The 115343-nt window shown below is 39.3% G+C and carries 95 protein-coding genes (1 of these 95 running past the window's edge); 47 read left to right on the top strand and 48 right to left on the bottom strand.

What is annotated here, in order from left to right; genetic code table 11:
* The 6 genes from AC106S_RS04570 to AC106S_RS04545 form a co-directional block, all read left to right on the top strand.
* Positions 1–2696 carry the final stretch of a DUF8202 domain-containing protein gene (locus AC106S_RS04570; RefSeq protein ID WP_482437954.1) on the top strand. It extends 4405 nt beyond the left edge of the window, so the window shows 2696 of its 7101 coding nt (coding positions 4406–7101); its start codon lies beyond the left edge, outside the window; its stop codon occupies positions 2694–2696.
* A gap of 188 nt (positions 2697–2884) precedes the next feature.
* The gene (locus tag AC106S_RS04565; RefSeq protein ID WP_482437953.1) at positions 2885–3217 is read left to right on the top strand and encodes a hypothetical protein; all 333 of its coding nucleotides are present in this window, start codon (positions 2885–2887) and stop codon (positions 3215–3217) included.
* 76 nt (positions 3218–3293) lie between these two features.
* Positions 3294–3620 (top strand): helix-turn-helix domain-containing protein, encoded by a 327-nt coding sequence (locus AC106S_RS04560; RefSeq protein WP_482437952.1) that lies wholly within the window; start codon positions 3294–3296, stop codon positions 3618–3620.
* A 142-nt stretch (positions 3621–3762) separates the two neighbouring features.
* Positions 3763–4380, top strand: coding sequence for a hypothetical protein (locus AC106S_RS04555; protein WP_482437951.1), 618 nt, complete (start codon positions 3763–3765; stop codon positions 4378–4380).
* A gap of 197 nt (positions 4381–4577) precedes the next feature.
* Positions 4578–5543, top strand: a complete 966-nt coding sequence (locus AC106S_RS04550; RefSeq protein WP_482437950.1) for an alpha/beta fold hydrolase — start codon at positions 4578–4580, stop codon at positions 5541–5543.
* A 296-nt stretch (positions 5544–5839) separates the two neighbouring features.
* The gene (locus AC106S_RS04545; RefSeq protein WP_482437949.1) at positions 5840–7132 is read left to right on the top strand and encodes a hypothetical protein; all 1293 of its coding nucleotides are present in this window, start codon (positions 5840–5842) and stop codon (positions 7130–7132) included.
* Positions 7133–7373: 241 nt separating this feature from the next.
* On the opposite strand, the gene AC106S_RS04540 is transcribed toward AC106S_RS04545, so the two are convergent.
* From AC106S_RS04540 to AC106S_RS04505, 8 genes are all read right to left on the bottom strand, one after another.
* Positions 7374–7910 (bottom strand): hypothetical protein, encoded by a 537-nt coding sequence (locus tag AC106S_RS04540; protein WP_482437948.1) that lies wholly within the window; start codon positions 7908–7910, stop codon positions 7374–7376.
* 735 nt (positions 7911–8645) lie between these two features.
* Positions 8646–19520, bottom strand: coding sequence for a LysM peptidoglycan-binding domain-containing protein (locus AC106S_RS04535; RefSeq protein WP_482437947.1), 10875 nt, complete (start codon positions 19518–19520; stop codon positions 8646–8648).
* A gap of 20 nt (positions 19521–19540) precedes the next feature.
* Positions 19541–20866, bottom strand: a complete 1326-nt coding sequence (locus tag AC106S_RS04530; RefSeq protein WP_482437946.1) for a hypothetical protein — start codon at positions 20864–20866, stop codon at positions 19541–19543.
* 31 nt (positions 20867–20897) lie between these two features.
* Positions 20898–24557, bottom strand: a complete 3660-nt coding sequence (locus AC106S_RS04525; RefSeq protein ID WP_482437945.1) for a hypothetical protein — start codon at positions 24555–24557, stop codon at positions 20898–20900.
* 41 nt (positions 24558–24598) lie between these two features.
* Positions 24599–24952, bottom strand: coding sequence for a hypothetical protein (locus tag AC106S_RS04520; protein WP_482437944.1), 354 nt, complete (start codon positions 24950–24952; stop codon positions 24599–24601).
* 34 nt (positions 24953–24986) lie between these two features.
* Entirely contained in the window at positions 24987–25340 is a 354-nt protein-coding gene (locus AC106S_RS04515) for a hypothetical protein (protein ID WP_482437943.1), read from the bottom strand.
* Positions 25341–25831: 491 nt separating this feature from the next.
* Positions 25832–31498, bottom strand: coding sequence for an alpha-2-macroglobulin family protein (locus AC106S_RS04510; RefSeq protein ID WP_482437942.1), 5667 nt, complete (start codon positions 31496–31498; stop codon positions 25832–25834).
* A 176-nt stretch (positions 31499–31674) separates the two neighbouring features.
* Complete coding sequence (locus AC106S_RS04505; protein WP_482437941.1) at positions 31675–32160, bottom strand: hypothetical protein; 486 nt, start codon at positions 32158–32160, stop codon at positions 31675–31677.
* 522 nt (positions 32161–32682) lie between these two features.
* Here AC106S_RS04505 and AC106S_RS04500 point away from each other — a divergent pair.
* The 4 genes from AC106S_RS04500 to AC106S_RS04485 all read left to right on the top strand — a co-directional run bounded on the left by AC106S_RS04500 (position 32683) and on the right by AC106S_RS04485 (position 35124).
* On the top strand, positions 32683–33279 hold the full coding sequence (locus tag AC106S_RS04500) for a hypothetical protein (RefSeq protein WP_482437940.1): 597 nt from the start codon (positions 32683–32685) through the stop codon (positions 33277–33279).
* 69 nt (positions 33280–33348) lie between these two features.
* Positions 33349–34131 (top strand): DUF4261 domain-containing protein, encoded by a 783-nt coding sequence (locus AC106S_RS04495; RefSeq protein WP_482437939.1) that lies wholly within the window; start codon positions 33349–33351, stop codon positions 34129–34131.
* Positions 34132–34163: 32 nt separating this feature from the next.
* Positions 34164–34595 carry a DMP19 family protein gene (locus tag AC106S_RS04490; protein ID WP_482437938.1) on the top strand — a complete coding sequence of 144 codons (432 nt, stop codon included), beginning with the start codon at positions 34164–34166 and terminating at the stop codon, positions 34593–34595.
* Between the two features lie 46 nt (positions 34596–34641).
* Positions 34642–35124, top strand: coding sequence for a hypothetical protein (locus AC106S_RS04485; protein WP_482437937.1), 483 nt, complete (start codon positions 34642–34644; stop codon positions 35122–35124).
* A gap of 266 nt (positions 35125–35390) precedes the next feature.
* On the opposite strand, the gene AC106S_RS04480 is transcribed toward AC106S_RS04485, so the two are convergent.
* Entirely contained in the window at positions 35391–35942 is a 552-nt protein-coding gene (locus AC106S_RS04480) for a hypothetical protein (RefSeq protein ID WP_482437936.1), read from the bottom strand.
* A gap of 769 nt (positions 35943–36711) precedes the next feature.
* Here AC106S_RS04480 and AC106S_RS04475 point away from each other — a divergent pair.
* The 9 genes from AC106S_RS04475 to AC106S_RS04435 all read left to right on the top strand — a co-directional run bounded on the left by AC106S_RS04475 (position 36712) and on the right by AC106S_RS04435 (position 43026).
* Complete coding sequence (locus AC106S_RS04475; protein WP_482437935.1) at positions 36712–37260, top strand: hypothetical protein; 549 nt, start codon at positions 36712–36714, stop codon at positions 37258–37260.
* A gap of 50 nt (positions 37261–37310) precedes the next feature.
* Positions 37311–38717, top strand: a complete 1407-nt coding sequence (locus AC106S_RS04470; RefSeq protein ID WP_482437934.1) for a hypothetical protein — start codon at positions 37311–37313, stop codon at positions 38715–38717.
* 17 nt (positions 38718–38734) lie between these two features.
* Entirely contained in the window at positions 38735–39175 is a 441-nt protein-coding gene (locus AC106S_RS04465) for a hypothetical protein (RefSeq protein ID WP_482437933.1), read from the top strand.
* Positions 39176–39194: 19 nt separating this feature from the next.
* Complete coding sequence (locus AC106S_RS04460; protein WP_482437932.1) at positions 39195–40034, top strand: Imm43 family immunity protein; 840 nt, start codon at positions 39195–39197, stop codon at positions 40032–40034.
* Positions 40035–40070: 36 nt separating this feature from the next.
* A complete protein-coding gene (locus tag AC106S_RS04455; protein ID WP_482437931.1) occupies positions 40071–40436 on the top strand; it encodes a hypothetical protein in 366 nt (121 codons plus the stop codon).
* 136 nt (positions 40437–40572) lie between these two features.
* Complete coding sequence (locus AC106S_RS04450; RefSeq protein ID WP_482437930.1) at positions 40573–41163, top strand: hypothetical protein; 591 nt, start codon at positions 40573–40575, stop codon at positions 41161–41163.
* A gap of 129 nt (positions 41164–41292) precedes the next feature.
* Complete coding sequence (locus tag AC106S_RS04445) at positions 41293–41763, top strand: hypothetical protein (protein WP_482437929.1); 471 nt, start codon at positions 41293–41295, stop codon at positions 41761–41763.
* Positions 41750–42313: an alpha-ketoglutarate-dependent dioxygenase AlkB gene (locus tag AC106S_RS04440; RefSeq protein ID WP_482437928.1), complete on the top strand. Its 564-nt coding sequence runs from the start codon at positions 41750–41752 to the stop codon at positions 42311–42313. Before AC106S_RS04445 ends, AC106S_RS04440 begins: the two co-directional genes overlap by 14 nt.
* A gap of 47 nt (positions 42314–42360) precedes the next feature.
* Positions 42361–43026, top strand: a complete 666-nt coding sequence (locus AC106S_RS04435) for an imm11 family protein (protein WP_482437927.1) — start codon at positions 42361–42363, stop codon at positions 43024–43026.
* 137 nt (positions 43027–43163) lie between these two features.
* Here the strand turns inward: AC106S_RS04435 and AC106S_RS04430 are convergent, their stop codons facing one another.
* Positions 43164–44249, bottom strand: coding sequence for a hypothetical protein (locus AC106S_RS04430; protein WP_482437926.1), 1086 nt, complete (start codon positions 44247–44249; stop codon positions 43164–43166).
* A gap of 344 nt (positions 44250–44593) precedes the next feature.
* Between AC106S_RS04430 and AC106S_RS04425 the strand changes: the two genes are divergently transcribed.
* A complete protein-coding gene (locus AC106S_RS04425; RefSeq protein WP_482437925.1) occupies positions 44594–46081 on the top strand; it encodes a helix-turn-helix domain-containing protein in 1488 nt (495 codons plus the stop codon).
* Positions 46082–46239: 158 nt separating this feature from the next.
* Here AC106S_RS04425 and AC106S_RS04420 read toward each other — a convergent pair whose 3' ends face one another.
* The gene (locus AC106S_RS04420; protein WP_482437924.1) at positions 46240–46938 is read right to left on the bottom strand and encodes a hypothetical protein; all 699 of its coding nucleotides are present in this window, start codon (positions 46936–46938) and stop codon (positions 46240–46242) included.
* Positions 46939–47231: 293 nt separating this feature from the next.
* On the opposite strand from AC106S_RS04420, the gene AC106S_RS04415 reads away from it, so the two are divergent.
* The 11 genes from AC106S_RS04415 to AC106S_RS04365 all read left to right on the top strand — a co-directional run bounded on the left by AC106S_RS04415 (position 47232) and on the right by AC106S_RS04365 (position 56320).
* Positions 47232–49184 carry a tetratricopeptide repeat-containing sensor histidine kinase gene (locus tag AC106S_RS04415; RefSeq protein WP_482437923.1) on the top strand — a complete coding sequence of 651 codons (1953 nt, stop codon included), beginning with the start codon at positions 47232–47234 and terminating at the stop codon, positions 49182–49184.
* Complete coding sequence (locus AC106S_RS04410; RefSeq protein ID WP_482437922.1) at positions 49174–49959, top strand: LytR/AlgR family response regulator transcription factor; 786 nt, start codon at positions 49174–49176, stop codon at positions 49957–49959. Before AC106S_RS04415 ends, AC106S_RS04410 begins: the two co-directional genes overlap by 11 nt.
* 272 nt (positions 49960–50231) lie before the next feature.
* Positions 50232–50771, top strand: a complete 540-nt coding sequence (locus tag AC106S_RS04405) for a hypothetical protein (RefSeq protein WP_482437921.1) — start codon at positions 50232–50234, stop codon at positions 50769–50771.
* Positions 50772–50951: 180 nt separating this feature from the next.
* The gene (locus tag AC106S_RS04400) at positions 50952–51218 is read left to right on the top strand and encodes a hypothetical protein (RefSeq protein WP_482437920.1); all 267 of its coding nucleotides are present in this window, start codon (positions 50952–50954) and stop codon (positions 51216–51218) included.
* Positions 51219–51857: 639 nt separating this feature from the next.
* The gene (locus AC106S_RS04395) at positions 51858–52124 is read left to right on the top strand and encodes a hypothetical protein (protein ID WP_482437919.1); all 267 of its coding nucleotides are present in this window, start codon (positions 51858–51860) and stop codon (positions 52122–52124) included.
* Positions 52125–52172: 48 nt separating this feature from the next.
* On the top strand, positions 52173–52658 hold the full coding sequence (locus AC106S_RS04390; RefSeq protein ID WP_482437918.1) for a pentapeptide repeat-containing protein: 486 nt from the start codon (positions 52173–52175) through the stop codon (positions 52656–52658).
* A 61-nt stretch (positions 52659–52719) separates the two neighbouring features.
* Positions 52720–53283 (top strand): pentapeptide repeat-containing protein, encoded by a 564-nt coding sequence (locus tag AC106S_RS04385; protein ID WP_482437917.1) that lies wholly within the window; start codon positions 52720–52722, stop codon positions 53281–53283.
* A gap of 26 nt (positions 53284–53309) precedes the next feature.
* A complete protein-coding gene (locus tag AC106S_RS04380) occupies positions 53310–54236 on the top strand; it encodes a hypothetical protein (protein ID WP_482437916.1) in 927 nt (308 codons plus the stop codon).
* Between the two features lie 130 nt (positions 54237–54366).
* Positions 54367–54945, top strand: coding sequence for a HEAT repeat domain-containing protein (locus tag AC106S_RS04375; RefSeq protein WP_482437915.1), 579 nt, complete (start codon positions 54367–54369; stop codon positions 54943–54945).
* A 276-nt stretch (positions 54946–55221) separates the two neighbouring features.
* Entirely contained in the window at positions 55222–55845 is a 624-nt protein-coding gene (locus AC106S_RS04370) for an ankyrin repeat domain-containing protein (RefSeq protein WP_482437914.1), read from the top strand.
* 67 nt (positions 55846–55912) lie between these two features.
* Positions 55913–56320 (top strand): 5-fold beta-flower protein, encoded by a 408-nt coding sequence (locus AC106S_RS04365; RefSeq protein WP_482437913.1) that lies wholly within the window; start codon positions 55913–55915, stop codon positions 56318–56320.
* Positions 56321–56487: 167 nt separating this feature from the next.
* On the opposite strand, the gene AC106S_RS04360 is transcribed toward AC106S_RS04365, so the two are convergent.
* Both AC106S_RS04360 and AC106S_RS04355 read right to left on the bottom strand, forming a co-directional pair.
* The gene (locus AC106S_RS04360) at positions 56488–56922 is read right to left on the bottom strand and encodes an SMI1/KNR4 family protein (RefSeq protein ID WP_482437912.1); all 435 of its coding nucleotides are present in this window, start codon (positions 56920–56922) and stop codon (positions 56488–56490) included.
* 308 nt (positions 56923–57230) lie between these two features.
* Positions 57231–57452 (bottom strand): hypothetical protein, encoded by a 222-nt coding sequence (locus AC106S_RS04355; RefSeq protein WP_482437911.1) that lies wholly within the window; start codon positions 57450–57452, stop codon positions 57231–57233.
* 492 nt (positions 57453–57944) lie between these two features.
* Here AC106S_RS04355 and AC106S_RS04350 point away from each other — a divergent pair, with 492 nt between their 5' ends.
* Complete coding sequence (locus AC106S_RS04350) at positions 57945–58325, top strand: hypothetical protein (RefSeq protein WP_482437910.1); 381 nt, start codon at positions 57945–57947, stop codon at positions 58323–58325.
* A 169-nt stretch (positions 58326–58494) separates the two neighbouring features.
* On the top strand, positions 58495–58989 hold the full coding sequence (locus AC106S_RS04345) for a hypothetical protein (protein WP_482437909.1): 495 nt from the start codon (positions 58495–58497) through the stop codon (positions 58987–58989).
* A 232-nt stretch (positions 58990–59221) separates the two neighbouring features.
* On the opposite strand, the gene AC106S_RS04340 is transcribed toward AC106S_RS04345, so the two are convergent.
* The 20 genes from AC106S_RS04340 to AC106S_RS04245 form a co-directional block, all read right to left on the bottom strand.
* Positions 59222–59902, bottom strand: a complete 681-nt coding sequence (locus tag AC106S_RS04340) for a hypothetical protein (protein WP_482437908.1) — start codon at positions 59900–59902, stop codon at positions 59222–59224.
* Between the two features lie 148 nt (positions 59903–60050).
* A complete protein-coding gene (locus AC106S_RS04335; RefSeq protein WP_482437907.1) occupies positions 60051–60716 on the bottom strand; it encodes a hypothetical protein in 666 nt (221 codons plus the stop codon).
* Positions 60717–60893: 177 nt separating this feature from the next.
* The gene (locus AC106S_RS04330; RefSeq protein ID WP_482437906.1) at positions 60894–61331 is read right to left on the bottom strand and encodes a hypothetical protein; all 438 of its coding nucleotides are present in this window, start codon (positions 61329–61331) and stop codon (positions 60894–60896) included.
* A gap of 54 nt (positions 61332–61385) precedes the next feature.
* Positions 61386–61829, bottom strand: a complete 444-nt coding sequence (locus AC106S_RS04325) for a hypothetical protein (protein WP_482437905.1) — start codon at positions 61827–61829, stop codon at positions 61386–61388.
* Positions 61830–61874: 45 nt separating this feature from the next.
* On the bottom strand, positions 61875–62282 hold the full coding sequence (locus AC106S_RS04320; RefSeq protein ID WP_482437904.1) for a hypothetical protein: 408 nt from the start codon (positions 62280–62282) through the stop codon (positions 61875–61877).
* 49 nt (positions 62283–62331) lie between these two features.
* Positions 62332–62958: a hypothetical protein gene (locus AC106S_RS04315; RefSeq protein ID WP_482437903.1), complete on the bottom strand. Its 627-nt coding sequence runs from the start codon at positions 62956–62958 to the stop codon at positions 62332–62334.
* Between the two features lie 57 nt (positions 62959–63015).
* Positions 63016–63804, bottom strand: coding sequence for a hypothetical protein (locus tag AC106S_RS04310; protein WP_482437902.1), 789 nt, complete (start codon positions 63802–63804; stop codon positions 63016–63018).
* A 77-nt stretch (positions 63805–63881) separates the two neighbouring features.
* The gene (locus AC106S_RS04305; protein ID WP_482437901.1) at positions 63882–64118 is read right to left on the bottom strand and encodes a hypothetical protein; all 237 of its coding nucleotides are present in this window, start codon (positions 64116–64118) and stop codon (positions 63882–63884) included.
* A gap of 436 nt (positions 64119–64554) precedes the next feature.
* On the bottom strand, positions 64555–65538 hold the full coding sequence (locus AC106S_RS04300; protein WP_482437900.1) for a hypothetical protein: 984 nt from the start codon (positions 65536–65538) through the stop codon (positions 64555–64557).
* Positions 65531–67120: a hypothetical protein gene (locus AC106S_RS04295; protein ID WP_482437899.1), complete on the bottom strand. Its 1590-nt coding sequence runs from the start codon at positions 67118–67120 to the stop codon at positions 65531–65533. The genes AC106S_RS04300 and AC106S_RS04295 overlap by 8 nt, the downstream gene beginning before the upstream one ends.
* 128 nt (positions 67121–67248) lie before the next feature.
* Complete coding sequence (locus AC106S_RS04290; protein WP_482437898.1) at positions 67249–68118, bottom strand: hypothetical protein; 870 nt, start codon at positions 68116–68118, stop codon at positions 67249–67251.
* A gap of 41 nt (positions 68119–68159) precedes the next feature.
* Positions 68160–68642 (bottom strand): hypothetical protein, encoded by a 483-nt coding sequence (locus tag AC106S_RS04285; RefSeq protein ID WP_482437897.1) that lies wholly within the window; start codon positions 68640–68642, stop codon positions 68160–68162.
* The gene (locus tag AC106S_RS04280) at positions 68639–70303 is read right to left on the bottom strand and encodes a hypothetical protein (protein WP_482437896.1); all 1665 of its coding nucleotides are present in this window, start codon (positions 70301–70303) and stop codon (positions 68639–68641) included. The genes AC106S_RS04285 and AC106S_RS04280 overlap by 4 nt, the downstream gene beginning before the upstream one ends.
* Positions 70304–70323: 20 nt before the next feature.
* The gene (locus AC106S_RS04275; RefSeq protein ID WP_482437895.1) at positions 70324–70899 is read right to left on the bottom strand and encodes a hypothetical protein; all 576 of its coding nucleotides are present in this window, start codon (positions 70897–70899) and stop codon (positions 70324–70326) included.
* Positions 70900–70968: 69 nt separating this feature from the next.
* Complete coding sequence (locus AC106S_RS04270) at positions 70969–71262, bottom strand: hypothetical protein (protein WP_482437894.1); 294 nt, start codon at positions 71260–71262, stop codon at positions 70969–70971.
* 178 nt (positions 71263–71440) lie between these two features.
* A complete protein-coding gene (locus tag AC106S_RS04265; protein WP_482437893.1) occupies positions 71441–73093 on the bottom strand; it encodes a DUF6402 family protein in 1653 nt (550 codons plus the stop codon).
* A gap of 78 nt (positions 73094–73171) precedes the next feature.
* Positions 73172–75055, bottom strand: a complete 1884-nt coding sequence (locus tag AC106S_RS04260; protein WP_482437892.1) for a type VI secretion system Vgr family protein — start codon at positions 75053–75055, stop codon at positions 73172–73174.
* Between the two features lie 413 nt (positions 75056–75468).
* On the bottom strand, positions 75469–76794 hold the full coding sequence (locus tag AC106S_RS04255) for a T9SS type A sorting domain-containing protein (RefSeq protein ID WP_482437891.1): 1326 nt from the start codon (positions 76792–76794) through the stop codon (positions 75469–75471).
* Positions 76795–76873: 79 nt separating this feature from the next.
* The gene (locus AC106S_RS04250; protein WP_482437890.1) at positions 76874–78169 is read right to left on the bottom strand and encodes a T9SS type A sorting domain-containing protein; all 1296 of its coding nucleotides are present in this window, start codon (positions 78167–78169) and stop codon (positions 76874–76876) included.
* A 183-nt stretch (positions 78170–78352) separates the two neighbouring features.
* Entirely contained in the window at positions 78353–79678 is a 1326-nt protein-coding gene (locus tag AC106S_RS04245; RefSeq protein WP_482437889.1) for a T9SS type A sorting domain-containing protein, read from the bottom strand.
* A 183-nt stretch (positions 79679–79861) separates the two neighbouring features.
* On the opposite strand from AC106S_RS04245, the gene AC106S_RS04240 reads away from it, so the two are divergent.
* The 3 genes from AC106S_RS04240 to AC106S_RS04230 all read left to right on the top strand — a co-directional run bounded on the left by AC106S_RS04240 (position 79862) and on the right by AC106S_RS04230 (position 83199).
* Entirely contained in the window at positions 79862–81466 is a 1605-nt protein-coding gene (locus AC106S_RS04240) for a helix-turn-helix domain-containing protein (protein WP_482437888.1), read from the top strand.
* A complete protein-coding gene (locus tag AC106S_RS04235; RefSeq protein ID WP_482437887.1) occupies positions 81463–82596 on the top strand; it encodes a tetratricopeptide repeat protein in 1134 nt (377 codons plus the stop codon). The genes AC106S_RS04240 and AC106S_RS04235 overlap by 4 nt, the downstream gene beginning before the upstream one ends.
* A gap of 384 nt (positions 82597–82980) precedes the next feature.
* Entirely contained in the window at positions 82981–83199 is a 219-nt protein-coding gene (locus tag AC106S_RS04230) for a hypothetical protein (protein ID WP_482437886.1), read from the top strand.
* Between the two features lie 322 nt (positions 83200–83521).
* On the opposite strand, the gene AC106S_RS04225 is transcribed toward AC106S_RS04230, so the two are convergent.
* The 3 genes from AC106S_RS04225 to AC106S_RS04215 all read right to left on the bottom strand — a co-directional run bounded on the left by AC106S_RS04225 (position 83522) and on the right by AC106S_RS04215 (position 85537).
* Positions 83522–83944: a hypothetical protein gene (locus AC106S_RS04225; protein ID WP_482437885.1), complete on the bottom strand. Its 423-nt coding sequence runs from the start codon at positions 83942–83944 to the stop codon at positions 83522–83524.
* Positions 83945–84204: 260 nt separating this feature from the next.
* On the bottom strand, positions 84205–84675 hold the full coding sequence (locus AC106S_RS04220) for a hypothetical protein (protein ID WP_482437884.1): 471 nt from the start codon (positions 84673–84675) through the stop codon (positions 84205–84207).
* Between the two features lie 187 nt (positions 84676–84862).
* Positions 84863–85537 (bottom strand): alpha/beta hydrolase family protein, encoded by a 675-nt coding sequence (locus AC106S_RS04215; protein ID WP_482437883.1) that lies wholly within the window; start codon positions 85535–85537, stop codon positions 84863–84865.
* Between the two features lie 28 nt (positions 85538–85565).
* On the opposite strand from AC106S_RS04215, the gene AC106S_RS04210 reads away from it, so the two are divergent.
* Positions 85566–85793 carry a hypothetical protein gene (locus tag AC106S_RS04210; RefSeq protein ID WP_482437882.1) on the top strand — a complete coding sequence of 76 codons (228 nt, stop codon included), beginning with the start codon at positions 85566–85568 and terminating at the stop codon, positions 85791–85793.
* A 158-nt stretch (positions 85794–85951) separates the two neighbouring features.
* On the opposite strand, the gene AC106S_RS04205 is transcribed toward AC106S_RS04210, so the two are convergent.
* From AC106S_RS04205 to AC106S_RS04170, 8 genes are all read right to left on the bottom strand, one after another.
* On the bottom strand, positions 85952–86350 hold the full coding sequence (locus AC106S_RS04205) for an SMI1/KNR4 family protein (protein WP_482437881.1): 399 nt from the start codon (positions 86348–86350) through the stop codon (positions 85952–85954).
* 58 nt (positions 86351–86408) lie between these two features.
* Positions 86409–87104: a hypothetical protein gene (locus AC106S_RS04200; RefSeq protein ID WP_482437880.1), complete on the bottom strand. Its 696-nt coding sequence runs from the start codon at positions 87102–87104 to the stop codon at positions 86409–86411.
* A gap of 249 nt (positions 87105–87353) precedes the next feature.
* Positions 87354–88127: a GLPGLI family protein gene (locus AC106S_RS04195; protein ID WP_482437879.1), complete on the bottom strand. Its 774-nt coding sequence runs from the start codon at positions 88125–88127 to the stop codon at positions 87354–87356.
* An 863-nt stretch (positions 88128–88990) separates the two neighbouring features.
* Positions 88991–89272 carry a hypothetical protein gene (locus tag AC106S_RS04190; RefSeq protein WP_482437878.1) on the bottom strand — a complete coding sequence of 94 codons (282 nt, stop codon included), beginning with the start codon at positions 89270–89272 and terminating at the stop codon, positions 88991–88993.
* Between the two features lie 174 nt (positions 89273–89446).
* Complete coding sequence (locus AC106S_RS04185) at positions 89447–89935, bottom strand: GNAT family N-acetyltransferase (protein ID WP_482437877.1); 489 nt, start codon at positions 89933–89935, stop codon at positions 89447–89449.
* A 186-nt stretch (positions 89936–90121) separates the two neighbouring features.
* Positions 90122–92515 (bottom strand): hypothetical protein, encoded by a 2394-nt coding sequence (locus tag AC106S_RS04180; protein WP_482437876.1) that lies wholly within the window; start codon positions 92513–92515, stop codon positions 90122–90124.
* A gap of 503 nt (positions 92516–93018) precedes the next feature.
* The gene (locus AC106S_RS04175) at positions 93019–94251 is read right to left on the bottom strand and encodes a hypothetical protein (protein ID WP_482437875.1); all 1233 of its coding nucleotides are present in this window, start codon (positions 94249–94251) and stop codon (positions 93019–93021) included.
* Between the two features lie 91 nt (positions 94252–94342).
* Entirely contained in the window at positions 94343–95236 is an 894-nt protein-coding gene (locus AC106S_RS04170; RefSeq protein WP_482437874.1) for a hypothetical protein, read from the bottom strand.
* Between the two features lie 526 nt (positions 95237–95762).
* On the opposite strand from AC106S_RS04170, the gene gndA reads away from it, so the two are divergent.
* Genes gndA through pgl form a run of 3 tightly spaced genes read left to right on the top strand, consistent with a single transcriptional unit; the run spans position 95763 to position 99408 of the window.
* Positions 95763–97157 (top strand): NADP-dependent phosphogluconate dehydrogenase, encoded by a 1395-nt coding sequence (gene gndA, locus AC106S_RS04165; protein WP_482437873.1) that lies wholly within the window; start codon positions 95763–95765, stop codon positions 97155–97157.
* Positions 97158–97169: 12 nt separating this feature from the next.
* On the top strand, positions 97170–98687 hold the full coding sequence (gene zwf, locus AC106S_RS04160; RefSeq protein ID WP_482437872.1) for a glucose-6-phosphate dehydrogenase: 1518 nt from the start codon (positions 97170–97172) through the stop codon (positions 98685–98687).
* Positions 98680–99408, top strand: a complete 729-nt coding sequence (pgl, locus tag AC106S_RS04155; protein WP_482437871.1) for a 6-phosphogluconolactonase — start codon at positions 98680–98682, stop codon at positions 99406–99408. Before zwf ends, pgl begins: the two co-directional genes overlap by 8 nt.
* A 512-nt stretch (positions 99409–99920) precedes the next feature.
* On the opposite strand, the gene AC106S_RS04150 is transcribed toward pgl, so the two are convergent.
* The 4 genes from AC106S_RS04150 to AC106S_RS04135 all read right to left on the bottom strand — a co-directional run bounded on the left by AC106S_RS04150 (position 99921) and on the right by AC106S_RS04135 (position 103084).
* Entirely contained in the window at positions 99921–100943 is a 1023-nt protein-coding gene (locus AC106S_RS04150; RefSeq protein ID WP_482437870.1) for a serine/threonine-protein kinase, read from the bottom strand.
* A 5-nt stretch (positions 100944–100948) separates the two neighbouring features.
* Positions 100949–101404 carry a hypothetical protein gene (locus AC106S_RS04145; protein ID WP_482437869.1) on the bottom strand — a complete coding sequence of 152 codons (456 nt, stop codon included), beginning with the start codon at positions 101402–101404 and terminating at the stop codon, positions 100949–100951.
* Between the two features lie 252 nt (positions 101405–101656).
* The gene (locus tag AC106S_RS04140) at positions 101657–101893 is read right to left on the bottom strand and encodes a helix-turn-helix domain-containing protein (protein ID WP_482437868.1); all 237 of its coding nucleotides are present in this window, start codon (positions 101891–101893) and stop codon (positions 101657–101659) included.
* Positions 101894–102775: 882 nt separating this feature from the next.
* Positions 102776–103084 (bottom strand): helix-turn-helix domain-containing protein, encoded by a 309-nt coding sequence (locus AC106S_RS04135; RefSeq protein WP_482437867.1) that lies wholly within the window; start codon positions 103082–103084, stop codon positions 102776–102778.
* 90 nt (positions 103085–103174) lie between these two features.
* On the opposite strand from AC106S_RS04135, the gene AC106S_RS04130 reads away from it, so the two are divergent.
* From AC106S_RS04130 to AC106S_RS04100, 7 genes are all read left to right on the top strand, one after another.
* Positions 103175–103720 carry a hypothetical protein gene (locus tag AC106S_RS04130; RefSeq protein ID WP_482437866.1) on the top strand — a complete coding sequence of 182 codons (546 nt, stop codon included), beginning with the start codon at positions 103175–103177 and terminating at the stop codon, positions 103718–103720.
* A gap of 205 nt (positions 103721–103925) precedes the next feature.
* Complete coding sequence (locus AC106S_RS04125; protein ID WP_482437865.1) at positions 103926–107834, top strand: PAS domain S-box protein; 3909 nt, start codon at positions 103926–103928, stop codon at positions 107832–107834.
* 333 nt (positions 107835–108167) lie between these two features.
* On the top strand, positions 108168–108839 hold the full coding sequence (locus AC106S_RS04120; protein ID WP_482437864.1) for a hypothetical protein: 672 nt from the start codon (positions 108168–108170) through the stop codon (positions 108837–108839).
* 473 nt (positions 108840–109312) lie between these two features.
* Complete coding sequence (locus AC106S_RS04115) at positions 109313–111817, top strand: PIG-L family deacetylase (RefSeq protein WP_482437863.1); 2505 nt, start codon at positions 109313–109315, stop codon at positions 111815–111817.
* 100 nt (positions 111818–111917) lie between these two features.
* Positions 111918–113609: a sodium:solute symporter family protein gene (locus tag AC106S_RS04110; protein WP_482437862.1), complete on the top strand. Its 1692-nt coding sequence runs from the start codon at positions 111918–111920 to the stop codon at positions 113607–113609.
* A gap of 37 nt (positions 113610–113646) precedes the next feature.
* Complete coding sequence (locus AC106S_RS04105) at positions 113647–114165, top strand: DUF2911 domain-containing protein (RefSeq protein ID WP_482437861.1); 519 nt, start codon at positions 113647–113649, stop codon at positions 114163–114165.
* 349 nt (positions 114166–114514) lie between these two features.
* Entirely contained in the window at positions 114515–115057 is a 543-nt protein-coding gene (locus AC106S_RS04100; protein ID WP_482437860.1) for a peptidoglycan-binding protein LysM, read from the top strand.
* The last annotated feature ends 286 nt before the right edge of the window (positions 115058–115343 follow it).

Below are 115343 nucleotides of genomic sequence, written 5' to 3'. Positions count from 1 at the left end.
CTGATACCGCATTTGACGGAACAGATACCTTTACCCCAATGACTAATGAGGTAACTGTAAATGGTGTGGTATACAATACTGCCAGTGTAACATTAGGAAACGGACAGTTCTTCACCTTTGCAGGTTTCGGAAATGCTCCGGGAGGAGTTGCCAAGAGCTTGTCTTACTGGTACAGAGCGGATAAAAACGCTGCCAATACAGGTGCCGGAACAGATGTAACCGGATGGACAGATCTTTGGAACGGAACCACAGTGGCACAGATGGGAACCAATGCAGTACCAAAATATGTATCGGGAGCCGCTAATTATTTTAACTTCAACCCGGGAGTTAATTTTACCGCAGGAACGCAGACTCTTGGTAACATCAATGTAAGAACATTCTCTGAGGATTCTTATGATGTATTTACCTTTACCAAAGAAGGATTGGCCAGCGGAGGATTAGCTCATCCGAGTATCTTCAGATCTTTGGTAGATAACGCGTTGCTTACCGGAGATATCCGCAGATGGGATGGTCTGGGAATTGTAATGGATAACAGAATAGAAAGGCTCTCCAACACAGGTGGAAATACCGATTATTACGGAACCCCTGCAGGAGCATTTTCTACAACAATCCCTAGCATCATGTACCATACGTTTACGGCGCTTACAACGACTAAGGCGCTTAACGGAGGAGCCAACTTCGCTACCACCAATCATGCAGGAACAGGAGTCCGGAATCTGAACGGAGGACATTTATTCGGTGATTCCCAGTTTGGAGGTAACGGAAGTGATAACCGGGGATTCATAGGTAATTTAGGAGAGACCATTATCTATGGTTCAGGTAACCTTACCGCAACAGAACGCAGAAGAGTAGATTCTTATCTTGCCATTAAGTATGGTATTACACTGGGACAGGTGAATACAGACCATTACCTTTCTGCGGACGGAAGCATTGTATGGAATGGAGCGGCTAATACTGCTTACAACAATAATATTTTCGGAGTATCCCGTGACGATATAGAAGTATTTGAACAGAAAGTATCGAAGAGCGTCAATGCCGGAACGATCCTTACCATTGCTACCACCAATGATTTTGTAAAACCGAATCTTGATGCATCACGTACCGGATTTACCAATGATAAAACTTATTTCCTTCTGGGAGATAATGCCAATGTAGCAACAGCACCTTCAGACATTACGGTAGGTAGCCGTACTTTCAAAAGGATACAGAGAGCATGGCTTGTGCAGGAGAAAAAGCCTGATGCGGGAGACTTATTCTTTGAAGCAGATCTTACGGCTTATAACAGCAGCACATTTAATACCACATCTGGGTTGGTGGCTATGCTGGTGGCAGATGATGCGGCTTTTACAACGAATGTAAATGTGGTTAACCCTATCCTTAATACAGCAGGAAAATGGGTGTATCAGCAGAATATAGCAGATAACAGGTTCATTACATTTGCGGTAAATCCTTGCTATGGCCCTGATACAGATGGAGACGGTATTGCAGATATGTGTGACCTGGATAATGACAATGACGGTATCCTGAATACCAATGAAGGTTATATCTGTGATAAAGCTTCAATCCCGACTTCTGTATTAACCACAGACCATGTGATGAACTATAATTTTGTTGATTATAACGGAATTAAAGGTTTTAATTTCAAATTAACATCAACAGCAGCCACGCAACGCTGGCCTTCTCCCGCTGCTCAGTTCAACATGAGTGGTATAGACCCGAGAGTCAATAATAATAAAGTGACTTATGAGTTCGATCTGCCGGTAGATAATTTAAGGTTCTGGGTTGCAGACCTGGATGCCCTGGAGAAAGTAAACGTTAACATTTACGACCAAAACGGTAACAGAATCAGCGATCTTCTTGCATACACCACAGTAAAGGCAGAAGCAGCAGCAGGTAGTACAACGTTTACAACAGATGCCACCTATGGTGTTAAAATATCTACAACGCGTAATTCAGGAGCCAACGGAAATCAGAATTATGTGGAGATTTATACACCAGGTATACAGGTAAGTAAGGTAGAGGCTACTTTTGTAGGAACAAATGGCAATACTCCGGAATATCATATTGGCAATATGTGTGCTAAAAGAGATTTAGATGGTGACAGAATTCCGGATTATCTCGACTTGGATTCTGACGGAGATGGCTGCCCTGATGCCATAGAAGGTGCAGGTGGCTTTACAGCAGCTAATCTTGCTAACTCTTCAATGCCCGGTGGTAATACAGGAAGCAGCTACACCGGAACAGCAGGTCCTGTGATCCAGAACCTGGGTAATACGGTAGACGTTAACGGAATTCCAACGATTGCCAATACAGGGCAGGCTGTGGGAAGTTCCCAGAATCCTCTGATCTCAGCATGTATTCCTCCATTCTGCTTTAAACCGGGTATCATAGCCGGAACAGCACTGGATACCAAAATGGGAATCACGGCACTTGGCAGAGCCGGAGTCAATGCAGACAACTGGCCGATGGCAAGAAAAGGAGGCTGGATAGCACTGGAAGCAAAAACCAAAGGTTTTGTACCCAACAGAGTAGCGTTTGATGCATCAGGAAATCCTGTGGGGATTCCGGCCGCTAACTTTGTAGAAGGGATGATGGTGTACGATACAACAAACAAATGCATGAAGATGTACACCCTGAAAGAGGGCGAGGCTTCTATGAAGTGGCATTGTATCTCTACACAGACCTGCCCGGACTAGACTGAACAATACAGAAACTTTCCACGGAAAGTATTAAAAACCAACAGCCTTGTTGAGGTTTCCTGACAGGGCTGTTTCTTAAATAACCGAACAGCATGATTTCAAATTTCAGAAATATTCATATTGGAAAACTGATCCGATTACGGGTGACAGAAAACAGAACTGATATATCCCGTATCTGCAGCTTTATGAACTGCACAGAGAAAGAGATCAATGAAATGTATCTTCAGGAGGACCTTCCGACTAATGTTCTCATGAGATGGTGCAAACTGCTTGAGTATGATTTTTTCAGGATTTATTCCCAGCATCTGATATTGTATGCTCCGCCTTCAGCCCTGACAAGCGGAACAGACGTTTCGAAGCTGCCGAAATTCAGAAAGAATATCTATACCCAGGAGATCATCACTTTTATCCTTGAACTGATAAAGACCGGGGAAAAAAACAAACGACAGATTATTGATGAATACGGAATACCTAACAGCACTTTAAATAAATGGATCAATAAATACAGCGCATTGTAAAAGTAAGACCAAAAAATAACTGTGAGGCAGGAATACATTGATTGAAAAAATTGAATTTAACAAAATATATACTAAGATGGAAAAATGTAGCCAACCCAATTACCAGCGGATTTATTCTGATATTATTACCCGGAATTTTCCTCATAAAAAACAGGAATGTGAAAAACTGCTGGGAAAAAAAGAACTGTCGGTAATTGATATTTTAGAACTTAATAAAAGAATTTTCGGTACAAAGGATAAAGAAACAGGAAAGCAGAACCAGAAACACCGTTCTTACAGTAAATCTGATATTTTGCGGATCCTGGATTATCAGAAAACCCATAAAATGAACAATTCGCAGGTAGCCAGGCATTTTGGATTAAGCAGAAACTCGATGACCAAATGGAAAAAAGTGTTTCTGTAATCAATAGAATTTTTTGTTTATAATTTTTAATATGAGACCTTAATCAACACATCTGATCACACCGGTAAATTTAGTTTTGCCGGTGTTTTTTTTTATATTAGCAAAAATAGTTTGAGTCCCATAAAAAGAAAAGATCAATCTCATGGATACCGGAAAACTCAATATGCTCAGAAACAGCATATCAATTCCCCTGGGCAGGGCCATTCAGCTTTTAAAAAAGAATAACGGAGATGTCCGGGCCAGCGAGATGGAATTTCATTGTGATAATATCAGTGAGATCTGTATAGCGGCTGCCTGTAACCAGGAAACTGCTGAAAAATATTATCATGAATGCAGATATGATCTGGCAAAAGCCACGGAAAAGATCAATGCACTTCCGGTAATTATTACAACAGGAGAGCATCCTTCACCACGGAATGAAATAGGATTCATCCTGTGGCCGATAACAGCCTCCGGGGAATATTATAAAACAACAAAACGGAATGATGCTTTTATTCCCACAGCAGACTTCGGTTACATTATCCATGCATTTAAAGCGGCCTTTCCTGTACAGTATCCTGAAATTAATTATTCCGATGACAGTTTTGATGACTGCGGACATAATTACTTTGACAATGCTGCATGCAGAAAGATCATGGAAAGAATCCGTCATCCGGAAACAGAAGATCCGGATGTGAAAAAGTTTAAAAATGAACTGATCAGCTGGCTGGATGACAAACTGCAGTATGCTGATTATATGGTGGTATACGGAAATCTTTAGATAACACGGCAACCGCGCCCGTTTCATTCAGGTAAAAATAAATAACAGCAGGAATCTCAGTACATTCGTGGCAATGAGTTCTGCGTTTTTCACGATTCTGATAAAGTCTTTTCAGCTGAAGTGGGCCAATTTTAAATATATTTGTGCGCTAAATCCGGAAATGCAGACCGGGTGAAAACAATTTTTAGTCCAACTATATGAAACAGAAAACAACCCCTTTAGCAAGGTTTGTCGTCCTTTGCTTTATCACTTTATGGAATCAGTCTTTCGGCCAGAGTAAAAATTATACTGAATGGTATCTTAGAACCCCGGACAGTCTTGATGTTTATAACCAGGATATTTATGTACGGGAAACAGGAACGGGAAAAGACACAGTAGTGGTAATTCATGGAGGTTTTGGTGCCAATCATGATTATATGCTGGATGCCATTGAAGGGTTGGAAAAGAAATATCATTTCGTACTCTATGACCAGAGGGGTTCTCTGCTTTCTCCCGGCCCGAAAGAGAAGCTTACCTTTCAGAAAAATGTGAATGATCTGGACTTACTGATCAAACAGCTGGGAAGTAAGAAAGTCAGGATTATGGCTCATTCAATGGGAACACTGGTTGCGATGGAATATCTTCAGCAGCATCCGGAAAAGGTTTCAAACCTGGTTTTGGTAGGCGCAATCTTTCCAAAGTCTGACAGTATGGCAAGTGTTTTTTCGAAACGGCAGAATGAACAGGTGAAATTTCTGAGCTCAAGACCTGAGGTAAAAGCTTTACCCATCTATAAAAGATATAAGGAATTGAAAGGTAAATTTACCAGCGACAGGGAAAGAACAGATTTTAACCGGATGGCTTTTGCTTCGTCCAATATATACAGAATCGACAGGTATAAACTGATGCGTGGCGGATTCCATTACTATAAAGAGGACGCATCTGTAATGTCGGAAACTGTAAACTGGAAATACGATTACAGAAAATCACTTAATGACAATGCCAGAACAACCGTTATTTTCGGTGATCATGATTTCCTTGATTTTAATGGGGAAGTGTACAGGGAACAGATAAAGAACTATAAGAAAATTGTTTTCAGACTGATCAGATCAGCCGGGCATAATATCTGGGTAGACCAGCCGGAAATTTTCAGAAAAGAACTGGACATGGCGCTCCAGAGATAAAAACAATATATTGTTCAGTAAACACAACTTTCAGTCCTGTTTTGCAATCTGTAAAACAGGCTTTTTTATATTCGTGCAGAAGAAAGCCATCTCCACTGTCTGTATAAAGAATATAAAAATAAACAGAATTAAACCTGAATTTCGGGTTTTAAAAAAAGTTAAGCAGGCATTATTAAAACAGGTTGGAGAACTGTTCAGGTAATTCATTATATTAGCAGATTAAAGGTTCTCAGGGTAAATATTAAAAAACTATCACATCCGGAATCTGAATTCTGACAGCAAAACATTCAAAAATAATGAGACAATCTGTTTTAGTAACTGTGTTTTTTTTATCTCTGTACAGCATCAGGGGACAAAATCAACAATATCCCAACGATAGTATTTCTGCTTATTTTAATGAAATTAAAACGGCTTCAAAAGAAAACAGAGAGCTTTGGAATAAGGATTTGTACGGGCCTGTAATTTTAATAGATCCTAAAACAAGAGAGGTTTTTGCCAATGAGCCGGATAATGAAGGAGCGCTGAAACCCAATGGAACCATCTATTCCGGAATTCTGCCCAATAAGATAAATATAGCCAATACCGCTGTAAACTGGAATGGAAAAAGATGGGCCATGATTATGCTGCCTCTTCCACGGAATAAACAGAGCAGGATTAATTTACTGGCTCATGAGTCTTTTCACAGTATTCAGCCTTCCCTGGGATTTGAACTCAATAATGTTGAGAATAATCACCTTGACCAAAAGGATGGAAGAATTTATCTGCGCCTGGAGCTGGAAGCATTAAAGAAAGCCTTGATGTCTTCCTCGGAAAAAGAATTAAACCGGTATCTGACCCATGCATTTACCTTTAGAAAATACAGAAACTCACTCTATCCTGATTCAGCAGATACAGAAAACCTGCTGGAACTGAATGAGGGAATTGCAGAATTTACAGGAGTCATAGTCAGTGGCAGGAACAAAGCACAGACCGCTGCGTTCTTTGTAAAAAAAACAGACGATTTTTTCAAAAGTCCTACCTTTGTGCGCTCATTTGCTTATTATACCACACCAATCTACGGATATCTTCTGTATAATAAAGATAAAAGCTGGAACAGGAAGATTACAGCAAAAACAGACCTGACGGGTTATTTCATAAAAGCATTCACCATTAAGCTTCCGGGCGATTTAAAGAAATCTGTTGAGAAGATATCCGGCCTCTATAATGGACGGGCTGTAACAGAGGAAGAAACAGCAAGAGAAGAAAAGACAAAGAAACTTATTGCCGGATACAAATCCCGGCTGATAGACAGTCCCCACTTTGAACTCAGGTTTGAAAAGATGAATGTATCCTTTGATCCTGGAAATATCGTACCCATAGAAGACAAAGGAACCGTTTACCCCAATATCCGGGTAACAGACCTTTGGGGTATTCTCAACGTTGAAAACGGAGCACTGATGAGCCCGAACTGGGACAAAATTTCAATAACCGCCCCAACCCGAACAGAAGGCCGGAAAATATCCGGAGACGGCTGGGTATTGGAACTGGCCAATGGTTACAGCATCGTGAAGGATGATGCAGGCGGAAACTTCAGGCTGAAAAAAGAATAATCGATCCGGGTTTACCGATCCATTTTACAGCATTTCCTGATCTGTTTTTCAGACAGATAATCGTATCGTTTTCTTAACCTGTGAAGGGGCTGTCATCAGGAAGTTTTTTCCGGCAGCGATGCTATCGGCAGCAATCGGGCTTCCTGATGTTGTATGGTTATTTTTGCATGATTTTTATTTTTTAGTTCTCGGATTCTGAAGTTTTCCTGAGAAATTGCATGGTTTTATCAGTACTTATCCATCAGATTTGAGGAGGAATTTCAATCTGTTCTTCAAACTCCAAAAAATCTTCATGCAGACCGCTTACAGGTTTTCCCGGTTCATCCGTTTCCCTGTTTTGCGTCATCAGGATCCAGCTGTCATTGCTTTCATAATCAAAATTCCCTTCATCAAAAATGCCGAGCATATTGTACAGCATACCCTTTGCATAGGCCGTCAGAAAACGGTTAAGCTTTTCTGTACCGATTCCGGAGCTTATTTCTTCATAAACCCTGCTCACCTCCGGACCGAATTCTCCGGCAGCATCCACATTTCCTCCTACATCATAAGCAGAGAGATACATCTCTTTCAGGATCATAAACCTTGCCCATTGGGGGAGCCCTTCCCGGAATTCACTCCATGCCCAGTCAAGAGGTTTCCTGGCTCCGGATTTTACCATCCGCAGGACGAGTTCTTCAAGGTGCTGTTTCTCAGATTCGTTTAATTTTGAGATTTCAAATTCATAGTATTTTTTGTTAGACCCGGACAATTGATCCAGTTGTTTTTTTATCTCTTCCATAGTTTTGATTTTCCTGTACGAATATCGGGTATTTCTTCTTCTCTTATCTCAGTTTCTCTGATTTTTATCCATTGCGGCTGCATGTAGCTATATATAAAACAGATATTTATAGCGGGCCAGTCGGCAGCTTTGATAATAACAGCTATCTCATCACCCGGAACTTTATTGATGTTTCCTATGTTTTGCCGTAAGTCCGGTCCGGGAACATATAAATTGCCGTGATTCAGATTTAATACCTGTAAGTTCTTGAAAATGAGCTGTAACCGCAGATTTTTGGTAATGGTTTTCTTAATGAACCGGTCATAGCCGGAAACCGTGTCTGTGGCAACCGGAGTGTTATCAATACCGCTGACAAATGATATGGTAAGGGTGCCCGGCTGCCTGTCCCCGTTAAAATAGCAATGATGAATTCCTGTTTCTGCTGGGCACAGACAGAGCTGAAAGCTGGGATGAATCGGCCGGTTATTTATCCGACCACAGATTATCTACATAGGAAAACCAAAGATCTCTATAAAGTGTCTACATCTTTCTGAAACTGCATAAAATAGGCTGTTTTTGTGAAGAAGAAGGATTGTTTTTAAGCCTGATAAATTGGGAATATAATATTTACCTTACGATCAGATCATCCTGATCGTCATTAAAAAACAGCCCATAAAAAGCACCAATTGAGAACAGTTGGTGCTTTTTGTGGTTCGTGAAATTCACGGGATCATCTTCAAAAAAAATTTTGAGGATCTAATTGAGATCAGTAATATTTTTATAATACAGGACAATATTTTTAAGCTCTATCAGGGGCAGTTTACTCTCGCTGAGCGATGAGAAGACTGCTATATCGATCTGGAACCAGGCCCCGTTGCTTACAGGTCTGTGCTGGCTGTACCATATTTTAAGAGTCTGAGCAAGACGGCAGACAAATGGAACAGATTCACTGAATTCAGGCTGACATCCTCCGGAAGGCATAGTATAATCTTCAGGAATTTCAAACGTGAACGGTGCGGCCATCAATACCGGTAGTTCTATGGCAGGAAGAAGATCACCTGAGGAAGCAAGCAGAGGATAATTCCATGATACGCTGAGTTTCACCAGTTGCTCATCCAGTTCATCATAAGTGAAGAAGGTACTGAAGAAATTGGCCAATTGCTGTGCCAGCGGCAGAGTGGTGCCTGCTTCATTACTGATTCTGGCAATATCAAAAATATCATCACTGCTGAGTAAAGGAATCAGTTTATTGGAGAACCTAACCAATGGCGTACGGTAAATAAAGTCATTTACTGTCGGATTATAAGGGATAAGATCTTCGTTGCGGATAACAGACAATCCGGCCCATGCATACTGAAACTGTAATATATTCAGGGCATCGGTGTTTACGGTGCGGGAAGGAATGTTGAAAGATTCTTCCCAGGACAGATAGGTCCCGTCTGCTGCCTGATACCAATATGCATTAGGAATAGGGGTTCCTTTTTTATCCGTAGCATTTACTTTCGTATAATGATCAATGGTAACATAAGGGGCTTGCGGAAGGTCTACCTCCATAACGGCCTTAGTTCCACGGTACAGTGACAGATCATCGGCAGGCATATCCACAGATGGAATAATCGTTACCAGCAGGCGGTTGTCAAAATCAATGTCATCTGTCTGACGGATAATAAAGTCGTATGCACGGACAGTAGCATTGGCATAAGGATTGCCGGAAAGCAGTCCGCTAAACTGGCTCCAGGCAACAGCGAGGTTATTGGCCAGGGTTACCATAGTCTGTAATGCATAGTAAGCATTCATCAGATGAGGATCATTATTGTCCGACTGGGCGGTAATCAGCTTAAGATCCCGGTTGAAATCATCCAGTACATGAGGCCACACGGTTACAAACTGTGCCAGATCACTGAAGAGATCACGGGTAGGTGTACCCAGCGCTCTGGCAGAAGGATTGGGGATCATATTAAACTCAATATCAGAAAATATCTTGTCCTGAGCCGCCTGATCTTCCGTATAGGAATAAGTGAAGTCCCATTCGGATGCTTTGGCCAGGCGTGTTTTGGTAGTATCACCTTCTACGGAAACACCTCTGCCTGTTTGTGTAGTTAATGTAGGCGGGGTAGGATAATTACGCAATACCACAGGAATATCCACATTACCCAGATTCTGCTGCAGTGATCCGGTAGCAGGAACTGTCTTAAACGTACTGCTGTTTACATCGGCAGGAATAATAAAGGTAAGCCAGTTGGACCCCTGATAACCATTGATTCCTGTCACATCGCTGATGTCGCATTCCACATGGGTTATTACATAGGTCATGTCAAGATCTACACTGGTAAATTCTTTGGCATTTTTTGTAGAAAAGCTAAAGGTAAGGAAAGAGTCTGTATCGGCTGCATCCTTTTCATTCAACTGTATCTTGGAAGTGGAGATGCTGTATTCTTTTGTATCACTATCTGTTTTGTTGCCGATCACCGGTGTGCCATACAGACGTGGAGGTGTCTGATAGTTACCGGATGCTGTAAAATCCGATTCGGCAGTTACCTCAAACTGTACCAGCGCATTTACCGTATAGGCATTGCCCAGCTGGTTAAGCAATTGCTGTCTGAACTTCTCTTTGGCATTGCCCAGACTGGTATTATCTCCGGTTATTGGAGGAACATATGGAGCAGTGAGTATCGGTTTTACCTCCGAAGCAATAGCTTCAGCCAATAAGGTCTTGGCATTAGTGATAGCCTGCAGATAAGAGTCAGCATTGATATCCTGTGTTGCCAGCCAGTCTTTTTCTTCTTTCTGCTTCAGCTGGTCTACAAGGAAAGCAGGTATTGCATAGTCTGCGCTCAGGAACACATCGATGGCATTGAGAGACTGAGCTCCCCAGGTATCCATATCTATGCCTGTAAAGGTCTGTACTTCGCCTTTGCTGCAATCCAGCCCCTGTCCTGTTATATAGTTGCACACCGGTACACCGCTTTTGGAAACAAGACTTGTGGCTAATGGCTTAGGGGCGTAAAATACAGCATTCAGCAGACTGTAAGTGTAAATATTGATACGGTACTTGTTAAACTGTTCCGCTGTCAGCTGCTGCTGCAGTGCTTCGTCGAACAGAGCTTTGCTTTCATATAAACTTCCTGTCAAAGTACTGATCGCAGAGGTAACATCTGCCGGTACACCGTCTGCTGCCAGTTGTGCAATAGAATCAGCCGTCAGTTGATAAGTACCTGCCTGATTTACCTTCCAGTAAATACCCTGACCGGATTTTAAGCCCATACGGACTACAAATACAGCCTGGCTATTGGCACCGCCTGCTGTTGCAGCATTGGTACCGATGGCAATCTTCAGTTCGTAATGGCCAACACTTAAGAAGGCTGCTTCAAATAAAGCGGCAAACTCGTTCAGACTGTACTGCGGACCCGTGCCTGCCTGTGCTGTTGTGGACATTGTTTTAGGTTTCACCTGCGTAAGGGCACAGGTTACCAGGGCACTGTCTTTAAAATCAGTGTTAACATATTCCAGGTCTCTGAAAAAATCCAGATTTACGGTGAGCTGCAATATAGAGCGGGTATCAATATCTGCGATATTAACCGGGCTGGTGAGCGGATTCATTGCAGGAGCTGTTGCCTGTCTGCCCATACTGCGTTCTGATAAATAAGTATAAATATCTTTTACAAACTGGAGCAGCTGGTTGAGCTGGTCACCGGACAGATCTGCATTTTTACCAGGTGTAAGTGATGTGCTTAGGGTAATCGTCAGTGTATTTTTACCATTTGCCGGATTTAGCTGGGTAAGCTGATAATATATATTCGTGTAGATCAGCAGGTCATTGGCTGCGTTCTGCTTCCAGTCCTGCTGCTGGTCTGCCGGTACATCGGGCAGTTCGGTATAACGCTGGGTATTAAAGTTAAATTCCAGTTTTAGTTCCGGCTGATTATCAGTACCCAAATCAAACAGATAACTCAGCTCTACACTTGGCCATTTACCAAGTCCTTTCAGTTCATCTACATATCCTGTCCGGATAGGAAGATTATTGACAGGTGTGGCAGGATTCAGTTTTGGATCTGTGAACGGAGTGACGGTTACATTACCGTAGTAATCTACCCAGTCGAAATGTACCTGTACCTGGTGACCAATACCGAGATAAGGATTGCCCGCCTCCTGAGGATAATCTTCCGGATAAGTCATAAAGGGATTGGGCTTGGCATACCTGGAAATGGGAACAATCTGATTATAGTACCATATCAGGTCATCCTGACCGGTGGCTGTTTTGCCCAGTACATCGTCCTGTGTCTGCGGTTTGGCAGGTCCTGCAGGAAGACCTGTAATGCTTTCTCTGAACCAATGGTTCTCCACGATCTTATAACTGAGCAGGTTATACATATTGTTGAGGTATACTTCAGCATAATCTGGATCAGTGACCTTAGGTTGCCGGTCAGGATCAGGGTTTGGATTCGTCCTGCTCAGATCAAAGCCTGCCGTACCTTGCTGTACGGCCGTTACCTTATGCAGGATCTGGTCATTGATGGTAAGGGTGGTAGGATTTACAAAAATGTTCATTACATCTCTGGCAGCCCAGGCCATAGCAGCTGTATCTATAAAGTAATAAGCTGCAATGCTTTCAAAAGTAGTGCCTGCTTTGCCACTGTTACTGATCGTGTATTGTACCTGAGGTAAGACAATAAGTTGCCATAACTGGAGATTGTTCCAGTCGTTTATGCTAGGATTTAACTGCTGAATAGCTGCTGCGTCCACATCATAATAAGAAGCGATAGAAGAGAGCGTATTGCCCGGACCATTAGTCCCTACTTCATATATCAGTTCATTAAAGATAATAACAGGTACGGGATAGTCGGCATCGGCTTTAGTATTAAGAGGTATTTTTTTATTCAGTTCGACCAGTTCGGCAGGAAGTATATTGAAAAGTGCAGTAATAGCATCAATGGTATTGCCCGATTTGTTTACACTGTATGATAATCCTTTCTGCATTTCGCTTTGTGCATATACTACACAGGAGTTTACATCTATTTTATCGCCGGTTACGGCACAGGTCATGTAATCGGTCGGCTTGTTATTGTATTCACTGCTATATGTAACCAGCAGGCGTATATTGGCCGTATCTCCTTTACCGAATATACTGGAAGGGAAACCTGTATTGCTTTCGGTCTCGTTGTACATGAGATAGTAGCCTCCTGAACGGGTAATGCTGCATTCCCACAGCAGACGTACAAAATCATAGAGGCTGTTCAGTACACCTGTAACAGGTGTTGCTTCTTCAATCTCATTTTCTGTTTTTTTCAGGGCAAAGGTATCAGGATTGGTTTCGGTAGAAAGATTAGCCTGTACGATAAATGTTTTCATATGCTCCATTCCGGCGGATAATAAACCGTCTGAGCCTTCATACAGCCATTGTATATCGATTATCTTATCCATATTATTGCTGGCTGATTTTGGATCCAGCGCAAGAAGCAGTCTCTGCAGAACCGTAGCACCTGCTTCACCTGCACCCATAAGTTCATAGCTGTAAGCGTTTACCGGAGCTGTGGAATCAGCATCAAGCAACTTGATTTCTATATCAATCATGGTACTCCATCCATAGTAAGAAGATGGGCGGTAGTCCATAACACCTTTGGCTGCGTCGTATTGCCCGATCTGGATACTGAATGCCGAGCCTTGTTTTTTAGGAAGTGCCAGTTGGTTCAGCAGGCCGGAAGGAAACTGCCAGATGAGAGGTGATACATTGCTCTGGTCTCCGGATGATCCATAAGGCAGCTTCAGTGCTCCGGAGGTCTGCCATTGTGTAGTCGTCTGGAAGGTATACTGCACCGGCTGAAGATTAAAAGGCTTCATAGGAACCAAATTCAGTACATCAGGTTGTATACCTGTTTTCTGTGCATAGGTAAGCAGAGTACCGATCTGGTTAATATCTTCAGAGGTTAGTGCTATATCAAGGATATTACCTCCTTCTTCCTGGTTGGTTTTTCCATTGAACTGAAGCCAGTGTAAAGAATTATTGATCAGCTGTATAGAAAAGCCGGAAGGAATTGCAGCCGGAAGGGTAAATTCCTGGCCGGTAAGGGCATACAGGGCACAGTCGGGACCTGTACAGCCGGAACCTGCCGAAAGACTAAGCCCCGGAAGAGTAGTAGGCAGGCGCATACCATGCAGCTGGTAACGCGATACCATACCGGACAGCTGTCCATAAGAATGATTATCGCTGAAGTATTCCAGAATGCTGCCTACGGTAAGATACTGCAGCCCCGGGATGTTTGCATTGGTGTATCCTTTGCCGTTATAGAAGAGGTTGTCTTGTTTTTGATTGGTATAATTGGCAGCCAGCAAGGCTGTCGTGGTATTGTACTGTTGTGCCAGGGTCTCCAGCGTATCAGCCTGAACCGGATCGGTGAAGGAAGCAGTAGTGTGCACAAAAGGCTGTATCAGTACCTGGCCGAGTGGCTGTACCTGCTGTGCCTGCACCTGTGCACTGCCGGCGAGTTCCAGAGGAGTGACCATACTGCCTGTTAATACTGAAATAGCGGCTGCCATACTGGTAAGCGTATCACCAGGAACAATCATATACACGATCTCATTGTATTCAAAGCTGTTGCCTGCAATGAATAAGCCCGGTGTTATCTGGTTCTGCATCAGCAGTGCACTTACACTAAGATTCTTATATACATCAGTACAGATACTGTTAAAGGTATCTTCGTTTCTGGCCGTATAGAGTGCCCCTCCAATCACCAGCCAGCTGTCCGTCGTCAGTACGGCAGTATTCTGAAACTCAGGATCAGCTGCCAGATCATTAACTGTTGTTTTTAATCCGGAAGCTGCTGAATTGATGGTATCGCCAGCCTGTACATTGTAGGAATTGCCTTTATAGGTAATAGTCTGCGGAGTTAATAATCCCGGAACAGCTGCATTTTCTCTGATCAGCATTGCGGGCGTAACAGCATACAGGGCAGCTACCGAAGTAAAGGTGTCACCTTCTGCAATGTCATACATAACCCCTGAGATCATTATCGGATTGCTGCCGGTGAGCGGATGAGTCTGATTAGCCGTAGCAATCCCCTGAATATTCACTTTATTGCCTGTTCCGTCTACGGAAATACCATTGGCCCAGTTTAGCATCGCCCACAGACTGTTGCCATTGCTGAGGCGATAGGTAAAGTTATCCATGGCATCGGATGCGTAGCCTGCCAACTGTTTGCCCAACAGTACAAAATAATCTTCAAATACAAAAGTGGACATGCTCCATTGCTGCGGATCGGTAACAGCTGTAAATCTGGCAGCAGATGCTGGTTCTTCCTGCACCTTTACAGCCAGTTCGTTAAACCATTTTTTCACTGCCGAAAGATATTCCTGTGTGGCCATATTATAGGTGTTAAACTGAATATCCAGTGCCGTATCAGGTACCTTCAGCTCAAGATCAAAGAACATAGGGAAGATGGCCGCTGAAGGAAGGCTCTCCTGCAGAAGCTGAACATTTACCGCCTGGAAGCTGTTCTGCAGGAAGCTGAGCAGATCGCCGGTCGGTATAGGAAAAGGATTACTTTCACTGGACAGGAAGATGATCAGCGCATCGAGATCTGCTTTTGAAATACCTTCTGTATCCACTTCCGAACGGCTTGACTGTGAAGGGGTATGGTCGATATAATTCAGGATCAGCCAACGGAAAAAGTCACTGCATAAGTATTCAAAAGAAGTAACTGTTCCATTGCCATCATCCGATGGGTCAGGAGCACCGATGAACAGGGTGGCTACATATTGGGCAGCCTGATCTTCCAGATTACCGTTTTCAGTTCCTGCTACGGTTAAATGGGGCACAAAATAGAGACTTAAAGAAGGTCGGCTGTCTGTGGAAGCGGCTGTCAGTAAAGACTTGTAATTTAAAGGCATATGTGGAGAACGGCGTATCACGATCTGGTCAGGTACAGGTTCTCCTGTTGCTTTCAAAACCTCTGTCTCAGCAAAAACAACAGGTATTACACCGTCAAGCGGTGTTGCTGTTCGGGCAGGAGCAATGCGTACTGTGGCTGCAGGTGCAGATATACGGGCCGCTGTGCGTGGTGCTCCAAGATTGTTGTTCCAGGGAGCTTTGGCTGTCTGGTCTGTCCCGATAGTGAGATCAAAGCGGATTTTGGCAGTAAAGGTAAAGTGAATGGTAATAGAGAAAAAGCCCAGGTTCAGTTTAGCGGAAACCCTGACATCTACTGAAGCTACAATAGCCAGCGGTATTTTCTTATAGGCTTCAAATGTTGCCTGTGCATATACCATCACAGTGATGTTGACACTGGCCGATATGATGCCGAAGTCTATGGAACCGTATAATTTACCAATGATACCGATGGTACCCTGAAGGTAATAATAGTAAGATGTTTCCACCTGTTCCTTATTGCTTTCCTGCAAAGTACCGCTGTAAGGGTAATAAGCAGCAATCACCCCTTCAATGATACCAAACATGGTAATGCTGAAACCGGCATTGAGTATACCGTAGTTTACACTATATCCCACACCTACCTGCAGACCGATACCAAACACGATCACGGGATTGAAATTACCGTAATTGGTTTTAGGTACTTTATTGGTAGTGGCACTGCTGAGTTTACCGAAATAGAAACCGCCTGAGCCCATAGCAGGTATGCCGGGAGGTACAATTGCCTGTACCGTAAATGAGCGGGAAAAATCCATATTATAAGGGAAGCCGATGTCTACCATGAAATCACCGTTGGTATAGATTTCAATACCAATGGAAGGCAGGGTGATATTCACCGCGCCAAACTGCAGGTATCTCAGTATATTGGGCAGGGTAAGGTCGATCTGATATACACCGATAGAGTCAGAGATCTTCTTATACATGATCTCAAAATCGAGTCCTTCAAATATCTTGGCTTTGCCGCCTGCCATAGCGATGCGCAGACCGTACAGATTAGGATCGTTAAATACAACCTGCATATCCAGAGTCCACACAGGCTTATCTTTGGTACCTGCATTCAGGATTCCGAAATTGGTGGCGATGAGCCAGTTGCTGTCTTCATTGAATTTCAGAAGGGTATTGCCTGAGCCCGGTCCTATAGGCACAGTGCCTGGTTTGGGTTCGATAAAAGCTTCCTGCATGGCTTTGGTAACTTCCCTGATGGAATTGTACTGGGCCGGATTGGCCAGTTCTACATGTTGGCCCATTGCCAGCAGGCGCAGGTCGAAATACTGGGTACCCTGTCCCGGTACCTCCGGCATTTTCTGAATGTCCTGGCCGCCACTGTCCGGTTTAAAGAGGTTACTTTCATTGATGGATGGTACTACGGAATTACCGTCTAAGGTAATGAATACACCTTTCTGTGTTTTGGTAAGGTTGATGCCGTTGATATTGATGAATACCAGGTTAAGCGTTTTAGGGAGTTTATAGGTAACCTTAATATCTTTAGTGTCGAGATTATAGGTAACCGAAAAGCCGTCCAGACTTATTTTGTTGAGTATATCCCACGGTGCATCAAGTTCAAATGTCGGATTGAAGAGCATTTTCATAAAGGAAGTGATCAGTCCTCCCAGTGTCCAGTTTTTAATGGAAAACACAATGGTACGGCTTTGCCCGCTTACGTCATACATGGCGGTAAAACCTTCCCAGGTAATGGCAAGCTGCTGGTTGTTTTCGGAGAAGTTATAGCTGATGTCAACGGCAGCATTGAAGTATTCTAACGTTACACTGCCTAAAACAGCACCTGAATATTTGCCCGTACCCGAGTTATTGTCTGCTGCTTCGTATTTCAGGCGTATATTGGCAATGATATTGATCTTCTGATCGATAACAGGGAAAGTAAATATCCATTGCAGCCCTCCTTTTACTTCATAGCTGCTTTTCCCGTTTCCACCCGGAATAGTGGCATTCAGAGAGAACTGTGTAATGTTCAGATTATCAGGCAGGAAGCTGGTAGGAAGACTGATGGCCTGGAACAGCTGTTTAATGAGCTCACCCAGGTTCAGGTTACTGCCTTCAGGCATAGCCAGACTTAGATCCCATCCATCTGATGAATTGTAATTTACTTCTGTATTGAGCTGTAACTGGCCAATAGCAAACAGACCTGATACCTGGGCTGTAAATATACTGGGACCGGTCCCGCTTGCAGGTGAAGAAGAGGTCAGCCGCAGGGTACCATCAGTTACCGAAACATTAGTAATGAAATTGAGGTCGACGTTGGCATTGGCATAAAACTCATAGTATTTGCTGTTAATATCCATATTGATACCAAAAGCAGTAAATTCCACCAACAAAAGATTTTCAGGGATGCTGATAGCACCAGCGGTAACAGCAGATAATAAGTTGTTGAAGGTAACAGATCCGGTAAAGGATGCAGAAAGGATCAGATCTGAAGTGATCTCTACATCAAAGCCGCCTGCAAAAAGGGTAGGGAAGAAATTGACTCTGGCACTGAAATATAAGGTTTGAGAATTGGTGGTGCCCGGACCAATAATAACCCAGTTCACATTAAACTGCTCAATGACAAAATTGTCAAAGAGCGTCCATGCACCGTTCGATCCTACATATGCTGATACACTGGTGATGCTGAGTCCGTTGCTGAAATCCAGGCAGGTGTTAAATCCTTTAAATGCTATGCTGTTCAGATACTGCTGTAATGTGGGCGGTATATTCTGAAACCAGTTCTGTCCGGCCATCAGCCCAAAGAGATTGAGAGGGGTGAGCGGTTTCTGAGGATCACTTGTAACATCCAGGGTAAAGAAAGAAGACCCTGATTCAACAGCAGCACTGAAATTTAATACAATAGCATCACCTGCGGCCAGTAACAACCGGAAGTAGAGAACAGGGGTCTGTACTTTTTCCGTTTCTTCCGCAATCAGAATCAGCCCGTCACCTGTTTCGTATTCCAGGTACAGCGCATCTTCGTCATCATCAGGTTCTATTGTTTCCTCTTCTGTTTTGATCTGAAATCCAATGCCGGGGTTACTGACTTTCAGGAAGCCCAGGGATATAAGTGTAGCATCAATATTCACAAAAAGATCCATTTCCGGATAAACAATGTCTTCATTATTGACCTGGGAGGGATCAATACTTCCTACAAGAGCCAGTTTTGCAGAAGTTGTCCAGGAAGTGAAAAAATTAACAACAGGTTGAAGCCATTGGGTCAGTGTGATAAAGGCTGCAAAATTCTGCCCTTTTGTTAAGGCTATATTCTGTTGCTGCCATTGAAACGCGGCTACTTCCTGTGTGCTGAATATAAAGAAAGGAGAAGTATAAGGGAGGTTGTCAAATACACCGCCCGTCATATATGGCCAACTGGTGGCAAATACCCAGTTGGAGAGACTGATCTGTATGGTAAACTGAATTTCATCCTCATTATTTGCTGTAACGGTCAACGTGACAGAAGTATTTGTCTTTTCTACACCCAGTATGGCAGCTGTTGCCCCGGAGATCGTTAATCTGTTCCCTGTGGGATCGGGAATAGAAGCCCCCGGGATACTGATCAGCAGATACGAGTCAGCAGGCAGCTTATAGCTTTTGGATAGCAGATCATCCAATCCAACAGGAGGAATCATGTCTGAATCTGTAAAAGAAGCTGCATTAATGGTGATGTTGTTATTATTGGCCGCTGCCTGGTTCCTGAACGTAGCAGCTAATTTGGATAAGCTCATAATAATAAAATGTTATTCGGTTAAACCTCTACAATCAGCCCCATATGATCACTGGTGCTTTTGATCCTTCTGTAATTGTTCCAACCTGCAAAGGCGGTCAGAGCTCCTATACTGCCGGGAGCAAAACCACCCTGTCCGTTTGGGCCCGCCGGTGGAAGCTGTAAGGCAGCCGGAATTCCCAAAGCATTTAAAGCCATGGCTGAGTTATAGGTCAGGCTGCCGGCAGGAGCCCCCCCTACCGGGGGGGCAGTCCGGTTGTATGGCGTTCCGGTTACTCTGTTTACAATCGTGATATTGGCTGCGGGGCCACCGGCTGTTGCTCCATACAGGGTCAGGATATTATCTATACTTGAGAAAGTATTCGGAATCACGATCTCATAACCGGGATATCCGTTTGTTGCCCAGGGTTTGGCATGTTTGTGAGATCTCAGCGTGGTACATACATAGCCTTTATTGGGCCATGTATTGGCGGTAGGATTGATCTGGCGGATATATCCTGCGCCACCTGCCAGTAAATTGTTGTAGGCAATCGGTTCAAAATGGGTATTAAACAGATCTACATTGAAGTCACCGACTATTACTCCCACCTCATTGGCGGCAAGATTAGCTGTCATTTCCAGAATGTGGGAAAGCTGGTTGGTGCCGTCTGCAGCCTGTTGTTTTTTGGGTGAAGCGTGAAAAGATAATAATTTAATGGTTCTTCCGGCACCTGCCGGATCCCAGAATGTAGTTAAAAAAGGTGTTCTGTTAAAAGCATTGGGAAAACCTAATATTCCTCCTGCAGGATCGTGAAACAGCCATTGACCAGCCAGTTGCCGGTAAGGTACATCGGGGTTGATCAGGTTACCTCCTCCAGGAGTCTCACCGTCCGGTAATGCATTATCCCAAGGATGTGCATAGTCCGTCAGATTCATTGCTCCGATATTGGCCACTGAATTGGAAGGATGAATTCCCCCCTGCCAGCCCCATGGGCCGGTAAACTGCACGCGGGAGTGGTTATAAAATACAGAAATACCTTCCTGTACATTTCCCAGCCCCAGTCTGAGCGGAGGAACAAGTTGCCAGTTATCAGCAGGAAACCAGTTTCTTAATTGTTCCAGAAGGAAAAGACTGCCATCTCTGCCACCGCCTGTTATCAGTGTACCGGGAGCTCCGGCTCCTGTGGATGTTTCTACCACCACAAAAATATCAGGTTTATTTTGAGCGAGTGTCGTTTGGATCACCTGTTTTCTGTAAACCGACTTGAAGGTGGGAATAGAGGTTCCGTCCCATGCTCTCTTTTTGCTGGGTTCATTTATTTTGTTGATTCCAAACTGTTGTATATTCCAGTATAAGATGCGGGTCATGAGAGATGTGTTTTTATGCTTTCAGCAATGGTTATACATTTTTGTTATAAGCGGCATACCAGCCCAGACTTTTAGCTGTGGCTCCGGGATTGGGGTTACCAAAGAGAAGAAAATTGGTATTGCCGCCTGGCGGTAGCTTCAATATACCCAATAATTTCAGGGCAATATTGGATAAGGTAAGCAGATAAGACTGCTGATCCACCACATACTGCAGGCTCAGCTTATCGATCGTGAGCTTCAGTACCCCCTGTATGCTCAGCAGTTTGGCATTGCTGGCAGTGCCGGGAAGTCTGATACCCACAAAGGCATTATAGCCGGGGTCAGCAGTTTTGGAGCCTGGACTCCAGGCTATGAGCAGGCTGGCGTTAAAACCTGCGCTGCCGGCCAGTTCTCCGGGAGAACCCATATTGAGGGTCATCTGCAGTCCATACCAATTGCCTGAAAGTCCGGTGGCATTGATGCCGGGTAAGGCTAGCTTTAAATAGCCCTGACCCGATGGTGCGGATTCGTCATTGCCGCTCAGCAGTTTATTGATCTGAAGGGCAAAGTTGGGATAAAGACTGCCGTTTCTGGCATTGCTTTGCGATGAATTGAATGCAAGCTGCGAAGCATCAAAAGTAAAGTGGGTCACCGTTGGAGTATCAAGGTTAAAATCCATATTTACATACAGGTTACTGTAATTGAGACCTCGCTGCAGTGTATTGTCATTCATTGCTATACCAAAAGAAAAAGCATCCAGCGGATACTCCGTTCCGTTTTCATCAGCTGCCGTGGCCTTCATTGTGCTGAAATTCAGGTAGCCCCACATGGTAAATCTGGATTGTATATCGAGTGCTGCGGGATTGGTAGTAAGGGTATTGAACTGTACTTTGGTGATTTCCACATTGGTCAGCAGATTACTGTCGAAGAAAAACAGGTTATCATCTTTGTTATCAAATACATATACCGGTGTGCCATTATGGTCCTGGTAAGTGCCGTTCAGAACCACTGTATTTAAACTGCCGGAACCATACGGATTGTTGGTACCGGTCACCTTATCAGAGAACAGGTTATTCATGGTCAGTTGTAATTTACTGGCAAAATCCTTGATGGCGGTGTTTTCAAACAGTACCTGAAGAAATAATACTTTAAAATCATAAGTGGCTCCTGCTGCAGGCTGTACCGGTTTATTGGGATTCAGTCCCTGTGATATCTGCTGGGCATAGGCAGGGTCAACATAATTGATGAGTCCGAACAGGGAACTGACGGGATCCATAGTGATCACTCCACTGGCATCCACCCGGTTTACTTCTATTCCGAAATGGTGTGCATAAAAGTTTTTGAGATTGATACCACTGATCAATCCTTTTAACTGCTGAGGAAATTCCTGTAAATCGATGGTTGCCTTCAAAGCCAGAACACCGTTCCAGTCGGGATCATTAATGATGGAATGGAACTTTTCATAATATTTCAACTGGTCTGAGGCGGGATTGGATAATGCTGTTTGATAAGCTTTTTCGGCTGTCTCCAGATAATCCTGTAGCCAGGAAGACACAGCTACCAGCTGATTGTAAGCTGCAGCGGGATCGGTATTGCTTCTGTCAATATTAAATGCAGCGGCCTGCGTCCATTCTTTAGGGTTTTTCACCCGGTCGATAATGGAGCCTTTACAGAACTTAAAAATTAAAACATTATTATAGTCGGCATAGGTGTTGCCGATGCCCACATTCAGATCAAACGGCCAGTCTTCTATGGATATTTTATTATTGAATACAGGCTGGCTGCTGAAACCGCCGCCGGATGTATCCATCATTGAAAACAAATCACCCAGATACTGATTATTGGTCATCACCAGAAACTGCTGATTGGTGAGAAAGGCGCTCTGCATCTGAGGCATCAGGTTTATAAAACTGAGCTGATACTGCGGAGGTGTTGCCGGAGCCTGTCCTGTGGGATTAAGGTACTCATACTCAGACAGGTTGCTGCTGACGGTATTCTGGGCCAGGTTCAGCAAACTCCAGGTACCATCATTATTCACATTGGCAATCATACCCTGTGGAGTGGTGGAAGAGGTATAGGCTGACGTTCCTGTTTTTGCGGTTATCCTTCCGGCCTTGTTTTTACTGCTGTTTGGAGTGGTAAAGGCAGCTGTGATCAATGCCTTTCTTTCAGCACTCAGTACTTTGGACTCAAATATCCCGATATCTTTAGCATCGGGCGGGGGAATAGGATTTACGCCGAGATAAGGCGTTATGGGGATAGCAAAACCATTGGTCTGCGGCATGTCTACTGAAGGTTCATAAAAGCCGAGAAATCCTGTGACCGTATTGCCCGGCGATGCCACACCGTGATCTTTGGCATATAAAGATGCGCCCTGGGGCTGTGAAGCATATTGTACATTGCCGGGGGCAGGGGATACGATATTGGCCCAGGCGGTGAGATAAGTGCTGTCGAGTACAGGCTTATCCGTACCGGGATTGGCAAGAGATACTTCCTGACCCGGAAAATTAGCTGCAAAAGCTGCCTGTTTTGATTTAAAACGTATGGTGTCGCCGGTGATGGTACCGGAGTTGTTTTTATAGGGAGTAAATGTAATCACTTCTGTGCCGGAGAGACCCGGCAGTAAGCTGTATTGCCCGTTTTCATCGGCAAAGGCTGCCTGTGAAGCACCGGGATCGAGGTAAAAGTCTCCCTCCGGGGCCAGGTAGTAGGGCTGGCTACCGGCAGCATCCTGTGGGGATATAACAAAGCGTGCACTATGGTCTGCCGGAAAAAGACTGTTGACAGACGCTCCTGAGTTTACCATGTCCACAGCAGGCCATAGGGTTAATGGATAGCCTGTGTTGATAGCGTAATAGCTGGGCAGGCCGGCAGCTCTTGTCTTACCGGTATTTAAATTGTAGATCTGGCCTGTAATGGCAAAATAGGTATTCAGGCCGCTGCTATTGGCTACGTCCAGCAGATCGATCTGAGTCTGGGTAATAAGAAAATCGTTGCTGTCACCGGATTTTAGAATAGGATAGGCAAAATAAGAGAATGTTTCGCCTTTAGGATAATAATAGTTGTTCTGCAGCCCATATCCTTTAAAATCCAGGTTCATATTCAGACCCAGTGAAAAACGGAGCGAGCCTGTACCGGGGCCACTGAAAGGAATGGTAATATCGCTTCTGAAAATAGAGTTGGTGCCCAGGTTTTTATTGGCAAAGCTCATGTTGGGGCTTCCGGAGGTCCAGGTAAGCTGCAAAGAATTGGGGGCTTTGTCCGGCCGGAGTGCCATTTCGGTATTGTTCTGGATGGTAAGTGTACCAAAGCCGCTGCCGATCGTTACATTAAACGGCTGTCCTACCACAAAAGATCTGTTTACGCTATACTGCACAAAGTTGAGGACGGTTGTATTTTCTGAGTCGGGTGTTTTATCCGGATCGTTTAACCATGCTGTGGTGAGATTGGCATTTACATTTTGCCGGAATTTAAGCAGATAAGGCCGGTAGATTTTGATAAAGTTACTGGCATCATTGGGTGCTTTTTTAGCAAACAGGAAATATACCTGCTGCTGAGAGGCTGTCTGCAGGCTGATGAGAGGATCGGTATAAGAAGATCCGTCAGGAAGCAATAAAGCGGTCCAGTGCTGTTCTGTCTGGCTATATATATAGAGTGAGGGGTTTCCCGAATTTTCATTGCTGAATATGATCTCTGTTTCAGATGGTGCCATAAGAATAATTATTGGTTCTTAAGATGGAATAAAGTAAATACTTAACCAGGGCAGAGCAGCATAACAACAATTACAACCTCCATAAGCGACAGATTTAATACGGTGATTTTCCTGCCCGCAAAATTACCGACAGCAATTACCTGCTGGCCGGGAGGTAAAAAATGGATACCGTTAAAGGCTGCCATATTGTTTAGCAGGACCGTATTGGTATCGGGTGCACCGGTTAACGTGATCATGGCTATATTAGCCTGACTGGTATTGGTGATCGAACAGATACAGTCGCTTCCGTTATTGGTTATTTTCTGTGTAAATTCAAAACGGGAAAGCGATAGGGTATCTGCTTTAGACCTGGCCAGCCCCTGACCCATTGCCAGGGTATGGCCAAGAATAAGCAATAAAAAGAGCAGTACGTAAGATTTGCTGCTGTGCCTACGATGTAGTTTGACACTGAATAGCTGCCTCAGCATCATTTTGAGCGTTGGTAATGTTGGTAATAGTAACCGTTGAACCTCCGAAATTACCCGTAGCAATAACCACCATTGAAGGCGAGTTGGGAGGTAACGTCCAGATGTTGTCCACACTTGGCTGTATAGCTCCGTTTACCTGCACAATAAGGCCGGTAGAAGGAGCTCCGGTAACAGCGATAACCAGATTGTTGGCACGGCTGGCATTGGCAATGTTAAGCGTTGAAGAAGAACCGTTTGCTGTATTCCAGGTACAGTATTGACCTGATTTGATGCTGGCACTTCCGTTTTGGTTGATTACTGGATTTTGTGATGACATAATTATAGGTTTTTAAGGTTGTAAAATATATTTAAAAGTGTAATGTTATTTCGGATAAGGATCTCATACAAAACAGTAGTCTTTTATTTCTAAATCTGTTCTGTCTTATGCTGTGATCTGATATACTTTAGGATAGCCTGAAATCTGTTTCTGATTGATTTTTCTCCTTTATTCAGACTTTAACTTTGCTGAATTCACCCTTATTCATCGTATTTGCAATGCTTATCAGACAACAATTCAAAGTAAGGGAAATAAAATAATACTCCTGTAAGTGAAAATACCGGAATTACGGGGTAAGTATTTATACCTAATTGATGCGTATCACTTTATGAAAGCTGTAATAGCCGGCTTTCCGCCCTGATGAAACCTCAATAATAGCCGAATGTATGCTTTACCGGGATGGAGCCAGGTCTTGTAGTATAAAAATAAAAAACCGGTATGGAAGAAGGAAATCTTCAGATACCGGCTTTAAGGTCTGTATGATAAATGTGTCAGTTTATTTCCACTTTCCCGCCTTTCGTATGGGCATTCATCTGTGGGGCATAGTAGTTCTGCATCGTGGTGATCCCGTTTGAGAACGTCCCTGAAACATTGGCGATAAGATCATATTCAAACACGTATTTCCCTTTTGGCATGTATTGAATATAGAAATTGGTGGAGGTGTCTCCGGTAGACTGATAGTATCCCAGATTATTTTTCCACTGATAGCCTGAAAGCACATCAACAGGCTCAAACCCGGCTGCTCTCATGTCCCTGATCCGGATGAATTCCATAGGACGGTCGGTATTGAGGATCATTCTGACCGTTACTTTATCTCCGGCTTTTAGAGGAGCTTCACTGGTGATTTCCTGAAGTTCTGCTCCGTTTTCGGTTTTTATCTTTTTGTACAGTTCCCGGGTTATCGAGATATAGTTTTCTGAAGATTTTACGGCATCGGCATCTTCATAATACTGCCAGAATAGTCCTCCCTGAGCCATTCCGGGACCGTTTTTTGTAATGGTTGCAGTGGCCAATTTTTTATCTAAGATATCAGTTTTCACTATTGATTTTACATACCCTATAACCTGGGTCCGGGCTTCCGGTTCTTTTCCGCCCCAGACAATGACGGTTTGATCATCCTGCGGACCATTGCTTTCTGTTTCTGCCCATGATTTTCCTGAATTCAGGAGGGTAAAGATCACTTCTGCGGTTCCTCGTGAGCTTCCCCACGAATTGACTTCTTTTTGCGTGATCAGCCATATCTTCAGATCTTCAATAAATTTCTCATCATCGGGTCTTAAAGTATTGAAGGCTTCCAGTACCCCGGCATGGTTGATTATTTTTGAACTGAACCATCCCCAGTCGTTAAGATTCTGCTTCCAGTAAATTCCCTGGGTTTTCGACGCGACGGAAGTTTCTTTCAGGTAATTTATTAATCGATCTGAAACATCCTTTAAACCGTAATCATTCATCAGCAGAGCAAGTCTGTGCACTCCAAAAAATGTGAGATCTGTTATTTTTATATCTTTCGTTTTTTGTTTTATCAATGCTTTCAGTACTGCTCCGTTTCCTTCCAGCGGGTATTGTTTTTCCCAATAGTTCCGGGTATCAAGATAGTCAATGACCCGGTTGCTCCAGATATTTTCCTGTTGTATATCAGAATATCTGCTGATTTCACGGTCTGCATATCCGATCAGATTTTCAATCAGTATTTCCTGTTCCGGATGTTGTTCATCTTTCCACTTATCTTTTAGCCATGTACTGATCTTTCCTAAATTTCTCAGAATATACAGTGATATGGAATAAGAACTTGGGCTTCCCTGATACCATGAGAATCCGCCATCGGAATTCTGCCGTTTTCTCAGATCTTCCCAACCCTGACTGATCGAGTTCTTCATGGTATCTGCATCCCATAATAAGGCTAATTTATGCATCTGTTCGTCTTCATTCTTACTTTCCAGAACCCAGGGCGTTTCTTCCAGAAGCAGTTGTTTCAGTTCCATGTTATTTTCAAGATCTGAACTGAGCAGTCCTTTTTCCTGATAGGCCTCAAAAACATTTTTCATTCCCGGATCGGACTTAAAAATTTCAGAGGCAAGCACATCTGCAAACCATTTATTGAAGATCACATCTGCCGAATTATTCTGATCGTTCTTCAGCCCCGGAAAGGCAAACATGATTTCCCAGATCGGGTTGGTCGTCAGTTCCAAAGTATTTGAAACATTGGAAATAGTTGCTGAAGCAGCATTTTCAAGATTATCCAGAACAAAAGTCCGGGTTTCGCCTTCTTTTACAAAAATCGGAATGGAATCTGTGACCAGGATCCTGTTGGGGATAACAGCCAGGGCTTTCTGCTCACCGTCAGAATACTGTCCGGCTTTTGCAACAACTTTTATAATAACGGAGGAAACGTGTTCCGGAACTTTTAATTTCCACGCCACCACGGAGTTTCCGTTTTCATTCAAAGAAAATGCCTGTTCTTTATTATAACCCGAAACAGCAGTCAGAACATCAAGTCCGAACTGAGCTGAGATATCTTCATGGGTGAATGCATCAAGAATCTGTAATTCTGCGTAACCGTTTAATTTTCTGTCTGTGAGATTGGATAGTTTCGATAGAAAATTCAATTCGTCCCCTTCTCTTAAAAATCTCGGGTAGTTGGGAGTTACTGAAAATTCTTTGCGGGTTATCACTTCTTTTTCCAGCGTGGCTGCCCTCGCATCCCGGGTATGGGCCAAGATCATCAGTTTCCATTGGGTGAGTGCCTCAGGGGATGTGAATTCGAAGCTGATATTTCCTTCGGAATCGGTTTTCAGATCCGGATAGAAAAATGCGGTTTCATTTAAATTCTGGCGGACAGGAATTGTTTCTGTGTTTTTATTACGGCTTCCTGCTGAAACACCTCTTTCTTTTTCAGAAGATCCTCCGGCTATTTTTTTATGTATTCCCGGCGTCGCAATTTCATTTAGGACCATTCCGTCCCCTGAAGATGCACTTCCCCCAAGAAAGGTAATATGACCGGGTAAATCACCATCATACCAGTTGAAGTAGGGAAGGCGTATGGAAAGCTTGCTGACGTAAGGCAGGGCTTTATATGCAAATTTCGAATCAAGGTTCTGCCTTATGTCATAGGATGCAGCCGGATAACGTTGGAGATCCAGTTTTTCCCATGTGAAAGTATTGGCAGCAAACTGATCCAGAGACCTGTCGTACATTCCGGCCAGAACCTCAGCATTTATTTTTTCCCGGTCTTTTCCAGAGACCTTTACAGACCATTTTTCTTTGGAACCGGGTTCTATATGATCGCGGAAAGTTGTGGTTTCAATACTTAAGGGATTTTCATCTTCTTTTATTTTAAGTTTCACGGTCTGCAGCTGTACATCATTATAAGCAACCATCTGAAACTGGATATTCAGAGCGGAGATGGTCTTATCCTGAGGAATTTCCACTATATACTTCAGTACGCCGTTTTTCAGTTCCTTTACCTCGGAAACGGTATTTCCCAGGCCGTTCTGTATAAAAATGTTCACCAGAGCTCCGGGAATGGCAGAATAGACATAAATCTCCGCTTTTTCACCTCTTAAATAGCTTTTATCAGGATCTGCTACATTCAAAAATATGTTCTCCGTTAATATATTTTTATCCCAGACATTGAAATACTGTGAGGTTTTAATGGTTTCCGTCTCCTGAATATCGTAAAGTTCCAGTTTGTATTTTCCGGCCTCCAGCCTTCCCAGATCCAGTTCTGCTGACTGGTGAACCTGATCGGTTATCACTGTCTCAACTTTCCGGTCTTCCGATTCACCATAGAGATCATGTGGAAACTTACGGATAAATTCTTCTCCGGAAAACAGCGGAAGATCCTGAATATCCTTACTGAAATTACTTCTTAAAATTCTGTCAGGGACTGTTAGTCTGGAAAGCCTCACATGATAACTTTTTTGAATATGCTGATCGTTATACGTTTTTGTTTCAACTTTTATTTTCAGATTTTCATGATTGAAGGTGTCTTTAATCTCTTCTGCTTTCAGGTAATAGGAAACAGAGGATACATTTAAACCGGTGGAAGCCGACTGTGTTTCTCCGTTGATGTCTGTAACGGAAGCTTCCACTTCGAAACGATCAATCTGGATACCTTCCAGATAGGTGTTTTTTTCAAAAGTTAAAGGAATGATAAATTCACCCCGGGCATCGGTTGTTGCTTCTCCTAAAACAGTGCTTTCGGAAGTCCAGTCTTTTGAATATCTGCTGAAATATTTCCAGCGGATATTATTCTTACTAATTTCATATTGTACGGTTACATTACTCAGGGGAGTTCCGGAAAACATCACTGCTTTTCCTTTTAATTCAAGGGTCTGACCATATTGATATTCTTCTTTTACCGGTTCAAAACGGATTTCGAACCGGGGCCTTTTATACTCTTCCACTTTGAAATAACGGTAAGATTCCGCTCCTCCTTCAGTTTTCAGAAAAAATGTTCCGTTGAGTTTTCCTTTGGGAAGAATAAAGCTGCCGCTGTAAGAACCAAATTCACTGGTGGTGAATTCCCGGGACGAAATCTCCTGATAATTGGCATCCAATAAAATTATCTTCTGCTGTATCCCCGAAAGGGTGGATTCCTTTTCCCGGTCTGCCCGGGTATTGATTACTTTAAAATAAAGGGTCTGCCCCGGTCTGTAAATGGCTCTGTCTGTAAAGATCTGTGCTGCCGTTTTATGGGCACGTTCATCATTAGGATCCTCTGTTTCCTCCTGCCCGTAGATATTCATCACCTGGAAATCGTTGGTCTCCGGCTGATGAATCAGGTAGCTCCTGTAAAGATGATTATGCCGGGAAGGAATTTTGAAAATACCTTTTTCATCTGTTTTAGCATATAGTTTTACCAGATCCTTATCCTGAATCAGTTCGAAAAAAACAAGATCTTTATCAGGAACGGGTTTTCCGTTTTCACTGTTTACCAGTCTGAATTCTCTCGGAACATTGTCTGTACCCTTCCTGTTGTAAATAATTTTATGATCTGATACTGTAAAAAAGAAATTTTTTCCGGTATCGCCGGTTGGATTTTCTTGTAAAGAAAATTCTGCAATATAAAGGCCGGGAGGGAGTGGCTGTATTTCCAGTGAAGTATTCCGTTCTTCGTAAATTTTACTCTCAGGCAGCCGGTAATGCTCTTTTCTTATCAGCTTTTTCTCTATTTTATCATAAAAAATTCCTTTGGAATAATAATCTTTTGTATACTCCAGGAAGGGCTTAAAATCACCGGATACTTCATAAATGCTTAACACAAAATCCGAAATATTCCGGTGTTCCGCCACTATATGAATCGGTCTGTTGCTCTGTGTCTGTTCTTCATAACTGATTCCGAGGCTGGGATTGGTAAGCTCGTCTGCCCGGTACCGGATTTCTTCTAAAAATGATGATTCCGGAAACTGCTTTTTTGCCTGATCTGCTATGGCAAGAGCTTCTTCCCATTTTTCATTATTTCTGTAAAAACTCATAATATCACTCATAATCAATGCTTTATAATCTCCTTCAGTATCCGATTCCAGGAGAGCCCGCAATTGTTCCGGTTTATCTGCCGAATCTGTTGAAGAATAGCTGTGAAGCAGCTTTTCGTGCATGAAATAGAGCTTTACATTGCCTTTATTTTCAGCGATCAGCCGGTCATAAAGGGCATTGATGCCGGTTTGATTCTCTTTAAGTTCATGTTTGGTGAAGAAATCCGAATCCGAAAGAAAATGGATTTTTCTCGTCAGATACCATTCCTGCAAAGTGTTATAATAAGCTATACCTTTATGATCGTCTCTAAAAAGGGCTTTATATTTTTCAAGAGACAGCTTTCTCAGTTCCTGCTCTTTACCTTCATTTTTTCTGAAACTCTCAGAAAGATAATTTTTGAAATCAAGCTTACTCCATGTTTCAATCTGCGACAGGTCCCCGGAATTTATATCCGTCATTTCCATTCCCCAGAAGCTGACGTTATAATAATCTATCACAAAAGTATCTTTCAGAATATCATACAGAATCTTTTCATCACCTTCTAATGATTTTCCGGAATTCTGTATTTTTTCAAAGAAACGGGAAACGGTATTATTCTGCTCATCATCTATGGTATAGCGCATGGCTGCAAATTCATTTCTAAGGGAAAGAATAAGCTGTATCACATCGTTGTTTTTCATGGTATTAATTGAATAGAAGTGGATTTTATGGAAGTTGTGTCTTTATAACTAAGAAATTGCTAAGTGAAGACGTCAAAACTATGAATTTTTTTCTATCTGAAATAATTTCTCCGAAGTCAGGAGACTTCGGAGAGCAGTGAACGGGAAAAATAATTTTAAATATCCTCCTGCACCGTTTATTTTTTGGGAGTTAAAGAAAGATTATCGATATAAACGGCCTGATGTATTCCGTTAAGAAGGACTTTCAGCCCCAGGTGAGCATCTTTTTTAAGAGAAATCGTAAATGTTTTTTTTGATCCGGTAATCTCAGAGGACTTAACAACTGAAACATAGGATTTCGCATCAGAGGTACTGTTTATGGTGAAAATTTCCAGTGTGGTTTCTCCTCCGTTGTCTGAAGCATCCAGGGCCAGGGTATAGGTTCCCGCTTTAATTTTTGGAGTTACTAGATACATATCTTCTCTTGGGCTGTTCATGGAGTAGAATATGATCTTTTTGTCACCGGCATAAAGCATTGCTTTTCCCGGCTGGGCAGTCCAGCATTTATTAATGTCTTTCCAGGCATCAAAGTTTTCTGTAATGGCGGATACAGTATTACACTGTGCTTTTGCAGTCAGCAGTCCTCCCAGAGCCAGCACTCCCGCAAATACAATTTTTCTCATAGGTTGATATTATCATGTAAAAATAGCTAAAAAGGCTATATGATAGACCGTATAATCTTGTTTTTAGAAAATAAAAAAGCTTTAATGGAAGATCCGGGAGATGAAAGAAGGCTGGAGGTTTTCAGTTACAGTATAATAGTCACCGGGCAATTTTAATCTTATACAAAAGAATAAAATTATTGATGATGAAAGCAGCCGTGAATGGATAGCAGCAGAAAAGAGGATACAGACAGAAAACTTGCCTTGTATTTCAATGAAACTTTCTATATTTAGGCAAAAATACAGAGATCCGGATGAATAGAGCAAAAGCGTACCCTGTATTTTTAAGTTAATCAAAATAAAAAAAACTAATAACCCATTAATATTTAAAAATCATGAAAAGCAGGCTTCATTTATTTCCTTCTGTAAGCTGTACACCGAAATCCATTTACCGCGCCTAATATCACAGATATCTCTGAAATAAAAATCATTTATTAAAAACTAATGAAAGATTTATTTTTTCAGAACAACACATAAAAAACCATGATTTACACTTTAGAAGACGTTAAAAAGTTTATTTCAGAATTTACAGAACTGGAATATCAATTTAGGTTGGGTTTTTATAATAGCTCAATAACAAACGAAGAATGGGAATCTTTAGTCGCTAAACTTGAAAATTGCTATGGTACTGAATTGGGTTATTACATGATTAGAAATACTATTAGAGATGAATTGGATATGACCTTAAAAAAATTCAATAACAAAAAAAGCAATCTTAAAAAAAGAAGGCTGTTTTTAATCAGGAAATACGATGATCCTGAATTCGGTACGGGAATATATAATACGGATTCCAGCGTTGTTTTTTCCTGTTTTTTAGGTTCTGATGTCGAGATGGGAGCAGAAGTTTACCCCACTAATGTCAGTGTGGGTATCGTGAATGGAGATTTAAGAATTATTTCTTCAAGGGAGCTTGATTTTGAAAAAAGAAGAAATGAAGAAGTTATCGAATGGATTTATAACAAAAGATCCAACGTATACACAGAAGACATCATCATAAAAAAAGACGGAACATTAGCGGAAACATTAAGGATTTCCGAGCCGGAGCATCCTACCTGGATGAAAGATTATCATAAAGGATAATACCGGTAATCCTCCCAAAAGCAAAAATTATTCAAAAAAGCAATTAACTATAAAAAACAATTTAAAACAATGGGATTCTTTAAAAAGAAAGAAAAAACGGAACAGCCGTCAAAAAGCAATGTATTATTGGCTATGCCGATGTTTAATAACGGAGAGACCTTTGACCTGGAAAAAGTCATCGCTTACCTTTTATCCGATTGGGGTATTGAAGCGACAGAAATCGACGGTTCTTCAGGAACAGTGAGCTTTTCTGTCCAGGGAGAAATGGTGGTGCTGGCAACAGTAGCTGCACAGATTCCGTGGGGAGACATTCAGGGAGCGGCACAATATGCTTACAACTGGCCCACTGCGACAGCTGATCTGGAGAACCATAATTCACACGTTCTGGTAACCGTAATGTCAAACAACACCAGCCATAAAGAGCGATTTGGAGTGTTGACGAAAGTTCTTACCGCCATTCTCGCGACAAGCAACTGTATTGGTATTTATCAGGGTACTCAGTCCTTACTTATTCCAAAAGAGCAGTACCTGGACAGCGCTGAAGCCCTGAAATCTGATCTGGTCCCGCTGGATTTGTGGGTTTATATTGGTATAAGGAGAGGAGAGCAGGGGAATAGTGCCTATTCCTACGGATTAACAACTTTTGATAAGCTGGAAATGGAGTTTATCAATGCGCCGCTTGAGCTGAGAGAACTGCATAATTATTTAAGTCAAATCTGCGGTTACGTCATCAAAAGCAATGTAACGTTTAAAAACGGTGAAACTTTAGGCTTTACTGCCGAACAGAAAATTAAGATCGTACAGTCAAAAGGGGTATTTGTAGAAGGTGAATCATTTAAGTTTGAGTTATAATTTTTTGATAATAATCAGATAAACGGCAAGTAATGATGACAATAAACATGAATACAGTTCTCGAATTCTATAAAGCTATTCGGGAAGAATACGATAATCCTATTTTGAGAACCGTAAACATTCAGGAAATTCTGGACGGTAACCCTGTGGGAAAGAACATATATGTTGCCGTTTATGGCGATGGAATGATAAAAAGCAATGGTTTCGATATGTATTTATACGAAATAAAATACGGAAAAATAACCCATGCAAAAATAAAGCAGGCCTTTAAAGAAATTGGGTTTACTGAGGGGCTGGATATTCTGAATAAAGTTAAAAGAGGTGCAGATCTGGAGGCGCTGGATATGGCTTATTACCAGTTGGAGGATAAGTTTGAAGCGAGTCTGACTATGTATCTTGAGCGTGTCTGGAACGATCCTGAATTTGTGATGTATTGTGATTCAATTTCATTTAAGCGGAAATAACTGATGCAGGATTTCTTAATCCGGAGTGAGATTAAATAAAAATACTATGATAAACAAGATCCCTGAAGTAGACCGTCTTATGCAGGATATAGCCGTAAAATACAGACTTAAAACAGGAAATGCTGAAAATACAGAACATCTTTGGAACGAAGAAACGATGGGGATAATGAAAGACACCGCGTTCATAAAAGATGATGCCTATTATTATTTTTTAAGCGAATACGGAGGCTGCAATATTTATGGTGACAGCTTTGATGTAGGTATTTTCGGCTTCGATGACTGGCTCAACCCAAGTCTTCTGACCTCTCCTTTGCTGAATAAAACAGGGGTATATTTATTCGCAGATTTTATAGATTATAACACCGGGGAAAGCATATTTTATGGCTACCACGCTGTACAGGAAAATGAAAATTCAGTGTGGTTTTCCAATGAATTAGAGTCCGGCTATCAGCCTGTTTATAAAAATTTTGTAGAATTTTTAAGGTATATTCTAACCATTGAAACAGGCAGCTTCAGTACGGACGATTGAAAAAAAATAAACTAAACAGCATTTAAAGACTCATTTATTTAAAGCTTAAGATCAGCAAAGCTGCATCGTTTATTCAATACAGAATCTTGACTGTTGGCATTACATTGCTGAGTTTATACCTTTATTTACCCAAGCTGATGTATTCTGCTGTGATAAAATAATTTTTTACAGATAATCCGGACATCATTTTGACGTGCCTGAAAATAATATCTCCAAAACCAAAAGCTTTGGAGATATTTTTATTTCCGTATTTTTTTGTAAAACGGTTATTTTTCCTGAGCATTGAATGTTGAATAATACACAAAAATAGGGAAGTATTTAAAAGTGTCTGATTTACCCATAGTATATTCGTCATTTCCGTATACATTGGAGAAATCAAGGATGAGAGATTTCTTTTCCGGAGAATTGTATATGATTTTGATTAAACTCGTAGCGGCAGTTTCCGTTTCATAGGTGAACAGAAGGGTTTTACCGTCCAGACTGTATACTTTGGAATTGTAGATTCTGGCATTCAGTTTTTTATCAACTCCTGTATCATTGAATTTGGCTTTGTACATTAATTTCTGTTTACCGTTTTCGGTAATATAGACATCCGCTTTTTTATAATCCTCATCATATTTGAAGGTCACAAACTCTTCAATCCTGGACAGACTTCTTTTGAAATTTTCATCTTTGGACATTACCTGAACTTCCGCATCTTTAGGCATTTCTATCGGTCCTGATTTGGCAGGTCCTGCCGGTTTCTTTTTTTGCGCATGGATGGCGGTTACTGAGAACAGCATCAAAACAGCTGCTGCAATTAATTTTGAATTTTTCATGAAATTATTTTTGCAATGTTAAATAAATTATTGCTGTGAAAAAATAAATACATGAATTTTCTATATGATTTTTCTGATTTTATATTTAAATCCTTTAATTATTCATCAACTTTGCGTTAATTTTTTTTGTAGCCTGGAGAAAAAATAAAATTTACACAATATTTGTATTGATTTTTTAATTAATCGCAACGCTAAACGAAGAGCTGTAAAATGTTGCTTTTTTTAAGATAAACAAAGGCGCTTCGCTTATTTTTGAAATACAGAGCCTTTGTATTACCTTGCTGAGTTTACGCCCTTGTCTGCCTTAATATATACGCTTGATTTGTTTATTATTTGTCTGGCTTTCTGACAAATAAAAAAATACCCTTTTTTTGCTCAGATACAGGTTGTACCTATGACCGTGTCTTAAAAAAGTATAAATAAATAACAGTTATTTTTTATCCGCTATTTGAGGATTCCCGGGAAAAATATATTTTTGTGACTGACGACATGGAATCATAACCGATTATGCTGTTGTATTCTAAAAAAAACTAATAAAGGAGCCTGAAACCAATTAACCGCTGACAATGAGAAAAAACTGTGTTCTATTCATGTACTGATCATTGCTTCCGGCAATCTGAAACCGTATCAATTCGTCCAATCTCTTTAGAATCACGAGCTGTAATCAGCCAGTACAGGGTAGTGGATTATTTTCTGAGATCAGAGGACGGAATAAGAAAATTGACCGGACATAAAAGGTAATAATTTCAAAAAAATAACCAATAACCCAATGGAACAGATAGAAGAACTGAAAAAATCCAACGCCATCTTAAAGTCAGCTTTAAATGATATCCGTGAAAAAATAATTGATGAACTGGTACATATCCTCAACGGAAATACCATTTCAATGCTTCCTTCCTTTAAGAAAGAGGATATCGCAGTCCATAATTTTGAATACCGCCACGAATGGTTTTCTATGGTGTTTTTCGGCTCCAATGCAGAGGGGCTTACCATTACCGGAGAAACAGACTTACTGAGGAACGAACTGAACAGCTATTTTTCAGAATCAGAAGATTTGCTGGACATCGTGAGCGAACTGGAAGAGGATGCTGAGGATGAAGAAGAATGGGAAGAAATGAAGGAGGAATATGAGCAGGAAAAATATGAGATCTTTGACGATTGGTTCGAATCCTGCTGGAAAGAAGCTCATAAATTAACAGGCAGCAGCGTACCTGCTTATTTGTCAATAGATGAACTGGATTTTGGCGTGGAGTTTATTTCCTCAGACAGTGTTGAAATCGATAAAACCCAGACTAATAAAAGACGATACATCCATTAAATAACGATGTTCCTGAATAACATCAGGAAAAACTAATGACTAAAAATAAAATGAAATCAAGACAATTTACCAAATACAAGAAATTAGGATCCCCCGGTGCTTCACCGGATTCACCCGGCAGAATGCTGACGAGCTATCCGGCAGATGCTTTGGTGGAAAAAGATAAAAAATACACCGAACAGAAAATCCTGATTCCGGAATTTTCCGTTCCGGGAATTCTTACAAAACCTGAATGGGAAGGCTTAACGTTCCATTTCATGGCATTCCCCACAATCTTTGAATACGCAGACTTCCGTCTTACAGACGGAAACCGATACGAACTGTCAGGCTTTAACGGCAAACCTGTTTCTGAATTCACGTCTGAATTTACAGCAGAATGTCTCGAAGCCATGCAAACGCATTTTGAACAGACAGACGTGCCGTCTGTGTACAGTGAAGAAGACGGAACCGACCCCTTTTATCATAAAGAAGATGCCATGCTGCTGACAGGCAAAGTAAAATGGCACTTCAGCAATTATTTACGCCAGACTACCGAAGAGGAAAACGAAATACTCTATGATCTGGAAGATGAGGGTAAACTTGAATATGAAGATTTTTATGAAGGCTTTAACTACACAACCAATTACGACCTGCCTGTTTTTAAAGATGAGAACGGAAATACTTTAGAATTTGTCTGCCGTCTGCATATTGCCCATTTCCCGGGTACCCATTATCTTTTTTATTCCCCTGAAACGAAACTTGTACGCCAGTTTTCACAGTTTCCGAGAAGAAAACTGCATAAAATATGTTTTACCGAAACGGATGAGCCGAACGTGCAAGATGTCTTTGTAAAAGTACTTTCCGATCCGGGAAGTGTTCTTACGGATCCTTCTCATTTCGACCGGAAAATCCTCCTGCCGAAATACAGTTTTCCGGGTCTTACTGTTGACAGAAAATATGAGGGGCTGACTTTTCATTTTGTATTGATGCCTGTTTTCAACACCCTGATAGATTTCAGGCTCACAGCAGATAACCGGTATGAAGTGCTGCGTTTCGATGAGGTGGAACCGAAAGATTTTACAGACGATTTTGCCACCCATTGTGAAAGCGAAATGGATACCTATTTTGACGAAGTTGAAGAAAAACCCCGCTTTTTGACTGTTGATCCAAAATCAGATGAATACAACAGCTTATGTCTGTCCATTGGTACAGAACCTTTCTGGGATCAGTCAGACTTCATGCGTGAGAAGACCCTTGAAGAAGTTCAGGCTGATTTTGATGCTTTTAATATGGATATGAGGGACCCGTTTGATAGCAGAGATTACGTAACCGATTATGATGCACCGGAATTGAAAGATGAAAATGGTGACACTATGGAATTCATAGCAGAATTATATTATGGTGGAGTATTTGGGAGCTACTATCTGTATTTTTCACCGAAGACACGCTTGGTACGGCAGTTTTTCCAATGTACATAATCTGAAAAATCATTGCAATGGCAGGAGGATATTATATTTTCAGTATATATAAAGCGTCGGGCAGCAATACGCGGTATTTTGTATTGCGTACAGAACGTCCGGCTTTCAACAATGCATCCCAGAATGAAGAAGATGAAAGCTGGGAAATAGAATCGGCACAGCGCTCCCGGCTGCTGGAATCACTCGGAAACCGTGAGAGTTGCACAGATTTCGAGCGCATCGGAGAGTTGCATGGTTTTCCGGTTGGTGATGTTTTTTACTCGGATTCCGGTCAGTTGCAGGTTCCTGTGTACTATATGCAGACCGATTTCGGGAACCCGTGGATTATTTTCGGAACAGCGGACTCGGAAGAAGAATTTTTAACAGAGCTGGCCAATGATGACGAACTGCAGGCCCTGAATCCCATAGGAAAACCCATAAAAATTGAGGCTTACTTTGTTACCTCAAATGATTTTTAACTTTAAAAGATAGAAAAATATGGCAGAACCTATCCATATTCTTGACGAAATAGCGATCCGGTGGAAAGAAGATGAAGAGCGTTTTTTTCTGGATTCAGACTATTCCAGGCATTATGTGAAAATTGAAACACCTATTGGAAAAAAACATATCAGTCAGGTTAAAAAACATGATATTCTTAAAAGTGTTAATTTGAAATCATTATTTGATACCCGCTACCGAACCGTGGATCATGATGAATTTGTCCCCTGGATGAATATGTTCCACGAAATGATGACCGAGGAAAGGGTTGCACCTCCCGAACTGGATTTGGGAATAGCAAACCTTTATCCCGAAGCCGGACTTACCGATGTAATCAGCGGAGTAGCAAACGGGTGGGTGATCAGTAAAAAATTATTTGAAATTCTTAAGGACTTTAATATTGGTCATTATCAGGAATATAAAATTACCGTACAAAGTAAGAAAACCGTTTCTAATGATTATGTTTACCTCTTTTTTTACAATTATGCCGATGAATTTGTAAATTATCCGCATACAACTTTTTACACAGAAAAAGGCCTGCTCAATTTTGATTCCAGAAAAGTAATGGCGGCAAAATTCAATTCATTTGAAGAGGTTAAAAAAGCATCAGAAGAACTGAACAAGGGTATTGACTGGCTTGATTTTACCAATAAAACGCATATAAAAGCTAAAGAAATAGTGTTGAATCATAACGATCAGGATATTTTTAAGTTTAAAAGCTTTTGTTTTAATACTGATATGCTGATGTCTGTTAAGCTTGCAAAAACACTTATGGATGAAAAAATTACAGGATTAGAATACATTAAAACCAGTAAGGTCAAATTATTTAATCAGGAATAATGATGATATCTGAGTTATTTCTGCACTTCCGGCATAATGAAAACCATTTATTTTAAAGACATACAATTTGTAATCAGCCAGGCATCAGATGCTTCTCTTGAAAGAGATTTCTATCGTGCCTATAACATCCGGTTTAATGAAGTAAAAGAATTGATAGGAATAAAAGATGCTGATCTTTTTTTTCAGAGGTTCAGAGAAAGTATGAAAATTACATTGAACAATCTTGAAAAAGTCAGTTTATTTCAGTTCTTTTTTATAGAAGATTTGGCCCCGAGTGATAAGAACGAAGGTCTTCAGGAAATATTTTTGATGATGTGGAACATTTTCTTTCCGGGAGAAAGCTGGCAGGATGAAAGCTATGAGGGCATTCCTTTTCAAATGGACTATGAAGATTTTCTTTAATGGATTCCCGGTATCTGACGAGGTGAAGGCAGTTTTATGATAGAGATTGCCTGAAATTAATGATCTGAAGTATGGAAACTCCGGAGCGCAGGACGAAAAGTATTTGTAAATTTAAACTGAAGTAAACGTTACACCTATGAAAATCTATCATACCCTGCTGCTTTTTCTGCTGCTTTTCGCGCAGACCCGGGCACAGAATAAACTAGTTAAAGATATTGACTTTGACGGAAAGAACGATACTGTTTATGTTGATACGGGAAAATCGGTTATTGTGTGCCGGCTTTCTTCCCAACACTACATACCTGTAAAAAGCCAGCTCTTAGAAATCCTGAACCAGCAGAGCGGGATAAGTGCCACAGAAAACGGTTTTGAATTTCAGAATCACTGGATGCGTGCCGGGTACAGCAACCGGTTTCGTTACGATAAAAAAGCAAAACAGGTCCGCCTGATCGGTATGAGCCGCTATGAGTTTGGCCCGGCCAACAACAACGGCAGCGGCGAATCCAGCGTTAACTTACTTACCGGAGATTATATCGGCGACTGGAATTTTTATGACGACCTGGCCAATGACGGAAATGGGGAACTGGTGAAAATTCCGACTATCAAAACCAAAATGAAGTTTGATAAAATTTACTTAACCGGTTTTAGCGATAAAGTATATTTTGATTTTTCCAAAAGATGTGCAAAGCTGTATTACAGCCGAAAAAAGCTGATGCAGTCAAAATAAATAATTAATTTATAAGCACCCCAGAGAGAAGGTTGAACCCATTCGTTTTAACCCTTGAAAACGTAGAGCAGATTCTAAGTCTGCAGAATCCGCAGCCGGAAAAAGCTGGTAAAAAATAAAAAAAATGCTATGATAAGCAGGATACCTGAAGTAGACGGCCTTATGCGGGATATAGCCGCAAAATACAGGCTTGAAACCGGCAATGATGAAAAAAAAGAACACCTTTGGGAAGAAGAAGCGAAAGGTATAATGAAGGACACGGCGTTCATAAAAGATGATGCCTATTTTTATTTTTTAAGCCAGTATGGAGGGTGTAATATTTATGGTGACGGCTTTGATATAAGCATTTTTAGTTTCGACGACTGGCTGAATCCGAGCCTTCTTACCCCCCCGCTACTTAATGATGCCGATGTATATGTATTGGCAGATCTGAGATATGACAATAATGATGAGGTTATTTTTTATGGCTACCACGCTGTACAGGAGAATGAAAATTCAATATGGTTTTCCAGTGAATTAGAGTCCGGATATCAGCCTGTTTATAAAGATTTTATTGAATTTTTAAAATATATTTTAACCCTTGAAAATGAAGCGCAATAGTATAAACGGTCTTGTTTATAAGGAGGATTTTTTAAGTATTGAAGAAGAGGAATTAATCCTGTCGGAAATAGATCATGCCGTATGGGATAACCATCTGAAGCGCAGAGTTCAGCATTATGGATACCTGTATGATTATAAGAAAAAAAATATCAATCAGGATTTAAAAACAGGCGAATTACCCCATTGGCTTTTTTTACTGGAAAGAAAGATTCAGACGGACCTTAATCCTGAAAACTCCTTTGATCAGGTTATTATCAATGAATATGAGCCGGGGCAGGGCATATCCGGTCACATCGACTGTGTTCCCTGTTTTGAAGATATTATTGTTTCCGTAAGCCTGTTATCTTCCTGTGTCATGCAGTTTTCAAAAAACGGGGAAAGACAGGAAATACTTTTACAGCCCCGGAGTATTCTGTTATTAAGCGGGGAGGCAAGATACAGCTGGAAGCATGGTATAAAAGCTGTAAAAAATGATAAATGGGAAGGCACCATAATTCCCCGGAAACGACGGGTATCTGTAACTTTCAGAAAAATAATACAGCGCTCCTGATTTCAGGCAGTGGTTTAGCTGATTATCAAGCAGGTTAAAATAATACTATGGAAAAATTACTTAAAAAATTAGTCTATTATGTGCTCCACAGTTCTACCGAAAGCGAAAAAGTAGGCAGCTGGCCACAACTGGAAGCGTCCAGAGGATATTACAAAGTAAAGAACAATTTTGAAATCCTCAATAATCGTGAATTTCCGGATGAAATACCTGATCTGGATACATTTACCCTAAAACGCATTGCCAAACAAACCGATGTTCTGAGTGCGGACATGCTGCATTCAAGTATTGGGATTTATGTGAGTGATACCTTCAAAAACCTTGTGAAAAAATACGAGATTCTACATTTCCGTTTTTATGACTGCCTGTTAACTGTGCCTGATCCCAGCTATAAGACCAAAAAAACGGAACAGTTTCCATTTAATTTTCTCCATTTAATAGACCGGAAAGACAATATTGATTTTGCACAGTCGGTATTCTGGGATATAAAGGAAGAAAAGCTCATTACAGTAGACCATGTAGAACAGCTGCCTATGTTTAACTTCAGGAAAAAGCTGGTGCTGAAAAAAGCACCGGATCTGTTCCGGGAGCCTTTCGGTATTGGAGTTTTGGTTTCCGAAAGGCTCAAAACCGCAATGGAAGAAGCCGGAATTACAGGTATTTGGTTTGAAGAATTTAACAGCCCTGCAAGCCCCGGACTTTTTATTGAAGAATAGTAAGATGAAAATAAAAAATGAACAATGCTTATGATATTAAACTTGTTTAAATTTTTCATTTTTGCAACTGCTCATTTTGAGAGAGCAAAGGATAGAATCAATTCCGTTGATTCATTTAAATGAAGTTGAAAGTAGTTTTAGTTTCCTCTGAATTTGTACCCTGCAAGGATTTGCAGATTGGTATTTACGGCAGCTGAAGGACCGGTCTTTTGTGCGGTTATCTTACCTGCACTGTAAGTAATCGTCATCGTACCGAATGAATCTCCGAAAACAAGGCTGTTAGTTCCTTCTCCCGTCATCGTAATACTATTGGCAACAGGAGTATTTCCTGAATGCGTCCAGTTGGGGTTTACCTTAAATCCTCTTCGCTCGGAAAAAGTAACCTCAGCATAGATCACGGCCGAATTACTGTTCCCAAAGGAAAAATTGGTCAGAAAATCGAATTTTACAATAGTACCAAATGCGATACCTGTTACAACATCTACCGGGGCTCCGTTTACCGCCAGCAGATAGCCGCCGTCAAAATAATAGCTGCCACTGTTATCTACCCCGGTAAATTGTCTTACCATTACACCGCTTTTATCTATCATCACAGGAGATAGCTCTCTTTTTGCAGCTAAGACAGTGGATTCGGAAGACTCCATATTCCTTGCACGGATGGGAGCAGTGCCGGAATCACCTGTAATATCTAATTTGGCGGCAGGTATGGCATTATTAATCCCAATCCTGTTGTTGACAGCATCTACATTCAATGTGGTTCCGTCTACCGTAAAGTGACTGGTTCCGGTGGTTGCCGTACTGGTAAAAGCCAGTGTTTTTTCTGCCTGGGCTACGGTTCGGTCGGAAAGTAGTGTGCCATCATCTTTGTAGAGGTTGATGTCCGTAATTTTCTGCCATACACTACCATCGAAATAATAATAATTATTGGCCGTTGTAATGTTGATTCGTTGTCCCGCAGCTGTTCCTCCGGAAATATCTGTAATGAATATCAGCGCTCCTTTTTGTCCCTCACCATAGGTGGCAGTAGTGTTGGCCAGTTCCAGACGGGTCATACGCGGAGCCTGGAAGCCCACCAGCTGGTTGTGATCCACAATCGTTCCTGAAATGTCTCTTTTGGCATTTACATCCAGGGTGGTCTGGGGAGTAGAAGTATTGATTCCCACCTGAGAATATGCGAAACTTAAACTTAGCAAAGCATACATTGAAATAATATTCTTTTTCATTTTTTATATTTTGAGACAAAGTAACATCCATTTGAATATGAAAAACAAGAAAACCATGTAATAGAACACGGTATTTTTCGCGAATAGTATTTTATATTATGTAATAATCGGTTGAGGTTATTTGTTTGATTTTTAGTATTTTGTATCTTTAAATAAATACAATTTCAGAAATTATTACACGATTTTTTGTGTGTTTTTTTTTATTGTTTTTACTTTAACATAATCAATTCCCAGATGTTATGAAATTCGGACTGTCTTTGTTTTTTCTTTTTTACGTTTTTTATGTTACCTGTTCGCAGACTAAGCCGGAGCAGCTTGCTTTGCAAAAAAAAATTGAGACCGCAATGGCAGCCATCAATACTGAAAATTCCGATAAAGCACTTACCGGTTTAAAAAAACTAAAAGAAGAAAGCATAAAGCTGGATTATGATAAAGGAGCTTTACAATGCATCTATAAGATAATTGACCTCTATGAAGTCTCAAAATTAGATTACAGATCGGCTATAAAAGAAACTGAGATCGGAGAGAGTATTGCAGCAAAAACCAACAATTATAAAGCATTAGCCGATATGTACCATTACAGAGCCATTCAGTATAAAATGCTCGGGTTTTATGAATATGCCCAGCAGCTGTATCTGCAGGCTCTGACACTTAGTGAGAAAATTGAAAACTTAAACGAAAGAAGCTTAACAAAATCTCAGATATATGGAAATATTTCTTCGAATTATGAAAACGCTTTAGGCCCGGATCTTCAAAAAGCGACAGAGTTCATGATAAGGAGCATAAAAGAATCAGACAAAATTAAGCCTGCCAATAAAGAGGAACTCCTCAGAAAAAGACATTTGGATGCCCAGAATTTTCGTGGTTTAGGGTATATGTATGATATGAGAAATCAAATAGATTCTGCTGAATATTTCTATCTGAAAGCTTATGAAAATTACGACGGCATTGATTTCTCGGCCTATGAAAGAAAGGAGATCCTGGCAGATTTAGGACAGCTTTATCTGTCAGCCGGAAAGCCGGAAAAAGCTGTTGTATTTGCAAAACGCAGCCTGCTGTCCCAAAATCCCGATACAAACTTGGCACTGCAAACAACGGCTTATGAAATACTTTATCAGTCCTATTTGAATCTTGGAAAAATAGATTCATCAAAGTATTATTCAGAACTTTTTACCAGGTTTAACGACAGTCTGCTGATTCTCAATGAACAAAAAACCAACCAGGCGTTTCAGAATCTATCCGGAAAGACCAAAGAAAAGTACAATACAGATTTGATGTGGGTAATATGGGCATCAGTGGTAGGTTTGGGTGTTATGAGTCTTGTTTATGGGTACCTCTACCGGCAGAAACAGTCAAAAGCACTGCTGCTCATTGAAAAACTGAAAAAACAAAAAGCAACAGCCTCATCAAGAATCATGAATGATGAAAGTACAGAAACTGCAATGACGGATGAAACAACAGAGGTATTGTTAAAAAAGCTGAAAAAATTCGAAGAATCCAAAAACTTTCTCAATTCCAATATCAGCGTAGCTTCTTTAGCTACCGATCTGAACACCAATACCAAATATCTTTCGCAAATCATTAATACACACAAGAAAAAGAACTTCAATAACTATATTAATGCATTGCGAATTGATTACATCATGCAGGAATTGTACGACAATCCTAAAATCAGGAAATATAAAATAGCCGTATTGGCCGAGATGTCAGGCTTTGCTTCAAGAGAGGTTTTTACTTCCATTTTCAAAAAAGAAACAGATATGCCCCCTTCATATTTCATTAAAAACCTCGATAAAGAAACAGGGGAGATAAAGGGTAGCGATGAAGTCTGATTCCTTTAAGGTAAGATTACCCTATTATAATACGGTTGATAAGTCATTAACCTGACAGATCATGTCGTGTACCTCTGCTTTTCTTTGAATAAAGTTATTTCTTTTTACCCGAATACAAGCAAAGGCAGATTCATTAGATAATGGAGATTTTAAAATCTTTACCGGTCCAGGTAAAAATCTATATCCGATTCTTCAAAAACGATTCCTGTGAGCTGCTTTTCCTCTATTTGGAGCCTGAGTCTTTCAGAAACGTATTTTAATCCCGAAAAAGGAAACTGAAGCATATCGGAAGAGTAATTCAATGCTAACTTTACAGGAATTAACTCAAAAGCAAAACCTTTTTCTTTTCTTAAAAGTCTTCCTTTTTCTTTGTAATCCTCAAATGATAAAACTGTTACCTTTTCTCCTCCGGTTCTCATAGAAGGTGCAGAATGATCAGCAATGAATATGGATTGGGTAAAGTCCACAATATCAGATGTCCTTGTAAAGTCTAAAAAGTAATAATTTAACGGCTTTTCATGAACAGAAACGGTTGTTTCATAAACTTTAACATTACTTGTGATAAAAGAGGTCAGTATTTCGTGGAATGCATTACTTACGAAAAATCCCTGCGATGCAAAAAATAAACTGCTCATGAAGTCTGTAATTTTAGCATTACCGTCTGCTTTAAACTTATGCAGATCTGTTCCTTCCGGGATATACGTCAGCCCTTTATACTGGTACTGATCTGTTCTTTCGCTGCTGTTGTTTTCAGGATCAATAAAACCATTGATCTGGCTGTTTGAATATTCAGGCAGACGGCCCGTGATTGCGGGATCAACAGAGTAGCTGATTTTGTAAAACTTTACTTTCTTCATTATGCTGAACTGGAAAATGTTTAAAATTAAAAAAAATTGACGGTTAAATCCTGTGGCTTTACCAGGGAAGTATTTGGAACCATAAAAAAGCTTCAGATTTATTTAAGAATAAAAACAGTGAAGGTATTCCCGCTTCGGATTCCGAAATCCGGCCTGCTGTACACCTGGAATTGATATATTGATTTAAAAACATGAGAAAAATTGAAATAAAGACAGGGAAAAAGAAATATGACTAGGTAAAAGTGTCTAAAATACTTATTTTTGGGACTTAAATATATTCTTCCACTTTCTTTATGTACAAAACTAAACTGATAACCACAGCTGTATTCCTGTTTTTTATAGCTTCAGGTTCCTTTGCTCAGGACAGGGCCATTGACTCTCTGAAAAGAATACTGCAGAACTCCAGAATACACGATACCGCCAAGCTGACGGGCATAGGCACTGTCATGGATCAGATACCTGCCAATGATAAAAGGGCACAGGAACTGAATGAGATCATGGGAAAACTGGCTTTAAAGAACTTAAAAAATGCCAACCCGCAGGAGCTGCACGTAAAATATACCAAATACCTGGCTGCCTATTATTCCAATTTAGGAGGGCAGTATACCGTGAAAAGGGATCTGGTGAAAACGGTGTCCTATCTGGATAAAAGCATGGCACTCTTTAAATCCGTGGGGGCATACTACGAAATGAATTATGTGTTGGTGAGCAAAGGAATTTTCTATTCCCAGATTAATGATAAGGAAAAAGCCATACAGTGTCTGTTCACCGCGTTAAAATACTTTGAGAAAGATCCTGAAGAGAATGAGGAAGGCATTTCCTACGTAAACAATACACTGGCAACCCTGTACGGAGATCAGAAAATGTACGACAAGGCTATTGCGTATTCAAAAAAAACCATTGACTATATTAATTCCAGGAAAAAACCGGCCGGAGATGATGAATACCGTCTGAGTGAAGCACAGCTGAACTGCGGTACATTTTATCTGTCTTCAAAACGATATGAAGAGGCACTCAGCTATTTTAATAAAGCGCTTGTTTATTTTAAGAAAGTGGACAACGGCCCTTATACCAGCATATGCCTGAGTAAAATTGCACAGGTGAAAATGGAGCAGGGCAAATACCCGGAAGCGGAAACCTACCTGAAACAGGCCCTGGAAAATAATGATGATGAATTGTCAAAAGCCAATGCCTACATCAATCTGGGAGATCTGTATTACCGGCAGAAAGATTTTATCAGATCAGAATCCCTTTTATCAGAAGGTTTTCTCATGAGTAAGAAAGTCAAAAATTTACAGCTTCAGGAAATTGCCGCAGGTTTGCTGCTGAAAGTTCTCAAACAGAACAATAACTTCAAAAAAGCACTGGAAATCTATGAATTTCAGGCAAAACTGAACGATTCCAGCAAAACCGAAGCTTCTAAAAATGCACTGGCCCAGCAGCAGCTTAAATACAGCTATGAGAAAAAAGAATTAAATTTAAAACTGGAAGCTGAAAAGAAGGAAGCTGCCCAGAACAACTGGCTGATAGCACTGTCGGGAACCTTGCTGCTGGTATTGGTTGGAGGCTTTCTTTATTACAGGAACAACCGGCAGAAGCAGAAAATTGCGGTTCTTGAAAAAGACAGGATAAAGCAGAAGCTTTTGCTTTCTCAGATGAACCCTCATTTTATTTTCAATTCAATAGACAATATTCAGAGTCTTATTATCAATAAGAAAGAAACCGTTGCGGTATCCTATCTGGACAGCTTTTCCAAACTGACAAGGCAGATTCTTGAAAACTCCAATGAGAATTATATTTCGCTGAAAGAAGAAGTGGATATGATTGAAAATTATTTATCCATACAGCAGCTTCTTTATAATAACAGGTTCGATTTCAGTATCGAGGTTGAAAAAATATCCGATCCGGAATCTCTTTTTATGCCCCCGATGCTGGTACAGCCGTTTATAGAAAATTCTATTAAACACGGGATTAAAAATAAAACGGAAAAAGGCATGATTGAAATGGTTTTTTCGTTCAGCCAGGAAAAATTATTTTTTGAAATCACCGATAATGGTTCAGGCTTTAATGGCGAAAAAAAGCAGTCCGGACATAAATCGATGGCGATGAAAATTACCAGGGAAAGGCTGCTGAATTATACCCGGAACAAAAATTTTGATATTATATCAGAAAACAGGGTAGATGCGGAAGGAAATCTGAAAGGTGCAAAGGTTATGTTTGAAATACCTTATATTTGTGAAAACTAATTCAGCCATGCTAAGAGCCATCGTTATTGATGATAATGAAGAGATCAGACAGAAGAACAGTACTTTGATTAAGGATAACTGCCCGAATATCAGTGTTGTCGGACAGGCGGATTCTGTTGAATCCGGAATGAAAATAATCAGAGAACTGTCTCCCGATATTGTTTTTCTGGATATAGAAATGCCTGACGGTACCGGCTTTGATCTGCTTCAGAAGCTAAGTCCCATTACATTTAAGGTAATATTCATTACAGGATACGAAGATTTTGCCATAAAAGCCTTCCGTTTTTCTGCGATCGACTATTTACTGAAGCCACTTAACGCCGGAGAATTGGTTGAAGCCGTAAAAAAAGCTGAAGAATCATTGAACAAGGGTATTTTTGATATGAAGCTCAGTAATCTGTTTGCCAATCTGGAACGCCCGAAGAACCTCCAGAACCTGATCCTTAAAACCGCAGATAAGATCTATTCTGTGAATGTTCAGGATATTGTCAACTGCGAGTCGGATAAAAACTATACCACGTTTTATTTCATCAACGCTCCCAAACTGGTGGTTTCTACCAATCTGAAGGAATACGAAAATATGCTGTCTCCGTTTAATTTTTTCAGAACGCACCAGTCGCATTTAATCAATATGGCTTATTTTGATCATTTTATCAAAACCGATGGCGGCAATACCATTATTATGAAAAACAAAACAGCCATACCGCTTTCGGTACGGAAAAAAGAAGAATTTTTAATGCTTCTGGATAATCTCTGTCAAAGCTTCGAACTTTAAAAAAACTCTCTGAAATTAACAATAAGCAAGCTGATCTTTTGACCTTATCCGGAAGATCGGAAAGGAGTTATTTATCCCGTTGTCTGGCCTCTGTTTTCTTAATCCGGGAGCTGTTTTATAAAACCGGCCCGGAGTTTCAACGAATTTCCCCGGATTCTCTACGAATGTTCATCCGGTAAAATCTGAAAAAACTTTTGTTTTATTTTTGAAAAGTGCTTTAGCAAAGCATATAGGAATATTATTAACCATTATTTAAATTAAACAACAATTTTATGAGAGTATTAACTTTAATCTTTATGATTCTTGCCTTTATAATAGGAGGCGCTTTATCTGTATTTCAGTTTAAGTGTATAGAAAGCAGAATGGGAACCGATGGTGATTCTGAGAAATTAGATCAGGTTTACACCCTTGTCGATAATGCGCAAAAAGAAATTGATGAATTAAAGAAACAGGGAGTAGATGTTACCAAGATAGATGATCCGCAGATTCAGGAAAGCCTGGATATCATTGCCAAAACACCTCCGAGATGGAAAGTGGAATACGCAGGGAAATTAGGGATCCTGCTGGCTGTTCTGGCTTTTGCAATGGTAATTGTAGCCTTTATGAAAAAAGAGGTGGTAACAAAACTGAGTATAGCGGTCGTAATTCTTGCCCTTGTGGTATGGTTCAGTGCACCGGATATCGCAGCAGGTAAGTACTCCGGAATGAATCCTAAAACACTTGCTTTAATTGCACTGGTAGCCTTAGCGGTTTCATCTGCGTGTGCTTTTATGAGCTATAAGTTATATTTAAAAAAGAAAGTGACTGCCTAAGCAGCAATACTCTGACCTCTGTTTTAAAACTGTAACAGAACAAAGAGTAATACCTGTACTGTTTCAGCCTTTTGATAAGAACATAACTTTTCCCGGATTAACCGGTGATTTTAGAATCCGAAATTCAATGAATTTAAGACGGTCAGAAAAACTAAAAAAATAACTAAAACTAAAAAAACTATGGATACTTTATCAATAATAGGCATGATATTAATGTTTCTTGGATTTGCGGGCGCAGCCTGGGCAGCAGTACTTTATGTACTGTCCCTGAGCGCAGTGGCGGGAACCAGGCTTTCAAAGAAGGTGGGAACAGCCAATGATAAGACAGACGAATATCTTGAAACAGGAAAAGCAATGTCGAATAATCTGTTAAAAAAACTGATCTGGAGGCTGGCAATAGGCTGCCTGGGCTGGCTTATGTTTTATATTGCAACAGGTCATTTTTAAACTGAGGACCTGTATGTTGGCAGTGTCCGGAATACCATACGAAACCTGAGGGGGTAAAAGCTATAAAAAAAACCATGAAAACCAATGCTGCCTCTGTTTCCGTTATCATATGATGATGCTCAGGAGCTATATAACTGAAATTACCTTGCAGCCTCTTCCTTCCGGTTTCAGGTCTTTTATCTCAAATAGATCAATCTGTATCATGTTGAATTTTAGATTTTTGAGATGAAACTAAAGGAATGGAAATGAGTGCTTTATCAACAACAGACATAATCCTGCTGCTTTCTGGCCTGGCCAATGCAGTCTGGATTATGTTTCTTTATATATTATCCCAAAGGGAAGCAGCAGAAAATGAAATTTCAAAGAAAAAAGAAGTAGTTCATAAGAAAAAATACAGCTGTTCTGAAAAAATGAAACTCATATCAAATGATTTATTTAAAAAACTGATGCGGACCCTGCAACAGACTGCCTGACTTGATCTGAAAGAATGCCTGATAATGCTGAAGCATCAAAACCGGAAAAGCAGGATAATTAAAAATTGAAATGTATCTTTATGAAACTCATCTGGGAATATCCCCGATTGAAAAAGAATTTTGAAAAAATAGAAAATATCCGGATAAAAAAAGGTGAAATATTTATATGATGAAGGTAAAAAAAATAATGTATGCTCCGTCGGCAGTTACGCAGTTCACTTACAGGTTCAATAAAGAAAATAATACCCATATCGAACATACAGATGAGGTTATAGAAGGTTCTCCTTTTGTAACGGTTGATTTTAAAGAAACCAGCCGGGAATTGGTGTTTGAATACTCTTACGGATTAGGCTGCATTCAGAATTATTTAGCCGCAGAAAGGCTGCAATTATTACCGCTGGCAGATTATCCTTTTCCTCCTGAAACGGAATAGGCCGCGGATGGTAAAAGCAATATCAGGGACACAGGAATTTCAGATACAATGGAGAACATATTTAATTGGTACAGTGCAATACGGGAAAAAAGTGATTATACGGCTGATGATTTACCCGGTTTTAGCGAAACAGAATTCAAAGATCTGGTTATCAGTAGTCTTAACCTGGATGATCTGATTTCTGTAAAATCCCGGTACAGCCATGTCGAATTTAATGATACATCACTTTATTCGGCGTATTTTGTTCAGACGTCATTTCAGGAATGCATCTTTCAGAATGTTGATTTTACGAAATCCAACTTCAATAATACCACATTTACATCATGTACTTTTATTTCCTGTTCTTTTTTCGGTGCCGAAATAATGGAAGCCGAAATTACAGGATGCCGTTTCACCGGATGTGATTTTACAGATATTATTTTTTGTGATAATATGATCAGCCATAGCCGGTTTGAGGTCACCGTTCATTCTTTCCCGGTCATTAATGATAATACTGAAAAAGATGTTGTCTGGGTACTGGATGAAAAAACGTAAAATATCTTATTAATATTATAAAGGAGAGCAGGGAAATGTCCGGATCTGTAAATCAATAAAGATGGAAAATATAAAAACAAAAATACAGCTGCATCAGCAATGGCTTCACGGTACGGGCGGAAAGCAGCTGGATATAGCCCATGAAGAATTTAATGATCTCAGCCTGAAAGATGAAGATATGAACACGGCGGTATTCAGTAATACAAAATTTATATCCGGTACTTTCAGCAATCTGAATCTGGGAGGCAGTTCTTTCTTTAACTGTACTTTTTCTTCCATCAATTTTGAACATTCTTTTTTAAGGAAATGTGAGTTTCATGAATGTACGTTTATCAACTGTGTTTTTTTGGAAAATGAAATAACGAAAGCTGAATTTTATGATGCGGTCATAGAATCCTGTACTTTCAATAAAGTAAAACTGGGATGGAGCTATTTTGGAAATTGTTGCCTGTCAGATACCGCTTTTGAATCAGCAGAACTGGATGGCTTAATGTTTATCGACAGTAAATTTAAAGCCGTAAATTTCAAAAATGCAAAATTCAATACTACTTATCCTGTGAAAATTAATGATAATGCACACATTACGACTATTGATCAGTTGAACACTGTAATTAAGAATTATTAAAAAACGAATAACAATACAAGCCAACCATGACTTTTGAAGAAATTAAACAACGGATCCTTAATGCAGAGAAACTGCATATAAAAAAATTTAAGGAATCATTAAAACAGGCCGGATTGTCTCATGTGTTGCAGTACTGTTTTCCCCATTTTCATATTAATGATAAAAGGAAGGTCTATTCTTATACCGTAGAGCTGCTTTTTGACATCGAATACAATGAATATCTGTATTGGGAAGGCAAACATTTAATCAGTGTAAATCCGGAGACGGGAGAAAAAGGAATTTTGATCGACTACTCCTATAAAGGCATCTTAATATATCAGTCAGAATCCGCTCTGCCTACCCTGGAAGGTGATCCTACTATTATAACAGATCTCCCGGAAGCAGAAATCAGGGATATTCTGAAGACTAAAAAGCTGGTTATTCAGGAGTATTTCAGCCCGCTTTATTATATTGAAGAACCCGTACCTCCTCAAAAATATCCTATGCCGGATAAAACATTAAATCCTCTGCAGCTGTTTATCAACGATCAGGAAACGGATCCCTGTACGATCTTATACGATGAGTTTTATTACAGAAAATATTCTGAGAGTAAAGAAATACGTCCGTTTGAACTCCATATTGAACTGAATGATTTTAATGAAAGATTACAGCCTAAATATGCAGAACTGCTGAATGAACTAATGGCAGATGATCTGCTGGTGAATGAAAACTATGCCCTGGAATTATTTGAAAACCTTACGGAGTACCCTTCCTATGAAGACATTCTGGGTGATACCCTGGATATGAAAGAAAAAATGAACTTTCTGGATCCTTTTTTTATATCACAGATTTTTAATGAATACTTTTGGGGAAACAATAGAGATAATTGGTCCTGGGTGATAAGAGAGGTGTTCTATTTTAATAAAAATGAAGATAAAATTATAATTAAAGGTAACGCCCAGAGAGTAGATTAAATTTAGTTATAAAGTAAATCAACCTTGAAAATAAAAAATGAATCAGGAAAAAAATTGTATCCTCTGTAAGGATTTCGGTTCTTAATTTTTAATTCAACAATATTAACTTCAGCAAAAACAGAATAAAACTATGCAATATTTAAACGAAATCCTGTTGAATTTAAAAAGCAATGATTCTGAAGTTATAGAAAAAGCCCTGGATGATTTAGCCCGATCAGGATATGAACGTTCTTTGGAATGTATTCTCCCTTTTTTAACGCATCATTCAAAAGAAGTAAGAGAAACCGCTGTATTTAATCTTGGAGAAATAAAGAATGAGAAAGCAATACCTTATATCATAGACAAAACAAAAAATGAGGAAGAATCCGTAAGAATGTTTGCTATATTGGCTTTAGATAATTATAGAAATGATGCAATATTAAAAGTTCTGCTTGAGGAAGTAAAACGGCCCAAAGTATCTGCTTCCCCTAAACAGCGGGTTGCTGAACAACTAAAGAATTATCCTTGTAAAGAAGCTCAGGAAGCATTAATATTTTTAATTCTCAATGATGAAAATCCATATATATTTATCCCGGCAGCAGACTCTTTATTTTCAATGAATGATAAAAATTTATTGGATATCTGGAAAGAAATAGACGCATTATACAATCATGATTATGTAAATTCGGTTGCCAGGAAAGCAATACAAGATATAGAAAACAGATCGTAAGGTGTAATTAAACTTAGATCATAATCTCAAACGAAAATAGGCCCGGTTGCCGCGCTTCCACCGGATAAAACCACACTTGTTCATTTGCTCAAAAACATACTATACTTTAGATTAAATTTGAATAGCAAATAGTTTAGCAAGGATATAGAGATAAAAACTGATCAGCAGATATATGTCATAACGTTTATAGCTTCAAACCAGCCTGAACCAAAAATTCTGCTCCCGGCTGATGTTGATTTAAAAAACACTGATCTTTTGAATAATTAAAATAAAACGATGACAGATCATGAAGAAATTCTGAACATACTGTCCAATAAAGATAGTGATGCGTTACAAAATTGGATAGATAACGGAGGAGACTCAAAATTAATTATCCGTAACAAGAGTTTAATACAGCGTATTATAGATGAAATTGAAAAAGACGATGAAGAGGATGTTTACTTAATAATATTAGAAATTTTAATTAAAAACGGGGCTGATGTAAATTATTTTGATGATATATGTAACTCAGCAGTCTTTGATCTGGTCAGATTAAATAAACCGGCATTATTAAAACTGATTTTAGAAAATGGAGCCACTATCAATCTTATAGATGACGAATCAGAAACCCCGTTGATCAGTGCGGCCTTAGATCAGAATTTTGAAGTAATGAAGTTATTGTTACCTTATGCAGATCAGGAGTTTATTAACAGATCAGGCTCTTTTCATGCAAAAACATCTTTAGGATTGGCTTTTTATTATGGACATTTAGAGATGATAGAATTATTGCTGCAATACAAAGCTGATCCTTTTGTAAACGACGGAGAAGGCTATTTAACCATTGAAAACATTCCCAAAGAGACTGATGAACATCTGAAAAAGAAGATTTTTGGTCTGATAGAAAAATATAAAACAAACTAACAGAAAAAAATAATCAATATTTTTGAAAATAAAACTCAAATAACAACCATTTTAAAATTTTAAAACCATGAAAAAAGCAGTATTCATTTGTTCCCTTCTATTCGGTCTGTCTATGGCAAGTGCACAGACGATCGAATCGGGAAGCCACAGTACAACAGGGTATATCAAAAGTGACGGTACCATAGAAAACAGCAGCCATTCAACGGTAGGCTACATTAAAAGTGACGGTACCATTGAAAACAGAAGCCACGGCACCATCGGCTACATCAAAAGTGACGGTACCATAGAAAACAGCAGCCATTCTACCGTAGGTTACGTTAAAAAAGACGGTACCGTAGAGAACAGAAGCCACGGTACCATTGGCTACATCAAAGATGACGGAACCGTAGAAAACAGCAGCCACGGCACCATTGGCTATGCCAGAGGGGTAAAAAAAGAATGGGCTGCGGTAGTGTATTTCTTTTTTAAGCTATAATCATCTGCCATGCTGCGAAGCGGGAACTGCCCGTAGAAGATACATACTAAAATGAAATCCCGGATTGCATGATCCGGGTCTTTTTTTACAGGAAGAGGATAAGAGAGGGGAGTGGCGGACTTTTATACCTGGGTAATCCTTTTTATTTTAATTTGATAAGGTATTGGCTATTCATTTGATCCCTGTATATCTTTATAATCAATCAGGCCTTCCAGAAACTCAGTAAAAGAAGAGGCCAGAAATTCTAATTCTGCAGTAGAATAATAAGCATAGATGCAACCATAATTTTTTTCCTGTAAAGACATACAGATAGTACCTCCTCTGATTCTTCCGATATTAAAATAACCGTCATCAAGAATACCATCATTGAATTGGTTTTGTTCTGAAAAATTTGATTTTCCATATTGTAAAGAGTAGATTTCAAATACATTGATATCATCGTCATATTCTCCAAAGAAAATATCGGCAGATTCAAAATAAGCACCATTGCTTTTCAGCAAAAAATCTTTGTAGTCTTTTGGAAATATTTTTCCGGTTTGATTGGTGAGTTCACTGATGTCGTTTTCAGTGATAAGTTTATTTTTAGCTTTTATATCTATCATTTTACTTTCATACCTTTTTAATTAGAATCATATGGTATTTTGAACGATGTCAGGTCCTCAATTTTACACTTAGATGCAAAGTCTCTTTTGAAAACCGGTAATTTTTAGAATGTTTGTTTGAGAGTGCCAAAATAAAGACCACGAAAGAATTCAGGTGCCAGGTGAGGGTTCTTTGGTATCAGACAGATCCCCCACAGAACAAAGTCTTCTGATTCTGGATCAATACAATCAACAGATTTTGTAATATACACTCCAAAGTCAGGAGACTTCGGAGAGCAGAATTCAGGCAGGATTAAAATTGATCTATATTATATTCCAACCATTTTAAAAAAAACAGCTAAAGTTAAATTCTTGCCATGACAAATTCGCATGATCGTAAGAAGAGCAATCTGATAGGTTTCATCATCCCTTATTCTCCGAACTGTCTTTTCATCGATATTATGATCTACTGCAAATTTGCTGTTATTGTTCAAAGGAATAACCCATTCATCCCTTATAAATTCAACAATCTTTCTATTTGCTTCTGTCATGGAAGCAAATAAATTACTTATTCTTAAAAAAAAGTCGGACTCAAATCCGAATTATCGAAATTTTTCCTATATTTGTAAAATAAGCTATAATAAAGTAGCTTTGCGATACTTCAAAGAACAATAGAAGCTATTGCTTAGAATCTCAATCTGAAAACTGGTAATTTTTAACGTACGAGAGGATAGGCAGGAAGCTCACGACCTAGGTGTGGGCTCTCTTATCTGTACGTAAGGTATACCAGTACCTCAGATTAGATATTGTAGAGTCTCATGCCGTTTTTATTTCCATGTTGTTCAGTTTTCTGCAATCATCTTTTTCTAAGCCGCTTTCCTTTACTAAATAAAGTATCATGATACGATACAGTGGAGTGTACAATCCATTGCGGCTTCAGGGCTTTCACGGGAACACGGCTTTCATTTACATTCATCTTTTAGGGTAAGGCTCAGCGTACATCCGTATGCCGGAAGCTTTACTCATTCTAAAAATACAGACTCATGAAAAAAAATAGAACAGATTTTAAAACCCGGTGCCGGGCAGATTATAAGAAACGTTCCGCATTACAGCAGATAGAGGAGTTCTTCCAGTTCAGCGATCTGGCTGCCTCTAAAGAGCGGTTAAACAGCATTATGAATCATGCGGTAAGCAGAAACAGCTGGATAAATGAAGATCCGGTTGTTATTTTTCAGTTTCACCAGGCTGTACGGTCGTTCATCCATGCCGGTTATCTCATCATGCTGAAGGAAAGGAAGCAGGCGGTAAAAACTCAGCTGGAAAATGGTTCTCCACTGGCTCTGGGACTGCTTTCTGAGAAGGAATACAAAAACCCGCAGCTGGTTTTTCAAAAAGCTTTCATGGCATACAACATCCGCGAATAACTCACAGGAAAGGATTCGTGCGGTAGCGGGCATTCGCACTTATATATTAAACATACGCATTTATAAACCCAATATTAGCAGCTATAAAGTTTAATTTGCTTTGCCTGTTGAGCTATTCTAATTTTAATAAAAACTATAAATTATTACAACTTCTAAAATTTTATTTATTATGAAAAAAAACATTACATTTTTCTTAGCCATTTTATTTACATTGGCATCAGGAACCAAAGTTTTTGCGCAAACCTCTTTCAGTATTAAGTACCAAGCAGAAGGATCTACTCCTAAACCATCTATAAAGGTAACAGCAGAATACGATATTACTACGTGTTATTTATCATCACCACCTAGTTCCTGCGTATCAGGTCCTTTGCAGTCTATGAGCAAGTATATTAATAATGGACAAACAAGCTTATATGTCAGTACTTCTCCTAACCCTCTCGAATCATATAATATTCATAAGCTGACAGTAGCATGGGGTGTTGTTGATCCTATTAATCATCTTGTTTATGAAAGAAAATATATTTTTAATCAAGAGCAGATTTCAGATCTGAGTATTACAGGTGAACTGTCTGTTAATGTGGGGAATGATATAATTCGTTTAAAACGTCCTACTAATATTAGTACTAATGTTGTTTATACCGTTGTATTGAATAAAAATCCTTAAGCTAAAATATTATTTTCCAAAAACAAAAAAGTCTCACATTTATGTTGAGGCTTTTTACATCATTTTCATTGGTGGCAGGTGAGCGTTCTTTGGTATCAGACAGATCTCTCACAGGGCAAAGTCTTCTGATTCTGGATCAATACAATCAACAGATTTTGTAATATACACTCCAAAGTCAGGAGACTTCGGAGAGCAGAGAGCAGATGACGTATTGGCTCATTCACATGAGGGCTTATGGGTCGATATAAAATTCTATATCTGTTTCTTCAAATACAATTCCTGTGAGCTTTTCTTCTTCTGTTTTCTGTTTTAATTTTTCGGATATTAAAGTCATTCCAAAAGGAAATTTTACAAAATCTGATCTATAATTTAAGACGACCTTTGTGGGTATGAGTGCATAGCCAAACCCTTTTTCATCCCATATCTGAGAAGACTTTAAAACATAATCTCCGTTTGAAGATACCTCTACAATATCTCCTCCCGATCTAAGTGCCGGGGAAAGCCTGTCTGCGATAAAAGTTGACTTCGGAAAACTGACAATATCAATGTTTTCGATTATACTGAGAATAAAATAAGGGTACTTTTCGTTCCTGAAAGTGACTACTGATTCCAGAAAAATAATGTGATGAAAGATAAAATTCTCAATTATTTTTTTGAATTTTCCGCTTATCATATAATAACCTGAAAAGAAATTACTGCTCAGAATATCTGTTACTTTTGCTTTTTCATCAGCTTTGAATTTTGTGAAATCCATAGAAGAATCTATATGGTTTAATCCTATATAGGAGTAATTTTTAGTTCTTTCCGGACTGTTATTTTCAGGGTCAATAAAATTAATAATCTGGGACTCTCTGGTCCCGGTTATTTTCTTATCAACCGAGTAATTCATTTTATAATAATTTACTTTTTCCATATTGATCATTCAAAAAAAATAACTGATTGATTTACAGGGGATTTTCAGATTTTAAGTCAGCTTCAGGAATTCTTCTCTGCTGGTGAAAACGTCTCGCTTGTCTCTAAAAACTACGGGCAAATGAGGCAGAGGTCCGCATCAGTCTGATTTATGACTGTTCAAAAACAACTTCAGTATCTAACTGCCTGAACAGAAAACCAGTTAAATGGCTTTCTTCAATAGCATTTTTAACTTTTTCATTGCAGATTAAGCCAATACCAAAAGCAGGGGTAATATCGAAATATTCTTTCAGCTTTAATGTTTTAAGAACAATATCCCATCCTTCTTTCTCTGCATCCAGCTTTCTACCCTTCATTTTATAATCCTCAAAATCCTCAATCGGAATTATTTCACCGTATAGCTTTTCAATAGTTTGATACTCAATAAATACAGATGCTTTCCAGTCTATTTTACTTTTGCCGCCTATTTCATACCACAGGAAATTGTAGCTGTGCTTTTTATCCTGTTCGTAAATGGAAACCGGATAAATAGTGCCGTTAATCCTAAAAGAGTCAAAAACAGATTTTGCTCTTTCGCTGATGAAAATTCCGGAAGTAATGTTTACAAAGTTATTGGTGACAATATCTGTGAGTTTGGTACCTTTCTGAAAAAGAAAATTATTCAGATCCGGGATATCATCTTCAGATTTCCATTCACGTATTATTCCCCATTGTGAAGCCCTTGCTTCATGAAAATTAATTTTTAAACCTTTTACCTGAGGGTATTTACCTGTTACCGGCAAATCTGCATTGATAATAATCTCGAAATATTTCATAAGTTATTTGTTTTTTATGTTTTATACATCTGCTTGCTGCTTATAGGTCTTCGCTGCGCAAAATCTCCTGACTTTGGGCCAATATACTCAACTAATTTTGTAATGTATGCTCCCAGGTCAGGAGACTTCGGAGAGCAGAATCTGACAGCCGGGGCATAAAATATTAGACTTCCGAAATCAGCTGATCTGATCTAGAATATTTTTAGGTATATAATCCGTTGGATTTCCATACTTTCCCGTCCAGGTTTTGTCCGGCAGGTAGGTTTCTATATCAATATCGTGGAATGTACTGATGTATTCTTTTGTATCAAAGTCTATAAAAAATGTAATTCCTGAATATTCTTTTCTGAAATTTTCAATGATATTTTTTACTTCTGATATTGAAATTTGATCTTCTGAAATGGACATGAAAAAGGAGTGTATTTGGTCATCAGTTACATTGAATGTCCCGTTTCTGAAATTCTGACGGGTAGTATCCTCTAATATAGACGGGCTGTATTTTGCATAATTCAGAATCCACCATGCAATTGGCATGATATAAAACCGATATTTCTTCTGATGTCTGATGCATCCCGGTATATAATTTTCATCTAATCTTTGTTGTATGCTTTTCATAGAATTTAACTGCTGACTGTTCAGTTTTATAATTTCCTTTATTGCCTGTCCTTACTAATACTTAAATTTTGGAAAACTTAATAAAAATTTTTGAGTATCTTCCATCAGCTGGTCATCATTCCCTGAAATAAATGGCAGGAAATAAGCCTGTAAAATGATCATTGTATTTCGTATGGCTGTTTTCATGTCTTCTTCATTAGGCCAGACACTTAACCGTTTTGCCAGGTGCAGATGAGAGATTTCCAGATTTCTGGCCCCTAATGCAACAGCAATATTAATCCTTATCTCTTCATTTTTATATGAAGTAAAATCTAAATCTGTCGCACCAAGACCATCATCTGACAACAGCAATGTACATTGAGGAAAAATAATCTCTGCAAAAAGATCAAGATCATCATCAATTATTGTGTAAGACATTGGCCATACAAATTCCTTCATGATTTCTTCTACCAATGAGGTACTGAAGAATCCTTCTATTTCAAATTCTTTTTCGTTCATTTTGTGTAAATTATTAAAAATATTCTACTGCAAAGTCTCATTCAATTATTTATAATATTTTTTCCTTTCCTCAAAAGAAGTGTTCCATTGCGGGTGTTCTATCAGATACTCATGATCACGTATATCTTCATACTCCAGAGAATAGATAAAGCCTTTCTCATGCAGATACGCTGCAAATTCTTTCAGTTCTTTTTCTCCTTCTTCAAAAGAGCCTTTATAGGCCATGCTTAATAAATAATCTTCTTCTACATCTTCTATCAGCATATCCGAGAGATAGATATAAATTTCCCAGTATTTATTTTCAATCGTTACATTGCCATACCCATCATCATGGAAATTGATCTTCTTTATATTTTTAAAATAAGGAACGATTAATTCTTCTATTTTTTTAAATGAGGTTCCCGGGATAGTGCCATTTAAAGTGAGACTGAATTCAAAATTGTTATTTTCCATATTTTCTGATGATTATCTTTTAGTAATAAAATGAGCAGAAAACTGTTCTCTATTCATCTTTACTCCACGGTTTGTAATACCAGACCCCTTCTAAAAACAGCCTATATCTGCCAAGCTGATATTCTCCATAGGAAAACAGGTAGATCATCTCATTTCTTATCAGATAATGAACTTCCAGTCCTTCTTCGGAAGTATATATTTCGTTATAAGTTTTGATCAGGTTGAATTTACTTTCTTCAATTATCTTATCAAAACTTTCGGCATCTATTTCTTTTTTTAGTGTTCTTAACGGGCTGTTGTAAAAATCTGTTACGGTAACCTTTTGCTCGTCAACGTTAAAAATTTTATGCAGGCATTTTTCTTCATCTCCGTCAAATAGTTCCTGTTTGGTTTGATGAAAGTTAGCAATATTTTTATCATCTTCAGGAGGAAAAGGATACGATTCCAGTGGTAGAAATTCTTCTCTTTTCCCCGCCAAATAATTCTGAATCCTTCCCAGTTCGTAAGTGTACTCAAAAATTAACTGAAATGGAGTTTCTTTAAAGTCTATTGTTACGAAGAGAGAGCCATCCAGTATTTCACGGGTATATTCAATATGGGTATTATTTTCTTTGTTGAACTTATAAGTAAACTGAATGACTCCTGCCAGAGCATACATTATTTTTTTTGCTTTCATTTTTTTATATTTTATCTGTTTCCATTGATTTTACATATGGAAATATCCTGTGAGCTGTTAGTGAAAGTGCTGCATTTGCTCCTGAGAGTAGAAATTATCTGCAAAATCAAATAATTTATCGGTTAGGATTTTCAGTCTGTCATGCTTTTCAAGGCTATGATGAATGCTTTTATATAAAGAGAGTAATTCATGAAATGTAGGGATATCTTCTTTTTCCATGAGGCTTATTTTTTCCTGATTGATCAATTGAAAAACCTCCCAAAAGCTTTTCTTTAAAAGAGGGGTAACCGGGTATTTTTCAACAGGTGCTATCTTATCCGCCAAAAATTGTTCAGGATGTTTTATAAGCCATGCACAATACAAATTATTCTCATTAAACATTAAAGATATATTTTCAGTTATTTGTAACTCAGTACATTGATTCTGACTGTTTAAAAAAATGTCTCCATATCCTAACAGGATGTTGCCGGAGGGTACACTGTACCTGTATTCAAACGGTTCCAGATCAAATGATAATGGGTATACGAGTTTAGGAATACCTACTATCTTTTTTGCATTCGTTACCAGATCCAGTTTATGATGAGGTTCTTTTTCCAGTTCGCTGTAACCGAAGTAAACAGAGGTGAGCAAATGGTCATCGGCATTAAATCTGAATGTATCATTGTATTCTGTAAATAACCAACCTCTATCGCTTCCATTGGTGGTCAGTATTTCATGCTCTATTTCCTTAATGCTGTTGGAGGATGTCAGAAGAATTTCCACATCATAGATCAGCACTCTTGGAATGGCGGATAATTGCTGCCCGGCAATAATCTCTATATCAACATGGTCTGTGAGCTTATACATCAGTTTATTTTCTTAGAAGGGAACGTTTCAAAGCCTTATGGCTTTGGAGAATTGTTTTTTGTATTAATGATACAGGATTATCTCCATGAATTCATGGTATAATCTGAAAAATTGACTTTCATATCCTGTATTCTTTCTTCAAGGGCTTTAATGCCGGTATGTAAGTATTTTTCTCGTTCAGAATCGTTCAGTGTATATATAATATCAAATCCCGGGGTTGGAGTAGGAATTGGAACTGATAATTGGATAGTATCATTTTCCTCAAAAACATAATATTCCCATTCTTTTTCTTCTAATAGTTTTCTTTTATTCATGGATAAGTTTAAAAAATCAGATCAATTAAGTTTCCTGGTTATGGAGTTTAGTTGTTTCAAATATAATTAAATATTGCTATTAAAAAATAACTCTTTTAAATTGGAGGGGGGTTCATACTCCGGAAATTAAACCGTTTGTGTGTAATAGCCTGGTATGGAGTGGGTTGTGTTCAGGTGATTCAAAATGGTATGCTGAATTTTAGAATGCTTTCCTATCTGTTTCCCAAATAAAATTGGATGCTGTTTTATAAATGCCACGGATGCACGAATAAAAAGGATTCGTGCATCCGTGGCGATAAAAAATAGATATGTTCTCGAGGATTATGCAGATTACGCAGATTTTCCACAAACATCTACGCATCTGTGGGAAATAATATATCCGTATATCTTATTGTTGATAGATTTTTACGTTTTCCGGTATATCAGCCTGCTTCCGTTACTGAAAATTCCGTTTTTCCAGCATCCCGTCTTTATATATTTCAGTGTAGATCAGCTTTCCTTTTTTTCTGGTACTGATGATGGGTTTTCCGGTTTCTTCATTATAATTCTGCAGGAGTTTATAGCATTTCCATTCTCCAGCAGGTAAACCATTTTTATACTCTGCTTCCAGGTAAGTATAGGGATCTGTATATTCCGGAGATAACTGTGAATCTACAAATCTGTTAGGCTTGAATTCTACCCATTTTCCTTCTCTGCTGTGATTTTTTACCACGCCCTGTTCTTCATCATTTTTATAAAGACCATCGTGATCATAGTATCTGGCAAACTTTCCAGAGGGAAGAATCTGGTATTTCTGTAAAGGTTTTAAGGTAAAAGGACTTTCAGAAAATTCATAATCCTGGAGGGAAATGATATGGTTTTTATCAATATTAAACAGGGTATGGCCGGCAAATCCCATTTCTCCTTCATGATGAAGGTATATTCTCTTCATATCAAGAGGTTTATTGTCCTTTGTTGAAATCAGGTATATTTTTTCAATAAACGGTTCTGCGTAACGAACGGTATTATAAACTGCCATAAAATATAGCGAATACTGCCCATTACAAATGAAACCGGAGGCTATCTTAATGGGGTCATATTTTTCGTTGACCTCTTTGCTGAATGGCAGCAAAACATCGTAATCTTCGGGAAGGATGATAAGATCTTTTTTGATGGGTGTTTCAAATTTTAAGGCACTGAGTTCTTTCAGCTTATTTTCATCCTGTAAGACAGGCAGAACAGCATCGGCGGTCATTCGTTTTGAAATATCCGTATATCCGAAAGGCAGCGTTATACAATCCGTTGTATTGGTGTTGAACGGAATAGATCTTCTACCAGGCAACTGTGGCTCTGTGTTTGTTGCTTTGTTTTCCGTCTGAGCCGTAGTGCAGCTGAAGAAAAGGAAAAACAGAACCGTAAAAGCGATATTAATTTTAGGCATATATATCTGATATAGGAGTGAAACCGTGAACATGCAGGTGATTATTATGTCGTGGAGTAGCGGTATGTGTGGTATGAGGCAGCCGTGTGGTGACATTGTCTTCAGCACTGGCATTTGAGGTGTTGGAAAAATTTTCTGACCGGCCTGATTCAAACCCAAATTCATACAGAAGATTCCGAAGTGTTACCTGGCTGTCATAATCAAAATTCTCTGCGGTAAGGACGGTATTGAAACCATCCTGCTGAGTCGTTAATAAATTCAGATCTCCTGCTTCTCCGTTCACATGCTCTGCACTTGGATAGCAGGAGGCATCGGAATAAGAAAAGCCCTGAGATACGATATAGTGCTCGTTTCCCGCCTGCCTGAACTGCGCCAATGCTCCTAAGAAACCGGAAAATAAATCCGGCTGGATACTTCTTCTTCTGGTATGCTGGAATCCGTACCGGATGATAACACCATTCCGGTTATAGTTGAAAGCTTCAAAAATCTGCGGCCCAACCCCTGCGTCGCCTATGATATCCATATCTACAAGGTCTACTTCTCCCGGTTGATTGGCATACCATTTATCGGTAGCCCCATCTCCAAGAGTTCCGTTGGAGTACACCAGCAGCTGATGGGCATCTATACTTTCCCCGGCAGCTCTGTTCGCTGTGAAATCTATGGTCTGTAAAAGATCTCCTCTCTGGGCCGGCGGTGGAATGGTATTTACCCTTCTTTTTCTGGTTACCCTTGTTTTGGTTCTGGAACAGATCCTGTGCTCATTATCGTGCTGGTCGTAATAAAAATAAACAATATCGGTAGAATGATTGCTCACCACTTTCTGGATTCTCCTTCTTCTTTCCGGATTCGTTGTGATCAATGCTAAAGTATTGTACGTATTATCACCATGATGAATGTTGTATATCGTTTTATTCACCACTCTGAATCTTGCTGTATCATCATTTAAGAAAATGCCTGCCCCGTTTACTTCTTCCTGACCATCCTTATAGGCACAGGGATTATTGTCTGTTCTTTCCACCGCTACTTCCAGATTAATACTACCATCTGTGAGTCTTGCGGTCCATTCATCAAGAGTAGCTCTGGAATCTGGTCTGAGCTGCAGCTTAATAATGGCTTTGTTGATATGATCGCTTCGTAAATTAGTGTAATCACGGGTTCCGGCTCTGTTGTTCAGGGCATCGAAATTTCCGACCTGTACGGTAAACAGCCTTTGTGCCTCATACCGGTTGGGGGATATAAAGCGCATTAACTGTAATGGGTCTGTATTTCCGGTCAGGGTATCTGCGGAAGGTCTTATCACCACATCTATACTCAGGTCTGTCATATTGCTGGTTTCCAGGATGAGATACACAGTTTTTCCCAATATGGCATCGTAGGGAATCGCCTGGTTCAGATGATCCTGCTGTACGTGGGCAGAATCAATTTTTGTGAAACTTACTCTGGTTCCATTGTCTGTGGTTACTTTTTTGGCAAAATATACATCGGTGATACGCTGTAATGAATCATCGGGAGTATCGGGAGCCAATGGTCCATTCAAGGTTTGGGTCTGCCCGGAATCTGTTATTGTAATACGTGTCGCCATTTTAAAATTTTTCTTTTTTTAATACGGGTGATTATCCAAATAATGAACATACACATGCCGGAATGGCATAATCCTTCGCCGGATTTTTCATCTGGCGGGTTCTGCATTTCTTCAGTTTATCCGGATTTTTATAATTCCTCATAGCTTATTTCTTTGATATGACAGATGATCTTTTTCTGATAATTTTCCCCCAGCGAAAATTCTATGGTCAGCTTATGTTCCAAAACTTCTCTGGTGGTAAAATCCAGTAACATCTGCCCTTTATATTTGTCCAGTTTCGGAACATCTGTTTCACGGTTACAGTCTATTTCCTTTCTTTTCATTTCTCCGTAGAACATTTCCCTGTTTTTATCTGAAGGAATACTGCCGGTATACTGTAACAGCAATAATTCATCATCACAGCGCATGGCATCCAATTCCACCGTTTCGTCTATATCTATTATGGTATTGGTCATAAAATTAGAATAGCGCGTACTGTATTTTATCTGGTGCTCTTTCTCATACGTTCCATAAAATTTATGGAGGATCATTCCGAAATGGCTGTTTTTTAAAAAGTCTCTACTGACTAAGTTTTCCTTTTGGTAGAAATCTTTTAAAAACCGGTAAAAATCTTCAGCTTTTTTACCGACATAGGACCGGGAGAGCTTTTCCACCGTTTTTTCCACTTTAGCCTGAAGGCCAGGCAGACCCTGTATATTTTTTAAACGTCCGTATCCGTCTGTTATCAGCACTACTTCATTATTGATGTCTGCAATTCCGGCTAAGAAATCTTTTTCAGACAGTGAGAGTTCCTTATCCCGGTGAACCCTGTCAAAAATTTCTATATGGTATTCAAATTTTCCTTCTTCCAAAAGCTTCAGTGTAACATGAAAAATCTTATTGAGTTCGCTTCTGTGAGTTTTTCCGTTGGTGGTGGTATATTCATTACAGGAATAACGGTAAAATTTTTTTCCTTCGGTAAGGTTTAATTTAATATCTATGGGAAACACTGGCTCCATAATTTTCACTCATTTTACAGGCTGTGGCTGCAGCTTTTATTTTACTTAAAAACTACTTTGCCTGCGGAAGAGACCCACTGGTTTTTTTTGTTCCAGGATCCGTCGCAGTCCTGCTGCAGCTGTTTAACTATTTTTGCTTTTTTCAGATCAATAATTGCACACGTATAATTTTCGTGCAGGGTACTGTCTTTATCGCTTTCATACACATAATCTTTGATGATAGCATCCACTACCACGTAATTGGCATTAGGGGACAGGGAGGTAAAGAGTTCGCTTCCGGTACCTTTATATTGATTTCCCTTATCTACTTTTATTTTTTTCTTTTTATTGATAATATAGAGGTTGTACCATAGCTTCATATCTTTGTTGTATGATGCATAATACAGGGATACATTATTATTTAAAGCAAGCAGGGTATCTTTCTTTACCGTTTTTCTGTGCCCATCATGATTCCGGGGGGAAGCCATATTTCCACACGTAATTAAAATCACTGAAATCATCAGCAGGCTTGTTATTTTTTTCATGATAAGTTTGAATTGTTTTTCATTTTTTCATACCGTTTATCCATATCGGTGCCTCTTCTTTTATTACCGTAATCATCAAGAATTTCCTGTTCATAGGTACTGTGCATATTTCCCCATTCTCCGGGGTTTCTCGATATTTTTGCAAGTTTTTCGCCTTCTTTCCTGGTTTTGTTTTCTTTATCCGTATTGGCATCTTTTTTAGCAAAAAACCTGTTTAATGCAGCGCCGAAATCATCTTTTACAAACCCAGGCCTGTTGATGTGATGATCCAGTGCGGTGGCTTTTCCTAATTTTGATTTTAAATACTCCGACAGTTGATAGGAATATCCGGCAGGCACTAAAGGCATAACCACTTCTTTTAATCTTTTGATAAAATCCAGCACCTGTTTTTCCTGAAATGTTTTATCAATAACGGCATTCACGATCGGCTGCAGAGGTTTGGATTCTACCGCTTTTCCAAATAAAGATTCTTTACAGTTTTCCCTGATTTTAGCGGACAGCGTGTTGCCTGTAATTTTTTCCGCTTTGGAATCTGCCGGATCTTTATAATACAAAATCCCTGAATCAACCGTCCATCCGCAGGATACAAACAGTTCTTCATATTTTTCAGGGTACTGGGCTTTAAATTCTTCAACCTGAGTGGTAAATTCACCTTTTCCGGTATGATCCACTGTTTTCTGCATCGCTCCGGCGGTTAATATCATCTTTTCACCGGAAAGATCCCAGTCATAGGACTGAACGGAATCCAGCTTGCCTTCATTCTCAGACATTCCCACGAGAATAGCTTTTTCTTCGGTGGTAATTTTACTGTCTTCAATTAAAGTATCCCAGTCGGCATAGTTCTCCAGTTTCTTCGTACCCCAGTAGGCGGGTCCGTATTCACCGCTGTACCGGGTACAGGTAATGGTATATTTCTTTCCGCAGTCACAGTATCTGATCTCGAATCTTTCGCTGTCTTTATTCAGGAATTCATGGGTGTCATCCGGAAATTTTACTTCATCTTCTGTTTCTTTTACTTCGGCTTTAAAATATAAAAAGGCATTTAAATCATCTCTTTTGTTAAGTTTTTCGATCAGTTTATTTACATCTTCATCACTTTTGGGACGAAGCGTTATTTCTTTGGAATAAACCAGTGTTCCGTTGATGCTGAATTCAATCTTGCTTTTCTCTTCCTCTCCATCTAAAAATTTCACCGGATTATCGTAGACATTTTCAGCGTTTTCCAGTTTATTTTCGTGGATTTCAACCGAGAGTTTTCCGCTTGCCCCTTCACAGTTGGCGACTACCCATACTTTCTTTTTAATGGTGGTGCTGTTGATCCTCTCAAAATCAAAATCCGGAGTGCCGTCCGCTTTTTTTGCCTGTACTTCTTCTTCCCACGTAACTTTCACCGAGTCGTTTGCTTTTAATCTTACAGAATCCTCCTGATCTGCCTGGATGTTCCTCCTTCCTTTTTTTTCATACTTCTTTTTTACATCAGATACTAAGCCTCCTTTTTTTACAGGATAAGTTTCTTCTTTGGTTTCCCAAGTCATTTTAGGAACCTGCTTCGCAAAATATATTTTCACCACATTCACTTCATGATCTACCTGGTGCGGCACATCATAAACCTTCTGATTGGGGTTTGCAGCATAATCATCTTTTTGTTGTTCGTCACTCATAATCTTTTATTTTGAGCTGATTAATAAAAATCACCTGATTTATTATACTTTGTTTCCAAGTCTTTTATCACTTTCAATTTTAATTCTGAAGGCAGATCATTCAGTCTCATATTCAGATGATCATTGATCCTGCATTTTCCATCTTCACCACAATAGTATTTGATATGATACAGATACTTTTTACGGTTATACAGTATAATTAATGAGACTTTTGTATCATTATCCCAGTTTCCGCAGTACGTAAAAGGGATGAAGACAGCCTGACTTTTATTTACGGTATAACTGGATATATTCTCTGCTTTTAAATTAATTAAACCCGATTGTGCATCCGGATAATGATAAACTATACTATCGCTGTAATTTTTATTTTTAATAACAGCGCTGATGATTGTTACTGCGCCGTCAAATCTCTCTTTTTCAGCATTACACGGATTAATTATCTTCACGGTCAGTTTACTGAATTCTTTTCCGTCTTTAAAGCTTCTATTGACAATTAATGAATCCTGGTAATACATCTTCAGACTGTCATGAACATACTTTTGCCCACAAACAGAGATCAAGAAAAATAATATGAAGCCAGTAATCAATTTTTTCATTTTTTTATCATAAACAAGGGATTCATTATCTGTATAACTACTTTTTCTATTTTTTTCCTAAATATCCGTTTAAGAATGACCGATAATAAAAGTTTTATAATTTTTAATAATAAAAAATGACATTCCAAAAACTAAAAAGTTAAAAGGGATAGCACTTAAAATAGCCCAACCGCCCCAGATTAACCCATAAAACATATCTGAAAATATTTTTTTAAAAAGATCAGCTCCCTGGGGAAAGTAGCCTGCATTCATATCAAAAATAGACCACAACAAACCGGAAAAAACTAAAGAAAGCACAATCCAGACTACATAAAAAATAAAATAGAACATATTGCTGTGAGCAGTCTTTCTGTTTCCTGTCAACAGCATCGTTATCATAAAAAAAACAGCAAATACCATAATAAATGAATAAGGATGCGCCCAGTGATAGGCAGATCCCAAAGGAGAACCTACGACTTTATCAACCAAATTATTCAAAATAAGGTACAGTACGGATGCAGCGGCAAAAAATATCGTACTGCATAAAACAGTATAGGATAATCTATTCAATTTCATTAGGGGAAGCATAAAATTCATGATATACATTTAAATATTTTACATCGGTATATAAGTTAAAGTCCATTCCTTTCTTATAATCTTTTCTCCATTCTCTATATGATTTATTTTCTATGGTATAATAAGTATCTTTAGTAACTCCATATGGATTTACCGATACCGCATTCTTTTTAGGCGACCAGTCACCCAGATATTCATCTTCTGTGATAAAATCGAAACTGTCCTTTACATAAACTCCAATTTTTGTGATCTTAACCAGATAACTGTTTAAACTCATTCCTAAAGGTGATTTCCAGCTTTTACGGGTAATGGTCCCAAATGCAATGACTCTAAACTGGCAGCTTGCCAGTGTTCCGAATAAATCGTCTAAAGGTTCCATTGAAAAAGGATTTTTGCTGATATTATAGGAAACACTCTGATAATAAAACCTCTCAAATAACGGCATTATTTCCCGGGCTTTTTTTCCTCCTAATTTAGGCTGTTCAATATCATTAAACGTCCGGATGTCATTTCGGGATACTCCGAAATTTACCGTTTCGTTATCTTTTTTAGGAAGCTTTAAACCGACATCAGGATTTCTTACCATTTCTTTAATCCTTTTTTTCAGAAGCTTTACCGCATTTTCAGATTTCCATTTAGTGGTCGTAATTTTGTCATATTCGGTTTTCATTCTGGAATAGGATAGTACCCAGTCCATAGAGAGTAGGTCAACTTTAGGATCAACTAACCAGGGCTTATCATTTTCATTGCCATTAAACCATATTTCCTGCAGCATTTTAGCTTTGGTCCAGTTCAATGCGCCTTCTATTTTGGGAACAAATTCAACGGCGTGAATTTTGAGATGATCAGTTTCCTGTGGCAGTTCATAGGTGCTGTTTTCAAGTTTAATTTCCGCATATAACTGTATTATGCTTTCTCCGCCTTTGGTAAACAGATCTGCTGTTAAAGGGATTTTAATAGAATTTTTTTCATGGCCGATAGTATATTCTTTTTCATATACATTATCATCATTTAATGGCCCTGAATCTAATTCATATACCGTAAATGTTATCTTTTTTCCTATCGCCGCTTTATTCACTTCAAAATAAAAACGTAACTGATCATCACCGTAAGGATGCAGCTTTATTTTTTGATTATTTTTATCGACCCAATACCCTGAAATGATGATGGGTTTATCATCAATACTGGAAGCTATACTTGCCACTTTCGGAATCGGTGAAGCAACAGCCGCATTAAAATCCGGAGTGCAATTGATGTAAGATTCTTTTACCAGAACGGTCTGTTCCTGTATGATGGAGGTTCCCAGGTTCTGCCAGGGGCTTAATTTGATCACGCTCATGCAGGGTGGGGGAGACATATTCTGGGCAGGCCATTTCGGGTGCCCGCAGGTTCCTTTAAACTGAAGATTCACCATATTGTTCCCATCACCTTTTGTGGCAAATAGTTTATCCTGGAGGATGATTTCGTTGGAGGTAACTTTCAGTTCTCCGGGCGCCTGAGCATAAGGGCAGCTCAGTTTGGCTCCATGCATTACCATTTCTCTTTTTTCTGATGGAGAATCTTCGCCGGATTTTTTCTGCCGTTCCGCTCTTTTTTCAGAAAGCTTCCGGTCATGCGCTGAAGTCTTTTGCTCTTCCATGTGTAGATATTTTGGATTTGGATTCAGTTGTTATAGCCGTTAACAATTGAAAATTTACTTTCATCACCCGAAACAGGCTTAGCCTTTACTTACTTTAACGTCTTTTCCTCCCTGGAATACGGCTAATGTGGTTCCTCTCAGTTTTAAATCACCTTTAGAGGTCTGTATATCGGCTTCTCCGGCAATGCTTTTAAATTTATTACCCGTGCTTTCTGTCTGATCTTTTCTTACGGTAACACTTTTGTTTTCTGAGGTCTGGGTATATCTTTTGGTAATGGATTCAGTGTGATCGTTGCCAATATTGATGGTGCTGTCCTGTCCGATCCTGGTGGTCATATTCCTGCCCACTGAAATATGCATGTCTTCTCCGGCTATAAAGGTCATATTCTTCGGTGCAGTTACCTGAATATTGCCCTGACCATCCATAAAATAGGTATTTCCGCTTGGGTCTTTGATGGTTACACTTTTGTCCGCATCATTCATTAAAACCCTGATGCCGCTTCTGGTCTGTATAGATTTCAGATGGTTGTCTACACCTCCGCCCAGGCCAACCTGTCCGTGGAACATTCCGCCCATAGCAAATGGAAAATCGGGATTTTGGTATTCAAATCCCACCATCACCTGATCGCCGATTTCCGGAACGGCTACAAAACCTCTGTTCTGGGTAATGGCATCAGTTCCGCCTGCATCGGGGCTCATCATCCGGATAAAATGGGTGGTGTCATTCAGCTGCCAGTCGAAACGTACCTGTATTCTGCCCTGGTTCAGAGGATCTGCGTTGGAGATCACAGTGGCTACCTGCGGTTCTGCATTGGGCATTTCAAAATCTGGTTTAGGCATAAAACCTGTTCCTTCAGCGATGGCTTCAAAGGTTCCTGTGTAATATCCTCTTGCATCCACTTCGTGTTTCACCTCTGTGATCATCAATGTGGTAAAATGTGAGGTTTCATTGCTGTCTGTCTTTCTCATGGCCAAATCTGCAACACAGCCGATGTACAGGAACGGAACCGTTGTCTGTCCTGTAACGGTAAAAACTTCTACGGCTTTGCTGCCCCTTGCGCTTTTCTGGGAATCATCCACATCAAGGAACATATTGGCATTCACGGGTGCAGGGGTGAGAGAACGGGTGGTGAAAATCGTTTCATTCAGTTCATAGGCTTTGGATGAGAGTTCTCCAGGATGCTGTATACGGTCGTCGGAACCTACCATTTTGGTATGGCTGCTGCTGTTATAGCCGAAGTATTCAGGTTTGGTGTGAACGGCTTTCAGCTCTACAACCACCTCATCTACATTGCTTCCATACATCAGCTGAATCGGTTTTTCTGAAGAGGGGAGCTTGCCGAAATGAAGGATCTCTCCGTCATAATAAAACTGTTCTCCGTAGGCTTCTGCAATCCTTGTGAGATAGTTATAATGGGTTTCGTTGTATTGTGCACTGTATTTGATATAGCTTTTGTTCCGGGTATCTACCCTGAAATCGAATTTATTGGTCCCTAAGGTTTCTTTAATAATCCGGTTGGCAATAATGTTGGTATTCACCTCCTGGCTTCCTCCGAAACTCTGGGTATGCGGGGCTGCGTCCATCAGAATCGTGGGACTCATTCCTTTCAGGATAATATTTCCCAGGCTCATTTTTTCCTGGCTGAATGCTACTTTGGTGATGAGCCCCACAAATGTTCTTTCGGGGCTTTCATCTTCGGCATCTTTATACCTGAAAACAACGGTGATTCTTTTTCCCAGAAACTTCTGTGCCTGTGCAAGGTTGTGGTTCTGCACTTCACCCAAAGAGTCATGAGCCAGTACCAGTTCAAAATCATGGTGCTTTCTTGCGCTCTGTTGTAAGCGAAAATGTTTAAAGTGATTGATAACCTTACCCTCAACCACAATGTCCAGTTTTACCACCCGGTTGATGCCCGGAATGTGGTTTTCTGAAACTTTATCAGAATTTGAGGTGTTTTTCATAATGTTTTTGTGTGTTTTTTGGTATTATGTCACCTAATTTAGAAAAAAAATAAATTATGGAATGTAAATTTATATTAAATCTGAAAAATTGTAGTAGAACTACGATTGCTGTGCTAAAGATCACACGCGGGTAGGGAGGAGGACAATAGCGAAATAGAAATTGCCGGAGATTCCTTCATTAAAACAAAAAATCCTTACTTGTGAAGGTAAGGATATGGAATGGCTGACAAATATTTTTAGTACCCCATTGTCAGCTCAGGTTGTGACCGCTTTACATCTGAAAGAATTCAGCTTTCATAATTCGTGAATTTTAAAAGAGAGAAAATTACAAAATACTTAAAATCAATATTATAAAACTAACTCTTGCGCAACTCTCTGTTCATTAATTTATAAGTTGCGGCCACACAATTCATCTACTTTTTAACGAATTTATAACTTTCCGGATTTCTTCCTTTTACAGAATATTGCAGTATATAGTCTCCTTTTGATAATGATGACACATCTATTTTACCTTCTATAAAACCGAATGATTTTATTTTCTGTCCCACCATATTATAAATTTCTGCTTTTTCTATTCTGTCTGTTCCTTTAAAATATAAAACATCAGCTACGGGATTAGGATAAATTACTATGCTGTTTTTATCTTTCACCGCATCATTTACGGATAAGTAGCTGGTAAGATCCAGATAAAATGCTACGAACTGAAAATTTGCATCCACTCCCATTCCGGCAATTTTCTTTCCATCCCGGGAAATAGCCTGCGGAAGTCCCAGTGTAATTCCATTGGTTGCAATTCCTAATGATGCTACATAATCATTCAGTTTAACACGTCCTCCTGTTGGTGTCCATATAAATCCTTCACCTGCCATTGGAGGTCCACCTAATGGTCTGTAATAACCGATTACCGTTTTGCCATCTGCGGAAATACCGGTTGCTCCTCCTCTGAAGAAAGTAGAAGCATTAGGATGGGTAATATAAGTGAGTCCGGTGGCCGCATTCCAGATATAAGGGGTTGGATTTCCGCCGCCACCGCCTATGATTGTACTTCCATCTGCTGAAACCCCCTGTGCTTCATCTACGTAACTTCCTGTATTATCGGTAATGAAACTTTCTGTTCCATCCACCCATTTTACTCCTCTCCGTATTCCGGTTTCCTCATCCTGCCATCCAACAATTACATTTCCGTCTGCACTCACCCCATTGGCTCTGGAGTCGCGTCCCGGTACTATACTGCCCAGATCTACCATCCCGCTGGATGGGGTCCATTTCACGGCATGTACACTGGCGCTATCAAGAAAGCTTAGTCCTACAATGGTGTTTCCATCCGAAGACATTCCGTAAGGAGTACTTTCACCTCCTCCGGGGCTGGTAGGGGATAGGGCCCCTCTGTTTGTCCAGCTGGAGGTGGCTAAATTATAAGTTGATATCTCAGGAAATCCGGTAGCAGGGTTTGTAAATGCAGATGAGATCATATTTCCGTTACTGGTTACAAGAGTATTTCCGGCAATCATACTTCCCCCTGACAATGCGCCAATCTGAACAAGCCCTCCATCGGCAGTCCATTTAAATATTGTACCGTCTCCACTTATGTGCATGCTTACCACTCCATTATCAGAAACTCCCCCGACATTATAATTGGATCCTGTTGACATTACGGTAAGCTGGGCATCAGCTGTTCCAAATGCCATCATAAATGAAGCCGTCAACATTTGTACGGATATTTTGATGCGATTTTTCATTTTTAGTATTTATTAATTATTAGGTAGTCGATTAAAAAATTTGCTTTCATAATTCGTGAATTTTGAAAGCGGGTTACGCTTACTTTTTTATAAATTTATAACTCTGCTGTCCTTTTCCTTTTACTGAATATTGTAGTATATAATCTCCTTTTAATAAGGATGATACATTAATCCTGTCATTTACAGAACCGAATGATTTTACTTTTTGTCCTGCCATATTGTAAACTTCTGCTTTTTCAATTTTTGAAGTTCCTTTAAAGTATAAAATATCAGTTACCGGGTTTGGATAAACAGTGATGTCATTTTTATCTTTCTCTTTCTCAGCATCATGTACAGATAAATATCGTGAAAGATCCAGATAAAAAGCTACCGGAATATTGGAAGCATTCATTCCCGTTCCTGCAATTTTAGTCCCATCCTGTGAAATAGCTGCAGGAAATCCCAGTGTAATTCCATTGGTTGCAATTCCTAATGATGTTACATAATCGTTCAGATTTATACGTCCGCCGGTTTTGGTCCAGATAAAGCCTTCTCCACCCATTGGCGGGCCATTAAATATTCTGTAATATCCCAAGACTTTAGAGCCGTCAGAGGAAATACATGTAGCTGCCCCTCTGAAAGTAGCGGAACTGTTAGGATGCGTTATAGTGGTTAGTCCGGTAACGGAATCCCAGACGTAAGGCTTCAGGGCATGGGTGCCTATTATTATATTTCCGTCTGCGGAGACTCCAAATGCTTCACCTACATTATTTCCGTTATTATCTGTAATGAAGGTTTGTATTCCGTTCACCCATTTTGCGCCTCGTCTTGCTCCGTTGGCCAGATCCTGCCATCCGACAATAACGCTGCCGTCAGAATTCACACCATTGGCTCTGGAACTACTTCCGTTTACAATACTTCCCAAATCTATGAGCCCGCCGGCCTGAGTCCATTTTACCGCGTGACCAAGTGATGCACTAAAAAGGCCTAATCCTACAACAGTACTTCCATCTGCTGACATTCCCCAGGAGGAACTGTGCCCTCCGCCGCTGCCGGTTGCCGGAAAAGCTCCTCTATTGGTCCAGGTAGACGAAGCCACATCATATGTTGAGATTTCATTAACCCCTGTTGCTGAATTGATATAGGTTGCAGCAACCATAGTCCCGTTACTGGAAATAGTGGGTATACCTGCAACGCTGCTATCTACGCTACCAATCTGTACCAGTCCTTCAGTTTGTGTCCATGTGAATATTTTACCCGCAGTAGTAACCTGCATACTCACCATCCCATTATTGGATACTCCTCCTACATTATAGTTATCTCCTGTTGCTATTACAGTAAGCCGGGCTTCTGCTATATTAAACGCCAGGAAAAAGGAAGCTGCCAAAGTTTTCATTGTCATTTTGTGAGATTTTTTCATAAATTCTATATGTTTAGTGTTCAAATTGTTGAAAAACAATATTAAGACTATATTATTTTCATAAAAAGATATTGGCTTTCATAATTCGTGAATTCCGAAAGAATAAAAAGAGCTACACAGGCGGCAGCTCTTTAAGGGTTTAATTTATTTCACTTGGTGTTATTTTTTTATAAACTTATAGCTTTCCTGTCCTCCTCCTTTTACGGAATACCGCAGAATATAATTTCCTTTTAACAGTGATGATACGTTGATCTGGCCTTCTACGGAATCAAATGATTTTATTTTTTGCCCAACCATATTATAAATCTCTGCTTTTTCAATTTTTCCTGTACCTTTGAAATATAAAATATCGTTTACAGGATTAGGATAAATACCTTTATCATTCTGATTCTTTACAGGATCTTTAACGCTTAAATACTGGCTGAGATCAAGGTAGAAAGTAACTATATTATAAGAGGTATCCAGTCCCGTTCCTGCAATCTTTGTCCCATCCCGGGAAATGGCAGTGGGAAGTCCCAGTGTAATTCCATTGGTTGATATTCCTAAGGATTCTACATACTCATTCAGATTAACACGTCCGCCATCCCGGGTCCATATAAAACCTTCCCCATCCATTGGCATTCCTCCGAACTGTCTGTAATAGCCAATTACCTTTTTTCCATCTCCGGAAATTCCGGTGGCTCCTCCACTGAAAAAGAAAGAAGCGTTGGGATGTGTTATATAAGTCATTCCTGTGGCAGCGGTCCATACATAGGGATTGGGATCTCCTGTTCCGATGATGGTACTGCCGTCTGCAGAAACACCTTGTGCTTCTCTTACATTATTTCCGCTATTATCGGTGATAAAAGTTTCTACTCCATCTACCCATTTTGCTCCTCTTCTTATTCCCATCGGCTCATCCTGCCATCCTACCACTACACTGCCATCAGCATTTACGGCGTTAGCCCTGGAACTGCGCCCGGGTACCATGCTTCCAAGATCTACAAGACCACTTGCCTGGTTCCATTTAATGGCATGAGCTTCTGAAGGACCTGCTGCAATATAGCCCAGCCCAACAACCGTGTTTCCATCCGGAGACATTCCCCAGGAACAGCTTTCACTTCCTCCGGCTGCTGCGGGTACAAGTGCTCCTCTGTTCGTCCATGTAGAGGTTGCCATATCGTAGGTTGAAATTTCTTCGAAGCCTGTTACAGGATTTGTCTGGGAGGAAGATATTACGGATCCGTTAGTGGAAATAAGAGCGTTACCTGAAATCATATTTCCGCTTGATAAAGCTCCGATCTGCACAATTCCACTGTCAACGGTCCATTTATAGATTGTTCCGTTGCCAAATTTTTGAAAACTTACGATGCCGTTGTTCGAAACTCCTCCTACATTGTAATTTTCTCCTACATTTATTATGGTGAGCTGGGCATCTGCAAAGCCAAATTTCATTAAGAAATAAATGGTCAATATTTTCATTGACATTGTGTAATAATTTTTCATTCTGTATTATTTTTTATTGTTTAAAATGAGATAGAACAATATTAATATTATATTTACCCAATCAAAAGCATTGAACTTTCACAATTCGTGAATTTCAAAAGAAATAAAGACACAAAAAATAATAATTGCGGACGCTAATGAACTGCCATTTTGAATACGGATAAAAGAGAATTATAAAAACATATGAAGGAAATCCTACTATTCAAAAAAATATTTCAAAGTAACAGAAGAGTTTTTCTGTTGGTTTTAATCTGTTGTTCGATTCTCATTAACGGCCAATCCGGTCCTGATTTTAATATTCTGGCGGATAAGGCATTTGAAAAGCTTTATCAAAATTCAGACGAGTGCATCAGTTATACACAGGGAATACTTGTAAGTGATCAGGATCCTGAGCATCAATTAATATTACAAAGTATTATTTCGCAGGCCTTTGCTATGAAAGGCGACTATGTGCAGTCTGTCAATATTTTCTCTCAAAAAGAAGATTTTGATCAAAAAAAAGGCATTTCCTATTTCAGACAGGTTTTCAGCGATTATACGCTTGCAGATCAATATCAGAATGTTGGACTTTATAATCAGTCAAAAGCAATTATTGCCCGGCTCTTATCGGATCAGAAACTTCTCACCAGCAATGATCCGGCATTAAGGATAACTACGGCAAAACTTTATCAGCTGCAGGCCCTGAATTCAGTGATCAGCAGAGCGTATTCTGATGCTTTGAAAAACCTTGATATCAGTGACCGATACATCAGCAATGGTAATGAAGAAAACAGAATAATAAAAACGGAAAACAAAATATTCCGCTCTTTTTATCTGCTGAAAGAAAACAGACTGGATGAATATAAAAATCTTATAGACCGTGTTATTTCAGATCTTGAAAAACAGAAAAATCAGCCGTTTCTTTTAAGTCTTGCCTATGAAAATCTGTCACAATATTATTTTTTAAAACAGGATTACACGACCTCTGTCCAGAAACTGGAAACCTCGCTTTCATTAGTTGAGCACCTTCCTTTCAATAATTTAAAAATTAAAATCTATGAATCGTTATCCCGCACTTATTTTGCTCTTCATGATGATGTAAAATACCATGAGTATAATAAACTGTACAATGATCTGAAAACAACAACGGATGCCAATGCAAGGGAAGGAATACGCTATATCATAAAGCTTGTGGAAACCAATCAGAATAAAAATATTGAATTTCAAAGACAGATTTATTTCAGATCTTTATGGCCTTTACTGTGTCTGTTCCTGATCATCATTGGTTTATTTATTTACTTTCTCATCATTAAAAGCAAAAATACAGACCTTAAAAAGCAATTTGATTTTTTTGTAAGACAGAACAGTAAGAATCATCATAAATTATCTGTAATAGAAACGGTTACGGAAAAAACACAGGTGATAGATTCGGGTTCCGGTAAGGTATCTAAGGAAAAAGAAGAAGAAATCCTTCAAAAGCTTAAAGAATTTGAGCAGTCAGACCGCTACCTGAATAATAATATGTCTCTGGCCCTGCTTTCTTCCCAGCTGGAAATCAATACGAAATATCTTTCGGAGGTCATTAACAGCAGGGAGAAAAATTTCAATGGCTATATCAATAAACTCAGAATCAACCATATTGTCCAGCTGTTGAAAAACGATCCTGTATTTCTGAATTATAAAGTGAGTTATCTTGCAGAATATTCAGGATTTTCATCACACAGTGCATTTACAACCGTTTTCAAATCCGTTACGGGAATGTCCCCTAATGCTTATATTCAGGAAATTATTAAAGGTAAAGCGTTATGAAGTTAATCGTAAAAATAGGGATCCTGCTTTTGCCGTTCTTTTGTATTCTTGTGAAAGCGCAGAAAGCTTCAGACAGTATCCTGCTCAGACAGGCCCAGCTCGAAATTTATGATAATCCGGATAACGCCATACGGATAGGAAAGCAGTTACTCAAAAAGGATCATGATATCATGATATCTATTGATATTTATATGCTGCTTTCTACGGCTAATATTGCCAAAAGAAACTTTGATGAGTCTTTACAGTATATTCTGAAAGCAAAAGAACTTTCACAGAAAAGCAATGACTTCAAAAGCCAGGCAAGCGTTCTGATTGCAGTAGCCACCCAATACCAGCAGATGGAGCTGTTCAGCAAAAGCCTTGAAACGTTGGATGAAGCGGATCAGTATCTGGCCAAGATACCCGCCAATGCCCGTGAAAAATATATTGGAGCAGGCCGAACCTATGCTATAAGAGGGATGATCTATAAAAGCCAGTCCAATTCTGAAATTGCTCTGGAAAAATTTCTGATCTCGATACAAAACTTTGAAAAAGTTTCTTTAAAAAAATCAACCTACTCCAACATGAGTGTGGTATATTATAATATAGGATACTGTTACCTTAATCTTAATCAGACAGGCAAAGCACAACAGGCATTTTTACAGTCCATAGAATATGCCCGCAGAAACCAAGCGAAAAGCCTGGAGGCATTCGCCCTGAAAGGGATGGCCGAATTGTATAAACAGAAATACGAAAACCGGGAAGCCCTGAATCTCCTGGTAAAAGCCGCAGACCTTTCTAAAAACACGGGAGACATTATCCTGAATGAAGGAATCTACAAAGAAATGGCAGATAATTATCTTGCTATGGGAAAACAGGATTCTTTTCAGCTCTACAATAAAAAGTTTTTTGAAATGCGTTTTCAGAGAAAGCAGAATGAGCTGGTTTCTATTAACCACGTGATCAATGATCATAATAAGGAAACTCTGAGGAAAAGTGAAAAACTGAAATCATATTACAGCTCTGTAAAGATGGTCTCAGCCTGCGTAGGAATTATTCTTATTGTCATTTTACTATACTTTATCATAAAGATCAGAAAACAGAACAGGACATTTCAAAAAGAAATACAGCAGATCATCAGAGGCTCATAACTGATGTAAATAAATACAGAAGTGCAACAAATGATTCTGATGAAAAAGATCTTTCAGATGATATTGCCGTTTTTAGAATGTCTGAGCGGGTGTACCGGATACCACACAGAAGATTCGTGCGGCGGCAGGGATCTTTTAGTATATTTGCCAAAATTTTAATTATGACTGCTGAATACCCGGACAAAAAAGTAACATCTCCCGGTAAATATTCGGGTGGCAGTGGGGGATTCATTGTGGGAAAAGGCATTAGAATTAGAAAAGTTTATTGAGTATACTAGCAAAGGTTCTGAAGTGACGGTAGCCAGAACGTAGAATAGAATAGTTCCTGACTCAATAGCCGATGCTATTTTTGAATTTGTATGTAAAAAACCGGACTAATTATTTATGGAAAAAATGGAAGAAATAGAAGCTGAAATTCTGAAAATAGTCACAGAGCAGTTTAAAAAAGACGGTGGCGCAAATGGAGTAACCATTGGATCCTTTGATCACATACTGAATCTGCCGATTCAGGAAAGAAACGAATTTCTGTACAGAATGGCAAGGGAAAAGAAAATACATATTTTCCAGAGTCTTAATAATATAAGAGTAACACTGCCAAAATAGCGTACCTTATTCCGGAAAGGAGAGAAATGTAGGCCTGGATCGGTGATAAGGAGGTTTTGTGAATTGGGTTTTCTTTTGTTTTTTCTCACAGATCATGCAGATTGAGCAGATTTTTTAACCGCGAAAGGGACAAAAGTTTTTTGCACATGCTATTTTAATCTTAAATACTTTGAGCATAAAAGTTAACATAAGATCTGCGATTTTTATTGGATTACCAATAACAAGACCTGCGTTATCTGTGGAATCTGCGGGAATGTATAAAATCTGCAGAATTTATTCAATAGAGTAGACTTTTGTTTATCCGGATAGTGTTTTTCTTCTTTTACCCTTCTGATTCAGGATAGGTTTTCTGTTTCCTTTCATCAAAAAAAATATTCCAACCAGGGTGTTGTATCAGATATTCGTTGTTAGCGATATCTTCATATTCCAGAGAATACATAAATCCGTTCTCATGCAGATATGCAGCAAATTCTTTCAGGGCTTTTTCTCCTTCTTCAAATGTCCCTTTACAGGCGGCACCTAAGAAATAATCTTCTTCTGTATTTTTTATGAGGATTTTAGACAGATTCATATCTAATTCCCAATTTTTATTTTCCAGCGATACCGTATAATCATCGTCATCATGAAAACTGATCTTTGTGAGGTCCTTGAAATAAGGAACGATCAGCTCTTCTATTTTTTTAAATGAGGTTCCCGCTATTCTGCCATTTACAGTCAGACTAAATTCAGTTTGGTGATCTTCCATACTTTTTATTGATTGGTTCGGCAAATTTGCTGGATTTTCTTTTGTTTTGGCTCGCTGATCATGCAGATTGAGCAGATTTTTTAACCACAAAAGGGATAAAACAATTTAACATCTAAGTTATTTTTAAACTTAAATACTTTGGGTATAAAGCTCACAAGATTTTAAATCTGCGATTTTTATTATCCATTCAATAAAAAGATCTGCGTTCTTCGGGAATGTATAGAATCTGCAGAAGAAAGCCATAAATAATACCTTTAAAACTATCGGACAAGAAAATAAATTCCAACACCAATTGCAGTATAAGCAGCCACGGTAAGAATATCGGCTATGGGTTGTGAAAACCGTTTTTCTGCAATTTTTTCCGCATTGATCTGGTTCTTATGGAATTTCAGCGTTTTTTTAGCATTATTAACGGGGTGTGCCACCAGGCTGTCGCTTTCCCAACGGTCAACGATTATTTTATAAGATCTGCCTTCAACATCTATTTTAACATTTTTATTAGGAGCCAGTTTTTCCTGAATACTGACTGGGGCTGCCGGCTGCTGCAATTTCAGATTCTGCGCTTCTTCTGCGGTCTTTTTCATTGGTAAAGCAGCATTATTGGCAGGTGTGATTCCTTTTTTAGCTTCCTGGCTATTATCGGCGGCCGGATCCGGCTGTTTTTTTACCTGGTACGTATAGCAGCTGCTGAGAGAAAATAGTATAATGATGAGATATAGATTCTTTTGCATTAGTCAAATTTAAGAATTAAACGGAATATTTGGGATTTTCTTTTGAAAGATGCTGTTTTTTTATTTTGTACAGTCGCCCGGATCAGGCTAACGAAGCCGGAAAAAGGAGCGGGAAAGTTATTTTGAGTTCTATTGACTGATAAAGATGAAACAGACCGGCAGTTATTCTCTATGGTCACACTTTTTACTATTGGGTCATTTTCTGTTTTTTTATCCAGTTTATAGCATATTCAACAGGTTCTTCAGAGTCTGAAAATGCAGTATTGTGCCCTAAAGCCGGGTACAGTTTATATTCATAGTATCTGTTTTTGGATTTTAAAGCATTCAGGTGTTCGATGGACAGATTAACGGGAACCTGTATATCTCTGCCTCCAAAAATCCATAGCCCCGGAACTGATAATTGAGAAAGAGTACTGAGGGGGTCAGTATCTGTAAATTCATATCTGTCGGGATCGGTCATAATGTGTTTCCGTGCATCTTCTTCCGTATGGGTATCCCAAAACCCCGAATTTCCATTGGTATAAAACTGAAACCGGAGCTGCTGTTTAACGGTGATAAGTGCCCCGCTGAATATCGTCATAAATCTGATCTTTTTATTTTTTTGGGCGGCCAGCGGAATAATCCATCCAGCCTGGCTGCCCCCGATTAAACCAATAGGGACATGAGATTTTCCCAGGTCTTTATATAATGTATTTACAGCGGCACTTGCATCTGAAGACAGCAGGTTAAGGTTTCCGGAGTCTACATTATTGGTTCCCACTTCCGGACCGGCATATATCCCGCCTGATTCCCCGACGCCGCGCTTGTCGTACGTTAAAACAGCAATGCCGTTTTCAGCCAGAAGTGTTGCAAATTCTATCATTCTTTTTTCCTGTCCGGAGCCATGTACAATGACAACTGCGGCAGATGTACGGTCAGGCTTAAAAATTGTCCCTGAAAGCGATACCCCTTCACTGCTGAACTTTATGTTCCGGGTAGTAAAACCGGGTGGAATAGCGGATAGCAGATTACCCGTAAAAAGGCATAATATCAAAATAAGGCTCATGACAAAAGCCCTGCTGCTCACAGATTTTTTAGGAAAACTTACATTCTCCGATACAGGTATTGATGAGAGGTGACCAGGTATTTTTATACGATTCAAAGGTTTACAGTTTTTCACTCGTTTCAGGTTTATAGTTTAGCCATAAAAATAATTAAATTTCCATTAACCCGGCTGCTGATGAATGTGAAAATTGAGTGCATTGAAGACGGTACTGCTTTAGAGTGTCTATACGAATTATTCGCTTTCCGACAAGCCGTCTAAAAATTCAGTAAAAGATGAAGCCAGCAATTTTAATTCTGCTTCTGAATAATAAACAAAAATATTTCCATAATCTTTTCCATCCAGCGACATGGCCAAATATCCTGTTTCCGTATAACCGATACTAAGATACCGGTTGGGTAAATAGTCCTGCTTTTCAACAGGATAATCACCATATTTAATCGGTTTGAAACCGGAAAAGAGGATACCCTCATCCGGCTCTCCGAAATAAAGATGATAGCTCAGTGGAGATCCACCGTTATATTTTAGCATGTGTTCTTTATAATCCTGAGGGAGTGATACCCCTGTTTTTATCTCAAATTCCTCCAGTTCTTCCGGGGTGATGAGCTTATTTTCTATTTCAAAATCAATCATATTCTTATATTTCAGACCGGTTGGTGTTCATGAACGGATCTTCAGGATCAGGATATTTTCAGCTCTGCGGAATAATAAAAGAACTGATCCCGTTTTTTCTGTAAAAGTCCTCAACAAATTCCGGGTATGATTTTAACTGCTCTACACTCAGAACATCAGTTGTTTCTTTATTTTCTATGACCGACAGCGCCCAGTAAGGCGGATTACCTGTAAAGCTGCTGACCGTTTTATAATTTCCACCGGCAGGTAAAGCATTTAAACGATTAATAAGTCCGGCATTCATCTTATTGTATTCAAAAGGTTTTTTAAAAAAATCAGTGACCAGGCTATCTATGAATTCATAGTATTTCTTTCTTAAAAATATACTTTTGCCGCCCTCATTATTATTGAAAACATAGGTTTCTTCATTGATCCCCTCTATGATAAATGTGATGATGTCGTTTTCTGTACGGTATTTATGACTCCATTCCCTATACTCTTCATTGGTTTTATTTTTTATCAGATGATTGTGGGTCCATCTGTTTTCGATGATGCAGACCGCCCAGTAAAAGGGCATCTCGGTTGTTATATGATACACATCATGATAATCTTCAAGAGTATTTAATACTTTCAGGAAACGCTGATGGAACTCATTATCGGGTAATGGTTCCTCAAAAAAATCAGTAATTAAGGCAGATACCTTCTCATAATACTTTTTCCTGAGAAATGTACAGTCATTGTCGTATTCGTCTTTATATACGTATAGGTCTTCCATTTTTCTCTGTTATATTAAAATTCTTTGTCATCTGTTTCAAAAGGAATATTTCTGAAGTTGTTATCCTGCCAATTTTCGACGGGGAAAAAGCTGTTCCATAATAATTAAGATGATAATATATAAATATAATAATTTACCGAAATAATTAAACAGTCTCTGGTTTTAGTTTAATATAATATATTTATACAAAACAACGAGACCTTCGTAAAGAATGCCTTGCTGTTTTGTATTTTGGAAAAAATAATTTGATTAATCTAATAGATTATTTTCTTTAATTTTTAGTGGAGCTTGCCTTTCTGGAATAGTTTCCTTTCCATCAGGTTCTATTGCTACATTAGGCTTAAGAATAAATTCTGTTCTTTTTTTCAAAAATTCGGATTTACTGACATCAAAAATCTTTACATATTTAAGAGGTTCAATAGGTTCTTTTATTTTTGCAATTTCAACGGCATTTATTCTTATTGTTTTTTCTTCGTTATAAACTTCTAAAATCAAACCGTTCAATCCTTTAAATCTAAAAGGGCCTTCAGATATAGGAATTGAAGTAGTATACCAGGCATAATAAACTTTTCCTGTATCAGAAGTAGCTTTAGCCAGGTTACATGAATAAGTGAGTATCGTTTTTTGTTTATCTTTTATAAGTTCCCAATTTAAAGCAGGTTCTTCATATCTGTATAAATTTTTTCTTCCAATAGGTAGTGTTACGATTAATTTATTCTCATCTTTGTAGACACTGCTTTCAGATTTAGGATAGCTGATTGTAGGTTGTTGACGGTAACTTGCTCTGTTATTATGTAAATAGTCATAAAACGTTTTTGCTGTTTCATCAAAATAAATAGATTTTTTTGTACTGCATAATAATGTGTAATTAAAAACAGGAGCTTTATTCTCATTTTTTAATAAAGTAGAATCGGAAACCATTATCATGTGATAACGTACTTTTAAATCAGATATATTATCCTTTTTTTGAGAAAACAACATTGTGTATGAAACAACAGAGATAAGAATTAATACTTTTTCCATTGAGCTAATTTATATAATATTTAAAACCCCATTAGTAGCTAATGGAATTAAATAGTTAATAAAAAATTAAATTTTAACCTCTTTCTTTGATATTAGAGGTATTCATTTCGATAGATGTAAAATTCATAGCTGTCTTTTCTACCTGAAGTTTACAAATTTGGTCACTCATGGCATTAACTTCATACATAAAATCTCTATATTGAGAATCGGTCATATTCTATATTCCAATATCACAAATCATATTAAAAACCCAATCAAAAGTGGATCGGTAAAAATAATGCCATTCCAATAGTTGAAACTCATAATAATTTTTTCATTTTGTAATTTTTTTGATACGTATCAAGTTTACAACTATTTTTTTATTCATCATTACAGGAAGCAGCCATTTTTACATTTTTTTTATTATGTTAAAAACGAGCCGGTTATAGAAAATTTTTATTGCTTTACTAATGATCAGTCAAAAAGTTAGTTCATTGATCAGTTGAATAAATACAACAAATATAAGTTTCAATAATATAAGATCTTTAACAACATTTATCAACTAACAATCAGACGATTTATATAGGAAGAATAATCCGCGTCAAATGAAGTTTCTATGGATTGTAATAAAATAATCCGGATTGTTGGAGAAATTTTTTTTCATGGGGATAACATAGTTTGATGTCATTGTATATTTTCCAGATTAAACCGTTCCGTTGGTATCGGGAAACCAGGGGGATGAAACCGGGACCGGCATAGCTAATTAATTTTAAAAAATAACCGCCGGGGAATAGTGAATTCTCTACTGATGCAAACGTTTCGGCCGGGTCTGAAAAACTAGGGGCAAATGGGGTAGAGGCCCACACCGGTATGATTTCAATTACTTAATCTAACCGGTATTTTTCATCTTCCTTTGGAGGAAGAGGATACTGTAAGTAATCCAGTGAATATTTTTCTTTTCGGGATAACTCATTTTGTATTTCTCCAAGCCGGAGTGCATATTTAAAAATGAGTTCCTTATCCGTGTCCTTAAAGTCAATTTCCACAAAAGGAATGCCTTCTTTAAGTTCTGCACAGGCACAGATTTGTGTATTGTTCTGATGATTAAACCAATAGGTAAACTGTATCACGGCAATATCTGCATAAAAAGCGCTGCTTATTTTCATTGTTTCATTTCGGGTAAGTAACCTGCATTGTTAAGGGATGATAATAGAGATTTAAAAAGTAAATCTTTACTTAATGTATTCCATGCCGGATAAGATCTCCTCATTTTGAACCCCATGCAGTAAAGGCGTTCCGAAGCGGGAGATTTCGGAGAGCGTACTTTTTATATTTCTGAATTAAAGATCAAGCCTGTAAATAAACTCCTCAATTTCCGCCTGTCTGGCATTGGCAAAACCTGTGTCGGAACCTGTTTTTACAAAGCCGCATTTCTCAAGAACCTTCTGCGATCCTATATTGTCAAAGGCAACACGTCCAAAAATAGGTCTGGCAGTTTCAATCTTAAGAAAATCTTTCAATGCTGCTGTTGCAACACCTTTTCTCCAGAAAGCTTTATCTATCCAGTACGTGATTTCGGCATCGCCCTCCATGACAAACTTTGCTATACTTCCTGCGATCACAGTACCGGCAATAATGGTCTGGTTGTTCACGGTAGGATCATTCAGTAATCGGGTGTATTTGGCAAGGTAGGCTTCTTTATCGGCGAAATCCTTTGGCATAAACGCAGCCAGATAGCCGGCTTCAGGATCAAGCTGGAATTGAAAAAGAATATCCAGATCGGTAACGGTTGTCGGCCTGAGTTTTATCTCATGTTTGCTATCGTTCATTTTAATGGCTTATTGGTTGATCTTCAAATATAATTAAATATTATGGAAATAAATTTCAGATGTCTGTGTGCAAAAACAGCCTGCAGGATCAAATTTTCAGCTTTAAGACGAACCGGATTATGCCGTTTAAATTTACTTAAAAAGCCTTCCGGTTTTTACCGGAAGGCTTTTATATGCAGAGAAATATTATTTAAAGATTTTATTCTCATAAAGAAGATTGTCGTCTTCATCAAAGCTTATGATCAGAACCCTGTATTGTTTTGCGCTGTCATTATTGAAGAATTTGATTCTCGGAGGAACATAGTCACTGTCAAATAAATTAGGATTCCAGTACAGGGTTTCGCGGGTGTCTTTTTCAATTTTCGCAGCATCATCCAGCATTTCAACAGGAAATTCAGAAGGTTTATCATACCCCTTGATGATCGCCGAATTGTTATTTTTCGTAGTTTGTTTTTCACTGCTTTTAGCTTTCAAATCACCTCTCATGGTATATACGGCTACTGCATCACCTATTAACCCCGATGCCTTGATAATTTTTACCATAGCAATATTGCTGATGGGAAGGGTGCTGATCATAGAAGGATCGGTAGGCATTTCATCCAGATAGAGTTTAGCCTGCTTGCCGCGGATATAAGGGACGTTTACTCCGGAGCTATTTCTCTGAAAACTTAAACCGGCCGCTCTTCCCTGCAGCCAGTCGAATATATTCCCAGATACGGAAACATTCTGATTTTCATTAACGAAATCGAATACCGTAGAATTTACAGCACTGAACATTCCGCTGGAAAGCTGTCTGTCCAGTTCTTCTTTCGGGTCTTTCTTTTTTCCCACCAATTTTACCTGTTCAATTTCTATATCGGTACCCGCTATTTTTTTTATATTTTTTTGAGTGTTGAGTGCTCTGGAAATAGCTGGAGGAAGAGTTTTGTTTTCACCGCTTTTTACTAATTTATATTTTGTACCCGGGAAACTGCCTTTAAACGGTGTAGGATTTACCAGGGGTTCTATGGTAACAAACAAATCAGAACCTGCTTCTTTGTCCTTTTCTGAATTTACAAATACCGAAACCTCCAAAGGTTCTTCATTATTAAGATTATTTAGATAAATATATCCGTTCTGATCCGTTTGAAAAGGATTAATAACAGGAGCATTGTTACCTAGTTTCAATAATAAATTGACATTCGTATTCACGAGCTGGGTATTGTCTTTAATGGGCCTTGCCCTGTAAGAAAGATACTTCTGGGAATCGGTTTTAAGGGTGGGTACCGAACCGCTGAGTACGGAATTCCAGTCAAATCTTTTCCACTTTTCAGAAATAAGAAGGGCATCCAGAGCTTCTGTGTTGGCATTGTTGGAAAAATATTGTGCCGGGCTGTCTATTTTTGAGGTGAAATCTCCCGTTAGCCAAAGGCCGCTCAGGATATTTTCCTCTTCAGGTTTATTGTTGCCATCATCTTCACTTACCAGAACCGTATAATTTTTAAAATAAGATTCCGGGGAAAGATCAATACTGTTGAAAGACCGTGGGGTTGATTTTATGTTCTGGCCTACAACTTCCGGTTTCTCAATCTTTAAACTTCCGGGTTTTATAAAGCAGAGTCTTTGCGCCACCAGATTATCCTGATCATCAAAGACCGCCAGCTGCAGAATACCGTTGGCTCCGTTGTTCAGCTTTGTAGGAATAAGGCTTGATGCCTCATTGGTCATCTGTTGGACATTAGCCTTATAAGCAAGGTGGTTATTAATTGTCCCGATAATTTTATAGTTTTGAAGCTGCTGTTTTAAGTTAACGCCCTTCAGGGTATATTTTACCCCTTCTTTAGAACTGCTGACCTCCAGATGAAGGCCGCTGTCTGAAGCCTGTGGCAGATCTATTGTTTTGCTTTTCCCCGTATTATCCTGAATAATGGCCTGGTATTTTTTTCCTGAAACCGGAGTGATGGTAAAAGAGGCCACATTTTTATCAAAAGATTTAAATGTAGTAACAGGAACGTTAGGGCTTTGGGTATCTACTATTTTCCCCGTCCAGCTTTCCGGCAGGGAAGTATCGGCTGATAATCTTACGGCAAATTTCGTAGGCATACCGTTGATGAAAGTTCCTCCTTCCGGAAAAGCCTTCGCAGACCAGTCGGAACTTTTGGAGATCACCAGCGATTCCGTAGAGTTGGGATTGTAAACGGGAATTGTTTTAACGATCTGGAAATCTTCACTAAAATTGGTCATGTAAGGAGTATAGGCCCTTACAAAATAAACCTGTTCAGGAAGTTCTTCTTTCAGCTGAAAATCTCCGCTGCCCTCACCATTGGTAAGAAGTACGGTTTTCCAGTCTATTAATTTTTTATCGGAATTGTAGAGTTCAACAAACAGGGTAGTGGACAGCGCTGTACGGTTGTAGCCGTCAAATACAAAGCTTTTGAACCAGATTTTGTCGCCGGCTGCATACTGTGATTTGTCGGTAAGTAAATATACTTTTTCCTGTTCGTAATTATTTTCAAGATTTGTAATTGCTTTTTCTAATTTAGTCTGTGCCAGTGCTGGCTGTACAAGTGAGATAAGCAATACAAAGGACAAGTTTTTCATAAGAATCTCAGTGCATTTTAATTCAGGGCTAATTTAATCATTTAAAGACTTTCAAAACTGATATTTAACGTCTTATTTCAAAAGAAAATGAATCAGACTCCGGATATGATAGTGAAAACTGAAAATATTACTGTAAAAAGCAAAATTTCCGGTTTTAGATTTCGTTTTTTATTAAAACGATAATTTGGGTATAAAAATCTTAGCTGAAAGCCGGTGACAATATTTCTATATTCTCTATTAATTTTACCTTCAGTATGTTTTTAATATCTTAATGTCCACCAAGAATCAGGGCCGTAACAAACGTTAAACACGCGTCTGTTCTGCGGCCATATCTTTCTGAAACCGGGAGCCGGAAGAGGGAAGTTATGAATATCTGCCGGTAATAAGCGTTCAACTTCCATCTTCCTTTTTATCCCTGAATTCCTTTTACAGATTGTCAGTTTCATTTACCATTTCCGTAAATAAAAGCCGTCTCCATAAAAATTCTGTAAATGCTTTCCGTCTTAGTCGTCTCCTTCGTAGGCTGCCAGAAACTTCGCCAGTTCTTCAGACTCTGCAAACTTTTCGAACTCGTCAAGTTTCTTTTCCAGGTCTTCTGCTTCTATCCATCCCGGACCGAATGTGGATTTCAGGACAAAGTAGCTGTCTGCATACTCAAATTTTCCTGCACCGTTGGTCAGCTTCGTGAGCTTTTGCATTTCATCCCAAACCTCATCCTGATCGGCATCATAATCCACAGAGCCAAAGTAGCGGTAGAGCAGGATCTCATCATCGTTCCATCCGTACTGGAATGAAGCATAATCCTTTTTCCAGGACCACCAGCCCGGCTGGCTTTCTATTTTCAGTTCAGCGATGTCTTCATTATATTTTTTCAGGAATACTTCGGCCAGTACTTCACGGGCAATCTGCCTTTCAGACTCTATGTCTCCATAATAAGGATTAGGCAGCTGTACAGATACTTTCCGCATATGCTTCTGATCCTCAGTGTCAATGATTTCTAAATTGAAGAAATAATCGAACTTTTCCTGATCTCCGTGGCTGAAACTGCCCAGGTCCTTTACCTGATCCAGCAGGTTGCCGGAGACCTCAATCCTCAGCTCGTGTGACTGTGCTTCAGGATTTACCTCCGCAGAGAGACTTTCCTTCTGCGACTTGTACATAAGATTTGTGGTAACGCTGATCTTCTTAACAAGCCTGCCCGATGAAACGGTCAGATCAAAATAAGCTGTTTCATCAAGAAAATCCCACATATCCCCGTCTGTATATTGTGGAGATACCGTGATGGTAAAATCATCTTTTTGTGGCGCTTTATCCTTTACTATTTCGGGCAGATCAAACTGAGGATCTGCCCATTCCGGCCATTCCTCTCTTTTTACTCCGTACAGCGGATTTTTGATGCGCACCGTATGTGTGGCTTCCTGCAGTCTTGCCGGAGTCTCGTTAGTAGTAGCTTTAGTATGGATATTAAACGTAAAATACTCCTTTTCTTTGCCCGGATTTTCCGTCCATACATTCTTTATGATATCGTAAAATGCAGATCCTATATCCGCATCCATAGTATGGGAAGGGGTTCCCGAGGTCCCGCATGTATATTCCGCGAGAGAGTTATCCAGAGTTACATGGCAGGTGATCCCACTCAGAAGGCATTCTGCGCCTATTTCCATATAAAGCTTTTCTTCATCGAAAAATTCTTCTTTATAAAAACGTATTTTTAAAGGTTTTTCAGTGGTTTCCATAGTATTGTTTATTTTATCCGGCGCTGAAGACAAAATACAGCTGCCGGGTTGTAATGATCAGATTGTTTAATGAAGCGTTTGTTTTGAATATTTATTCTCCTATTAGCAGGCTCAGCCGTTCCGAGATGGCTTCCGGAAGTTCTTCCATATAATCCTCATCGGCATAATTGATGCCTTTTTCCTCATAGCCCAGGGCAATTACCGAATCGATATCCGTATGCTCATTACTTTTCAGAAGGTCTGCAAGGGTACTGTAATCCTGTGTTTCTACCATCTTTTCCAGTTCAGGATATACCTCGTAACTGTCGGAAAACTGCAGCTGTCTGGTGCGGCATTCTACCGAAAAGAAAGTAGAAAGTGCGTATTCCATGTAAATAACAAAATCACAGGCATGAGGTGTTTCATATGAAGCACTGTAATCATCACCAAAAGCTATCAGAGGGTTTCCGTTTTTCAGTATGATGCAGGTGTCGTAGTAAAAATTGAACCCGTCAAAGTAATTAAACAGTGCGCCGCTTTCCTCCGCTTCCCTGCCAAATCTTGTGTAACGGGGATCGCCTACCAGGTCATAGTGCGTATCGCTTAAGTTGGCCAGGCCCTGTATGGGGAGAATGGATATCCATCCTTCTTTAAAGTCATCATCATCTTTTGCTGTCGGGAATCCGTCTTCAGGGGCGATGGCCTCTGCTTTGGGGAAAATAACCGAATGCCAGGATACGTGCAGACCGTTGCTGATTTTGTAGAATTCCTTGATGAATTCGTTGAAGACAAATGGCTCTTTGGGGGCATCCGTACTGTATCTTTCGGCATTTTCTATCTGCTCTTCGTAAATTTTTGCCTCAGCTTCAGCAATCTGTTCCTCCGTTGCTCCGGGATATTTAATGAAGTTGACACTGCTTACCAGATCGTGATTTTTTAATTCTTCAATGGCTTTTTCCAGCCTGCTGAAGTAGCTTTCTGCCCATTCTTTCGGTTTAGTGCTCATGAATTGTATGATTCTTGGTTATAATTTGAAATGTTTTGAAAAATACCGGTTAAACGTAAAGAAAAAATATCCCGTCTAAGAACTGGTGTAAAGAAGCAGGATCTCCGAATGCAGAGCGCATTATCAATTTTTTCATACCGGTGAATAAAGATTATTAATTTCCGCTAAAGATAGAGTTTAAATCCGAATACATAAAATTAAATGAAAATCCGCAGGGAACGGTAACGGATCCGTTCATGGCCGATAGAAATCTGTTAAACTGCATGGCTTTAGCAAACCTGGCATGGTGCTGTCCGGGCTTTGGGGATAACGATGTGACTCAAAGCAGTTTCCGGCTTCCGAATACCGTTTTCCAGCTACAACCTTCTATTGATTATATAAATATCTCTTTTTTTATTTCAGACATTTCGAAAATAAGGATTAATTTTAATAAAGTATTTTAAATACGGGACTGCTGCTATTTCAATTCACTTAATCGATGAGCGGCAGCCGGTAATCAATTGACATTCATAAAAATATTTTGAATATGACGACATACAATTTTGGTATAGTGGGTTTAGGCGTTATGGGCCGGAACTTACTGCTTAATATGGCCGATAACGGATATGCCGTTGCAGGTTTGGATCTGGATCAGGGAAAAGCAGATTCACTGCAGGCAGAAGCGCAGGAAGGACACCGGATTTATGCTACGGTTCAGGCGGAAGATTTTGTAAAATCCCTTGAGCAGCCCAGAGCCATTATGCTGTTGGTGCCGGCAGGAGCTCCTGTGGACGGTGCCATACAAACGCTGCTTCCGTTTCTGGATCAGGGAGATATTATCATAGATGGCGGAAATACTTATTTTACAGATACAGACAGAAGATATAGGGAACTTTCTTCAAAAGGAATCCATTTTTTCGGAATGGGAATATCAGGAGGAGAAAGCGGGGCGAGAAGAGGCCCAAGCATGATGCCCGGAGGCGACAGAACTGCCTATGAGCGTTTACGGCCAATCTTTGAAGCTATTGCGGCTAAAGTGGATGGTGAACCCTGCGTAGAATTTTTAGGCAACGGAAGTGCCGGAAACTATGTGAAAATGGTGCATAACGGTATAGAATACGGAATTATGCAGCTTATTGCAGAAACTTATGACATCATGAAGAATGTTTATCATCTGGATCATGAAACCATACAGCAATCCTTTGAACAGTGGAATAAGGAAGAGCTGAATTCCTTCCTCATCGAGATCACCGCCGATATTCTGAAAAAAAAGGAAGGCACTCAATATCTGCTGGATCTGATTTCCGATTGGGCCAAATCCAAAGGGACAGGAAAATGGACCTCCCAAAATGCCATGGATCTGCAGGTTCCGGTTCCGGTTATTGATGCTGCGGTAAACATGAGGGATATGTCCAAATATAAACCGGAAAGGATCCGGGCTTCAAAATTACTGATCTGGAATAATCATCAGAGGGTCAATGCTAATTTGGAGCAGTTGAAAAAAGGACTTTATTTCGCCATCATCACCACTTATGCGCAGGGGCTCGCCCAGCTTAAAACAGCTTCAGAGGCTTACAGTTATGATTTACACCTGGAAACCGTGTGCAAAATCTGGAGAGGAGGCTGTATTATCAGAGCCGCTCTGCTGGAAGATTTCAGAAAAGCGTTCGCAGCACAGCCGGATTTACCCAACGTATTGCTTGATCGGCAGATCGCAGATCAATTGAATGCAACGCAGGAAAGTATCCGCTCGGTTTTAAAAGAAGCCATTCAGAACGGAACACCAGTTTCTGCCTGGATGAATGCGCTGTCTTATTTTGATGCTTACCGCTCTGAAAATTTACCCACCAATCTTATTCAGGCCCAACGCGATTTCTTCGGAGCGCACACGTATGAAAGAACCGATAAAGAAGGAATTTTCCATACCCGTTGGGAATCATAAAAAATAAATTCAATGAAAAATAATGATAAAAAGCCAACTTCTATCGTAGTCTTTGGGGCAACGGGGGATCTGGCAAAAAGAAAATTGTTTCCTGCATTTTTCAATCTGTTTCTGGAAGGCTGGATGCCGGACGACTTTGAACTTCTTTCATTAGGAAGAACAGAACATACCCAGGAAGAATTCAGAAGCTATATCCTGGAAAATATCAAAGCTTTTTCGAGGATCAAAAATTTCTCTGAAGAGAAATGGAATGTATTCAAAGAAAAAATAAAATTCATCAGGTTTGATATTACTCAGGAGGAATCTTTTGTTCAGCTGAAAAATCAGCTGGATTATATTGATGCCGGTTTGGGAATCAGGGCCAATCGTCTTTTTTACCTTTCAGTAGCTCCCAGTTTTATTGAAAAGGTATCGGAAAGCCTCAAGAAAAACGGTCTGGCTGAAAATGTGGATCAGGACCGTATGATCATTGAGAAACCTTTTGGGTACAACAAGGAGTCGGCAGTAGCCCTCAATGCCATGCTGGCAAGGACCTTCAAAGAAGAACAGATTTACAGGATCGACCATTACCTGGGAAAGGAAAATGTGCAGAATATCCTGGCTTTCCGGTTCGGGAACACTATTTTTGAACCGTTGTGGAATAATAAATATATAGATTCCGTACAGATTACCGTTGCAGAAACAGTAGGGGTTGAAGATCGGGGAGGATATTATGACGGATCAGGAGCGTTGCGTGATATGATCCAGAACCACCTCATGCAGATCCTTTGTATGGTGGCTATGGAAGCTCCTGCCGAATTTGAATCTGCGGAGATCCGAAACAGGAAAGTAGACGTCCTGAAAAGCGTCAGAAGAATTAATCCGGAAGATATTAATCACTACACAGTCAGGGCGCAGTACACAGCAGGGGAAATTGAAGGACAGCCAAAGAGGGGATACCTTCAGGAGCCGGGAGTGAATCCGAACTCCAATACGGAAACCTATGTTGCCATGAAGTTCTATGTTGACAATGAACGGTGGAATGGCGTTCCGTTTTATATGCGTACCGGTAAATCCATGTCAGAAAAAACATCCTCAGTCATCATCAGTTTTAAAGAAGTTCCATGTACCACCTTTCAGAATGGAATAAATAAATTGCAGCCCAATAGATTAACGATTGATATTCAGCCCGAAATGGACATTAAGCTGTCGTTTATGACCAAAAAACCGGGACTTGATATGAAATTGAATCCTGCTGAAATGGTTTTCGATTATTTTGAATGTTCGCCGGATACACCGGAAGCCTACGAGACCTTACTCCTGGATGCCCTTGATGGAGATTCTACGCTGTTTATGCGTTCCGATCAGGTAGAAGAGGCCTGGGATGTGATCGCCAATATCCAGACTGCATGGGAAAAAGGAAACATTTCAAAAATGTTTACTTATCCTGCCGGAAGCTCCGGACCGGAAGCGGCAGATGAATTACTGAAAAGACAGGGACACTATTGGCTTACTTCCCACGAAAAATTAAAAAGAGAAGAAAATGCTTAACATATTACCATCCACAGAAGAGATTTTTCAGGAAGCGGCCAGGCTGTTTGTTGCCGCTGCCCATGAAGCAATAGAGCAGAAAGGCTATTTTTCAGTAGCCTTAACAGGGGGTTCCTCTCCGGAAGGTCTATACAGGCTGTTATCGGAAGATGAGTATAAAAACCGGATCGACTGGAGCAAAGTTCTTGTCTTTTGGGGGGACGAAAGATGGGTACCCCTGAATGATGAACTCAGTAATGCTAAAATGTCCCGGGAAACGCTTTTGAAAAATGTGCCCGTGCTGCCCGCTAATGTTTTTCCAATGTTTGAGGAGGGTATAGAGCCGGAGGATTTTGCTTCGAAGTACAGTAGCCTTCTGAAAGAAAAACTGGGAGATGCCGGTGTGATGGATCTCATTCTTCTGGGAATGGGAGGAGATGGGCATACGGCTTCGCTGTTTCCGGGAACAGCAGTATTGAACGAAAAAGAAAAATGGGTTGCCGCGTATTACCTGGATGCCCAGCAGATGTACAGGATTACCCTTACAGCGCCTTTTTTGAATAAAGCCCGGAAAATCATCGTAATCACTTTTGGCGATGCGAAAGCTGAGGCTTTGAAGGAAGTTCTGGAAGGTGCATATACCCCTTCCGTATACCCGTCACAGCTATTGGATCCTACGGATGGCGAACTTTTGTTTCTGGTGGATGAAAAGGCTGCCCGGCTTTTGAATAATGATGATTAATTTTTATAAGCCGTTGATAGGTGAAGAACTTGCGGATGCTTTTGTCTTCCATGCAGATAAGGTTTTTAGCGAAAAGGAGAAAAAAGAGGAAGACGACTTTCGGAAAGCCCGCCGAAACCAATTTGAAAACCGTACTCCCAGGAAAAAATGCATTCAAGGTTGTTACAGCTAAATTTCAATTGGAAGATTATAAAACAGACTTGGATTTGCTTATTAGCTTTCGCTTACTTGAAAGGATGATAACCTGCTTCAAAGTCTCTCCTGCATGAATATACAATGGTAGGTTGTTTACTTAAAAATCCCAACGTAAGCTGGGATTTTTTTTGTTTAATGATGTAGAATGTCTCCCGATTTTGAGCTGGTAAGTAAGCTTATTTTATTAAACTTCTCCAAAGTCAGGAGACTTTGGAGAGCGAGTGTTCTGATTTGGGCTGATAAGTAAGATTATTCTATTAAATTCCTCCAAAGTCACTTACTTTGGAGAAGTAGAGATAGATTTAAATTAGCAGATTTTATTTTCCTTTTAGAACTATTCTGTTTAGTAAATTTTTTAACTTTTTATCATGTTGTATTTTACTGTCGCAACTACTACTTTCGTCTTTTATTTTTTTTTGAGTTTTCCCCTCATTCCCTTTGAAAAACTCTAAATCAAAACAACCTTGAGATTTTCTTATTGATTTTACTGTAAAATTCATTTTCCCAACTTTACAATTCCATTCAGTACCATTTTGTATGGTTTTTGGCATCCAACTGGTGTAAACTTTTACTTTTTCTATTGCATGCCTGAATTCTGAAGCAGATTGAAAACGATTTTTGGGATCTACATTTATTGCTTTATTTATTATATTCTTAATAGGTGTGGGGATAAATGGGCGAAATTTATTCCGGTTTGGATAAACTCCATCTTTTATCATATCAACCAATTCCACGGCATCAACCATTGGAATATATGCATCACCATTAACAAGTCTATATAATGTTACACCAAGAGCATAAATATCTGTTCTTTTATCTGTAATATCATCAGTAATTACTTCAGGAGCTAAATGGCCGATATATCCATAAGGACTCGCTGTTCCTGAAATATCCAATTTGGTAGCCAACCCAAAATCAGAAAGTCTGGCATTATTTGTTTCATCCATTATGATATTTGCGGGTTTAATATCTCTATGAATGTAATCAAGCGAATGGATATATTCTAAACCTCGGCAAACATCCGAAATTATTTTTAAACTCTCTTCTAAGGGAACAACACTGCCTTTAATTACATCTTCTAAACTACCTTTCGGATAATATTCCATTGCGATATATAGTTTTCCATCAGGTGTAGTTCCTGCATCTGTTATTTCTATAACATTGTTATGCTTTAAAGACATTAAAGTTTGTGGCTCTTTGTAAAAATTAGTAGGATTATTAATATTGTGAGGAGGTATAAATTTTATAGCTCTTCTTACACCAAGTGCTCTATCATTACCTAGCCAAACTTCTCCAAAAGCTCCATTTCCTAATCTTTTTTCTAAATCGTAATCAGGCATATTTATTATTGTTTAGGTAACCCGCTAATTGCTGCAATACAGGCTTCTTCATACTTTGCTTTAGGTAATCCATCAAATATTGGTAAATCTAGTAATTCACCTAAATATTTTGCCTTTCTTGCTGTTGTACTGGAATGTAATTGTTTCTTAATTTTACCTTCTATGGTTGTGGGCTTTGGATGACTGAAAATGGCTTCTTGTAATACGCCTTCTAATTCGCCTCTCTGCGGTTCTTTAGTTCTACTGATTATTTCAGTTTCCTTGAAAACTGCTATGTCAATATTATTAGTATCCATTAATTCCAGTATTTCCTTTCTAAACCATGCTAACTGTTCTGCTCTGCTTGAGCCTTTGGGTAATGTAAGATGATTTTGCGAAATGATTAATGGGTTTTCTTGAGTGCCTTCTAATATGACGTATGAAAATCTGTCTTTCCAACATCTAAATCCGATTGATTTCATGTATTGAGTTTTATAAATTATGCCAAATAGAAATATTGTGAATTATATTTAAAAAAGAACTCTAAATAAGCTTATTTAAAATTAATCACATTCTTTCGTTATGCCAAAATAATAATATTTTTTTTTAATTGTTTACGGTTTTCCGTAAGAAGAAATAATAAGTAATCTCTTAGAACAGTATTTTCACGTAATTTATCCAACACTTTATCACAAAAAAATCCCAACTCTCGTCGGGATTCTATTTGCTTATTTTTAATTTATGTCAAAATCAAACAATTCTTTTATTGTTATATTTAATCCTTTTGCTAATTCTAGAACAGTAGACATTTGAATATTTCTTAATCCTTTTTCAATCTTACTAATATCACTATAATCAATGTCGCAGTTTTGTGATAATTGTCTGAGACTAAGATTTTTTTCATTTCTTAATGTTTCAATTCTTTTTCCAAAGCTTGTTAGAAATGCGATTTTTTCTGATGTTTTAGACATATCAATATTAAATTGATAGCAAGTTCAAAAGAAACGTATAAAAATTTGTGGGTATAATTACCCACTTTCGGAAATTTTCCTATATTTGTACAATAAGCTACAATAAAGTAGCTTTGCGATACTTCAAAAAATAATAGAAGCTATTGCTTAGAATCTTGTCATTGAAAACTGGTAATTTTTAGACACACAAGACGATAAGCAGGAAGCTCACGACCTAGGCGTGGGCTCTCTTATCTGTGTGCAAGGTATACCAGTGCCTCAATGACGGATATTGTAGAGTCCCATGCCGTTTTTATTTCATGCTGTTCTGCTTTTCTGCAATCATCTTTTTCTAAGCTGCTTCACTACATAAAGTATCATGATAGGGTACAGTGGAGTGTACAATCCATTGCGGCTTCAGGGCTTTCACGGGAACACAGATTTTATTTCTACTCATCATTTACAATACAACTCAGCGTACATCGGTAGGTAGGTGGTTTTGTATTAACCATTAAGAAAAATGAAGACTTTAAGGAAAGTTAAGATCCATCAAAGATGGATAAGGCGGTGCGCTTAAAAAATAGCTTCAGCTATGATCTTAATAATTCTTAACCGCTTAAAAACCTTAATGGTTCAAATAAAAGCACGGCTCAAAATAAAAAAATGAGTTGTGTAGATCTAACTATTTAAAACAGACTAATAAATATCTGCGTTATCTGCAAAATCAGCGAGAAACTATAAAAAAACATTACAGATCATCACATAAAAATACAAAAAATGAAAAAAATAAAAACAGATTTCGATACCCGGTTTCAGGCAGGGAAGAAGTGCTCCGGATTGCAGTATTTTCACGGAATTTCTTAAAAGGTTCAAAGTTTCATCACAAAAAAATCCCAACTCTCGTCAGGATTTTCTCTTATTTTGATTTTTAAATTCTTTTTGTAATTGATCGATTTCGCTTTCAATCTTCTTTAGCTCTTTTTCATTTAGCTTTGTAAATAAATACAGCAGATCAATTTCAAGAAAATTACAGAATGTAACAAGACTTTCAATGGTGGGATTAGTTTCAGCCCTTTCAATTCTACCAACATGGTTGCTTGAGATATTAAGTTCATTCCCAAGTTGTAATTGTGAAAGTCCTCTCTTGAGCCTATGCAATTGAATAAGCTTTCCAATCTGAAATTTTAGTTCCTCTATTTCCCATTTATACATTTAGTAAAGTTTGAGCTTTCTAAAATTTTTCATAAACACATATATGTGTTTTAATTGTTTTTTTACTACATTAATAAAAAAATACACCCCATGAAAAAGATAAAAACAGATTTCGATCCCCGGTTTCAGGCAGGCAAGAAGCACTCCGGGTTGCAGCTGATGGAAACGTTCTTTCAGTTCAATGAGCTGGATGTTTCCAAACAAATGCTCAGTAATATTATGAATTACGCAGTAAAAAGGAATAGCTGGATCCATGAAGATCCGGCGGAGATCTTCCGGTTTCACAGGTCGATGAGGTCGTTCATCCGTGCCGGTTATCTCATCATGCTGAAGGACAGGAAATGGGTGGTGGATACCGGAAAGGAAAAGGTTTCTCCGTGGGTTCTCGGCCTGCTTTCGGAGAAAGAATACCGGAATCCGCTGCTGGTTTTCAAAAAAGCATTCAGGGAATACACCCTCAAAGAATTTGATTATTTTATGTCCGGAATCGTCTATTTCTCAATGGGCGTCTATGAAAACCTCCCGGAAAGGAATATCGTGATGCCTTATATTCATACGGTGAAAATGCTGGATGCCGCACATCTTATTATCCAAAGAAGGAGAGAAAAGAAAATGGCTGAAACCCTTTCAGGATAAGGAGTTGCGCATACAGATGATGATTATATAAACAGTGTCTGTGAATAGTGAAATATTTATATTGATTTGTTTATTTTTTTAAATTATTTATTCATAAATGCATTATTTGATATATTAATTGATATAATATGGTTATTATATAAAATAATTTTTTTTCACCGGAATTTTCTCTATATTTAACATAAAACAAATAATAGTTAATATCATGAGGAATTATCCGGTGCCTGGCAATGAAAAGGATAGAATAAAAAAGCTGGAACTATTTGATCTTCTGAATCTGCCGAAGGATCCTCAACTAGATATTTTTGCAGAAACAGCCTGCCTGGTTACGGATTGTCCCAGCTCACTGGTGGCCATTATGGAAAGCGATATTCAGACTGTACAGAGCTGTATCGGAATATCTCTGGATACCGTAGAGCGGGAAAATACACTTTGCCAGTATTCTATTGCGAGTGGGGATGTGGTGGTTATTCATGATACTCTGGAGGATAGCAGATCTGCCTCCAACTCACTCATGCTGCAGGCCGGCATCCGCTTTTACGCAGGTATCCCGCTGATAGATGATGAAGGCTTTACACTGGGAACGCTGTGCGTTATTGATTATAAGCCCAAAAAACTTTCAGAAAGCCAGATTGTAACGCTTAAAAAAATAGGCGATGCAGTGACAAAGTTTTTCCTGAACAAAAAGAAAAATATCCAGGCCGAATACTTCCGGCAAACCTTTGATATTTCCAATAACCTGATCTGTGTTCTGGATACCGGATTTATCATTAAAGAAATAAATCCCGCTTTTGAAAGAACTTTTCAGCTATCCGAAAAGCAGGCCATCCATCAGGATTTTTTAACAATTCTGGGAGAACAGCATGCCGAAGTACAGCTCAAACTGAAAAACTTTGTGCAGAATGATGAAGAACTTACATTAAAGACTTCAACAGAGATGGGAAACGCTGCTCCCGTTATTGTAGAATGGTACTTCCGGCAAAATCAAAATCATACTGAAATTTTTTGTTTCGGGATTAATATTACCCAATATACAGAAGAAAAGCTTCAGCTTGAAAGCTCTGAGCGCCGTTTCAGAAGCTTTTTTGAAAATGCCATCGGCCTGATGAGCATGCATGATATGGAAGGGAATATTCTTGAAGTGAACGAAAAAGGAAGGGAAATCCTGCATTATTCTGCAGAAGAAGTAAACGGATTGAATCTGAAAGACCTTGTACCTGAGCAAAACTGGCCTTTGCTGGAGGAATATCTGCAGCGCATCAACCGCAACAGCGAAGATTTCGGGACAATGATCCTCAAATCAAAAGAAGGCGAAGAACTGGTCTGGATGTACCATAATCTGGTGGAGATCGATAAAGACGGAAATCCTTATGTAGTAAGCACAGCCTTAAACGTCACTGAAAGAATAGCGTTGGAAAGAGACCTTCTCTATGCCAAGAAAATGCTGGAGCAGGCCAGTTCGGTCGCCCAGGTAGGCGGTTGGGAAGTGAATCTCAAAAATAATTCTGTATTCTGGTCTAAAACAACAAAAGAAATTCATAAAATAGACCAGGAATTCCAGCCGGATTTCGAAAATGCGCTTGGCTTTTACAAAGAAGAAGACAGGCAGAAAGTTGAATTTTTATTCAACAGGGCTGTTTCGGAAGGCATCCCTTACGATGAAGAATTTCAGCTCGTCCGCAATGACGGGGTTACGATCTGGGTAAGGGTAAAAGGCATCCCTGAGTTTGAAGCCGGATCCTGTAAAAGGGTTTTCGGGATCATTCAGGATATTGATACTTTTAAAACTATTTATCTGGAGCTGGAGAAGAAAGAAGCCATGATGCAGTCTTTTGCAAAATATGTTCCCGTTGCAGTGGCAATGTTTGATAAAGAACTTAATTATCTTTCGGTAAGCTCCAGCTGGAAAGAAGAATTCAATATGAATAATATGGAGCTGGTGGGAGAGAATCTGTTCACTGTTTCGCCCAATCTTCCTGAAAAAAGGAAAACGATTTACAAAAACGCCTTACAGGGTAAGAGCTATAAAAACGAAGACTTTGCCATTGAAGTTTTGCATAAAGAAGGTATCCAGCATTACAAGCTGGAAGTGGGCCCGTGGTACCTTTCTGATGGAGTGATAGGAGGGGTAATAGCCTCTGTACAGAATATTACCGGTACTATAAAAACAAATGAAGAACTCAAAAATGCAAAGAAAATGGCGGATATTGCAAGCAAGGCCAAGTCGGAATTTCTTGCCAACATGAGCCACGAGATCCGTACACCTCTGAATGGAGTTATAGGATTTTCTGATCTTCTTTTGAAAACTCCCCTTAATGAAATACAAACCCAATATCTTAACTATATCAATGAATCCGGAGAAAATCTTCTGGCCATCATTAACGATATTCTTGATTTTTCTAAAATAGAATCCGGTAAAATGGAGCTTCTTATAGATAGATCCAATGTATACGATGTGGTGAGCCAGGTGATTAATGTGGTGCTTTACCAGTCACAGAAAAAAAATATTGAACTGCTGCTCAATATCGAGCAGGGCCTGCCGAAAATAATTTGGCTTGACGAAACAAGATTGAAGCAGATTCTTATCAATCTTTTGGGAAATGCTGTGAAATTTACACAGCAGGGTGAAATTGAACTGAAGGTAGAAAAACGGAATATCAGCAATAAAAATATATCATTACGCTTTTCCGTAAGAGATACGGGAATAGGTATTCCGCCTGAAAAGCAGCAGCATATCTTTGATGCTTTTACCCAGGAAAACAGCTCTATCAGCAAGCACTATGGCGGAACCGGTCTCGGGCTTACGATATCGAACAATATTTTAGGGTATATGGGAAGTCATCTTTCACTGAACAGCTCACCGGGGAAAGGATCTGTATTTTTCTTTGATATTGATGTTCCTTATGAAATATCCCACGCTAATGAGGATGAGGAACTTACAATAGATAAAGTTCTTATTGTAGACGATAACGAAGCAAACAGAGTGATTCTTCAGCACATGCTGGCTTATAAGAATATTGAAGCAAAACTGGCCGCCAACGGAATGGAAGCCTTACAGATCTTACTGGCAGGAGAACATTTTGATGTTATTTTAATGGATTATCATATGCCGGTTATTTCCGGGGTGGAAACCATCGAAAAAATTAAGGAGCTGTTCATTCAGAAGAACGAAACTTCACCACTGGTAATTCTTCATACTTCTTCGGAAGAACACGATATAATCAATTCTTTCCGCCAGGACGAAAACTCTTATTTCCTTTTGAAACCGATCAAATCAAAGGAACTTTATCAGACTCTGAAACGTGCGGTACAGCATAATATAAAAGAAATCCCCGTAGCCGCAGTGGCACAGCAGAAAATGGAAAATTATGTATTTCCGCAGGGCCTTCATATTTTACTTGTTGATGATAACCCTGTGAATATGGTTCTTAACAACAAAATGATGAAATCTTTGATTCCTGATGCCGAACTTACAGAATCGGTAAACGGCCTGGAAGCATTGGAGCAATGCAGAAACAAACATTTTTCGGTGATACTGATGGATGTTCAAATGCCAGTAATGGATGGCATAGAAGCCACAAAACAGATCCGTCTGCTTCCGGGATATGAGAATATTCCCATTATAGGAGTCACCGCAGGAACCATAACCGGTGAAAAGGAAAAATGCATCCTGTCCGGAATGAATGATTTTCTTCCGAAACCCCTGAGACAATCGGAACTTCTGGAAATGCTGAAGAAATATATCTCCGGCAATAATGCAGGGAACAGAAACACTGTAAAAACGGAAAAATATCTTGATCTGAATCTTCTTAATGAGCAGACAGGAGACGATGAAGATTTCAGGAACATATTTCTCAACCTGGTTGTTCAGCAGCTTTCCGAGACCGAAAACAATATAGAAAAGGCAGTTGCCGGAAAAAATGCTGCCGATTTGAAAAATATCCTCCACAAGCTGAAAGGTACTGCCGGGACATCCGGGCTGATAAAGCTGGCAGAAACTGCTTTGTACTGGGAACAGAAAGTGGACGAAACCACAGATTTCCTGTCCTTACAACAGGAGATAACGGCTGAACTATCAATTGGATTGAATTTAATAAAAGGATTAATAAAATAAAAAAACAGAAACCATATTGCTTCTGACCGCTGAAGACGGTGAACTGATTCCGGAAAAGATAGAACACCAATTATTAAAAGAAGGACATGGGCGGGCTTACCCGGGAATGGCAGGAAAGCTGTTGAAAGGTTAAAAGAGAGAGAAGCAACAGAATAGCCCGGTATATTCTCATGGAGGTGAAATTCCTGATCAATTTAAAGACGAAGTTGTATCTTTAATAAATATATATTAGGCTTTTTTAAGTAATTTATCATAAATATCTCTGATATAAATGATACGGCAGCGGAATATCGGGACCCAAGCATACCTGTAAAATATGATAAAAAAAAGACAATGCCAATAAACCCAATACCTCCGGACGGAGGCATGTTGTATAAGGAAACAGATATGGCTCAGTTTTTCCCTGAACCGTTCAATGCAGTAACTGCTCTGCTGTTTTTGGCTTTAGCCATTTTCTGGACCTTTAAAATGAAAGGGAATTTTAAAGCGTATCCTTTTTTAACCTACTGCTTAATCTTATTATATATTGGTGCCATAGGGGGAACTGTTTATCATTCATTCAGACAGTGGGCGGTATTCATCATGATGGATTGGATGCCCATTATGTTGCTCTGCCTGTCTGCCGGATTTTATTTTGTAGCCCGCAGCACCAGGTGGTATTATGCTGCTTTAATGGTTCTCGTATATCTCATATTGATGTTTGCGTTGAGAAATTGGATTTTTACAGATAATACCTCTCTCTTTATCAACATCAACTATGCAGTTATGGCTTCATTTGTGCTTTTTTCGGTATTAAGGTATCTGATCTATACAAAGTGGAAGGCCGGCCAATGGGTAGGCCTTGCTTTATTGTCGTTTGTGCTTGCACTCACTTTCCGAATTGCTGATAAATGGGAATGGTTTAGCTTCGGAACACACTTTTTATGGCATACTTTCGGGGCGGCAGCAACATTCTGCATGTTCAATTATATCTATCTTACGCAGAATACAGTGAAAAAAATATAAGAGTCTGTTTACATTTTGTGGTTTTAAATTATCACTGATTTTGCAGATTAAACAGATTTTTTACCCATAATAATCTGAGATCTTTAGGGAATTATCAGATCAGATCTTATAAATTTTTAATATGCATAAGTTTTAAATATAAGGTTTAGTATACCCATAAAATCTTCGTCATCTGCAAAATCAGCGGGAGAAAATATTCACAAACATCTGTGGGTTCTGTGGGAAACATAAAAAAAACCGTGCATCCGTGGCAAAAATTTTCAATCATAAAGGAGAGGCAAAAGCTTGATAATCATATATACATTTTTTTCAAATACAATTTAAACAGGCTCTTCAGCTTATTTGAACTTAAATGTGAAGAATTTTGTGGTTTAATAAAAAATAAACAGTTTTTTTGAGAAATTCACAGTCTGATTCTTTTAAAGCTGAAAGAAAGATGATTTACTTATATTTGCTCTGCAAAGTAAAATTAAATGTTCAAAAAAGTAAGTACTGTATTTATTCTTGGCTTTTATACGGTTTTTTGTTCGGCCCAGCAGGTCCGGCCCTCCAAATCATCTGAAATTTACCGTGAACTCAAAACACTTAAACATCTTCCTAAAGTTTTATACCTTGCGGCTCATCCTGATGATGAGAATACGGGATTGCTGTCATGGTTAATCAACGGGCAAAATATAGAAACGGCCTATTTGTCCTTAACCAGAGGGGATGGCGGTCAGAATTTATTAGGAACAGAGCAGGGGGCTGCATTGGGTTTAATCAGAACGCATGAGCTTTTAGAAGCAAGAAAGTTAGACGGTGCCCAACAGTTTTTTACCCGTGCTATTGATTTCGGATTCTCTAAAAATACTACCGATACGTTTAAACAATGGAATGCAGACAGTATTACAGCAGATGTAGTCTGGGTAATCCGTCAATTCCGTCCGGATGTTATCATTTGTCGCTTTCCTCCTAATGCTGCGGCAGGCCACGGACAGCATGCGGCTTCGGCAGTGGTTGCAGAAAAAGCTTTTAAGCTGGCAGGAGATAAAAATGCCTTCCCGGAACAACTGAAATATGTGAATGTATGGCAGCCCAAACGCGTATTGTGGAATACTTTCCGCTTTGGCGGGGTGAATACGACCGCTGAAAATCAACTGAAAGTTACCGTTGGGCAATATGATGCGCAACTGGGAATGGGCTATGGTGAACTGGCAGGATTAAGCAGAAGCTTACATAAAAGCCAGGGAGCGGGAACACAGTCGGTAGCCGGGATCAGAACTGAATATTTTGCCCACGTTATTGGCGAACCTGCAAAAACAACCCTTTTTGACGGAGTAACTAAAACCTGGACTTCACAGGGAAACGCTGATATAGACCAGTCATTAGATCAGATTATTTCCGCTTTCAATTTCAATAATCCCGGCCTCAGTTTACCTGCTTTGCTTGCTTTGCGGAAAAAAGTAATGGCACTAAAAGATGCAGACCTGAAAAAAGATAAAATTAAATCTCTTGACCATATCATTTTAAGCTGTGCCGGATTTATGGGCGAGGTAGTTACCGATCAGGCTGAAGCGGTTGCCGGGGATCATTACAAATTCAGGTTAAATCTGATTTCAAGAGCTGCAGATCCTGTGGTTTTAGAAAATGTAAAATGGTTAAATCAGTCAGAAAACGTCAGCAGAAAGCTGTCAAAAGACTCTTTAATCACCATTCAGCATGATATTCAGATTCCTGCAGATGCAGCACTCACAGAACCTTACTGGCTGTCAAAACCGGCTACGGACGCAGCAACCTTCTCTGTCCCGAATGATACTTTAATCGGTTTGCCCGAGGCAGAATCGCCACTGAATGTCTTGGTCGGTTTAAAAATCGGTTCGGAAAAATTTCAGGTTAAACTTCCTTTATCTTTCAAGAAATTAGAACCGGTGCGTGGTGATGTGGTAGAAGCCCTGCGTATTGTTCCTGCGCTGGAACTGAAATTTGCACAGCCGCTTTATGTAGCCAGAGACAATGAAGATTTACATTTGAGCTTAAATGTTAAAGTCAATTCCGGCAGACAGTACAGTAACGGTGTTCTCAACCTGATGTATAACGGAGAACGGTTGGGTAGCGCTAGTATAAGTTCGCTCAACGGAAAAGATACTACTATCGATTACGTTATTCCAAAGACTAAGCTTGCCTCAATACATTCATCCCGTTTGACATTGGATGCTAGCTTTGTTGCAGATGGAGTTACCTATACTAAAAAACAGGTATTAATTCAGTATCCGCATTTACCTTCCTTACAATATTTTGCACCTGCCACAGTAACCGTAATGAAAGGCGATATTCAGGCGAAGGTTAAAAAAGTGGGGTATATAGAAGGGGCAGGCGACTTTATTCCGGAGTTCCTGCGCATTGCAGGTATTCAGGTAGATGTCCTTAAAGACGGAGATTTTTATGGCAGCATAGATAAATCCGGCGGAAACGGCAGTCAGAACAGGCTGGCACAATATGATGCCATTGTACTTGGTGTCCGGGCCAACAACACAGAGAAGAAGCTGGGCCGCTGGATGCCTTTTTTATGGTCTTATGTAAAAGCCGGAGGTAATCTGGTGATGCAGTATAATACCAACCAGGATACCACCGTTGACCAATTGGGAATGTACAGTTTCAGTATTGCCAATAAGCGGGTGACCGAAGAAAATGCTGCCGTTACCTTTTTAAATCCCAATCATAAATTACTGAACTTTCCGAACAGAATTACTGCGGATGATTTTAAAGGCTGGGTACAGGAGCGTGGTGCCTATTTCCCTGCCCAATGGGATGCGGCATACGAACCGCTTTTTGAAATGCACGATACGGATGAAGAGCCCCTGAAGGGATCTACTTTATATGCTAAATACGGAAAAGGTAATTTTATTTATACGCCGTTGGCCTTTTTCAGACAATTGCCTGCGGGAAATGTGGGGGCGGCGCGTTTATTTTTTAACTTTTTATCTGCAGAGAAAAACTGATGAACAAGCAACTTAAAAACTGGAATACCTGGTACATACTATTAGCCGTTGCATTAGTATTACAGATCGCATTTTATTATTGGTTTACTAAATTCTGGGCATGAGTAATACAGATTGGACAGTTCTTATTTTTACACTTGTTGCAGTGGTGGCTTATGGCGTATTCATCGGTCGTGGCCAGAAAAGCAACGAATCTTACCTGAAAGCAGATAATAAAATGCCCTGGTACATTGTGCTTTTAGGTATTATGGCTACGCAGGCCAGTGCTATTACATTTCTTTCGGCACCGGGCCAGGCTTATACGGATGGTATGCGCTTCGTTCAGTATTACTTTGGCCTGCCTTTGGCCATGATTGTGATCTGCATCACTTTCATCCCGATTTTTCAGCGTTTAAATGTTTATACTGCCTATGAATACCTGGAAAACCGGTTTGACAGGAAAACAAGGGTGCTTACTTCACTGCTTTTTCTTTTTTCCAGAGGATTGTCAACAGGAATCAGCATTTATGCCCCGAGTATCATCCTGTCAAGTGTTTTAAACTGGAATATTTATTTAACGAATGTTTTAACAGGCGGTATTCTGTTGATCTATACCTATGTTGGCGGAGCAAAAGCGATTGCTCATACCCAGAAATTACAGTTTCTTATTATTCTGGGAACCATGGCTTTTGCCGGATATCTGCTTATTCAGAATATGCCGGATGGAATTGGCTTTAACGATGCGTTGTATCTGGCGGGTAAATCCGGAAAACTCAATGTAATCACCACAGACTTCGACTGGAAAGACAAATACAATATCTGGAGCGGCTTAATTGGTGGTTTTTTCCTGGCGCTTTCTTACTTTGGTACGGACCAGAGCCAGGTGGGGAGGTATATTACGGCAAAGGATAATACCAATGCAAAAATGGGCCTGCTGCTGAACGGATTGGTGAAAATCCCGATGCAGTTTGCGATTCTCCTGATCGGTGCTTTACTTTTCGCTTTCTTTTCTCTGAAACCGGCTCCGATTTACTTTAACGAACGCTCTTATCAGTATCTGAAGGATACACAACCTGAACAGGCGGCGGTTTTTGAAAAAGAGCATCAGGATTTACAGATAAAATTCAATGCGGAATCCAAAGAAATTCTAAAGTTGAAAGAAGAAAACTCTCCCCGGCTCAAAAAAACGATTCAGGATTTTAAAAACACGCAAACCCAGGTAAAAGCACTGCACGGAAGGGTAGAGGAGGCTATCAATACATCAAACTATAATGCGGAGAAAACGGATACCAATTACATTTTCCTGTACTTCGTAAAAAATACCTTACCTGTCGGGATGATCGGTTTACTGTTTGCCGTTATTTTCCTGGCCAGCTGGGGTTCCATTTCGGCAGCACTGAATTCCCTTGCCGCCTGCTCATTAAAAGATGTTCATCTGATATTCAGAAAAGATATTCCCGATGATGCAACCGAACTGAGGTACAGCCGCCTGCATACTTTAGCCTGGGGAATTTTCTCAATCGGGGTTGCCATGTTTGCCACGCAGATGGGTTCGCTTATTGAAGCGGTGAATGTACTGGGTTCTCTTTTCTACGGCCCTATATTGGGAATTTTTCTGGTGGCATTTTACTATAAAAAAATCACCGGGTCCAATGTATTTATTGCTGCAATATTATCAGAAATTGCTGTGATTGCCGTTTATCAGTTTGATATCGTTTCTTTCCTTTGGCTTAATGTAATCGGGGCAGCGGCGGTTATTATATTTTCAGCAATCGGGTTATTGTTTTATAAGCCGAAAGCAGTAAATTCGTAAAACAACAAAGTAAACATACAAACAAAACAAAAATATTATGAAATCCATCATGAAATCTGCTGCCGTCCTAGTTGCAACAATGACAGTCTCTCTGAATGCCTTTGCACAGGACACTAAAAAACCTGCCAGTCCTCCGGCTACTGCAACGGGAAAAATTAAAGATGCAACCATTACAATAGCTTACAGCAGTCCTTCTGTAAAAGGGCGCACCATCTGGGGCGGTTTGGAAGCTTATGATAAAGTCTGGCGTGCGGGTGCCAATGAAGCAACGACTTTCGAAACAGATAAAGATATTACCGTTCAGGGTAAAAAACTGCCTGCAGGTAAATACAGTTTTTTCCTGATCCCTAAACAAAGCGGAACCTGGACGGCTATTTTCAACAAAGAGCCCAAACAATGGGGTGCTTATAAGTACGAACAGGCTAAGGATGCTTTACGTGTTGATGTAAAAACAAAAGCTTTACCGGCAACACAGGAAACTTTGGTTTATAAAATAAACAGTAATGGATTCACTATGGATTGGGATAAAATCTCAGTTCCTGTGGAGATCAGGTAAGTTTTAAAATACAAGAAATCAAAATCCCGTTCATACGGGATTTTTTGTGTTCTTTGATACTGCTAATAATCTTCCAGAAGGCTTCATTAAACCGGAAAAAAGCAATTGACGGTCCATTATTTTTAAACTTTGCTTACCCCAAACTCTGATTCTTGTCGGTGTATGTTGGCTAAAAACGGTATAGATCATCGCCCTTTGTGAATTTTCCGGCAGATTTAATGAAAATCCGGTCAGAATTAACAATGCTTAATCAATGATGAAAAAGGCTTTGGTAATGTCAGATAATGTTATTAGATTTATAGTGAGTTCAGAATGACAATATTATTACACCTCTTTAAATTTATTAATCATGAAAAAGCAAGTCTTTATCGCTGCTCTGTCTCTGGGAGTAATTGCCTTAGGAACCCACCGGGTTATGGCACAAAATTCAGGGCAGGTGAGTACATCAGTAAATATTATTTTATCGGACGTTATTGCAATGGACATTGGCTCTGCTGCTTCAGAAGGCACAGTAGATTTTAATTATGGGAGCACAAAAGACTATAATTCATCAAAAAATGTGACCGTTCCCAACAGTTTAGTCATTATTTCCTCTAAAAATTTTGATGTAAAAGTAAAATCTGAAGGATCACACTTTGTAAGCGGTGCAAACTTAATTCCCGTAGATGTATTACAGGTAAAAGCAATACCGGGTGGAAGTCTGGTGGGAACCCTGAATGAGGTCACTTTATCTGCAACTGATCAGGTGCTGGTGAGTAATGCAAGCTTAGGTACCAAACAGTCTTTAAATATTGCCTACTCCATTTCGGCGGAAAATGCATCTAAGGTCCTTCTGGGAAAACCACAGGGAACTTACACCCAAAAAATAACTTATACTGCCACTGCACTGTAAGTAAATAACAATTTTAAATAAGAAAGCCCTCAATACTGTCAAAGTATTGAGGGCTTTCCTGTTTAAACCCAATGAGTAATCATGTAGTGATTTTACTACATGAACTTCCTTTTTCCACTACAAGGAAACTTTTAGCACCACTATAAATTTGCAGTATACAAAAGATAACAATTAAGTAAAAAATAACAATAAATATTACCATCATGAAAAAACAAATCGTAATCACAGCCTTAACTTTTGGAGCCATCATATTAGGAACTAATCATGTTCAGGCTCAGAATACCAC

It is taken from the genome of Chryseobacterium sp. FR054, from assembly GCF_056844565.1.
This window is presented reverse-complemented; position numbering and strand designations above follow the sequence as displayed.

Bases quoted from the DNA above. Each gene is read 5' to 3' on its own strand.
- AC106S_RS04545 (WP_482437949.1), top strand. From the start codon at position 5,840: ATGAGACAATCTGTTTTAGTAACTGTGTTTTTTTTATCTCTGTACAGC.
- AC106S_RS04530 (WP_482437946.1), bottom strand. From the start codon at position 20,866: ATGACCCGCATCTTATACTGGAATATACAACAGTTTGGAATCAACAAA.
- AC106S_RS04350 (WP_482437910.1), top strand. From the start codon at position 57,945: ATGAAAAAAAATAGAACAGATTTTAAAACCCGGTGCCGGGCAGATTAT.
- AC106S_RS04495 (WP_482437939.1), top strand. From the start codon at position 33,349: ATGGGATTCTTTAAAAAGAAAGAAAAAACGGAACAGCCGTCAAAAAGC.
- AC106S_RS04135 (WP_482437867.1), bottom strand. From the start codon at position 103,084: ATGTATAAATGGGAAATAGAGGAACTAAAATTTCAGATTGGAAAGCTT.
- AC106S_RS04400 (WP_482437920.1), top strand. From the start codon at position 50,952: ATGGATACTTTATCAATAATAGGCATGATATTAATGTTTCTTGGATTT.
- AC106S_RS04110 (WP_482437862.1), top strand. From the start codon at position 111,918: ATGAGTAATACAGATTGGACAGTTCTTATTTTTACACTTGTTGCAGTG.
- AC106S_RS04550 (WP_482437950.1), top strand. From the start codon at position 4,578: ATGAAACAGAAAACAACCCCTTTAGCAAGGTTTGTCGTCCTTTGCTTT.
- AC106S_RS04115 (WP_482437863.1), top strand. From the start codon at position 109,313: ATGTTCAAAAAAGTAAGTACTGTATTTATTCTTGGCTTTTATACGGTT.
- AC106S_RS04140 (WP_482437868.1), bottom strand. From the start codon at position 101,893: ATGTCTAAAACATCAGAAAAAATCGCATTTCTAACAAGCTTTGGAAAA.
- AC106S_RS04195 (WP_482437879.1), bottom strand. From the start codon at position 88,127: ATGGAAAAAGTATTAATTCTTATCTCTGTTGTTTCATACACAATGTTG.
- AC106S_RS04245 (WP_482437889.1), bottom strand. From the start codon at position 79,678: ATGAAAAATTATTACACAATGTCAATGAAAATATTGACCATTTATTTC.
- AC106S_RS04345 (WP_482437909.1), top strand. From the start codon at position 58,495: ATGAAAAAAAACATTACATTTTTCTTAGCCATTTTATTTACATTGGCA.
- AC106S_RS04485 (WP_482437937.1), top strand. From the start codon at position 34,642: ATGATAAACAAGATCCCTGAAGTAGACCGTCTTATGCAGGATATAGCC.
- AC106S_RS04320 (WP_482437904.1), bottom strand. From the start codon at position 62,282: ATGGAAAATAACAATTTTGAATTCAGTCTCACTTTAAATGGCACTATC.
- AC106S_RS04535 (WP_482437947.1), bottom strand. From the start codon at position 19,520: ATGAGCTTATCCAAATTAGCTGCTACGTTCAGGAACCAGGCAGCGGCC.
- AC106S_RS04250 (WP_482437890.1), bottom strand. From the start codon at position 78,169: ATGAAAACTTTGGCAGCTTCCTTTTTCCTGGCGTTTAATATAGCAGAA.
- AC106S_RS04190 (WP_482437878.1), bottom strand. From the start codon at position 89,272: ATGAAAATAAGCAGCGCTTTTTATGCAGATATTGCCGTGATACAGTTT.
- AC106S_RS04230 (WP_482437886.1), top strand. From the start codon at position 82,981: ATGGAAAAAATGGAAGAAATAGAAGCTGAAATTCTGAAAATAGTCACA.
- AC106S_RS04435 (WP_482437927.1), top strand. From the start codon at position 42,361: ATGGAAAAATTACTTAAAAAATTAGTCTATTATGTGCTCCACAGTTCT.
- AC106S_RS04280 (WP_482437896.1), bottom strand. From the start codon at position 70,303: ATGAGTGACGAACAACAAAAAGATGATTATGCTGCAAACCCCAATCAG.
- AC106S_RS04175 (WP_482437875.1), bottom strand. From the start codon at position 94,251: ATGGAAACCACTGAAAAACCTTTAAAAATACGTTTTTATAAAGAAGAA.
- AC106S_RS04405 (WP_482437921.1), top strand. From the start codon at position 50,232: ATGAGAGTATTAACTTTAATCTTTATGATTCTTGCCTTTATAATAGGA.
- AC106S_RS04515 (WP_482437943.1), bottom strand. From the start codon at position 25,340: ATGTCATCACAAAATCCAGTAATCAACCAAAACGGAAGTGCCAGCATC.
- AC106S_RS04380 (WP_482437916.1), top strand. From the start codon at position 53,310: ATGACTTTTGAAGAAATTAAACAACGGATCCTTAATGCAGAGAAACTG.
- AC106S_RS04200 (WP_482437880.1), bottom strand. From the start codon at position 87,104: ATGGAAGACCTATACGTATATAAAGACGAATACGACAATGACTGTACA.
- AC106S_RS04305 (WP_482437901.1), bottom strand. From the start codon at position 64,118: ATGAATAAAAGAAAACTATTAGAAGAAAAAGAATGGGAATATTATGTT.
- AC106S_RS04440 (WP_482437928.1), top strand. From the start codon at position 41,750: ATGAAGCGCAATAGTATAAACGGTCTTGTTTATAAGGAGGATTTTTTA.
- AC106S_RS04310 (WP_482437902.1), bottom strand. From the start codon at position 63,804: ATGTATAAGCTCACAGACCATGTTGATATAGAGATTATTGCCGGGCAG.
- AC106S_RS04255 (WP_482437891.1), bottom strand. From the start codon at position 76,794: ATGAAAAATCGCATCAAAATATCCGTACAAATGTTGACGGCTTCATTT.
- AC106S_RS04225 (WP_482437885.1), bottom strand. From the start codon at position 83,944: ATGGAAGATCACCAAACTGAATTTAGTCTGACTGTAAATGGCAGAATA.
- AC106S_RS04120 (WP_482437864.1), top strand. From the start codon at position 108,168: ATGCCAATAAACCCAATACCTCCGGACGGAGGCATGTTGTATAAGGAA.
- AC106S_RS04375 (WP_482437915.1), top strand. From the start codon at position 54,367: ATGCAATATTTAAACGAAATCCTGTTGAATTTAAAAAGCAATGATTCT.
- AC106S_RS04335 (WP_482437907.1), bottom strand. From the start codon at position 60,716: ATGAAATATTTCGAGATTATTATCAATGCAGATTTGCCGGTAACAGGT.
- zwf (WP_482437872.1), top strand. From the start codon at position 97,170: ATGAAAAATAATGATAAAAAGCCAACTTCTATCGTAGTCTTTGGGGCA.
- AC106S_RS04555 (WP_482437951.1), top strand. From the start codon at position 3,763: ATGGATACCGGAAAACTCAATATGCTCAGAAACAGCATATCAATTCCC.
- AC106S_RS04525 (WP_482437945.1), bottom strand. From the start codon at position 24,557: ATGGCACCATCTGAAACAGAGATCATATTCAGCAATGAAAATTCGGGA.
- AC106S_RS04460 (WP_482437932.1), top strand. From the start codon at position 39,195: ATGGCAGAACCTATCCATATTCTTGACGAAATAGCGATCCGGTGGAAA.
- AC106S_RS04220 (WP_482437884.1), bottom strand. From the start codon at position 84,675: ATGCAAAAGAATCTATATCTCATCATTATACTATTTTCTCTCAGCAGC.
- AC106S_RS04145 (WP_482437869.1), bottom strand. From the start codon at position 101,404: ATGAAATCAATCGGATTTAGATGTTGGAAAGACAGATTTTCATACGTC.
- AC106S_RS04560 (WP_482437952.1), top strand. From the start codon at position 3,294: ATGGAAAAATGTAGCCAACCCAATTACCAGCGGATTTATTCTGATATT.
- AC106S_RS04480 (WP_482437936.1), bottom strand. From the start codon at position 35,942: ATGAAAAATTCAAAATTAATTGCAGCAGCTGTTTTGATGCTGTTCTCA.
- AC106S_RS04430 (WP_482437926.1), bottom strand. From the start codon at position 44,249: ATGAAAAAGAATATTATTTCAATGTATGCTTTGCTAAGTTTAAGTTTC.
- AC106S_RS04265 (WP_482437893.1), bottom strand. From the start codon at position 73,093: ATGGAAGAGCAAAAGACTTCAGCGCATGACCGGAAGCTTTCTGAAAAA.
- AC106S_RS04425 (WP_482437925.1), top strand. From the start codon at position 44,594: ATGGCAGCCATCAATACTGAAAATTCCGATAAAGCACTTACCGGTTTA.
- AC106S_RS04285 (WP_482437897.1), bottom strand. From the start codon at position 68,642: ATGAAAAAAATAACAAGCCTGCTGATGATTTCAGTGATTTTAATTACG.
- AC106S_RS04540 (WP_482437948.1), bottom strand. From the start codon at position 7,910: ATGGAAGAGATAAAAAAACAACTGGATCAATTGTCCGGGTCTAACAAA.
- AC106S_RS04385 (WP_482437917.1), top strand. From the start codon at position 52,720: ATGGAAAATATAAAAACAAAAATACAGCTGCATCAGCAATGGCTTCAC.
- AC106S_RS04355 (WP_482437911.1), bottom strand. From the start codon at position 57,452: ATGACAGAAGCAAATAGAAAGATTGTTGAATTTATAAGGGATGAATGG.
- AC106S_RS04105 (WP_482437861.1), top strand. From the start codon at position 113,647: ATGAAATCCATCATGAAATCTGCTGCCGTCCTAGTTGCAACAATGACA.
- AC106S_RS04150 (WP_482437870.1), bottom strand. From the start codon at position 100,943: ATGCCTGATTACGATTTAGAAAAAAGATTAGGAAATGGAGCTTTTGGA.
- AC106S_RS04315 (WP_482437903.1), bottom strand. From the start codon at position 62,958: ATGAAAGCAAAAAAAATAATGTATGCTCTGGCAGGAGTCATTCAGTTT.
- AC106S_RS04490 (WP_482437938.1), top strand. From the start codon at position 34,164: ATGATGACAATAAACATGAATACAGTTCTCGAATTCTATAAAGCTATT.
- AC106S_RS04415 (WP_482437923.1), top strand. From the start codon at position 47,232: ATGTACAAAACTAAACTGATAACCACAGCTGTATTCCTGTTTTTTATA.
- AC106S_RS04565 (WP_482437953.1), top strand. From the start codon at position 2,885: ATGAACTGCACAGAGAAAGAGATCAATGAAATGTATCTTCAGGAGGAC.
- AC106S_RS04130 (WP_482437866.1), top strand. From the start codon at position 103,175: ATGAAAAAGATAAAAACAGATTTCGATCCCCGGTTTCAGGCAGGCAAG.
- pgl (WP_482437871.1), top strand. From the start codon at position 98,680: ATGCTTAACATATTACCATCCACAGAAGAGATTTTTCAGGAAGCGGCC.
- AC106S_RS04475 (WP_482437935.1), top strand. From the start codon at position 36,712: ATGGAACAGATAGAAGAACTGAAAAAATCCAACGCCATCTTAAAGTCA.
- AC106S_RS04465 (WP_482437933.1), top strand. From the start codon at position 38,735: ATGGCAGGAGGATATTATATTTTCAGTATATATAAAGCGTCGGGCAGC.
- AC106S_RS04100 (WP_482437860.1), top strand. From the start codon at position 114,515: ATGAAAAAGCAAGTCTTTATCGCTGCTCTGTCTCTGGGAGTAATTGCC.
- AC106S_RS04240 (WP_482437888.1), top strand. From the start codon at position 79,862: ATGAAGGAAATCCTACTATTCAAAAAAATATTTCAAAGTAACAGAAGA.
- AC106S_RS04325 (WP_482437905.1), bottom strand. From the start codon at position 61,829: ATGAACGAAAAAGAATTTGAAATAGAAGGATTCTTCAGTACCTCATTG.
- AC106S_RS04455 (WP_482437931.1), top strand. From the start codon at position 40,071: ATGAAAACCATTTATTTTAAAGACATACAATTTGTAATCAGCCAGGCA.
- AC106S_RS04330 (WP_482437906.1), bottom strand. From the start codon at position 61,331: ATGAAAAGCATACAACAAAGATTAGATGAAAATTATATACCGGGATGC.
- AC106S_RS04365 (WP_482437913.1), top strand. From the start codon at position 55,913: ATGAAAAAAGCAGTATTCATTTGTTCCCTTCTATTCGGTCTGTCTATG.
- AC106S_RS04340 (WP_482437908.1), bottom strand. From the start codon at position 59,902: ATGGAAAAAGTAAATTATTATAAAATGAATTACTCGGTTGATAAGAAA.
- AC106S_RS04215 (WP_482437883.1), bottom strand. From the start codon at position 85,537: ATGATAGAATTTGCAACACTTCTGGCTGAAAACGGCATTGCTGTTTTA.
- AC106S_RS04185 (WP_482437877.1), bottom strand. From the start codon at position 89,935: ATGAACGATAGCAAACATGAGATAAAACTCAGGCCGACAACCGTTACC.
- AC106S_RS04500 (WP_482437940.1), top strand. From the start codon at position 32,683: ATGATTTACACTTTAGAAGACGTTAAAAAGTTTATTTCAGAATTTACA.
- AC106S_RS04295 (WP_482437899.1), bottom strand. From the start codon at position 67,120: ATGGCGACACGTATTACAATAACAGATTCCGGGCAGACCCAAACCTTG.
- AC106S_RS04445 (WP_482437929.1), top strand. From the start codon at position 41,293: ATGATAAGCAGGATACCTGAAGTAGACGGCCTTATGCGGGATATAGCC.
- AC106S_RS04370 (WP_482437914.1), top strand. From the start codon at position 55,222: ATGACAGATCATGAAGAAATTCTGAACATACTGTCCAATAAAGATAGT.
- AC106S_RS04210 (WP_482437882.1), top strand. From the start codon at position 85,566: ATGACAACTGCGGCAGATGTACGGTCAGGCTTAAAAATTGTCCCTGAA.
- AC106S_RS04360 (WP_482437912.1), bottom strand. From the start codon at position 56,922: ATGATAGATATAAAAGCTAAAAATAAACTTATCACTGAAAACGACATC.
- AC106S_RS04505 (WP_482437941.1), bottom strand. From the start codon at position 32,160: ATGAGAAAAATTGTATTTGCGGGAGTGCTGGCTCTGGGAGGACTGCTG.
- AC106S_RS04470 (WP_482437934.1), top strand. From the start codon at position 37,311: ATGAAATCAAGACAATTTACCAAATACAAGAAATTAGGATCCCCCGGT.
- AC106S_RS04420 (WP_482437924.1), bottom strand. From the start codon at position 46,938: ATGAAGAAAGTAAAGTTTTACAAAATCAGCTACTCTGTTGATCCCGCA.
- AC106S_RS04125 (WP_482437865.1), top strand. From the start codon at position 103,926: ATGAGGAATTATCCGGTGCCTGGCAATGAAAAGGATAGAATAAAAAAG.
- AC106S_RS04395 (WP_482437919.1), top strand. From the start codon at position 51,858: ATGATGAAGGTAAAAAAAATAATGTATGCTCCGTCGGCAGTTACGCAG.
- AC106S_RS04205 (WP_482437881.1), bottom strand. From the start codon at position 86,350: ATGATTGATTTTGAAATAGAAAATAAGCTCATCACCCCGGAAGAACTG.
- AC106S_RS04390 (WP_482437918.1), top strand. From the start codon at position 52,173: ATGGAGAACATATTTAATTGGTACAGTGCAATACGGGAAAAAAGTGAT.
- AC106S_RS04290 (WP_482437898.1), bottom strand. From the start codon at position 68,118: ATGGAGCCAGTGTTTCCCATAGATATTAAATTAAACCTTACCGAAGGA.
- AC106S_RS04275 (WP_482437895.1), bottom strand. From the start codon at position 70,899: ATGAAAAAATTGATTACTGGCTTCATATTATTTTTCTTGATCTCTGTT.
- AC106S_RS04510 (WP_482437942.1), bottom strand. From the start codon at position 31,498: ATGAAAAACAACGATGTGATACAGCTTATTCTTTCCCTTAGAAATGAA.
- AC106S_RS04260 (WP_482437892.1), bottom strand. From the start codon at position 75,055: ATGAAAAACACCTCAAATTCTGATAAAGTTTCAGAAAACCACATTCCG.
- AC106S_RS04170 (WP_482437874.1), bottom strand. From the start codon at position 95,236: ATGAGCACTAAACCGAAAGAATGGGCAGAAAGCTACTTCAGCAGGCTG.
- AC106S_RS04300 (WP_482437900.1), bottom strand. From the start codon at position 65,538: ATGCCTAAAATTAATATCGCTTTTACGGTTCTGTTTTTCCTTTTCTTC.
- AC106S_RS04235 (WP_482437887.1), top strand. From the start codon at position 81,463: ATGAAGTTAATCGTAAAAATAGGGATCCTGCTTTTGCCGTTCTTTTGT.
- AC106S_RS04450 (WP_482437930.1), top strand. From the start codon at position 40,573: ATGAAAATCTATCATACCCTGCTGCTTTTTCTGCTGCTTTTCGCGCAG.
- gndA (WP_482437873.1), top strand. From the start codon at position 95,763: ATGACGACATACAATTTTGGTATAGTGGGTTTAGGCGTTATGGGCCGG.
- AC106S_RS04180 (WP_482437876.1), bottom strand. From the start codon at position 92,515: ATGAAAAACTTGTCCTTTGTATTGCTTATCTCACTTGTACAGCCAGCA.